Origin of the sequence: Thermotoga profunda AZM34c06 (genome assembly GCF_000828675.1) — a bacterium.
Taxonomy (GTDB): domain Bacteria; phylum Thermotogota; class Thermotogae; order Thermotogales; family DSM-5069; genus Pseudothermotoga_B; species Pseudothermotoga_B profunda.
The window spans coordinates 980,415-1,095,757 of the sequence record NZ_AP014510.1 but is presented as its reverse complement, the minus strand read 5'-3'; the positions used below and the strand labels follow the sequence as shown (position 1 = coordinate 1,095,757).

Sequence of the window (115,343 nt, the reverse complement as noted above, 5' to 3'; positions counted from 1 at the left end):
ACAAATTCTCAAAGGTCTTGAAGCAGTTAGAATGAGACCTGGTATGTACATTGGTTCCACAGGAAAAAGTGGATTACATCACTTGATATATGAGATCGTTGACAACAGTATAGACGAGGCCATGGCTGGCTTTTGCGATACAATTCGCGTTACTCTTTTTGAAGATGGATTTGTAGAGATTGAAGATAATGGTAGAGGTATACCAGTTGATATTCATCCAGAGACAGGAAAAAGTGCACTCGAAGTTGTTATGACCACTCTTCACGCCGGTGGAAAATTTTCGAAAAATGCCTATAAGGTCAGTGGTGGTTTGCATGGTGTAGGAGCTTCAGTGGTCAATGCTTTGTCTGAGGTACTCGAAGTATGGGTACACCGAGATGGCAAAGTGTATTACCAAAAATATACAAGAGGTGTACCACAATGCGCAGTCACGGTGGTGGGGGAAACTGATAGAACAGGAACCATAACACGTTTTAAGCCCGATGGACAGATATTCCCCACATTAGAATTCGATCCAGACATAGTTGAAGACAAACTCAGAGAATTGGCATTTCTCAATTCTGGTATAAAGATTATTTTTGAAGACAGAATCAACGAGTATTCAAATACTTTTCAATACAAAGGTGGCTTACAAGAATATATTCGGTTCTTGGCACAAGATGAAAAATTCCTGCACAACGTGATTGAAATATCTGGTGAACATGAAGAGATACTTGTCAAGATAGCCATTCTTTACACTGATACCTATCAAGAAAGAATTTACTCGTATGCAAATAATATCAAAACAATCGATCATGGTACCCATGTAACAGCATTTAAAAATACGATAACAAAGATGTTCAATGAATATGGGAAAGCATTAGGGGTGCTGAAAAAAGATGAGGCATTCCAAGGTGAAGACGTCCGTGAGGGTTTGATTGCATTAATTAGTGTTTTTCTGAAAGATCCTGAATTTGAAGGTCAAACGAAATCAAAACTTGGAAATGAAAGTGCAGGTTCTGCCGTCTCAAAGATATTACGCGACAAACTTTCAGAATATTTCGAACTCAATAAACCTGTGTTGAAAGCTATACTCGATAAAATAGTTAAGAACATGCAGTCTCGCGAAGCTGCCAGAAAGGCGCGAGATTTGGTCAGGCGCAAAAATGCAATGGAGAATTCATCACTCCCTGGGAAGCTTGCCGATTGTGTTTCGTCGGATGTCGAAAAATCTGAATTATTCATAGTAGAAGGAGATTCAGCTGGAGGTTCTGCAAAACAGGCACGTGATAGAGAATACCAAGCTATTCTTCCGCTAAGAGGTAAAATTTTGAATGTTGAGAAATCGTCTATTCAAAAGCTGTTGTCGAATGAGGAAATTAAAAACATCATCGTAGCTGTTGGTACGGGCATTGGTGACAGTTTTGATTTATCCAAACTCCGTTATGGAAAGATAATCATCATGACAGATGCCGATGTAGATGGTGCCCACATCAGAACTCTGTTGTTGACGTTCTTTTTCAGATACATGAAACAACTCATTGAAGAGGGAAAGGTATATATCGCCGTTCCTCCTCTCTACAAGGTCGATTTTGCTTCCAATTCAACCTATTTATATACTGAAGATGACTTCAAGGCATTGAGAAAAGAATTAGGAGACGAAAGGAAGATAGAGGTCCAAAGGTACAAGGGTCTTGGCGAGATGAACCCAGAACAATTGTGGGAAACTACTATGAATCCCGAAACGAGAAAACTCATTAGAGTCAATATCGAAAACGCAGAAGAAGCAGATAGACTTTTCAATTTGTTAATGGGTGAGAATCCTTCAGAGAGAAGAAATTTTATAGAGAAACATGCATTAAAGGTGACCTATTTGGATGTATAATTCAAGTAAAGCGATAATTTTTGGTGGATTCTTTGTAATTCTTATTTTTTTCTTTGGTACTATAAGATTCTTACCTAATATATCTCTTAGGAGAAATGACAGTGTACCAACTTATCTTGTGTCTTACAAGAATAGAATTTGGTGGATATCACAGAAGGGCGAATTTTTACATATAGCAAGCTCAACAGATATTTTGAAAAAGGCTATTGTGAGTGGCATAGAGGTTAAGGAATTATCTGTGAGTAAGGATTCTCTTGAGATCATAACAATGTTGAAAGATGTCTTAAATAGTCCATACGTTGCAGAAGTAAAATTGAATCAAAAATGTGCAATCCTTTTAAAAGGTGTTATATTATATCTCAGTGATTGGAAAGATTTGATAAACCATCTTTCGCGTCTGAAAGACTTGATTGTGGTAATGCAACCAAAAACTGAATATTTTTTAACTTCAGCCGGACTTGTTTACAAGATCAGAGGTGGTGGCGGTGAGGAAGAGTGAAAACTATGTTTCAATCGACATTGGTTCTCATTCCACAAAAGGATTGATTATCTCAAAGACATCTGAGGGATATGAACTTCTCACACACTTGAATTTAAAAACGCGCGGGATAGATGGTGGGGATGTAAAAGATGCCATTTCACTACGTGAAACACTTAATCAATTGATGTCGCAGATTGATGATATAGTGAATTTAAGCCGGACAAATATCATTATCTCTTCGAGTTGTGGCAAATTTACACTTCATGACTTGAAAAAAGAACATGTCGTTTCTGATGGCGAGAAAAAAACTATCGATGAAGCAATGGTTGAACTTCTCAAACAATCTGCTATTGATGGATTTGGTGATAGTTACCAAGTCTTGCACATTTATCCTAAAAGATACACAATCGATAAAACAAAAAATGTGTTTAATCCCATCGGTATGCTTGCAAATCATTTAGAAGTAGAATTGACTGTTGTAACTGTTGATAAATCTTCCAGTTCTCTTTTTGAATTCTTGCAAGATGTTATCCCGCAAGATTTTGATTTTGCCGCATCGGCAATCTTGGGAGCAGAAGGTGTATTAACAGATACCGAAAAGGAAAATGGTGTCTGTGTTGTTGAGCTTGGCCATTCCAACACTGCAGTTCTCATATACTCGATGGGAGCTCCTATTAGGCTTGAGATAATACCTTTGGGTATGAAGCATGTCGTTAAAGATATTTCCATAGTTTTCAATACTTCTATTGAAGAGGCAGAGAGGCTCCTGAAAACCCATGGGAGTGCTATATATGGAGAACCAAGTTTTGGTCAACAATCTGTTGATTTCAAAGGGCTTGATGGTAGAAGTTCCAAAAGTATAACCAAAGACGAATTGGCAAAAGTCATACATGCACGACTTAGGGAAATTCTCACTAAGGTAAAACGTGTCTACCGAGAAGCCTGTTCAGGTATGCCCGAGTTTGGACCAAGGGGTTTACCTGGAGGTATAGTTCTTTTGGGGGGAGGAGCCAAGGTACCAAGATTACTCGATCTGTCACTGGATGTTTTCAAGAGCCCTGTTAGAATAGGAACCTATAATGCTTCTACAAATGTGGTTATTAAAGACTCAGAAGAGATACTGGATGACCCAATTTATGCATCGGCTCTTGGAGGGTTTATATCTTTGATCGAAGTCAGATCTAACATCGAACAATCATCAAAAAAAGAGCCAGGTGAAGGTTTCTTTAAGAGACTTGTTGAAATATTCAAGAATCTCTGGTAGTCCCAGGGAGGTTGATTATATGGCTTTTGAGCTTGGTAAATCGAAGGTAAACAACGCGGATAAGTTTACAAAGAAAAGAGTTCCAGTGATAAAAGTCGTCGGAGTGGGAGGAGCTGGTAATAACGCTATAAATAGGATGGTTGAAATTGGTATAAGAGATGTCACTTTTATTTCTGTGAACACGGATGTCCAGGTTTTAGAAGAAAATAAAGCAGATATCAAGATACAAATTGGCGAGAAGAGAACCAGAGGATTAGGGGCAGGTGGGGACCCAAGAACTGGTGAAGAAGCAGCACAGGAAAGTCGTGAAGAACTTGAACAGATGTTGCAGGATACCGATATGCTGTTCATAACAGCCGGCTTTGGTGGAGGCACAGGAACTGGTGCAACACCTGTGATAGCTGAGATTGCGAAGAGTATGGGGATTCTCACCGTTGCAGTGATCACAACACCATTTTATTTTGAAGGGAAAGAACGATGGTCCGCGGCAATAGAAGGTCTGAAGAGACTCAGGAAGAGTGTCGATACTCTAATCAGAATTTCGAATAATAAGTTGTTGGAAGAATTACCTTCAGACGTGACCGTTGTAAATGCCTTTTTAAAAGCCGATGAAACTCTTCATCAAGGTGTCAAGGGTATTTCAGAGTTAATTACGAAAAGAGGATATATCAACCTTGATTTTGCAGATGTCGAATCGGTCATGAGAGATGCGGGAGCCGCAATGCTTGGTATTGGTATCGGTAAAGGACCTAACCGAGCCGTGGAAGCTGCAAGAAGAGCTATGGAAAGTAAGCTGATGGATCGACCGGTGGAAAATGCCGGAGCGATTATTCTGAATATCTCTGCTCCAAAAACTGTTCAACTTCGTGAGATGCATGCCGCTGCAGCCATTATACGTCAGAGTTGTAGTGAAGACGCAGACGTAAAATTCGGTCTTATAATCGACGATGAGTTAGCACAGGATGAAATGAGAGTAACACTCATAGCCACGGGATTTGATGAAGAAGACAGTTATTTGTTCCCCGAAAGTGAGATACCTGCCGTCTATAGAATGGGTTTGGAGGATCTGAATGCCTCTGGATAAACCACGGTATAAAAGACTTGGTGAGATTCTGATTGAAAAAGGTTTAGTAACACAAGAAGAATTGTCAAGAGCTTTAGAAGAACAGCGCAAGAATAGAAAAGCTCTCGGTGAAATATTGGTTGACATGGGTCTAATAAGTTGGGAGCAAATTACCGACGCTCTGAGTGAACAATACAATGTCCCTGTTTTGAGAGATCCCCCAAAAACAATTCCAGTCGAGATACTTAGAAGTATACCGAGAGCAATGATAGAAGAGTTGAGAGTCATACCAGTTGATAAGCAAAGTGATAAGTTGGTCGTTATAACAGATAGCGTTTATAATTTGTCGCGTATAACAAGTGAAATTAAGTTTCTCACTGGTAAAGATCCCGTTGTTTATCTTGTGACACCAACGATTTTTTCACTCATGTATGCTCAGCACATTCAAGGTGCTCCTATGGCTTTGGCGGAAGAAATGCCTGTAGAACAAATCGAACCTGTTACTGAAGAAGAAGTTGAGGAAACACTTGCTGAGGTAGAGGCACCTGTTGTGAGAATGGTCAATGCGATTATTCAAAGAGCTGTTCAAATGGAAGCAAGTGATATACACATCGAACCATTCAGAAATTACGTGCGTATACGTTACCGTGTTGATGGACTACTCAGAAAGATCACAGATTACTCCAAAGTACAGCATAGTGCAGTTGTGACAAGAATAAAGATCATGTCTGGGCTTGATATATCGGAAAAGAGATTACCACAAGATGGAAAGTTTTATATGAACATACAGGGTGAACAATACGATTTTCGCGTTTCTACGATGCCATCGGTGCACGGTGAAAAAGTAGTAATGAGAATACTCAAAGTTTCTGGTGCATATAAACAGTTGGAAGAACTTGGTTTTAGTGAATTCAATTACAAGAGAATATCAGATTTATTGAGAAGACCAAATGGAATAATTCTTATAACGGGACCAACAGGTAGTGGAAAATCTACTACACTTGTTGCAATGATAAACAAGCTCAAGGATATAACTCTCAATATAATAACGGCAGAAGATCCTGTGGAATACACAATAGATGGGGTCACACAGTGCCAAGTCAACCCTGAAATTGGTCTAACCTTTGCGCGATATCTGAGGTCGTTCTTGAGACAAGATCCAGACATAATAATGATTGGAGAAATGAGAGACAAAGAAACAGCAAATCTTGCCATTGAAGCATCTTTGACTGGGCATTTGGTATTGAGTACTCTGCATACTAATAGTGCTGCGGCCGCAATAGATAGAATGGTGAACATGGGAATAGATAGACATATGATCAGTACATCACTCATTGGTGTTATAAGCCAACGACTGGTCAGGAAGTTATGTGAAAACTGTAGGGTGAAGACAGAATTGAGAAAAGAGTATTTGGAAATGTGGAAGGCAGCCTTTCCAGAAATTGAACCCGTTGAGTACGCGGCAGGTAGCGGTTGCCCTGAATGTGGTGGCAGTGGTTATAAAGGCCGCGTCGCAATTGGAGAGGTACTTATTATCACAAGAGATGTGAAGGATTCAATTGTCTCGGGTGGTGGTGAAAGAGAAATCTATGACTTAGCCTTGCAAAAAGGTATGCGACCGATGTTTATAGACGGATTTGAGAAGGTGCTCAAGGGAATTACTTCGTTTGATGAAGTTCTCAGGGTGACTGTGGGTATATGAGATATCTCTCGAAAGATCCGGAGGAGTGGAAAAAAAAAGAACAACAGTTTCTGCAACGCGAGAAAGAAAAAACACGTGAATATAGAAGAAAGGGAATATATTTTCTTATTTTGAATATAGTGATTGTGTTAATATTCTTTTTTGGTCTTAGGATGTATTATAGCCAATTTCCTTCACAGAAAGCTGATGTGAATCAGCTTATCATCCAAGTTGAAACTCCATATATCTCTGGTACTCCACTTGATGTGAAGATAAGACTTTATAACAATCAAAATAAATCAAGAGAAGTTGTGATTTCAAACTTTACTCTACAAATTCTGAATAACGAAGGTTCTGTGTACAATTTTTCTCAAAAAGATAGTGTAAAAACAACATTGGATGCCCTTGCGAGTCGTCTGTTATTTGATCTTAGGAGAGAAACTGAACTCAATTCGCTTCGTTCAGGAGAGTATAAAGTGATAGCAAAAGCAAAAGTGAATGATCAAGAGGTTTTTGCCCAAAAGTCTTTTACAAGTGTGGAAAAATATCAAATTTTGGTTGAAGGATTACTCGATTTTTATTTGGTTGGTGAGAGTATGAAGAGTTCAATATACATAGTGAACAACACAGCCGCCGTGAGAGATTTACAAGTTGAATATGTAAAGTTGTCGCTGAAAGAAGATAATCAGATCATATGGCAAAGGGAATTTCCGATTCAATCCAAGTGGCCTGAAGTTGGCATTGGAAGAGATATAAAAGTCCTGGAGCAGGAATTTTCTTTCGATCACGACGGAAAATATGTACTCACAACTCAATGTCTTGTAAATGGTTCTCTCACTTCTGTCTCACTACCTGTAGTATGTGTGCGTGACTATGAAAAAGACCTGAAGAAAATAAAGATTTATTCCGATGCTCCAAAACAAATTAATGTACGAGAGCAAGTGGCCTTTTCTGTTTATTTGCAGAACACGACGAACAAAGATCTCTTTCTCATGCTGGACGAAGTTGATGTAAACTTACCCCCATCTTCATTGGGTTACCAAAGACGTTCAGTAAGGGTTTGGCTTGAACCTTATTCACAATACGAGATTTTCAGGTTTTTACCGTGGAACACCCCGGCAATAACAAGGCCTGGGGTCTACAAACTCACAACCAAGGTGACTTGCGGTTCAGATTCAAAATATTTTGAAAGTTCTATACAGGTTGTAGAATAATAGATGATCGAAATGGTGACGGAGGTGCTTTTAAAATAGAAATCCATAGTCTTGAAAAGCTCGATTTTTACAGAGTAGTCAATTTGATAGAAAAATTTGTTCTCAGCGAAGCTGGGAGAAGGTTCCTTACAGATTTAAGGCCCACCGATAATCCTTACTCAGAACTAAAGATGGTTGACGAAATGATCAGGTTAGTTAAGAGTGAACAGCAAATACTTCCATCAAATTTCGCCACCATAGACATTCATGAGACGCTCAATAAAGTGAAAGAAGCGCAGGTCCTTGATGGCGAAGAATTACTCAGAGTCTCAGGTGCTCTTTTGACTATCAAGATAGTGAAGAAAAATATTGCAAATCTTGAAGAAAGCCCATTTATAAAAGAACTCACAAAATCTTTAGGGACATACGACGAAATAATCTCAGAAATAAACAGGTGTATAGGAGAAGATGGCTCAGTAAGAGATGGTGCATCAGAGAGATTAAGACAATTGAGGATTGAATACAGACAAATGTTAGAACAAATGCGAAAAAGAGTGGAAAATTTTGTCAATACAAACAGAATATACTTGCAGGAACCTATTGCAACTCTGAGGGATGGTAGACATGTTTTTCCTGTGAAGGCAACGCACAAATCTCAAATCAAGGGTATTGTTCACTCGATCTCCTCTTCCGCGGCAACTTATTTTGTTGAACCCGAAGAATTCGTTTCTCTCAACAACGACTTAAGAGAAATCAGAGAAAAAGAACAAGAAGAAATTAATAAAATCTTGAGAAGTTTCACTTTCAAAATACTTGAACATATAGAAAAGATAGAACAAGACGTACTCACTTTAGCGCATTTGGACAGTTTGTATGCAAGAGCTGTTTTTGCATGTCAGTACAATGCACATGTGATATATCCTTCACAAGAATTGGAGATAAAACTCATCGCAGCTCGACATCCACTGATCGACAGACAAAAGGTAGTGCCGGTTGATATAGTCCTTCCAACTCAAAAATGTGGTTTGGTATTAACTGGACCAAATACTGGTGGTAAAACCGTTTCATTGAAAACAACAGGACTTTTCTGCTCCATGATGATGGCAGGTTTTCCTTTACCATGTGATGAGAATTCCAAACTTCCCATATTCTCGAAGATCGTAGTTGACGTAGGAGATGAACAGGATATTAAACAGAGTTTGAGCACCTTCTCGTCTCACATAGTGAACGTTATCAAGGCGCTGGAATTAGCTGACTCAAAAACACTTGTCTTACTCGATGAACTTGGTTCGGGTACTGATCCAATAGAAGGAGCGGCTCTGGGACTTGCAGTGATACAAAAACTCAAAGAATCTGGTTGTAGATTCATCATAACGACTCATTTGACACCTATTAAAATCTATGCGGCAAGTGATGAAAAACTTGTTAGCGCTTCTGTTGAATTCGACCCACAGACTCTCGAACCTACTTTTCGCATTTTAATGGGTGTCCCTGGTGCTTCACACGCTTTTGAGATCGCCAGAAGACTTGGACTCGATGAGACTGTTTTGCAAGAAGCTCAAAAATTCATTGGACAGGAATACATGAATGTTGAAAAAACTATTGAAAAGTATCAAGAACAGACCGTAATTCTCCGTGAGAAGATACAAGAAATAGAAAACGAAAAAATGAGATTAGAGAAGTTGAGAGCTGAATATGAAGCAAAATACGAAGAACTCAAAAAGAAAAGAATAGAAGAACTCGATGAAGAACTCAAAAAAACATATGACCACATAAGAGAAATGAAAAAACAAATCGACGAAACTATCAACAATGTGAAAAAGAAAAATCAAGACCTTGAAACCCTTAGGGCAGCAGCCAGAATCTTTGAGCAACAGTCAAAAACCGTTAGAGAGTTTGAAAATATAAAAGATCAAATTCAAATTCCACAAAACCAATCACTATCAATAGGAGATACCGTACGACTGAGAAACGGTGAAGCTGTAGGTAGAATTATTGGTATGAAAGGTGAAAAATTCATAGTAGATTTCAACGGCATAAGAATAGAGGCTCGTCCTAACAGTTTGCTAAAAACTCCTTTAGAAATTAGAGAACAGCCAATATCAAATTTTCAAAGTACCTATAACAACTTGGGCAAACCTGAAATAGATGTGCGAGGCTTGACAGTAGATGAGGCTGAGCCGGTGATAGAAGACTTCATTGATAAGTTGATCCTATCGGATTTCAAAACAGGTTACGTGATTCATGGGAAAGGGACGGGTAGGCTTGCCGTTGGAATATGGGAAATACTCAGACGTGATGGTAGGGTGAAGAAGTACCGGTTTGGTACTCCAGGTGAAGGTGGCACAGGAGTAACTGTAGTGGAGGTGTAGATTTGATTTTCGCACTTGATGTGGGAACAAGAAAAGTTGCAGGGTTGATTGGTTATATTGAAAACGATGTACTCAATGTCGTGGATTTCGAAACAATTGAACACCCTACTCGAAATATGCTCGATGGGCAGATTCATGATATAAAGGGTACGGCAATGGTCATTGAGGCTGTTAAGAAAAGACTCGAGGAAAGAAACGAAGTGAAACTCGAAGAAGTTGCCGTTGCTGTAGCTGGAAGATTTCTCAAGACAGTAGTTCTTGAAGCAGAACAAGATTTCTCAGGTGATCTAATCGATGAAAACACAGTGAAGCAACTTGAAATGAAGGCAATATCTCAAATTCCACAAAATGATGATAGTGGTTCTGAGCTGTACTGTGTTGGATATTCGGTGATAGAATATCGCCTTGATGGTTTTTGGATTAAGAATTTAATCGGTCACAGAGGGAAAAAACTTTACGTTCGTGTTGTTGCAGCACTCTTGCCGGTACAAGTTGTTGATGCAATGATCATTGCACTGCGTAGAGCTGGTTTAAGACCATGTTTTTTAACACTCGAACCTATGGCAGCTCTGGAAATAGCCGTGCCTGAGGATTTGAGAATATTGAATATCGCATTAATTGATATCGGTGCTGGAACAAGCGACATCGCAATAGCAAAAGGTGGAACTATAGTCGGATATGACATGGTCCCAATGGCTGGAGATGAAGTTACAGAAGTTATAGCTCAATCTTTTTTACTCGATTTTCTCTCAGCTGAGAAATTAAAAAGAACAATTAATGATAACACGTCTTTTGAGGCAATAGATGTGACCGGCAACAAGATTGTTATCAACGGATCTTCTGTCGTGAAGGCGATTTCACCCACCGTTGAAATGATTGCAAAAAGTATTGCTGAGAAAATTAAACAACTGAACCTTGCCAGACCAAGTGCTCTGTTTCTCATTGGTGGAGGAGCAAAGCTGAGATACCTTCAAAATGGATTGGCGCATGCGCTTGATCTGCCAATAGAGCGGGTTGCTCTGAGAACTGTTGAGGAATTACAGAAAGTGAAAAGCCTGCGACAAGATTTCAAGGGCAGCGAGTATGTTACCCTTGCAGGAATAGCTTATGTAAGTGCGTATAACTCTGGTAGCATATACGATACTGTGAGTTTAAATGGCGAGAAAATAAGATTAATCAAAATTGGTCAGAACCAAAGCATCTTACAACTCTTGGTTCAAAAAGGTTTTAAATTCACAGAAATCTTTGGTACGCCACAGCCTACAATCACTTTTGAACTCAATAGTGAGATTCGTACAATACCAGGTAAGATCTCTGGTGGTATGAAAGTTCTATTGAATGGTACAGAGGTACCGTTACATACCACAATCAGAAGTGGTGATGAGATAGTTGTTGAATACAATAAGATTGAAAAATCAACAGAACCAAAGATCGAAGGTTTTGTGAAACAGATAATTGTTGAAGTCGATCAGCAGGAATTTACAAGGTTTTGGCCAAAAATCTTTATCAACAATGAATTAGTAGAAGACTTAGATCATCCCATTAAAGATGGTGATAAAGTATTAATCCAATATCCCAACGCTGAGGAAATCAAAAAGGCAATCAACGAAAAGTTTGGCATTGTTAATTACTCAATCAATGGTGAAAGCAGAACGGCTCAAAAGGTGTTCTGTGAATTGGTTGAGATTCAGGATAAAGATGAAAAAGAAGAAAGATACATCTTCAAGACACGAAAAACGAAAATAAAGGATGTTTTGCCAAAATCTGAACCAATAAAGGTCTTTTTCAACGACGAAGAAGTTATTATATCCCAAATGAACAACGTTGTTATGGTAAACGGTGAGTATTTATCTACAGAATCGGAACTATTGGAAGGAATGTCAATAGAATATTCAACATGGCAACCAATTATCGCAGATGTTCTCGCAAAGGTTAATTTGAAGACAGATGGCATCATAGACTATAAGATCTTTCTGAATGAAAGACCTGTTAATTTTGCAGCAAAAATCAATCAAAATGACAAGATCCGATTTGAAGTATTCAGAAAGGCTCAACCAACCCAATCATAAGTCTCATTCTGCCACTCAAAAGATCTAAACCCAAAAAGAGTTTATCGACAAATTTTCTGTCTGAAGGATTTATAAAAAACCTTGCAGAGGCATAAATCGACTTTATTAAATCAAAGTCATTGCCAAATGGGTACAAAAATCCAAAAGAAAAAAGAAGGTTCCCAAACTCAAGCTCACCAAAGACTCCGGCGGAAAAAGTAAATTTCCAACTCGTGTCAGTGGAAGAATCAGTTGGAAAATTTCCATAAATCATTGCAATGGAAGGTCCAAAGGTCATGTTTTCAATTTTATACAATGGTACTTTTCCCAATAACTCCAGATTATACAAATTTGTGGCACTACCTTCTATAGTTCTACCGAGATCGAAATCAAATCCAGCCTCTATTGAATAAGAATTATCTATCAAACCTGTCGACAGATTCCATCCAGTGATATCCAAAAAAACCATACCACCACCAACAATCCAATCTGTTGCGAAAATCGAGCAGGCAAAAAACATCACCAATAAAACTAAAGATTTTTTCACATCATCACCTCATTTCTCGTAAGGTACACCATCTGCTGCTGGGGATCGAGTCTTTCCAATGAATCCAGCTATGACAATCAATGTGACAATAAATGGAAACATATTGAACAAAGGTTTACTTGAGGAAGCCACGTGTAGTATTGGACTACTCTGTAACTGATTGGCAAATGCCTCAGAAAATCCGAAGAGTAAACTCGCCCACATCGCTCCTATGGGGTTCCAATTTCCCAATATCATAGCAGCCAAAGCTATGAATCCACGTCCACCCGTCATCAATTCTCTAAAATTGCCAACTTCTCCCACACTCAAAAAAGCCCCACCGAGAGACGCCATTATGCCACTCATTAGAACACCAAAATACCTTATCATATAGACATTCACGCCAAGCGTATCGGCTGCTTCTGGATTTTCGCCAACTGCTCTCATCCTCAAACCAAGTTTCGTTTTGTATATGATAAACCAAGCAAGTGCAACACAACCAAAGGCGATATATATCATTGGACTGAGTTCACCAATTGACTGGGCAAGAAAGCTGTTTTTCATAAATAAAGGTATGCGTAATTCGGGGATTTTACCCACGATATCGGTCTGCCCCGGTCTGCCAAAAATAGGTTCCATGAGAAAACCTGTGACACCCTGGGCAAGGAGTATCAATGCAGTGCCTGAAACAATTTGATTTCCCCTCCATTTTATACTCGCCCAAGCGTGCAACCAAGCCATACCAAGTCCAACAAACATGGCAAACAAGACACCAATCCATGGATTTCCCGTGACTGCGGTAAAAACGATTGATACAAAAGCTCCCATGAGCATGATTCCTTCAAGGGCTATATTTACAACACCTGTTATTTCACTAAAAACACCACCAAGTGAAGCAAAAATAAAAGGCGTCGCGGCTGTTAGAGTCAACTTGTAAAAAGCTGGATTTGTGAAAATCTCCCAAATTGCAGTGAGAATTCTCATGAGGGTTTCACCTTCTTCTTTCTTATTAACATTGTTCTCACAATTCTATCTGCTGCAACCAAGAAGATGATGACTGCTTGCACGATTAGAATTATATGTTTTGGGACTCCAGCAAATTGCATCTCATTTGACCCGGTCCTTAAAGATCCCATTAAAAGAGCAGCAAAGATTATTCCTATTGGATTATTCTGGCCTATCAATGCAATCGAGATCCCGTCGAATCCTTTGCCGCCTGATAGTGTTCCAAGAAATCTATGATGAACTCCCATGACTTCTAAAGTACCTGCAAGACCCGCGAGAGCTCCGCTTATTGCCATTGCAAGTACGACATTTTGCGATATCTTAACTCCACCATATTCAGCCGCATACGGATTAAAGCCTGTTCCTTTGAGCTCATAACCTTTGGTTGTTTTTTCAAGTACTATGTAAATTACTATCGCCGCAATAACGGCAACGATTATTCCAGACGTCAATTCCGTTGCTTGTACAGTCATCAATGGTGGAAGCTTTGCCGAACTGGCTATTTCCGGGCTTTTCGGAGTTCCAAAACCAACTCCCATGGGAACTGTTACAACATAACTCGACAGATATTCAGCTATCCAGTTCAGCATTATCGTTGTAACAACTTCATGTGCACCAGTTTTTGCCTTCAAAAACCCTGAGATAGCTGCGTAACCAGCTCCAGCAACCATTCCCACAACCATCGTGAGAGGAATCGCAAAAACTGCTGGCATCCAAGCTACATTTATTGCAAAAGCCGTTGCCACCATTGCTCCTATGACCATTTGGCCTTCAGCACCTATGTTGAAAAGTCCTGCCCTGAACCCAAAACCAACCGCAAGACCTGTCAGAATCAAAGGTGTAGTTTTGATTATTACCGAAGCTATTGCCAATTTCGATCCGAAAGCCCCTTTAAAGAGAGCAGTATAAGCAACGATTGGATTTTGACCGATTAGAAGAATTACAACAGAAGATATCAACAATGCTATTATCACCGAGACAATTGGTACCACGAAAGCCCAAACTTTACTGTTCAATATTCTACACCCTCCTGAGTTCCTCGAGTTTGTGACCAGCCATCATTAATCCTATTTCTTCAATAGTTACCTGTTGAGGATCGACCTCTCCCATGATCTCTCCATTGTACATAACAGCTACTCTGTCACTGAGAGACATTATCTCATCTAACTCCATAGAGATGAGAAGTACAGCAACACCAGTATCTCGTAACTCTATCAGAGCTTTGTGTATGAATTCTGTTGCTCCAACATCTAAGCCACGGGTTGGCTGGGAGACAACTATCAGTTTTGGTTTTGCACTCATTTCACGAGCTACAACCAGTTTTTGCTGATTTCCCCCAGAAAAATTCATTCCCAACATTTTGATATTATTAGGTCTCACATCAAATTGCGTAAAAACTTGCGAAGTGAATTCTTGAATTTTCTTGTGGTCCAGAAAATCACCTCTTGCAAAAGGTGGCATATAATGTCTACCCAAGATCATGTTATAGTAAGCCGGATATTGAAGGATCAAACCATATTTATGTCTGTCTTCAGGAATATGTGTCATACCTCTTTCGCGGAGTTCTCTCACTGTTTTCCCAGTTACATCTTCGTTCAGTAAAAATACTTTACCTTTCTCTGGTTTTCTTAAACCCGTCAGGGCTTCGATCAATTCAGATTGTCCATTTCCAGCCACACCGGCTATTCCATATATTTCACCTTTCTTAACCTGAAAAGTAACTCCCTTTACAGCATCGAGTTTTCTATAATCTTTTACCCAAAGATTCTCAACTCTGAGTACAACATCAGATGATTTTGCGGGGGATTTCTGGACGGTAAAAACTATTTCTCTCCCCACCATGAGTCTTGCTATTTCTCTTACATTCGTCTCGTTTTTGTTCAGAACACCTGTTACTTTACCCTGTCTCATGACAGTTATCCTGTCACTTATATCCATAACTTCATTCAATTTATGTGAAATGAATATTATAGTTTTCCCATCTTCTTTGAGCTTTCTCAGAATTGAAAAAAGTTCTTGAGTTTCTTGTGGCGTGAGAACAGCTGTTGGTTCGTCTAATATAAGAATTTCAGCACCTCTATACAATGTCTTGATAATTTCAACACGCTGCTGCATACCAACAGGTAGATCTTCTATTTTCGCTACTGGATCAATCTGCAAACCATAAGATTTTGACAATTGCTCAACTCTCTTTTGAGCTTCTTTCAAGTCAAAGATAATCCCCTTAACTGTTTCAGAGCCGAGGACAACATTCTCAGCAACGGTGAGATTGTTTACCAACATGAAGTGCTGATGCACCATACCTATTCCTTTTGCTATCGCGTCACGAGGTCCTTTGAAATTCACTTTCTCTCCGAATATTCTTATTTCACCAGAATCAGGCTTCAACAAACCATAAAGTTGATTCATCAAAGTCGTCTTACCAGCGCCATTTTCACCGACTATTGAGTGTATCTCGCCTTTGAATACTGTCAGATCAACATGATCATTAGCAAGCACTCCGGGAAATTGTTTAACGATTTGAATTATCTCTACAGCCTTTTCCACAACAAATCCTCCAAATTCAAAGGGGGCACAAAGCCCCCTTTAAGTCTCAAAATGGAAAAGTTATCGAAGGAACTTGGAAAGCCTTTAACCCATCTTCTGTATCTGGTATCACAAGTTTTCCATCTTTAATCAACTTTGCCAAATACTCAAGCTCAGCTATAACTGAATTGGGTATCATACCTTTGGTGTATTTCATCGGACTTGCACCTGCACCATTTTCTTTTATGCCTAATACTTTCAAGCCGCCTTCAAAGGTTCCTTCCCAAGCTGCTTTCACACCATAATATGCCGCTGAAGATATACCTTTCGTCGCACTGCACAACACAACACCAGGAGCCATGTAATCCTGGTCAACATCGACACCGATTGCAAAATAACCTTTTTTGTTTTTCATGTAGTAATCGATTATGTCTACAAGCTTGTCTGAACCAACAAGAGCAACCATTTTCTCTTTTGCAGCTTCTATTCCACCATTACCACAAGCACCTGCTGCCAAGAAAACTATATCTGCACCCTGTGCATATTGAGCCAATGTGAGATCTTTACCCTTTTTTGGATCCTCAAAATCATTGGTGTATCCTTTGAGCACTTCTACCTTCTTTTTGTGTAGAGTAGAATAAATCTTCGCACCGGCTTCAAAACCATAGCGGAATCTCTCAACTGGTGGAATAGGAATACCGCCAATGAAACCTATCTTGCCCGTTGTAGTCATCGCAGCACCAATGTATCCAGCATAAAATCCGGCTTGTTCCTCTTTGAAGATATAGCAAACGACATTCGGTAATGTTTGCCCTTCAGGTGGTGTAATATCTATTCCGACAAAATATGTGTTGGGGAACTGTTTAGCAACTTTGAAAAGGGCATCTGTCATCATGAAACCAACCGCAAAAACCACATCAGCTTGTTGAGCTGCCTTTGTAAGGTTGGGAATGTAGTCAGCCTGTTCATAGGATTGAATAACCTGAGCCTCTGCTCCGATTTCTTTTGCTGCTCTCAATGCACCTTCCCAAGTACCATCGTTGAAGGACTTATCACCTAAACCGCCAACGTCAGTAACCATGATCACCTTGAAACCCAACGCGAAAACTACTGCCGCCGTCAACAAAATTGCTACTAAGACCTTTCTCATAAAACTTTCTCCCCCTTTCTTAGAAGTTTATACAAATTGAAAAAAACCAGTGTTACTGCAATAATAAATATACCAGGATTAACCCAACCTGATACATTGACCTTTAAAGTTGGTATACCTTGCTCAACGAAGATTTCAAGATCTTTCATCGATAACCACTTAAAAATTGCAGAACCCGCCAAGATTATCGATGGTAGTATTGATGTTTTACTATTCAAAAATATCATACACATGAACACAACCATGATACTCAACATTATCGATACTGATGTCTTCTCTTTACTAACTGGTATATCTGGTTTCATACTCTCCATTTTGCTGTACACATCAAATGGAATTTTTGTCAACAAACTTGACAAGATGGGGTACTTGATTGTAAATAAATCTCTTAGATATGCTGAAAAATCTTCTCTCAGATACCCTGTTGAAAACATCATGATTTTTCTTACATAATTTGAGAACCTCTCGTACACAGATCCAAAACTCGACTTTCTGCTTTTTTCATCAAGAAGGTATGATTGAAGGTTTTTAGATGATCCAGAAAATAGCGCTATTCTCTGATCAAAATTATCACCACTGAAAAAGTCAAATGAAGATGAAAAACCAACATATTCCGGCACAATGGTTATTTCCTCTACAGCCTTTTTCTCATGAGCCTTACTCAGTACATCTACAAACTCTGTTATTACCTTTTTTGTTTCATCCATGCTTACATAAAGTGTTGAAGACATCGAACGAACATAGTAAGAAAGTTTTGAAAGTTCATCTTGAAAAAGCTCTCTTTTGAGCGTGCTGTAGTATACAGATTCTTTCAGTTGATCAAAATTATCCATCGAGAGAGTACTACAGTTGAATACGAACGGAACAAAAAAGCTTATGACAATTACACATAAAACTACCAATTCCAAAAATCTTCTTTTCTTCAAACTATCTCTCATTAGCAAGAAAAATGCGAATAAGAATCCTATAACCACGAAAAGTCCATAGAGTAACGATTCGGTTGTGGAGAGGAAGTTAAAAAAGTACATAAGGTAGAAGATCTCAAAACTTGCCACAAGAGAGAGGATGATCATCAGTAATTTTCTATGTTTTAGAGTGATTACTATTGATAAAATATAGACAACAAATCTCATCCACCAAAGGTTCATATCTTTGGGGGTAATATTGATTACTCTTTCCGCTATATGAGCCTGAAAGGTCGTAACGGGTTTTGAAATATCTCGAGCCACAAAAGACGCTTCTCTGTTGATATGTGTCATTGCACGGGTCGGGTCTTTTGTTATATTATCAATAACTCTTTGCACAGCTTCTTTGAGTGTTTGTTGAACAGATGAATCAGAATAAAATAAGCTCAAGTCACTCAGATGCTGTAAGTTTGATGGTGGCTGAAAGGTGTAATCAGTTTCTAACTGCACTATTTTTTCTACTTCAACAGGTGGTTTTTCTTCACAAAGTCCTACTTGATAACTTATAACCCACGCGAAAAACGTCCTTGCTTCCTTGGTTAAGGAGTCTCTATATGTGCTGAAAAATTTTACGAAACCATTGTTCTTCATGACGATATCTGTGGTTAGATTGGTTCTATTCATACGTGCCACAAGATAAGAAAGAAAAAGACTGAATGCAAGCTGCTCATCTTCATTATCAGCCTGAGCTACATCATAGATTGAACCCAGATAATCTCCGACATCTGGCATTGCCTCTCGTTTGTCGGTGGATCCTGATATCAACAACTTATAATATCTATAAAGAGAAAGATTGTTCAGTTCCCTTTCTACAAGAGATAAAAAAGGATGGGAAAAATCTCTCTGGTTGTACTGGTTGACCAACTGCGTATAAATCTCTAAGGAATTTTGCATATCAAGCGAGAAGATTTGAACTACTAATAATACCAAAGACACAAACACATACTTTCTCATGATAAACCTCCTTGTTTCGTTATATCATAAGTATCATACACGAAACCCATTGACAAGTGCAAACTGTAAGGAATTTCAACTTAATTATGACGTGTCAAAAATTTTTTGACAATTCTTACTTATGTGATATAATCTAAGTAGTTAATTCAATTTAATTATATAATAAAATTTTAGGTAGTGATGATGTGTTGAGAATCACGACTTTTGGTGTTTTTTCAATCGTTTCTGAAAACAAAGTATTGAATCTGAACAAAATCAGATCTCGCAAGGCTCGAGATTTGCTTGGATATTTTGTTGTATTTAGACGTAAACAAATTCCAAGTGAAATACTCTGTGAGATCTTCTGGGCAGAAATGGAAGAAAAATACGCGAAAATGAATTTGCAGAGCACAATTCACATGCTAAGGGCATTCTTTGGCAAGGACATTATCACGTTTCAAAATGGAAATTATTGCTTTGACCCAGCTGAAACAATAGAAGTTGACGCAGACGAGTTTGAAAATCTGATACAACTGTCCAGATCAACACAGGATATTACCAAGAAAAAAACGATTCTTGAGAACGCAATAGCTTTGTACAAAGGAGATTTCTTGGTTGAAAATCTTTACGAAGATTGGACTGCTCAGTTTCGGGAATACTATAGAGATCTGTATGTACAAGCTTTGATAGACATAGCTCAAATATTCATGGATGAGAATGCTTTTACAGAATCTATAGAAGCACTTAAAAACACACTGAACAATGACCCATTCAATGAAACCGCAGCGCTTATGCTTATGAAGGTGTATTTGAAAAAGGGCTGTTCCTCCGAAGCAGTTAAGGCTTATAGAAAATTCTTTGAGATTCTGAATAAAGAGCTACAAATAAAACCATCGAAGGAATTGACGCAACTTTATGAAGCTATTATTAAAGGAGATAAGGAAGCAATATTACAAAGGTTGAAACATGTCATTAGAGAGAGTGATCAGGTACAGATACTTTCCGAAGACAAGATAGGTGTATTGATTAATGGAGTCGCCGAGAAAATTGCTAATGGTATTTATCAGAGAATTGAAGCAATCTTGGATGGTAGCGTTGACGGGATAAAAGTATATCTGAGGAAAGCTCGTTAGAAAAAATATTTTCAATCTATTTTCAGGATTTATTAAATGAATTTTCAGGATGATGTGTCAAAATCGCTTTGAGATTGATATTTTATTCTGAATTCTTAGGTGGGGATTTGATGGCTTATAAATTCAAATGTCTCAACTGCGGGGAGATAACTTATTCGGCGGCTCCATTAGAATATCAGAAAAATAAAAACTGTCAACGATGCGGTGGTAAAGTCATACAAATTTATCCTCCAATGCGCTTGGGTGAGATTCTGGTTCAATTAGATGCGATCACACAAGATGAACTAAATGAAGCCCTTGCCATTCAAAAACGTATGATCACAAGAGCTACTATAGGAAAGATTCTTCTTCGCTTACAACTTGTGAATCAAATAGATCTTGAAAAGGCACTAAAGATACAGCGAGAGATGCTGGGTGGGCTACCGTATACTAATTCCGATACATACTAATAAACGACAACAGGACGCTTTGTTTTCGGATCTGAGATTATCGAAACTTGAACACCATAAATCGTTTCAAGGTTATTTACGTTAATCACCTGTTCGGGTGTACCGCAAAACAGTACTTTTCCTTCTTTCATCAAAACCAATCTGTTGCACAGTTCAGTTGCCGTATTTATATCATGAAAAGCCGCAATTAAAGTTTTTCCTTCTTGATGTAAATTCTTTAGTAATTCCTTTATCTTTACAACATGTCCCGGGTCCAAATGTGCCGTCGGTTCGTCCAACAGCAAAATAGGAGTATCCTGCGCCAATATCCTGGCGATTGCCACCCTTTTTTGTTCACCCGTGCTGAGACTGTAGAACAATCTATTTGTAAATTCAGCACTATCTACTTTCACCAATGAATTTTTGGCAATCTCAACATCATTTTCTGTCCATGTTGAAAAAAAACTTCTTGAATATGGTAATCTTCCAGTCAAAACAATTTGAATTGCAGTGTAATTATATACCGGTGCAAAGTCTTGTGTCACAAGTCCTACCATTCTTGCCAATTGCTTTCTCTTCAATTTACTTGGATCTTTACCATCTATCTTTACCAAACCACTTGAAGGTGATAATAGTCCTGCTATTAACTTCAGTAGAGTTGTCTTCCCGCATCCATTTGGACCAAGCAATGCAACAAAATCACCTTCATTTATCTCAAGATCTACTCCATCTAACGCAAATTGACTCTTGGAATTGTAACGAAATCTCACATTCTCAAGAACGATCTTAAACATTGGTGCCACCTCTTTTCATGAGGACAAACATTATAGGTGCACCAACAAAGGACGTTATAACACCAATTGGTATCTCGGAAGGTCTTATTATGGATCTTGCTAAGGTATCACAAACGCAAAGTAGTATGCCACCAATTAAAGCACTTGAAACTATTAAAATCTTGTGGTCATTGCCGAATAATCTCCTTGCCATATGAGGTGTTATCAGTCCAACAAAACCTATAACACCACAAACCGAGACAATCGTTGCTGTGACGAAGCTACCAAACAAGTAAAGAAATATTCTCACAAATTCGACGTTGATCCCTGAAATCCTGGCTTGATTTTCACCAAGAGATATGACGTTCAATTGCTGTGATAAACCCGTAGAAATCACAATAAAGCCAATAACACTCAGCAAAGGCAATGGTACATCTTTCCAACTGATACCTGATAAAGTTCCAAAAAGCCACACATAAGCATGCGTTATGTTCTTCCTTAAGAGCATCATGCTCATAACAGTGGCTGAACTGAACAGAATACTCACCAATACACCACTTAGTATGAGTTCTGTTATGGGTGTCACACCGTTTCTTCTGGAAAGAATGATGGTCATGAAAGCTGCTAAAATAGCAAAACCAAAACTCAATACAGACATTCTATGTAATAAATGTAAACCAAAGATATCCATTAACAACAAAGAGAGAACAGCTCCAAAAGAGGCGCCTGAAGAGACACCAAGAAGGTACGGATCGACAAGAGGATTTCTAAGAAGTCCCTGGAAGACGCTTCCAACGGTGGACAAGCCGGCACCAACAACAACAGACATGACTACTCTTGGCAATCTTATATTCCAAATAATGTGCTGCCAATCACTTTTTTTTAGAAAGATAGATCCCATAACCTCAGTGAATGGTATTTTAGTTCCACCAAAACCAACACAGATCAAAATGGTGCCCATTAACAAGAAAGCCACCGAAAGAAAGCGCCATTTTTTCAAATTCATTTCCCCCCGTAGAAGTCGTTGTAGAATTTTTCTACAAAATTTATTATCTGTGGTACTGCCAATGAGAGAAGATTTCCATCGTAGATGTATATCTTGTTGTTTCTGACAGCTTTGATATCCTTAAATGCAGAATGTTGCTTTAGCTTTTCTTTGATTTGATCTTCTGTACCAGGAACGTAATTTGCTACTAAAAGTACATCGGGGTTTTGAGCGGCTATAAACTCAATCGAAACAGGTAACCAACCGTTGGCTCCTGTATAAGCAGCTGCTATGTTGACACCACCAGCAAGTGTGATAATCTCATTTAAATAAGAGCCTTGACCGCATGTCCAAATTTCACGAACCTCAGGGCCGGGTATGTCTAATAAATAGACTACTTTCACTCTCTTCTCAAAAGGAATACTGTATGCCTTCTTAGCAACAGACTGATAATAATTTTTCAACTCATCTGCGAGTTTCTTAGCTTCGATGGTTTTGTTCATTATCGTACCAACCATGACAAGATCGGTGAGTATCTGCTCAATTGTATTTGGATTCAAGACAACTGTGGTTATTTTTTGTTCTTCAAGTTTGACAATCTCGGGAAATTGAAAGCCTCCAGACGCAAAGACGATATCTGGTTTCAGGCTTAGTATCTTTTCAACATTAAGAGGCACCATATTTCCTATCTTTTCTGCTTCAAAATCATCCCAATCTGTAACTCCAACTACCTTGTTTTCAACTCCAAGATATTGTAGATATTTTGTCGCCAGCGGAGCAACACTGACAATACGCTGAGGTTCCTTGGTAATTGTGACAACCCGAGCCGCATCATCAAAGATCGTTAATGGGTAGGAAATTGCCAAAACGGTAAGAACAACCATCAAGATCGTAAGAATCCTTTTCATCTTGATACCTCCTTCTTGCAAAATTTTTCACCACCTTCTTGGTGTCGAAGAAAGTGGTGATTTCAATCAAAGGGCAGGTCTCCCGACTTCTGGATCTTCCTACTCCCCACACCTTCCCAGCAATGTGCCAGTGGTTTTTGTGGGTTTCGTCCCCAGTCACGGTGGCGTCCCCGTGCCGGATTTTCACCGGCTTCCCTATTAAACCTTCTTGGTACCCTCTGACGCCTCTTATTCAGTTTTCGTTTGTATTATACAACGAAACTATTCCTGTGAACAACACTGGGAATAGATATGCCATTAAAGGAAGAAAAAGCCTGATCTCTCGTACCGCTCCCATCATCAAATTCAACGCGACAAATGGTATCATCCACAACCATGTTTTCTTATAAAACTCGTATTCTCCAAATTTCTTGATAAAAAGCAATGGTAAAACGAAAAAAACCGTAGGATAGACTATAGCCCAAGGGTCTTGTAGGTTTTCTTCGAGTATGAATGGTAATGTGTAGTAAACGGCATTAGGAAAAAAGACCTTGGCAAGCAAATACGTTGCAAAAATTGGTATGAAAAATAATATACCATGTAAGGACAATTTTTTTCTATTCAATGGTAAATTATATAAACTGTATATCACAGCTATGAATAGTGCATGATCTGTTCGGACAAAACACTCTAACGAAATGAGAACAAGGATCATCCACCAAGGTTTTTTTCGATAAATTAGGGTTATGCCAGCAATGAAAAGTGCCACAGAGATGAGAAATTCTTGTTGTCCAAAATCACCATAACTAAATACGATAAAAATGGAGTATGCGAAGAGTGAAACGTAAGAAACAAATTCGTTTGTGAAAATTCTCATCCATAAATACAAAAACAAAAGGATTATTATTGTGAATGTGAATCTCATATTCGCATATCCATTGATGATCTTGGTTAAGTCACTCTTCTTATCAAAAATATCCTTTATATTATCAGGCATCTGCTGGGAAAATTGCTGTAGGAAAGTAAATGGATCTTCTATCCACTCCTTCCATCCAAAATTGTTCACAACATTGACAATAAGATTTGTCGTTAATGGATTTTTGGTTATCTCAAGCAATTTGTCCTTTATAAAGGATTCCAAATCTTCAATTATTTTTTCTCTTTCTTCAGCTGAGATATGGGCATTCAGATTCAATTCATTTTCTTTTTGAACAAATGCACGCTTATCAAAACCAAGCCACCGCTCTAATTTTATATAAGTATTGCAATACCATCTCAAAGGAATGTATTTGAAAAAGTACTCTACCAAAAGATAAGGAGCATATCTGTACTGATTTGGAGCAGGACCCTTACCTTCGATAAGCTTGCGGTGTGATTCATATAAGAAAACCCTTCCAGCTATGCTAAAAGTATTTTCAACAAGCCAGAATCCAGCTGAAGTAACGATATAAGATAATACAACTATTGTTATGACTATTAGAATTGTCTTTTTATTCACTTGTATTCCTCCCACAACCTCCCCCAAGGACTATTCCTTTTCCAATCTTCAAAGATTTTTTTGCCTTTGAAGTTCCACCAAATTCTATCGTGGTAAATTTCCGAAGCAAGGACGAAGATATAAACCAAAGGTGTTCTGAAGAACAACTTCTGCAGTCTTTTTAAAGGACCAAACCATAGAAGATCACCAACTCTACTTGCCATGTTATCTCCAACTGTGAATTTATAGTTCAAATTCGAAACATCGTATCCTACAATCTCTATGTTTTCGAGTTTTCCATTACCCAAACCTTCTTCATCAGCTATCCTTATGTAATCAATCTGCATTGGATCAAATCCCATGATCTTTGCCGCAACAGCATCTATGGCAACTTGATCAGAACTTGCCAATATCAAATCAGCTCGAACAGGTTTAAGTGTCCTTGGTCCTGGCCCATTACCAGCAGTTGTTCCATCCATTACTGCAAAAATACCTGAATGAATTTCTTTTTGGATCTTGAGTAAGTCAACTAACGTTTCATGGATCCAACTGTGCGCGTAGTGCCTCTTAGTGTTCAAAAGTCCACCAAAGGCATTTTTCATTGCACCAGTTGTCGTAGTGTATATGTGGCATTTCATGGTCGGAAGATGGACTATGTTCTTTCCAAAGAAATAATCTGGTAGTTTGATGCCTTCTGGAAAAATCTTATCAAGTGCTCTCAGTTGTGATTTTGGTTTGTAATCAACCCATTTCATGTCTTTTTCTTCAAAGTTGTACAAAACAGGTATTTTGTACTTTGAATAGACAACATCGAATTTGTTCATCTTTTCACCATGCTTTGGGCGAGTGACAACTGTCTTGTTTTCGACTGCCACAATCTGCTGAAAGCCAAATTTCTTCAAGGCTTTTATCGTTCCTTCAAGTTGCCATGGGGTAGTGTTCGCCGAAGGCATGGGAAGATGCCATGAAATATTATCTTTAAGAATGGTAACGATATTTTTGTCAAGATTTTTTTCAATTTCTGCCATTTCCATTAATCTCAAATAATCTTCAAGAATACGATCTGGATGTGTTTTCAACACTGCCACCTTTGATTTTTTCAAGCTTTCACCTCACAATGTTGAGACCATCCATATTCCAATCACTATTATGGCGATCCCAACGATTTTGTACACAGAGAAACTCTCTTTGAAGAGTATATTCGAAAAAATGGAAACGATTAAAAACCCTGCACTCGTCATTATAGGATATGCAACACTCAATTTTGTTTTACTCAAAACTATACTGTAAAAAACAAAAGCAACTCCAAAACAAACAAGTCCAATCCATATGTAGACATTTCTCAGAAAGTAAAACAAGATTTGTGAAAATCTCTTATCTTCAAAAGAGAGCGCACCCATTTTAACAAAAATATTTGCAAGTGCATTAGCGATTATGGCAATTATCAATATAATCGTTTGTTTCATGATATCTTACCTCCAAGATATATGATCAAAACCGTAGTCAGAAACCAAAAAAGAACGGAAAAAATCATCCCCTTGTCTTTTAAGAGAACCTCCGTGGGATCACCGTTGTCGTTTTTTAAAATCAAGAACATGTATCTGAATATACCATAGACAACAAAAGGTATCGTGTAATACAATTTGTCTGTCCCAAATTGCTCAATTGTTCTTACATCGAGTGTGTAGAGTGTATACATAACCACGGCAGCTGTACCCGTTGAAATCATTATATTGCCAAGAAGGTTCACATCGTAGTATTTCAAAATCTTTCTATGTTCAGATCCATTCACTTGCGAGAAAGCAAGTTCACCTCTTCTTTTTCCAAATCCAAGAAAAAGAGCGAGAAAAAAGGTACTTGTGACGAGCCATCCAGATGGTAACACAGAGATTGCGTAGCTACCAGTGATAACCCTCAACGCAAAACCGGCTGCAATACAAAATACATCGATCAAGATCAAATTTTTGCCCTTGATGGTATAAAAGACATTGACTAATAAATAAGTACTCAAGCAAAAAAGAACCTTCCAGTTCAAGAAGGTCCCAAGAATGATCGAAATTATAACCAATCCCATAGCGAATAATAAAGCATGGTTGGGTTTTATCAAGCCTGCTGCGATAGGTCTTTTCTTTTTGATGGGATGCAATCTATCAGTGAGAGCGTCTTTGATGTCATTTAGGATATAAATTGCACTCGAAAGAAAGCAGAAACTTATAAACGCCAAAAGTGAAGCATAAATAAATGATATATTCATGAACCTACCCGAGAACACCAATGGTGCTACAACAAAAAGATTCTTTATCCAGTGTTTTGGTCTGATCAATTTGAAAAAGTTCAGAGCATAACCCCCTACTGTAGATTCCTGTGTGAAATTATATCAAAAAGAAAACTGGGAGCAAGAGCTCCCAGTAACTACAAAGACCACCTTTTATATTATTGCCTGCTGAGTTTCCTTGTCGAAGATATGTATCGTGTTCATATCAAAGACCAAATCAATCTTTTCTCCTTCTTTGGCCTTTGTCCTTGGATCAACACGTGCAACAATAGAATCATTCCCTACAGTGACATGCAACAAAGTTTCGCTACCAAGAGGTTCTACCACATCAACTGTTCCTTGAATGGTATTCTCTGGTTGAGGAGCCAAAGCAAATAATTTATCGAAGATATTTTCTGGTCTTATTCCAAATATAACCTGTTTTTCTATCCACTTTTCAAGTACTGACTCATGTTCTTTAACAACTTTGACCTTAAATCCAGATGTCTGTACCCATATTCCACCGCGTTCTGCTATCAATGTAGCGTCAACAAAGTTCATAGCAGGGCTTCCTATGAAACCAGCAACGAATATATTTGCTGGTTTGTTATATATCTCATATGGTGAACCTATCTGCTGTATGAGTCCATCTTTCATCACAACGATCTTATCTGCCATTGTCATGGCTTCAACTTGGTCGTGTGTGACATAAACTATTGTTGCCTCAAGGCGGTGGTGCAGTTTCTTCAATTCACTTCTCATTTGCACTCTTAATTTAGCATCTAAGTTTGAGAGAGGCTCGTCAAACAAAAAGACCTTTGGATTCCTGACTATTGCCCTTCCAACCGCAACACGTTGCCTCTGACCACCTGAAAGCTGTCTGGGCTTGCGATCCAACAATTCTTCAATACCAAGGATTTTTGCCGCCTCTTTCACTCTTTGATCAATCTCTGCTTTAGGAAATTTTCTGAGCTTAAGACCAAAGGCCATGTTTTCGTAAACAGTCATATGTGGATACAAGGCGTAATTCTGAAAAACCATTGCGATGTCCCTATCCTTTGGTTCAACATCGTTGACAACTTTACCATCGATCTTAATCGTACCAGAAGTGATTTCTTCAAGCCCCGCGATCATTCTGAGTGTTGTGGTCTTTCCACAACCAGATGGTCCAAGTAACACTACGAATTCTTTGTCGTTGATCGTGACCGTTGCTTCTTTTACAGCCACAACTTTGTTCTCGTACACTTTAGTGACCTTCTCAAGATCTACCTGTGCCATCATTACACCTCCTCAATATCTTCCTCAAGTAATTGTTGTTGATCTATCTGACCAAACCGCGATGGATCTCCTATTTCAAGTAAATACAAATCATACAAATCATCAAGTAATTTTGTCATCTTTTTGTACCTTTCATAATTCATTAGCACCACACAAGGTGTACCATTTTTAGTTATGAGTACATCGCTTTGACGAGCTTTTTTTACAACCTCAGACAACTTTGCCTTTGCTTCTGCCAAGCTATAAAAGATCTCATTGTTTTTCGGCACAGCAAAACCTCCTGACCATAATTATAGTCATATTTACACCAAAAATCAAGTTCCAAATCTCATTGAACAACAGATGATATAATCGACATGTAAAAATAGGAGGTGATCGCATGAAAATCATAGAGTCAGCACCAAATTTTAGTGAAGGTAAACGTGAGGACATTGTCAGGGAGATAGTCGCTCAAGCGGAAAATGTCAAAGGTGTTTGGGTTCTTGATTGGTCCATGGACAGTGACCACAACAGATCGGTTGTCACACTCGTTGGAACTCCTGAACCACTATTGCAGGTCCTTTTTAACATGACAAAAAAGGCTGCAGAGCTGATAGACATGAGAAACCATAAAGGTGAACATCCAAGGATGGGTGCAACAGATGTCATACCACTGGTTCCTGTAATGGGCGCAGAAATGTCTGAATGTATCGAACTTTCCAAAATTTTGGCAAAGAGAATTGGTGAGGAATTACAAATACCGGTATTTTTGTATGAGAAGTCTGCAACAGCATCTCATAGAGAAAATCTCTCAGAGATAAGAAAAGGCGAATTCGAAGGTTTTTTTGAAAAAATAAAACAACCCATGTGGAAACCGGATTTTGGGCCAGATCAAGTGCACCCAACCGCTGGTGTTACTGCTGTGGGTGCAAGAGAATATCTGATAGCTTTTAATGTTAATTTGGGAACAAATAGAATCGATATAGCTGAAAAGATTGCAAAAGCTGTGAGATATATAAGTGGCGGATACAGATATGTAAAGGCAATAGCTGTGGAACTGAAAGACAAGAATTTAGTTCAAATCTCTATGAATATGACCAACTACAAGAAAAGCCCACTTTTCAGAGTTTTTGAGACCATCAAAAGAGAAGCACAGAGATATGGTGTGGCTGTAGTGGGAACAGAGATAATAGGTATGGTTCCAATGCAAGCAATGCTTGAAGTTGCACAATATTATTTGCAACTCGATGATTTTGGGATCAACAGAATAATCGAAAATCGTGTCATGGATATTCTGGCAAAAGAAGGTGCTGGAAAACAGTGAAGTTAGTGATATACGCTAAAAGATTGTACACTTCGATTGGTAACAGTCCAAAAAGAGGACATCAAATGTCACAGCTTGAAAAGCTTGAAAATATTTTCATATGTGTTGAAGACGGTAAGATCGTAGAATTTCTCAATCATAAACCTCGATCGGCAGATTTCTTATTGGAAGGAGATCTTGTTGTACCCGGTTTTGTGGATTGTCACACTCACATCCCCTTTTACGGTTACAGAGAGCAAGATTTCTTGAGAAGGGTCTCTGGTCTGTCTTACTCACAAATACACAATTCTGGGGGAGGCATTTATGAATCTGTCTCAAAACTTAGAGGAGCTACTTTCAAAGAACTTGTTCGCTTCAATTTGAATCTCACCAAAATTTTTCTCAGGAAAGGTGTCACAACTATAGAATGTAAGACAGGATATGGACTTGATGAAGAAAATGAACTCAAACAATTCAGAGTAATAGAAATTCTCAAAAAGATTTCACCGATCGACGTAATTCCAACTTTCATGGGTGCTCATGCTATCCCAAAAGGTTTCAATCAACAAGACTATATTGATTATCTGATAAAGACGCTCGATCTGGTGAAGGACAAATGTGATTTTGTCGATATCTTCTGCGACACCGGTGCTTTTGACATATACAACACGCAGAGATATCTTGAAGCAGCAAGAGAAAAAGGATTTAAGCTTCGTATTCACGCAAATGAATTGTCTAATATAGGTGCAGTGAAAATCGCAGTTCAAATGAATGCAATCTCTGCTGACCACTTACTCAAAATTGATGACAAAGACATCGAATTTCTATCGCAAAGTGGTACAACAGCTGTCTTAATGCCAACAACGAGTTTCTATTTGAACGAAACCTATGCCCCAGCAAGAAAATTGATAGATAATGGAGCCGCAATAGCCTTGGGAAGTGATTTCAATCCTGGCTCGAGTCCTGTAATTGAACCTTCATTGGTTATGAATCTTGCTGTGAGATTTCTTGGAATGTCACCACAAGAAATTCTCAGTGCTTACACCATCAATTCTGCCTGTGTACTTGGCATAGCAGACAGGTTAGGAACCGTTGAAATTGGTAAGGAAGCCGATTTTGTCATCTACAAAGATGCAGATCTGGAAACTATCATGTATTTTATAGGAATAGTTCCAAAGTATATTGTGAAAAGGGGACAGATTTTTGAAAATTGAAGTAATAGTGGTGGGTAAACTCAAAGAATATGCACAAAAAGCATGTGACGATTATATGAAACTGTTGAGACCTTTTACACAAATAGAAGTTGTGCAGTTAAAGCATGTCAAAGCTACAGAAATGAATGAAATTGCTTTGAAGCAAGAAGCACAAGAAGTTCTTAATCGATTGAAGGAATCAGACTATGTTATTGTTCTGGATCAGAATGGTAAGGATTATGATTCACTTTCTTTTGCCAAACATTTGTCCCAATTAACTTGGGAAAAATCATCGATAGTCTTTGTAGTTGGTGGTCCTTTTGGCATTGATAGTAGTTTGAAAAACAGGGCAAACGAGTTACTTTCTCTCTCAAAAATGACTCTCACCCATCAGCTTGCAGTTGTTGTTCTACTTGAACAACTTTTCAGAGCCTTTAAGATCATCCACGGTCAAAGATATCATTATTAGAGGAGGTGAGATCGAAGTGGATGATCCTGCGAGTACTGTTTCAGTTTTATTGTACCTGTTGTTCATTTTGGTGTTGCTAATGTTCTCTGCGATGTTTTCAGCATCTGAAACGGCTCTCACTTCGGTGAGTAGATTGAAACTTTTGAAAAAGGATGAGAAGGAAGGTATTCACAGGGTAAACAGGCTTTTAACAGCGACCTTGGTTATGAACAATTTTGTCAATCTCTTGATCTCTTCAATCGCCACACTTCTTCTTGTGAGATTGTTCAAAAATATGAGTAGTGGAATGATCGCTTTAATTGGAACGATTTTCACAACGATAACAGTTTTGATATTTGGGGAAATCACACCAAAAATCTATGCAAGAGAATACTCTGAGAAGGTTTACAACCTGACGGAAAAGTTTATAGCATTCTTTGCGAAGCTACTCGATCCTGTTATTAGGTTACTGCTCTTTCTAAGCAATGGCATAGTCAGAATCTTTGGTGGTCGAGCTATGGAAGATGCACCTTTTGTCACTTCAGAAGACATCATTGAGGCAGTGAACCTTGGAAAAGAAGGTGGAACGATAGATCACCAAGAAGGCATGATCGTTGAGAGAACTTTTCAGATGAATGAAACAACTATCAAAGAAATCATGACACCAAGAGTTGATGTCGTCGCGGTGGAAGAAAATGCGTCGTTGTTAGAACTCATGGAAATTGTAAATCGCGAAGGTTATTCTCGAATACCAGTCTATCGAGAAGATATAGACAACATCATTGGTGTCTGTTATGCAAAAGATGTCGTTGGGTATATACAAGAAAATGGAGCGACAAACCTTGGTGAGAAAAAAGTTAAAGAAATCATGAGAGAGCCAATATTCGTCCCTGAAACGATGAGAGTTAGTACATTACTCAAGATCTTCAAAGAAAAGAAGATGCATATAGCGATTGTCGTCGATGAATTTGGAGGAACGGCAGGTATTGCAACTCTTGAAGACATCTTAGAAGAGTTGATCGGTGAAATAATGGACGAATATGATTATGATGAAATCAGCGGGATTAAAAAAGTTAACGAGAATAGTTATTTGATAAATGCCGCCACGCCAATTAACGATATCGAACGTGAGTTAAGTGTTCATTTCGAGGAAACTGAACATGAAACTCTGGCTGGTTACCTTCTGGAATTATTTCAGAGAATACCTTCTGTAGGTGAGGAGATAGACGTTGGTCAATTTCATTTTAGAATCGTTGCGGCAACCAAAAACAGAATTGATAGAGTATTGATGATGATCAAAAGGAGTGATTCTACTGAAAAATGAAGATTTGATCGAGATGGCTGTAGAATCCATGAAAAAGGCTTATTCACCTTACTCGGGTTTTCGAGTTGGGGCTGTTGTTGTTACGAAAAGTGGGAAGATTTTCACAGGATGTAATATTGAGAACTCATCTTATGGATTAACCATATGTGCCGAGAGAGTAGCAATCTTTTCAGCTATAGCTTCAGGAGAAAGAGACATAGAAAAACTCGTTGTTGTAGCCGATACTCCTGAACCAGTCAGTCCATGTGGTGCGTGTAGACAAGTCATGAGTGAGTTTGGAGATTTTGAAGTGATCTTAGCCAATTTTCAAGGAAAACACACTATAACGAAAGTTAGTGCACTGCTACCTTATGCTTTTAAATTAAAGAGGTGAATAGATTGAAGTCTGGTTTTGTCACAGTTATCGGGAGACCAAACGTTGGTAAATCAAGTCTTGTGAATGCTTTTTTTGGTAGGAAGGTACTCATTGTTTCAGATAAACCACAGACTACACGCAACAGAATAAGATGTATTTATACAGACGATGATTGTCAGATAATTTTCACAGACACTCCGGGTATACACAAACCAATTCATAGACTTGGGGAATTTATGGTAAAAGCAGCGATTCAGGCAATGAAAGGCTGTGATTTGATTCTATTTGTGGTAGATGCTTCTAAAGGATATGGTGAAGCTGAAGCAAAGATGTGTGATCTTGTAAGAGCTTCTAAAACCAGGACTTTTTTAGTTATAAACAAGATAGACTTAGTCAATGATCATGTGAAAATCATTGAAACCACAAAAAACAAGTGTGATATATTCACCAAAACTTTTACCACGAGCGTTGTAGAAAATCGCGGAATTTTCGAACTCTTTGAAGCAATCAAATCTTTTATGCCAGAAGGTCCAATGTATTTTCCAAAAGATATGATTACCGACAGACCTATATCCTTTCAAATAGCTGAGATAGTACGTGAAAAAATATTATTGCTTACAAGAGAAGAAGTTCCTCACTGTGTTGCTGTGATTGTCGATCAGATTCTCGAGAGGGAAAAAAATCTGGTTTATGTCTCTGCTACGATATATGTTGAGAGATACTCTCAAAAAGGTATCATCATAGGGAAAGATGGTTCCATGATAAAACAGATCGGGACCTTAGCACGAATAGAGATTGAGTCGATCGTTGGAAAAAGAGTCTATTTAGATCTTCACGTAAAGGTGAAGAAGAATTGGAGAGATAAAGATTTCATTATTCTCAACGAGATAGGTATGAAAGATGAAATGGAATAAGGAGGGTATTCATGCCTCGGATCTATATAAATCTCAAGTCAATAGAAGAAAATGCACGTAGGGTCTTGGAGAGATGTTCTAAATTTGGTGTTGAAGTCGTAGGGGTTACTAAAGTCAGTCTTGGAGATCCTAAGATAGCTCAGGCAATGAGAAATGCTGGTATAAAAATCATCGGTGAATCAAGAGTTGAGAATATCTTGAGAATGTCTGAGAATGGTATAGATGGTCCTTTCATGATGATTCGTATACCACAAAAAGAAGATCTACCAAGGATAGTGAAACTGTGTGAATATGTGCTTGTTTCAGAACTCAAAACAATTGAATGGATGGAAGAAATTGCTTGTGACATGAATAAGTCGATATCTGCAATCTACATGGTTGATGTTGGCGATTTGAGAGAAGGTGTATGGCATGAAGATGCCGTCGAGGAAGTCACTCAAGCTTTGAAAATTTCAAAGAAGGTAAAAGTTATTGGTATTGGCACAAATTTAGGCTGTTATGGAGGGGTACTACCATCTAACAAAAACTTGAGAATACTTGTTGAGATTAGAGATATGGTTGAAAAAAAGACTTTCCACAAATTACCTATCGTATCTGGGGGAAATACTTCTGCCCTAAAACTGCTCGAAAATGGAGACTTGCCTTCAGGTGTTAACCAATACAGAGTAGGAGAGGCTATCTTTCTTGGCACAGATGTGACAAATAATCGCCAAATTGATTGGTTAATACAAGATGCAATTATCTTAGAAGCACAGGTAATCGAGGTTAAAGTGAAACCTTCATTTCCAGAAGGCGAAATAGGCCAGGACGCCTTTGGAAGAAAACCAATCTTTATCGATAGAGGTAAACGCAAACGCGCTATACTTGCACTTGGAGAGCAGGATATCGTTCCGACTGGACTTAAACCTCTGGATAGCGGTATCGAAGTGATACACGCATCAAGTGATCATACGATAATCGACATTACCGATTTGGAAAAAGAGATCAAAGTCGGTGACATCATGAGATTTAAATTGAGTTATGGTGCCTTGTTGAGGGCTATGACTTGTCCTCATGTTGAGAAGATCTATTCACAGGGGGTGTGAAAAATGAGTTTTCTCAGTGAAAAATATTTGTTGACTAACGAAACTGCTGTGAAGTTGTACGAAACGGTGAGAGATCTTCCAATAGTTGATGCTCACAATCATGGTGATGTAAAAGAAATAGTTGAAAACAAAGGATGGAATGATATATGGGAAGTTGAAGCGGCAACTGATCACTATGTGTGGGAATTGATGAGACGAAGGGGAGTATCGGAAGAGAAAATAACGGGGAATGCCACCAATTATGAAAAATGGCTTGCCTTGGCAGAAGTCTTTCCAAAATTCGTTGGGAATCCAACTTATGAATGGATTCACCTTGATTTGAGACGGCGTTTTGGGATAGATGAGATAATTTCAAAAGAAACGGCTAATTCGATTTGGTGGAAAACAAAACAATTATTGAAAGATCAGAAAATGAAACCACAGGAACTTTTGAGACAGATGAACGTTGAAATAATGTGCACTACGGATGATCCAACTTCAGATTTGAAATACCACAAAATCGCACAAAATTCAGTTGAGGGTGTGAAAATTTTACCAACTTGGCGGCCCGACAGAGCTTGCAGAATAGATAAAGCAGATTGGAAAGAATATATCCAAAAACTCTCCGAGACTACAGCAACAGATACTATGACTTTCAATGGTTTTTTAGACGCACTGAAGAAGACACACGATTATTTTGATCAAGTAGGATGTGTTTGCAGCGATCATGCTTTGCTTTACCCAGTGGGAAAATCTATCACTTATGAAAAAGCCAAAGAGATATTCAACAGAGCTCTAAAGCAAAGTGTTTCTTTACAAGATCTTTTCGATTTCCAATCGTACATGCTATATGTTTTCGCACAGATGAACCACGAGAAGAATTGGAAAATGCAACTTCATATTGGTGCATTGCGAGATTATCGAGATAAATTATTTGAGAAATTAGGACCAGATAGTGGTGGTGATATCTCGGCTGGTTATGTGGATGTTGCAACTGGTATGAGAGATTTTTTCAACACCTTCGATGGCAAAACAAAAATAATTCTGTATTGCCTTGATACAACATATCTTTCTGTTATGACTACCATTGCAAGGGCCTTTGAAAATGTTTTCTTAGGAGCGCCGTGGTGGTTCAACGACAGCCCATATGGAATGCAGTTACAATTGCAATACATTGCCTCTGTAGATTTGTTGAGCAATCTGGTCGGTATGGTTACTGATTCAAGAAAACTCATGTCTTATGGATCTCGCACAGAGATGTTCAGAAGGGTATTATCCAGTGTTGTTGGTGAGATGGTGGAAAAAGGTCAAATACCGTTGAAAGAAGCAGTCGAATTGTGTGTTGAACTGTCCTATACAAGACCAAAGGAATTTTTCTTTGCATGATTAGAGGTGGTTATCTGTGGAGGAATATACAGAATCTGATAAGAAAAAAATCGAAAAAAAGCTCTCCGAAGGTTATGAATTTGTTGAAATTGTGGTGAAAAACAAAGACAGATATGCGATTTTCCAAAAGAACGAAGAGTATGTCGCTGTGAAATTATCAAAGAAAAAGCAAAAATGATCTGGTTTCCATTGTTGTTGGGGTATCTACTTGGTTGCTTCTTGCCGGCATATTTTCTTGTAAGATGGATCGCGGGTATTGATGTGAGAACTATCGGGACACATCACGCCGGAACAACAAATGTTTATAGGGCAGCGGGCTTGGCACCTGCCGTCTTAACTGCATTGTATGATGGGCTCAAAGGTATTCTCGCAGTATCCATCTCAAATTCTCTTGGATATCCTCAATGGATATCTTATATCAGTGGGTTCTGTGCGATCATTGGGCATATTTTTCCGTTTTACATAGGCTTTCGTGGTGGGAAAGGTGCAGCCACGACTACCGGGTTGTTACTCATGGCACTTTGGGAGTTGAGCAAAGGTATTCCGATAAAAGATCTAACCTTAGACTTGCTTGTCTTACTCTCGTTAGTTTTGATACTTCTCTATACCACAAAAAAGGGCGATATCATAGGATTTTTTGTCTTGCCTGCCCTTGCAATATTGATAGGAATCAGGACTGATTTTTCCAAAAGTTGGTTTGCCGACATACTAATAAGTATTCTTTTGATCATAAATCTCAGAAATATTTCAGAGTACAAATTATTCAAGTTCACTGAGGATATCCGTGCATGGAGAATTTATATAAAGCCATTTTCTTTGATATTGTTTTGCCTTAGCTTTTTAGTCTCACATGGTAATTTTTTGATCCTAACCGGAACGGTTCTATCGATCTTTCTCATCACAGATATCGTTCGGCTCGTTAACAAAAAGGTTCATGGATTTTTTCATACAAAGATGGTATTCAAGATCTACAAAGAGAAGGAAAAAAGAGAGATATCATCCATGTCTTTCTTTTTACTGAGTACCTTTATCGTATTCTTTTTGTTTGAGCGGAACATAGCCTTTCTATCAATGCTGTTTCTCGCTTTTGGTGATCTTACAGCAAAGCTTGTAGGAATGTCTTTTGGTAGGAAAAGATTTTTCGGCAAAACTATTGAAGGTTCACTAACCTGCTTTATTATTTGTTTTTATAGCTCCTATTTGATGAGTATAACCAACTTGGTCGATCTTCGTATTGGTATTGTGGGAGCAATAACCGCAACAGCAAGCGAAATTTTTCCACTGGGCGTGGATGATAATCTCTCAGTTCCAATTTTTTCTGCACTGATGATGAGTTTATGGAAAGTCCTATGAGCTTTGATACTCAGATGGCATACAAAGTATCTTTCCAATCTTCAAATCCAACATTCTTGAAGAATTAGCTGGCTTTATAACTATAGCCGTGTCAAGTCCTTTACTTGAACCTCCACATGCTACGATCCACTCATCTGATCTTACAAGTCCTGCATCAGCAGCCATAAGCGTGATTTCTACACAAACTTTCACACCTTGGCTGAATAGCCTCAGGGTATTTGCAACTATTTCAGCTGTATATATTCCGTTGTATTCTCTTCGAAATGCTCTCTCAACACCCGAAAGGACATGTGTTGCGCTATGAACAATGTGTCCTTTTTTGAGTAATTCGTCCTTGACCTGCAATGAAAATTCATCTTGATCTGGTTCCTTAAAACCGATATGATGGGTAACAACAATCAATCTGACACCATCTGGGATAATCTCCATGGCTTCTTTTGCACTGTTCCCCCGCGTTGATGAAATAACCAATTTGCTCAATTTGGCTTTTTTAAGTTCTTCAACAGCGATCTTTAACGTCGCCTGAGTGTTAACTTCACCTTTTTGTGCAAACAATATCATGACATCACCCCTAAATAAATTTTATATGACCAACGACGAATTTTACCACGTACTTTTTAATTTATAAAATCAAAAATTAATTAGTAAATAAAAAAATCATATAAATATTTTTATGATAAATAATATCATATAGCTTTATAATATTGCCAAAGATATTACAAATCCAAAGAACACAAAAAGATTATTATGGCATTATAAATCCGGGTTCGTCAGGCAGATCTTGTTCTTATAGTGGGATATGTGGGAGCGTAATACAAACCAACGTACTGTATAGCCTTTCTCAGAGCTGTATTAATACCATAGGCTTTCTGAGCAAGAAAAAAATCTATGCTTAAGAGTCTTGTGTGATAGTCCTGAGCATTTGGTAACAAGTGGAGAGATACCTGAACTTTCTCGTGCAATAACTGACACCCAAGGAATTGTTTTTGATCTTTTCTAATTGTAAAGCTTGCTCCAAACAGTCTACAAACAAGTGGTCGAAATTTGTGAAACAAACAACCACCTTCGGGTTTCAATTTAGAATCAGGTTGAAATAATATACAACGATCTTCATCTGTAGCTTTCTCTGCATGATCAATCCATTCTAATTGATTTTCACTCACCAAATACATTGCTAAAGGTAAGAATTCAAGAATCGTTACTTCGATATTCAAAGCAGAAACATCACAGCACGTCCTACAGCCATACGAACACATAACAAGGTTTCTTTGGTGCTGCTCCAGATCTGTATACAATTCCAAAACTTGTTGTGTGAGTAATGCTATTCTCTCAGTCATTGAGTACATCGTATTTTATTCATAACACACACCTGTTAATTGCTATTTTCTGAACCACAAGCGATTACTAAAAATATTTAACGGAAGTATTTCAGACTCGATTTGCTTTGCAAAAATTCGGAGGTATTTTTTCGCATCAGCCATTATGTTAGTCATGCAATATAAGATACATTATATTGCATTAGTAGCTTTATCTGAACAATATGGCATAAACTTCAGTTCGTTCTTCGTGACAACCATCTACGCTTTTTATCTGAACCACATTAGGTACCTTGATGTCGAAGCCTGAAGATCCTTGTCGGTGATAAAATACTTTTGCAAAGAATTGGGGTGAATTGGATTGCTCGGCATGATTTTTAAAACGGCTTTCAGGAATTTTTTGATGCGCTTCAAGTCGGTGTTTGTTTTGATCTTCGGTGTTGGTGTACCTTCGATGCTCCTTGTAGGTGGTCTTTCCTTGAATGATTCAGTTAGTCGTTATATAGAAAGAAGTTTTTCGGCAAACTTCGGCACAGCTGATGTTTACGTTGAAAACAGGAGAAACAACATTTTTTTCAAGATGCCGTTAGATCAAAGGATTATAGATGAATTGAAAAATAAGCAGGAAGTCTCATCTGTTCTACCTGTCGCCGAGACACTTGGCAGAATAGAGTACGATTCCAAATTCCAAGATTGCCTCGTTGTTGGAGTCGAACCAGATGATCTTGAAAAATTTGTTCAGATGCCCGTTGATTTACCTGAAGGTGGTGCGATTGTTTCAAAAGATCTCACAGGTTTTCTGAATATTTCCGAAGGTGACATAATCACATTGAATATCGGAAGAGGAGAGATTAAATTCAAAGTCACACAAATAGGTGAAAAAGGTTTCTTGAACTTTCGAGGTGAAAACTTAAATTATGCTGGAGCAATCTTTGTTGATAAGGATGATCTTTCGACAATATCATTTCCAACAAGAATTTATATGAGTCTTAAGATTGGTATTGAAAAACATCAATCTTTCACTCAGGAAATACAAACTGAATTTGGAGTAAGTTCAGTTGCTATGAAGTCGCGTCTTTTGAATTCTCCGGCAAACAAGGCGCTTGGTTACTTAACAGTTGCTTTCAGCGTTTTTTCAATGATTGCCTCTTTTGTATTAGTCTATATATTTGCGCAGAGTTTTGTTGAAGAGCGAAATACCACGATGGTAACACTGAGAATTCTCGGAATGAGAGCAAAACACATATCGCTAATACTCATCCTCGAGGGTATGGCATATCTACTCGTAGCGGGATTCACAGGTGGTGCGATCGGGATACTTCTCGGTAATCTTTTACTTCGAAAGTTACAAACAATTGTCAGCATTTTCATGAGTAACTTTAGTACAAGTTTTTCACAGTTCACACTTTATGTATCTCCTATAACGGTGATAATTGGTGTCTTTGCTGGGTTGATACTTCCATTATTGATATTCATCCTTAAAATACGCAGCATCACACAAAGACCACCAGTACAGATGCTTAGAATTCAAGAGCAAAAAGTCTCATCGCCCGTTCCATTTACGATCAATTTACTGAGTCTCGTCGCGGGTGTGCTGTTGATAATTTTCATTTATCTTTTGCCACCAACTGAACCTATTACAGCTTGGAAGGTATTGCAAAGAGGAATTGTGATTTTTCTAAGTAGTTGGTTGATCTTTTTACCAATTATCAGCTTGTTCAGAAGGACGACTTCGAATCTCTCCGGAAAAGGGTCGGTTTCTACTTTTATTGCACTCTCATACGTTGATCGGCATAGAAAGAACACTTTTATCATCGCTTTGATGTTCAGTTTGATCATCTATATGATGGTAATAGTTATGACAGTTCCATACAACGTTGAACGGTTTTTGAAAGAGAAATTAGAAACAGGACTCTTTGGATATAACTTCATGGCAGTTTATAACCCATTGAAGTTGGTTTTTGCAAAAGGTGATATTGATCCCGCGGAGAATTTAAAAGACCCTACCAAAGTTTACATTGCTCAATTTGAAGATGATCTGATAGCCTTTGTCGATGATAATTTTCTACAAAAAGCCATTGTTTCAATTGAAACAAACACAAAATGGAGGAAAAACCTTCTACAACCCAATACAATCGTTGTAGGATACGTTGCTGAAGAAGGAAAAAGTTCATTAACTACCATATCAGGTACTGTAAAATCACCTTTTAGAATTGGTGAAAGTGAAAAAATGAATTTTGAAGTCATCGATACCTTCGATATGAGAAAGTTAATGGTTCCTGTTAAATACATCGCTTCGGTGAATAGTTTACCGAGAAATGTAAGGGTTATTCCCGTTATTCTTGGAAAAGTTGATCCACAGATAGTTTCACAAGCAAAGGAATTCTACACAAAAAGATTTGATTTTTCCGTGTATATAACTGAAGAATTGAATAGATTATTCTCTGGTGTCGATCTACTTGTACAAGCCGGTGTTACCTTACTCTATTTTGGATTGATAAGTGGCTTTAGCGGTATCGCATTCCATGCTTTGCGCAGTGTGATAGTTAGAAAACGTCTTTCCGGTACTCTGAGAGCGATAGGTGTGAGTTCTAAAAGTCTTGGTGTTGCCTTTATTTTGGAAAATATGATTGTGGCTTCGGTGGGAATCGCAGTAGGTGTCCTTGCTGGTCTTTGGGAATCAAAAGACCTTATGCAACTGATTTTCACACTGTTCGGTTCTGGGCGATTTGTCTTTCCTATCTGGTATCTTTTTGGCATGATACTGGCAATATACGTCGTTATAACAGTTGTTGTATCTTTGCCTGCAATCCTTACTCAGAAAAGCCCGATTGAAGCTCTCAGAGCACCTGAATGAGGAGGATGCGAATGATACAAATCAAAGACCTTTATAAGGTTTATGGCAAAGGAGAAAATAGAGTAGAAGCACTCAAAAATATCAATCTTACAATAGAAGATGGTGAGTTTGTGGCAATTCTTGGTCCGTCTGGCTCTGGGAAAACAACTCTTTTGAACTGTTTGTCTGGTATAGACACTCCTACACGCGGCGAAATCTTCTTCAACAACGTTGCCTTTCACTCTTTGGCAGAAGAAGAAAAGACAAAATTCAGAGCTCAACATATGGGTTTCATATTTCAATTTTTTAATCTTGTTCCCGTTCTCACAGTGCTTGAAAATGTAGAACTGCCGCTCAAAATACTTGGTGTAGATCATGATCGTGGATTAGAATGTGCGTACGAAATGCTGAAAAAAGTCGGGCTTTTAAACAAAGCCAATAGATTCCCCTCGCAACTCTCAGGTGGTGAGCAGCAAAGAGTTGCTATAGCAAGGGCACTCATTCATGAGCCAGATGTAGTTTGGGCAGATGAACCAACTGGAAATCTCGATTCTGAAACTGGTCTTGGTGTGATTGAATTACTCGAAAAAATGAGAGTTCAGAATAATACAACATTAGTGATCGTCACTCACGATGAACGTATAGCAAAGAGGGCTAATCGTGTTCTTGTCATAAGAGATGGCAAGATAATTGAACAAGAAAAACATTGAGTGTTTCATAGATTTACTACATACTTGATTTTGTCGAATCGATGACTTTCTATGGCAAAATCATTCTTTTTGTGTATCATTACAGAATCTTATTCAACGTGGTGATCGTGGCTGTTATACTTAACACAACGGGGGATATTATGAAGTTAGAAGCTGCCTTAAAAAACCTTGTGAGCCCAAGATTCTCAAAGGTTCTCATACCGTGGCTCTTTAAAAACCCAAGGTATCTTGCCAATGCTTCAGTACTACTGAGAGCATTTCGACAATGCGAGTCAACTCGACAACAATTGCTTTCAAATGAAAATCTATTAGTGCCACCCGTAATGATATTGAGCATAACCAACAATTGCAATTTGCAGTGTCAAGGATGTTTTGTCGAAAAACTCAAAGGAGAACAGATGACACTTTCAGATTGGCAAAAGATAATAAATCAAGCAAAACAACTTGGTGTCTTTGCCTTTTTGATAGCAGGGGGAGAGCCATTTTTGATGAAGGACTTACTGGATTTGATTGCATCCAATAAAGATCGAGTTTTTGCCATTTTTACCAATGGAACCTGTATTAACAACGAACAATTGCAGTTTTTGAAAAAAACATCAAACTTAGCCATTGTTCTGAGTTTAGAAGGTGATGAAAGACTCACGAATCAAAGAAGAGGTGAAAAAGTTTACAAAAAAGTATTGACAACACTGAAAAACCTTTCTAAACAAGGTGTACTCAGTGGCATATCGATCACAGTCACAAAAGATAATTATGAATACTGGATGGTCGACAACAATATTGATTACTTCATAGAACTTGGTGCGAAGTTGTGTTTTTTCATTGAATATATTGGTGCGGAAGAAGATGGAAAATCATTGACTACAGATCAAAGACAACTGTTTAGAAAAAAGATACTTGAGTATAAGGATGAAAAACCAATTTTCATAATTCATTCACCGGGCGATGAGGAACCATTTGGTGGATGTGTTTCTGCAGGTAGAGGGTTCATACACGTCAATGCATTGGGAGACCTTACACCATGTCCGATAACAAATGTCTCAACACACAACATGAGATATTCGACACTAAAAGAAGGTTTGAAAAGTCGGCTTTTTAGAGAGATACGCGACAATAAGTTGCTTGAAGATGGCAAGGGACCTTGTTCCTTAATATCGCATCGTGATGAACTTGAGCAAATTGTGCGCAAAGTCAGGACAATTTAAGAAATCCAAACCTGAATAATGCGAATAGGATATATTATCGGGATAATAAGATGGCAGAACAACAGCTGAAGGAATCTGTACTGCGTGTTATAAGACATCCAAATTTGACTCCCTGTTGCAGATTCTCACCGAAATGAAATTGCACGTTATTTATCAAGATATTGAAAGGTGATCTGAGAAGAGTCATAACTCAAAAATCTCATTGATGCTCTGTCTTCGTATTTTGGATTTTTGATCTGCAAAATTCAATCTAAAAATTTCTACAAACCATCTCGATTCTGACTTCATTTCTTTCAACATCATCATTGTGATAGGCTGTGATATCAAGACCATCGAATTCAAAACCTTGTTTTTTATAGAATTCAATAGCATTGACATTATTGGTCTGTGTCTCAAGGATGATCGCACGACAATTTTTCTGTCTTGCAATTTGTTTGGCTTTATCCAGCAACAATTTTCCTATACCCCTTCTGCGATATCCTTCAAGGACAAGTAATTCATATACTCTGAGTCTGTTATTCCAGCTCTCCATACCAACAGTCATCCAGCCGACAATTTCACTATCAATTTTCACACCAAATATCTGTGCTTCATCATCACTTTCTTCATCCATCCACTGCTGCCAAAGTGGTTCTTCGTAGTCTTTAACGATAGGTTTATCGGTCGTTTGAAGTTTTAATTCTACCATCAAACCTGTCTGTGTTTTTCTGATATCCACTTTGTAATACTTGTCACTTGACCATTTAAAATGAAGCTTGAAATCCTTCCATTGCTCTTTATCGAGTTCAAAAATTTCCATGCGCAAAATCCCTCAATTCACAAACAAAACATCTTTTCTAAGATCTGGCACGAATCTCTCACATACTTTGGACAAATTGTTTTGAATAAATTCGCTTCTCTTGCCTTTTGCAAACCTTCACTGGTACTTATGTCATAACCAAGGAGATCTTTACACATTATCGAACCGTTTAATGATTTGAATTGTTCGGCAAATTCTCTTGCAAAAAGATATGTCCGTTCTTTACTCTCTTTGTCCTCGCCACCTGCTTTTAAGCCAATTATCATGAAAGCTCCAGAGACAGCACCACAAACATGTGCAAGTCTTGACATTCCACCACCAAATGCAGATGAGATTTTTAAAGCCGTTTTTTCATCTATACCAAATATCGGTGCATAGGCTGCAAAAACTGATTGAGAACAGCTAAAACCTTTTTCAAATAGATCAATGGCTTTTTGATTCATCTCTATCCCCCTTGCTTAGCTTCTTTAATCCATTCAGAAATTGCAAAGAGATCGACATTGCCGCCAGAAAGGATGGCAATGACCTTTTTGCTTTTCAATGGGAATTTACCGAACAACAGTGCAGCAACGGTGACTGCACCTGAAGGCTCTACGAGTAGTTTCATTCTTTCGAGCAGAAAAACGACAGCCTTTTTAATCTCTTCCTCTGACACAAGAAGAATATCATCTACATATTTTTGAACTATAGGAAACGTGAGTCTGCCTGGCATGGCAGTCCTCAATCCGTCTGCTATAGTATTTATGTTCTTTAATTCAACAAGATGACCCGCTTTGAAAGAAAGATATGTGCTGTTACTCTGTTCTGGTTCAACTCCATAGACCTTGACATCTTTTAGAGTCTCCTTGACCGCTACAGAAATACCAGAAATCAATCCACAACCCCCACAAGGAACTAAGACGGCGTCGAAATCACCGAGTTGTTCGACCAATTCAAGACCTATCGTGCCTTGTCCAGCCATTATCCATGGATGATCAAAAGGTGGTACAAAGATCGCTCCAGTTTGCTGTGATATTTCATAAGCCTTTTTCAGTCTTTCTGTAGATGTCCTACCGCATCGTTCTATCTTCGCATCGTATCCTTCCATTGCTGAAAGCTTAGCTGCTGAAACATCCTCTGGAACGACCACAGTCACCTTGGTACCAACAATTTTTCCAGCACAAGCAAGAGCTTGACCGTGATTACCAGACGAACCTGTGACAACACCATGCTTGAGATCTTCATCGTTCAGTGAAAGTAAAAAATTCATCGCGCCTCTGAATTTGAAAGAACCACTTTTTTGAAGATTTTCTGCCTTTAGAAAAACAGAGTTGTTTGAAATCATATTAAAAGTCTGTGATGAAAAAACAGGTGTTGTATGAGTCCACTTTGATATTCTTTCCCTGGCATCTTTGATATCTTGAAGTTTTATCAATTTTGATTCCTCCTCAATTAGAGAGAAACTCTACGATCTTTTCAGCGACAAGTTCTTTTTCTACATCATTCGTCACAGGATGTGCACTTTTTTCAAGAACAACCGTCTTGAACTCAGACTTTAAGTGTTCTCTTATCACATCCAAGACAGATAATGGGACGGTGTTGTCTTTTTGAGTAACTATGACTAATGTGGAAGATTCAACTTTCTCCAAGCTCTTGATAGCAATCTTTTGCAACTTATACAATTGAGCAGCGGGTTTGATGAAAACCTTATTCCAATACTCCTGAGCCAGTTTATTCAATGAAGGATCATCAAAAACTGGTGGTTCTTTTTCTCTGTACTGCACAAACAAACTCATCAAAGGAGTGAATTTCAGCCGCCAGTCTGTTACCTTGAAAGCAGGAGCTGCTAAGACGAGTTTCTTGGCTTTGAAGCTCGATGTTACAACAGTAGCAAGAAGTGCCCCCATCGAAAGACCAACAACGTTTATTTCATCACAAAAATTGGTTAGATCAAGATAGGCATCTATTGACCTTCTAACCCAGTCTCTCCAAGTTGAGTTCAAAAAATCTTTGTGATTCGTACCATGCCCAGGAAGTCGCGGAACGGATACGGTGAATCCTTCACTGAAAAGCCTTTCGGCAACATAAGCCATGTCATGTGGACTTCCTGTGAAACCATGAATCAAAAGTACACCCCGCTTACCATTTACTTTGAAAACAGGAGAACATATAGGATCGATCAAACGAATATCTTGGTTGTATATATCTAAATTCACGACATCACCCTTTATAAATTATAAATCTATTTAAAAACTATTCAGCTACAACAACTAATCTTTTAGCGTTCAAATCATAGGGATCTCCATCCAATGAACCGTATACAACGATATTTTCAAATCCACACATTTGAAGCATCATTCTCAATTCTTGTGCAGAATAAACATAGTGCTCCAATCTGTGAATTTTATATCTGCCATTTTCAAGGACAATCCAGTCATTTATCATCCTTGCCATACCAGGCTCAAAACTGTGTTTTTCGATGAGCATTTTTTGATTACGTTCACTAATTATTGAATCTCTGTAGTTTTTTAGAATTATCTCCTTTGAAGACATCTCCATCAAAAGTTTGCCGCCACTTTTCAAACTTTTTCTGATATTTCTTAGGACTTTTAGATTATCTTCATGATCTTTAAAATAGCCAAATGACGTGAACATGTTGATGACAAGATCAAAATGATTTGACTCAACAAAATCTCTCATATCGGCATGAACGAAACGTACGTTTGTGAATTCTGAACAAAACTCTTTGGCTTTGTTCAAAAGAAATTCCGAAGCATCAACTGCCGTGACAGAAAAACCAAGTTTTGCAAGCTCGTAAGTATGTCTTCCCGGTCCACAGCAAAGATCAAGTACATTACCGCTTTGAATACCCGTTATGTTCAAAACCTTTTCCACCTGTTCTTTTGCCGTTTGGAAACGTTCTGGTGGGAATAACCAGTCATACATATCTTTCCAGAAACTTTCGTCAATGAACCATTCCATCCTAACACCCCCTATTTTTCGAAATTATAACATTTACGGTTAAAGGAAAGATTGTTACAGATTTTTGGGATAGTATTTTTTGTTGAAAAACTCAAAGACTGTGGTAAAATAAAAATGGTGTGGTATGAGTCCTGGAGAAAGCCACATCCCTTTTGGGGTGTGGCTTTTTTCTTTGGAGGTGCTTGAATGAAAGTTGTCATAATCGGTGCAGGTGTTGTTGGAAGTTTAGCTGCGAGGGAGCTTTCTAAGTACGATCTTGATTTAACCATAATTGAGAAAAATCTCGATATTGGCTGGGGAGTTACGAAGGCAAATTCAGCCATACTTCACGCTGGCTATGATGATCCTGTTGGTTCTAATCGTTCAAAATTCTGTTCAAAAGGAAACACCATGTACACTCTACTTTCGCAAGAGTTGGATTTTGAGATAAAGAGAATAGGTTCATATGTAGTTGCCTTCAGCGATGAAGAGGTTAAAACTATTGAAGAACTGTATGAGCAAGGGAAAGTCAACGGGGTACCGGGTTTGGAAATTCACGATAGGAGTACCTTACTTGAGAAAGAGCCGAATTTAAACAAAGAGGTAAAATGTGGGCTTTGGGCACCAACTGCAGGTATAACAGAGCCTTGGATGGTTGCGATAGCAGCCGTTGAAAATGCTGTAGCAAATGGCGCAAAAATTGTTTTAAACGAGAAAGTGATAGGTTTTGAGAAAGAAAATGACAGAATCAAAAAGGTCATCACCGACAAAAATTCCTATCAAGCGGATATTGTGATAAATGCAGCTGGACTTTTTGCAGACCAGATAGCCATTCTTGCCGGGGCAGAGTATGTACCATTGCACCCAAGACGTGGCGAGTATATCCTTTTGGACAAAAAAGTAGGCTCGACCGTTAAATCTATCATCTTCCCGACACCTACTAAAACATCGAAGGGAATATTGGTTTTACCAACTATAGATGGTGGTTTATTGCTTGGACCTACAGCAACTGACTTACCAAGTGAGATGAAAAATCATTTCGAAACAACACAAGAAGGATTGGAACAGATAAGGAATTTTACAAAGACTCTTGTTCCATCATTAGACTTTTCTCAAACTGTTAAAACTTTTTGTGGTCTTAGACCCGAAAGTCCTCAAAAAGATTTCTTCATAGGGGCGAGCAAGATTGTTAAAAATTTTGTGAACCTGATGGCGATGAGATCACCTGGCTTGACCGCTGCTCCAGCGATTGCGGAGTATTTGACAGAAGAGATCATTCAAAAAGAGCTTGGTTTGAAATTATTTCCAAAGAAAGATTTCAACCCCATTAGAAAAGGTATAAAGAAAATCGTTGAGCTTCCATTAGAAGAATGGCAAGAACTTGTCAAAAAAGATCCCGCGGCAGGTAGATTAATCTGTTATTGCAATGAAGTCACGGAAGCGGAGATAATCGAAGCAATAAGAAGGGGTGCACGGTCACTTGATGGCATAAAATTCCGAACAAGAGCGATGTTTGGGAGATGTCAGGGTGGTTTTTGCTCTATAAAAATCATGAAGATTCTCGAAAGAGAGCTCAAGTTAGATATGTCAGAGATTGTTCTCAAATCACCTCAAAGTTGGATCGTCGATGGGAAGGTGAGAGAATGAAAACCGATGTTCTTGTGATCGGTGCTGGTGCTGCAGGGATGGCAGCAGCATTGAGTGCGGCAAAAAATGGGGTAAAAGTAACTCTTGTTGATAGAGATGAGAGGACTGGTGGAATTCTCAATCAGTGTATACACAACGGCTTTGGGCTCCATTATTTTAAAGAAGAACTGACTGGTCCAGAATATGCAGAGAGATTTTCTGCATTGCTTGAGAATTACCAAATAGATCTTTTGATGGATTGCCATGTTCATACTGTAAAACCAGACAGAAAAGCCATATTGGTTTCTCCAAAAGGTGTCCTTGAGATCGAAACAAGATCGATTGTTTATACAGCCGGTGCGAGAGAAAGACCCTTTGGAGCTTTGATGATTCCTGGCGATAGGCCTTCAGGGATCTTCACAGCTGGTGTGGCACAAAAGTACATGAATATAGAAAATAGACTCATTGGTAAAAGGGCTCTGATATTGGGTTCAGGAGATATAGGTATGATCATGGCACGAAGGCTGACACTTGAAGGCGTTGAAGTGGTTGCAGTGATAGAAAGATTGCCTTATTCTGGTGGACTTTTGAGAAATGTCATACAGTGCCTTGAGGATTACAATATACCTTTGTATCTTTCAAGTACAGTTGTTGAGGTGAGAGGAAAAGAGAGGCTTGAAGAAGTAGTAGTTGCACAGGTTGATCAAAACTACAAACCAATACCAGGTACAGAAAAAATTTTCAAAGTCGATACGTTAGTTCTCTCTGTTGGACTAATACCACAGGTTGAATTACTTGCCGATCTTGTACAACTGGATCGTATCTCAAAAGGCATTTCGTGTTCTAACATAGGTCAAAGTTCAAACCAATGGATCTTTTCTGCGGGCAATTGTACGGTGATCTACGATCTTGTGGATTACGTAACGATAGAAGGAGAAAAAGCAGGTAAATACGCAGCTTTGTATGCAAAAGGTGAAAGTTTTGAAATGGGTGTACCAATCGAACCAGGAGATAATATTGGGATAATCTTTCCAAAAAGATATGTGAGTGGTGAAGATTTAGTTTTATATGTGAGGAGTAAAAAACCCATGGAGAAAACGATTCTAACTGCAGGCAATTTCGAAAAAAAATTTGAAGATGTAATGCCAAGTGAGATGATCAGGATCAAAATTCCTTCTCAGAAAATAACGGGGTTGGATAAGATCGTAGTTTCGTTGAAGGAGGAATGAGTGATGAATAGAGTAGTTTGTGTACAATGTCCTGTGGGATGTAAAATAAAATTCGAGTTGATAGATGGAAAGATTGTAAAAATAGAGGGTAACAAATGCCCAAGAGGCCTTGCATATCTCGAAGATGAACTCAAAGAACCAAAAAGAGTTGTTCCAACAAGTGTCAGGGTCGTAGGAGGAAATTATCCACTCGCATCAGTCAAAACCTCTGCACCGATTCCCAAAAAGTATATTCCACATTTGATGAAAAAACTCAGAGAGATAAAAGTAAACGCCCCCGTGAAAGTTGGGGACGTTATCTTGAAAAACATCTTTGATACAGGTGTGGACGTCATCGCGACGAGAACCGTTTTGAAAAATTCAGAGCGAGATATTCCACAGTGACTCTTCACTGGTTGAGACTGCCGTTGCACCTTTAATCAAAGCTTCTTTAACCTGATTTAAGGTTTTTATGAGTCCTCCTGTTATGACGGGAATCTTTGTTTCATCTTTTATTTGCTTTATGAGATCGGGTAACAATCCCGGTAATACTTCTATGTAATCTGGAGTATGTGATTTAGCTTGCTGGATGCCTGTAACAAGAGATTGAGAATCAAGAAGAAAGATTCTCTGAATGGGGACAAGATCGATTTTCTTTGCAAAAGTTACGAGATTACCTTTTGTTGTTATCACACCATCTGCTCTGAGTTGAATTTTGAGAAATTTCAATGCGGCTTCATCTTTACCAAGTCCTTTAACCAGATCTATGTGCACAAAGACGTATTTGCCACTATTGTGAAAGAGTTGTATGATTTGACCAAGTTCCATAATGTCTCCTGTTAATAAAAAGGCAGAGGTTGCCTTACACGAAAGTGCTTTTTGTATTGAAGTATCTTCTCTGATAGCAGGAACTATTGGAAATTCAAAGTAGTTTATCATTCTTCAACCCACCTGGTTGCCCTTTTGACTGCTCTTTTCCATCCTGAGTATAACCTTTGTCTTTCTTCACAATTCATTCTCGGCTCGAATCTTCTGTCAAGTTGCCACTGCCTCTTTATTTCATCGTGATTTTGCCAATAGCCTGTAGCTAACCCAGCAAGATACGCTGCACCAAGTGCGGTAGTTTCGTTTACCTTTGGTCTCTCGACAGGCACACCGAGTATATCTGACTGAAATTGCATCAGAAAATTGTTCACAGAAGCGCCACCATCTACTCTCAGAGATCTAAGCTCAATCTTTGACTCGCTCGACATTACATCAACGACGTCTTTTGTTTGATAGGCAATAGATTCAAGAGTTGCGCGAACGATATGCTCTTTCAAAGTCCCTCTTGTTATACCCACGATTGTTCCACGCGCATACATGTCCCAATAAGGTGCACCAAGACCAACGAAAGCAGGCACAAAATAGACACCAGCAGAATCTGGAACAGCCGATGCAAGATATTCCGTATCTGAAGCCTTTTCAATCAATTTAATACCGTCTCTGAGCCATTGAATAGCAGCACCTGCGACAAAAACGCTGCCTTCGAGTGCATAACACACCTTTTTCTCTTCCAATCCCCAAGCAATAGTTGTCAAAAGGCCAGATTGGGAACGAACAGGTCTTTCACCTGTATTCATTAGTATGAAGCACCCTGTACCATAGGTGTTCTTCACCATACCTGGTTCACAACAAACCTGCCCAAAGAGTGCCGCTTGTTGATCACCCGCATCTCCAGAGATAGGTATCTTTTCCCCAAAGATTTCATCACTCGTGTAACCATATTTACAACTCGATGGCCAAACTTCAGGAAGGACAGATTTTGGTATATCAAATAATTCAAGCAACTCTTCATCCCAGTTTAATGTGTTTATATTGAAAAGCATTGTTCTTGACGCATTTGAGTAGTCTGTTACATGAACCTTCCCGCCAGTTAGGTTCCAAATGAGCCAGGTATCAACAGTACCAAAGAGTAATTCTCCTTTTTTCGCTTTTTCCCTTGCGCCTTCTACATTGTCCAGGAGCCATTTCAATTTGGTGGCCGAGAAGTACGCATCTATGACTAAACCAGTTTTTTCTTTTACTTTCTGAGCATAACCCTGATTTTTCAAATCATCACAGATATTTGCAGTTCTTCTACATTGCCAAACTATCGCATTGTATACAGGTTTACCTGTCTTCCTGTCCCATAATATGGTTGTTTCTCTTTGATTGGTTATGCCTATTGCCGCAATTTGATGTGGTTCTATCGAACTATTTCTCATAGCCTTTTTCGCAACACTTATCTGTGATTCCAAGATATCCATAGGGTCATGCTCTACCCAACCTGGTCTTGGGTATATCTGATCGAATTCTTGATTGACCATAGACATAACTTTGCCACTGTGATCGAAAATTATCGCCCTTGAGCTGGTTGTTCCCTGGTCTAATGCGAGAATATACTTCTCAGCCACCTTTGATACCCCCTTATGCGACAAATTGTATAGCTTGACCTGCGACGATGTACCAGGTTACAAACAAGGCATTTATAAAGGCTCCAACATATATGCTACCAGTTCTTCTATAGAAGAAAGAAGAAAATACACCGCAAACGGCTGTTAAAAAGACAAATTGGTATGCAACTATTCCCAATAGCGATTGAGTTGGGAAAAACAGTGTTTGAGTTGCAAATAGTTTTCCAACCTGCAATGCCACCAAGATTGCTATACCAAGAGAATTCGCAAGGGCTGAACTGATCATCCATACGGCAGTTGATGTGGCTTCATTTTTAAATTCTCTTGCCTTGAGTTGACCATTCAAAACAAGTGCGTTGACAAATGTAAATAGAGCAAACGGAGGTAGGAATTTTATGAATATCCAGAATCGAGCTATGTCCATTGGTTTTAACGCTAAAACCCACCATCTGAAATCTACTTTGAATGCCCATTGAACAACCGACAAAACTATGTGTGTCGTGAAGACAACACAAACAGCTAAAGCAAAAGCCTTCCAAAGTTGTTTTAAAGAGAATTTTGGCTTATCATGATTTGTTGCCAAACCATAAGTTACCAGATTTCCACCTATTCTGCGGTGATATACAAAATGCCAAACGATGAACAAACCAATCGCTATGAGTGCATTAAAAGTTGCCCATCTTGCAAAACCTATGGTCAAACTCTGTGGCCAAAAGGCATTAGCCGTTGGTGTTTTGCCTCCAGGTTGCTGAAATTTGAAAAATGTGAAAGCTGGTATCGCAGTTACAAGTGCAAAACCAATAAGCCAGACAATAATACTTACTGGTTTTTTAACATCCTTAAAATTAGCAACTCTTCCTCTTAAAGATGAGAAATATGCGCTATTGAGTAGACAGTAGCCATAACTGAGTAGGAACATGATGCCACCTATTAATGCCAATAATGTTCCGAATTCTTTCCAAGGCCATATTTGGTTATTTGGATCTATGAATTTGGGTGGTGTTATCGAGTCTTGCAAAAATTCTATTGCATATCCAATTGCTTCTTTTGAAAGATGATCTCCTGGATGCGTGCAATTTGGTATATATAATTTTCTTGCACTCTCATTTTCAAATGAACCATAAAGTTTTTTGGGTATGACATCTTCTGTGGTACCAAATGCAGCTTTGAGTTTTTGCGTCTTGACTATGTCGGATGGGATTTCCACACCCCACATGAGTCTGCTGAATTCATCATATTTACTGAACACAACTGCAAAATTGAAGGGAGTTTCTGCAGTTACCTTTGGAGAGCCATATGTTTCAGAGGAGGAACCCTCTAAAATCACCGTTTTTACAAGATCTGGATATTTACCTGCAGCACTCAGGACAGACCATCCACCCATCGAATGTCCTTCAACTGCGATATTGTTTTTGTCGACAAATGAAAGACTTGCAAGATACAGTAATCCAGCATCTGCACCACGAGCAGGATTTGCAAGTCCGCCTTTGACTTGCTCAGAATAGCCGTGGCCGGCCATGTCCATAGCCATAACCACATAACCACGTCTTGCAAATTCAATATTAAAACCACTCTGTGTCTCTCTCGAATTGATATAACCATGCATCGTTAAGACAGCTGGTGCAGGTTTTTCCGCTGAGACACCTTTTGGAATGAACAGCAAGGCACTTAAAATCTTTCCATCGCTACTTACAAATCTCAGTTCTTTGACCTTGACTTTCCCAAAATCTGTTTGCACAAAGAATGCAATCAATGCACCAACCAGAACAATTACAAGTGAAAGAATCACCCAGCCAGCACCTTTACGCATAGATACACCTCCCTCGACGTTTTTGAAATAAAAAAGCCATACCTCATATCGAGATATGGCTTTCTCCCGCTCTCCCACCATACCATTTGAATATCTTTTATTGTTATACGATTATTTATTATACACCGCACAAAATGTTCTGTCAACGAATTATCAAGTCACAACACATGAATATCTCTTGAAATTTTTGAGGCAAAGTTTGGTGATTGAAGGTCAATCGTGCGTTAAAATATATGTGGAGGTGAATAAAGATGAAAATTCGTTATCTTGGTCATGCAGCTGTTTTGATTCAACTCAAAGAAAAAAATCTGATAATCGATCCATTCATAAGTGAAAATCCATGTTGTCCCGTGAAATTACAAGACCTGCCAAGGATACATTACATACTGGTCACGCACGGTCACGCAGATCATCTTGGAGACACCGTAAAGATAGCAAAATCTGATGGAGCAACTGTGATAGCTAACTTCGAACTGTGTAGTTACATAGCACGACATGGCATTGTTACTCACCCCATGCACATCGGTGGGAAGTATGTCTTTGAATTCGGGAGTGTGAAGTTGACACCAGCACTTCATGGCTCAAGCCTGATCGAGAAGGAATTACCTGTTTATGCGGGAAATCCTTGTGGTTTTTTGATTGAAGCCGAAGGCAAGAAGATCTACCATGCAGGAGATACGGGTTTAACAAAAGATATGGAGCTGTTGCAAAAGGAAAAAATAGACGCAGCCTTTCTCCCAATAGGTGGTAACTTCGTGATGGATCTCTGGGATGCCGTTGAAGCTGTCAAGATGATTCAACCTAAATTGGTTGTGCCAATACACTTCAACACTTGGGAGCTCATAAAGGCAGATCCAGAGAAATTCAAGCATGAAATCGAGAAATTACAAATCAAATGTCATGTAATGGAACCCGGTGAGACGATTGAACTGTGAGGCGATTAAGATGCGAACCCTTGTTTGTGCGATTCTTTTGCTTGGAGCGATCTATATGGCGGGTATGATTTACTACACACCTGTGGAGTTTGTTTTCCCACAGGAGCTTTATCAGTCAATAGGTTCAAAATCCGCAAATTTCCAGTATATGATACTTTCAAAATCTGAACAGATCGTTTTACTGCTCAAAGGTTGGTTGTTTACGCCGGTTCAGATTAGTGAAACGAAATCTTTCAAAGTCAGGGTCATCGCTCAAGATTTTGATGGAGAGATAGAATTACCAGCTAAGAAAAGTGGAATTTATACTTACATGGTTCAACACCTTCTAATTCTACCTAAGGGAGTTTCTAAAATTATTGTTGGTGGTTATGAGATATCTTTTGGTAGCTTTTCTTACAAGACTAAATCGACGCGGGGAAGTGATTCAGTTTCATTAGATGTACTGAACAGCCAAATGGTCTTGACGCAGACTTTCAAAGCAGGGGAAAAAATATTAATCATGATATCTGCCGGTAGGAAAAACACAGGCGGTTATGAAGTAGTTGTAGACTCTGTTGACTTGGTCGACAAGACAATACAAATAAAGGCTCACGTACAATCACCTTCGCCTTCAACGCCTGTTACACAAGCCATTACATATCCAGCTGCCGTTGTTGAAATTAACGAACCTCTTCAACCAGGTAGTTATAATATAATCTGCACGCTTCTTGACAATGGAGAATTCAACTTATCTGCGGGTTTTGAGATTTTCTGAACTTTGATTGAAACACGCTCTAAAAACTTTTGATAACTTCAAAGAGTATCTTCTAATTGAAGAGGCGATTTTTTGTGTTGATTTATGGCTTGAGTTTCAAAGATGGAATGGTTTTCCAAAAAAAAGATAACTACGAACTTGTTTTTTCATCTGAGAACACTCAGCTCGGTAAGGTCTTTCGCGCTAAAATAAAAGGCTTTGGTACAATAGAGGTCTTCAGGGTCGTTCTTCCCCAAGCAGAATGTTTCGGCGATCAGTGTATTTTCAATGATGATTTACTCATCGGTTTTCTGAGTAGGGAAAATGGGAATATCAGAATTGAACGCAAGGGTGATGAGTTCACTGGATATATCGAAATCTCTGAAAAGACAGATCATCAGATAGATCTCGATCCCTTTGTGATTCTACAAGCTCATGATAGATATCTTTTGCTGAAAGAATACGCAAAGCTTTTAGCCTTTGAGAATAAAATTGGGTGTATTTCAAAGCCTTACAGTGTTTTATCTGTGCAGAATATAAAAGATGAATTAATAGAACGCGCAAAAGAGAAAGGTATTCAGGTACTACTTCTCAGAAAAATAGACAGGACAAAGGAATTTGTGCAATTGTGCAAAGATAACGGATTTCTACCGGGTATCGCTGTGAATTTTTCTGATCCAGATATTGGTGAATTCAAAAAAATGGGTTTTGAATTTTTCTTAGTTGATTTCGAACATAGGAAAAGAGAAGATGTGGAATCACTTAGAAATGTGTTAAAAGATTCAATCGTTGTTGCAAAAAATGTATCTTTGTTGGATGCTGCCGGCTTGATAGAAGGTCTTGTTGTGGGAAAAAATGAAAGATTAGAAGATTTATTGAGAATGAGCCTGATACAGAAAGTTATGAGACTGTACCTTGAGATGAACAGTCTTCACAAAGAAACACTTGATCTTTGTGAGGCTCTTGGCTTTGGTGTGGTTTTCAACGGGAGTTTTGAGAGAATAGAGTATGCGAAATTTTGTAGATTTGAAAAGATGAGCGATGAAGGTTTTGAATTATTGTGTTTTGATAAAACCAATACTCTGAAAAGGTTATTTGTGACTGAAGGACAGATTCGAATACAGGTTGAATCAACGTCGCATTTGATCAAAGAAGCTAAAATCCGTCCAGATGGGAGATCGTTTTATTTTTACCGTGAAGGGTGAGAGAGTTGCTTGAATTAAGGTATAATCCATTGACTGATGAGTGGATCATTGTTTCTGCAGAAACTCAGAAAAGACCAGTACAGCCATCACAGCAGAGCTGTCCAATATGTATTGGTGGTCTCGAACTTCCCGAGGAATACGATCTTGTTACCTTTGAGAACAGATTCCCAGCTTTGAAAAAAGATCCACCACAAGTTGACGAAGACGATTTCTATAAAAAAGCCAGATCTTTTGGTGTTTGTGAAGTGGTCGTTTACACAAAAGATCACAACACGGCTTTACCTGGAATGCCTTTAAGGCAGATAGAAAAACTCGTTGAAATGTGGATAGATAGGACTATTGAACTTTCAAAGCATGACTTTGTCAAATATATCTTTATTTTCGAAAACAGAGGCAAAGAAGTTGGTGCGAGCTTACCACATCCACACGGACAGATCTATGCCTTCCCATTCCTGCCAAAAAGGATCGTAGCTAAGATAGAGGCAATGAAAAAATGGTATTTGGAAAAAAAGCGATGCGTGATATGCCAGATAATCGAGAATGAACTTTCAAAAAAAGAAAGAATAATCTATGAAACGCGATTTTTTGTGGCATTAGTGCCATTTTATGCGAGATTTCCTTTTGAGGTTCACATCTATCCAAAACGACATATCGGTGCGATATATGAATTTTCCAACGAAGAACAAGTCGATTTTGCAAAGATGTTGAAGATAGTCACTTCAAAGTACGATAAACTTTTTGACCAAGAGTTTCCTTACATGATGATGTTTTTTCAAAAACCTTTCAACTGTTCTGAAGAAGATGATTTGTTCCATTTTCATGTTGAGTTCAATCCACCAAAGAGAGACAAAGACAAAATAAAATGGATGGCAAGCGTCGAGACAGGTACATGGGCTTTCATAAACCCTGTGGTACCTGAACAGGCTGCGGAGATATTGAGAAATACACAAGTGGAGGGGATTTAATGCCGAGATTCAGAGCACCCGGTAGAGTCAATATAATAGGCGAGCATACAGATTACAACGATGGTTTTGTTCTTCCTTTTGCGATTGATAAATACGTCGAGGTCGAAATTAAACCAAGCGATAAATACATATTCACTTCTCAAATGATGAACGAAACAATTTCACTTGAGAAATTTCAAAAACTTGGCAAGTGGACAGACTACATCATGGGAGTTGTTTGGGCTATTGAACAGGAAGGTTACAAAACAACACCTGTTCAGGTCAATGTTTTTTCGAACCTTCCCGTTGGAGCCGGGCTTTCAAGTTCTGCAGCATTGGAAATAGCAACTGCTTATGGGATAAGCGAGGTTTTCGGCTTAAAGCTCGATAAGATAAAGCTCGTTCAGATTGGAGTGAAGGCGGAACGAGAATTTGTTGGGGTCAGATGTGGTGTGATGGATCAATTCACTGCGGTCTTTGCCAAGAAAGATTTTGCGATCTTTCTTGATACTTCAAACCTTAAATATGAATACGTGCCATTGAATTTGAACGATTTCGAACTCGCTTTGATAGATTCGAACACAAAGCATGAACTATCTTCGTCTGAATACAACAAAAGGCGCGAAGAGTGTGAAACCGTTCTCAAAAAATTAAATAAAAAGTCATTCAGAGATATAAGCTATGATGATCTGGCAAGGCTCGACCCACTATTGAGAAAAAGAGCAAGGCACGTTCTTGATGAAAACAAACGTGTTACACTCTCAGTGAGGGCATTGAAAAATTCGGAAGTCTTCTTATTAGGAAGTCTTTTGTATGAATCCCACGTGAGTTTGAGAGACCTATATGAAGTTTCCTGCGATGAGACAGATTTCATAGTTGGTTTTTTGCGAGGTGAACTTGGAATACTTGGAGCCAGAATGGTCGGAGGGGGTTTTGGTGGTAGTGTTCTTGTACTCGCCAGAGCTGGTTGTATAAAAGGAGCTTTTGAAGAATTGGAAAAAAGCTACTTTGAAAGGTTTGGCAAGAAACCAACATTGATCAGAATAAACAGCAACGACGGAGTGCATATGGTGGTCGAATGAAAAAAACATCATCTGAATGGTTAAAAAACGAGATAATAAGGTACATAGTCAGAATGGGACTCAGGCCATCAGATAGGCTTCCTTCTGAGCGAGAACTTGCTCAGCTTTTCCAAGTGAGCAGGACCACTGTTCGTGAGGCAATTAAAAAATTGGAGGAAAAAGGCGTTGTTAAAGTCGAAGCCCCCAAAGGGATTTTTGTCGCAAGTGATCTACACGAACTTTCTTTCGAAGCTTCTTTCTCGGTGAAATTTTCTCCATCAAGGGATTTCATAATAGATTTATTGAGAGTCAGAGGAGCTATGGAAGAACTCGCGGTTGAATTAACTGTTCAAAACTCATCAAAGGATGATCTTCTAAAGGCAATCGATGAGCTGAGAAATCTTGATCTTGTTGATCCAGATGAAGACATGAAATTTCACAAGAGGTTTTTTGAGATGTCTGGGAACACCGTGTTGATGAATTTCTTCGAAGCCTTTTACGACCTTTTAAGCGCTATATGGCATCCCCCATTCGTTGAAAGAACCTTTGGTAGGGCAAGTCTGCCCTACCACATGGAATTGTTAAATGCCGTTGCCCAAAAAGACGTTTCAAGGGCAAAATTCTTAGTACGAATGATCATCGAAATGGATATCAAAGTTTTACTTTCTTCATAGCTTGAAACGCGTTTTGCAAATCATTAATCAAAAGATCCGGATTTTCCAATCCTATATGAAGTCGTATCATTTTATTCTTCTCTGTCAAACCATCTCTATTCGTAGCTGCATAAGGCATGACAAGACTTTCATATCCTCCCCAACTCACAGCCCTTCTGAATATCTTCAAGGTATTTGTGAAAGTAATTACATTTTCTAAACTTTTTACATTGAGTTTTATACTGAGTAAGCCGCTCCCACCTTTCATTTGCTTTTTGGCAAGTTCATACTGGGGATGCTTAGAATAAAACGGATAGAATATTTCTTCGACTTCCGGGACTGTTTGGAGATATTCTATAACCTTCAAGGTGTTCTCCATATGTCCTTGCATCCTGACGTGAATTGTGCGAAGACCTCGCAATAACAGCCAAGCTTCAAATGGTCCTATTGTTGCACCGATATTCATAAACTCAGTGTTGAAAATGTGTCTTATGTCTTCTTTCTTGCCTATTACTACACCGGCCACTACATCACTGTGGCCCCCAATATATTTACTGGCAGAGTGAACAACCAAATCTATTCCCAATTCAATTGGATTCTGAAACACAGGTGTCGCCCAAGTGTTGTCTATAACTGTTTTTATGTTATTTTGCCTTGCAAAATTTGCAACTTGGACTAAATCTTGTAATCTAAACGTGAAAGTTGTTGGGCTTTCAAGGAAAAAGAGTTTCGTATTGGGCTTTGTATTTTTTATGAAATCTTCCGGATCGATTCCCTCGACAAACGTCACTTGAACATCGAATCTTTTCAAATATTGTGAAAAAAGTTTACTTGTCCACCCATAAGCATCTTTTACACAAACAACATGATCTCCACTTTTCAAAAATGCCATCGTTGCGGCACTAACTGCTGCAATTCCAGAGGCAAACAATTTTGCATCCTCTGCTTTCTCCAGTGCTGCTAACTTTTTTTCTACTACTTCTGCCGTTGGATTCTTGCCTCTGCTGTAAAGATGCGCCTCAAATTCATTGAGTAATGAATTTTGAAACTCTTCAAAATTTTTGAAAGAAAATATCGATGTTTCATATATTGGGACACTGACAGGGTTGTACGAAAAACCTTCTTCTGCATAACTGTGGAGAATCTGGGTGATATCCACGGAATTTTCCTCCTCTCATTCTTTTACTGCGCCTTGTGTCAATCCTTGAACGATGTATTTCTGAGCAAATGCAAAGATCAACATAGCTGGTAATAAAGCAATCAACACTCCAGCCGCCATTGCACCCCAGTCTATATCTGCCTTACCAACGAAAGAATTCAAACCAACGGGAATAGTTTTCTTGGATTCACTGTTCAAAAGCATAATTGCAAGGAACAACTCGTTCCAACAGTTTACAAAGGCAAAGCAAAAGGTTGCTGCAAGCCCGGGTGCAGTAACTGGGAAAACCACTTTAAAAAGCATTTGAAGTTTCTTACAACCATCTATTAAAGCGGCTTCTTCAATGCTTTCAGGTATCCTTTCGAAAAATCCCTTCATCATGATCGATGAAAAAGGTACCATTATACCGGTGTATAGAAAGATCAACACAAAAAGATTGTCAACCAAACCTATTGGTCCGAACATTACATATATCGATGACATGAGCATGAAACCAGGGATAATCTGTGTTATGAATAACAGAAAAAACAGTACTTTATTGGCTAAAAATTGTTTTCTTGCCAAAACATACCCACTGAAAGAAGCGACGATCAAAGCAATCAATGCTGAAAATAGAGAAACAAATACACTGTTGGCTGTATATCTTGTAAAGTTCAATGATTTCAAAAGATATCTGTAATTTTCAAAGGTAATATGCTTTGGCCAATATGTGATGGGATAGGTGTACATCTCTGTTGGCCCTTTGAGTGAAGTAACGAGTGTCCAGTAAAGTGGGAAAAGTGCACATATGAGAAAGACAGCTAAGGCTAATATCCTAAGGGCAACGAAAAGTTTTTTCATCAAAAACCACCCTCAACATGACTGAATTTCAAGTACAAGTACGCATACGTCACAAGGATTAGCATTATAACTACTCCGATGGCAGAAGCTACTCCATAGTTATATTCATTGTAAACTTTGCTTATTAACAATGTAGAGAGAATATGCGAACTACCAGCGGGTCCACCGTTTGTCATTGAGAAGATAATATCGGGGAAGTTGATAATCCAGATGAATCTTATGAGTGTGGTATTCACTATTACTGGTTTCACATAGGGAATTGTTATGTTGGAAAATTGTCTAAAGACATTTGCTCCATCTATCTTAGCTGCTTCATACAATTCCTGCGGTACAGATTGAAGAGCGGCAAGAAGCATGATGGCAAAGAAAGGAACACCATACCATATATTCGCCACTATTGCTGAGTACAGTGCATAATGTGGATCTGAAAGAAATGCTATTCTTTCTTTTATGAGTCCAATTTTCAAAAGAAGATCATTTATTACCCCAGCAGAGCCATGAAACATCCACCGCCATTGAAGACCTATCACAAAACCAGAGACTGCCCAGGGATAAAAGACAAGTGCTGTATATATACCTCTACCTTTGAATGGTTTTCTCAATAATAGAGCCAATGAAAAGCCCAGAATAAATTGCAAAAGAAGTGAGAGTAAAACCCAAATCATGGTATTCTTTAAAGCTTGGACAAAAATGGGATCGGCAAAAGCATCGGTAAAATTTTTAAAGCCAATGAATTTCTTGGTCAAGAAATACATATTGTAATCTTGAAAAGCCATGAAAATCGATCTAATGGCTGGTAAAAAAGTGACAATACTTATGAATAAAAAACTTGGCAAAATCATGAAAAAAATGAATTTTCTATCCTTAACCATGAGATAATTCTCTCCTTAAAGTGGGGGTGAAAACCCCCACCTAAATCACTTTATACCGTATTCTTTCTTCCAAAATTCAGCCCATTCTTTTACCGCTTGATTCAGATCCTTCTTACCCAAAATAATGTTCTGTATATCGTTCTTGTGTTTTTCTGCATAAGCCGGAAAACCAGACATGTGAACAGGCCTTTCGTAGAAGATATATTTGGAAGGATTGGTCAACTCTTCATACCATGCTCTGTAAGGACCTGTTGAATAATATGGATCTGCAAAGGCAGATTTGCAATTTGGAATAGTTCCGTTGAGCTGAGAGAATCTTGCATTTACCTGAGGAGAAGACAAAAATTTTACAAGCTCCCAAGCTTCATTTTTGTATTTTGAATAAGAAGCTATACCCCAACCTGCATTTCCATAGTCTAAATACACTTTTCCATGCGGGCCAACTGGCATAGGTGCGACACCGTAGAGATTTGGATCACCAAGCCTTCTTTCAACTATTGGAACTGTGTCGGGATCTTGAATCAAAAATGGTGTCATGCCGGAAACAAACCCATTGACTTGCTCCGCCCAACCCCAGTTCAGAGAATCTTTTGGAGAGCAATCGTTATATAACTTTATCCACATCTTCAAACCCTCTATTGCGCCGGGTGTGTCGTGATATGGAACTCCATCTGTTGTTAGATAACCTCTATCAGGTCTGGGGTCAATATTTGGTACGTAGGACATTATCACTATTTCTGAGAAAGAGTGTTCGCTTGCTCCTCCTCTGAATGCAAAACCGTATTTCCCTTCTGATGGTACTGTTAATTTTTTAGCAGACTCATAGAGCTCTTGCATTGTCTGTGGGATTGGTATACCATTCTTTTCGAGTATATCCTTTCTGTAGAACAAGGCTTTGATGAAAAAGCCATAAGGAATATAATAGGTTTTCCCTTCAACCTTTGTTGCAGCTGTTTTTGTGAGTTCAAGAAGATCATTCCAACCATCCCATTGTTTGACAAATTCAGTGAGATCCAATAAATTCTTGTTGTTCACATGGATCGCGAGAAAGTTGTCACGCACTTCAAAGACATCGACCTTCTGTTTTGTGTTGAGCATCATGATGAGTTTTTGATCAGAACTCTCATATGGTGGAGAAATCAATTCAACCTTGATTCCAGGGTGCGTCGCCTCAAATTCATCAAGGAGTTGTCTTAAAAGTTCAGTGCGAGCAGGGCTTGTTATTGTTTCGACCATTGTAAGAGTGATTGCCCCAAAGATAGTCGTCGCTACTGCGATGGCTAACAATACCGCCACAAAAAGCCGCCTCATGGTTTCACCTCCCGGTTTTGGTACTATGATCATACCACGAGTCCATTAGTAGTGTCAAATCAAGCGATTTGTTGTCAATTCGCCCATCAAATCAGAGAAATTTGAGATTTCCACTCGCAGAGAGATGTTCGATATTCATGTTATTAAAAGTGCTTTTTTGAATTGACAGATTCTCGACATTTTCTACAGACAGAGGGACTTTGACTGACAATATCTGCGAGTCTTCGATCGTTACATTTTTAATCTCGCACCCTTTTGCTGTTTTGATTAACATGCCATAATTTCCATTGATACACTTGAATTCTTTTATGTAGATATCTTTGATAACTGGAGGATAGTCTCCCGTTTCGTCGTCATACAATGAGTCTATTACAATGGCTTCATGTGAGACATTCAGTGCTGTATTATTCACAAAAGATATATTTTCTATGATTCCACCTCTCAATGTATTGGTCTTGATTCTCAGAGCCCTTTCAAGATTAATGAATATATTTTGATAAGCCAAAATATTTCTAATACCACCAGACATTTCACTACCTATGACAACTCCGCCATGACTGTATTTGCCAAGAACGATGTTATTCCTTATCAAAATGTATTGTGAAGGTACATTGATTTTCCTTCCATCTTCGTTTTTTCCTGATTTGATTGCAATAGAATCATCACCGGTGTCAAAGCGACAGTTTTCTATCAGCACATAACTGCACGACTCTGGATTTATCCCATCGTTGTTTGGCCCTCGACTTTCTATTTTTACATCCTTGATAATCACATTGACACACATAACTGGGTGTATGCACCACATCGGTGATCGTAAAATGGTGACTCCTTTTACCATTATGTTCTTGCAATTGTAGAATTGTATGAAATTAGGTCTCAGATAATGACCCATTCCAAATATTCTTTTATCAACTGGTATTTGTTTTTTCACCATATCGAGCAATTCTCTCACATCACTCGATTGCTCTGGCAGGTTTGGGTGCCAGCCAAACTCTGGTTTCCCCTTCCAAAACCACCAATGCTCATTGTCTGACTGCCCATCTAATATTCCTTCACCTGTGATTGCAATATTTTGTTGATCGCTCGCATATATAAAAGGAGAATAATTGTACAATTCCATACCTTCAAATCTCGTCAAAACTACGGGTAGGTATTTATTCGGATCTTGGTCAAATTTTATCTTTGCTCCATACTCAAGATGAAGTTCAATGTTGCTTTTCATGTGTATTGAACCTGTTAAGTACTCACCAGGTGGTACAATTATCTTTCCACCACCAAGATTTGATACGGTGTCGATTGCATTTTTAAAAGCATTAGTACAATCAGTTTTTCCATCTGAAATTGCACCAAATTCTGTCAGGAGAAATTTCCTATCAGGTATATTTGGTTCTGATATTCCTTGCAAAATTTGTTTTTCGAGTTCCATTCTCATCCCTCCGTGAAAGAAGGCGGCTTTACGCCGCCTTCTTGATAGATCATTTGAGATCATTTACTTGGAATATCTATAAAGACCAATTTACCGGCACCTGCACCATCAACAACTATCTTAGGAACTTTGTTGGCATCATCGATGGTGTATTTGTAGAATTCCGATGGATTAAAGACAGGTTTTCCTTCCTCGATGAATTTTACTTCAGGCTCTTTGCAATAAACAAATACATTTTTTGCTTCATTTTGTCCAAGAGACAGATACCCTTCAGGTGAGGTACCAGCTCTAACAGTTGCGGGTAAAAAGGCGACGTTGGCTTCCTCCATCAACTTTGCACCAAACCCCATGAAATTATTTGCTTCCACATGAACTCTTGCTCCAACGGTCGAAGCTATGCCATACTGCGGGACTACATTTCCTGAGACATCCATCCTGAATCCTGCACTGTAGAAATTGTTGAATACATGTACCATTCCAAATCTCACTCGGGGCATCCTTTGGATACAGTTCTTAAAATAATTGTGATGATAGGTGACCTTGTAACTCTCGGAAGCTACCGAAGGGTCTTCTTTGTCACTACTACCAACTAAGGATACTTTGTCATGATCTACGAATTTACACCAGGATACCGTTATGTAGTTGGACAAGTTTGTAATATCAACGGCACCATCATTTCCATTGACAAAGGTACAATGATCTACCCAGACATGATGTGAACTTTCAACACTGATGTAGTCATAATCGTACATCTTTCCCTGTGGATCGTCTTCCATGTAGAAACCTTCAAAATGAATATTTCTGATGATCACATTTTTCTGCTTTTTAATGACGAAGCCTACACCAATCAATTTCGCATCGTTGATTCCTATTATTGTTTTGTCGGATGTCACTTGGATTTCCTTCATTGGATCAAAGGCAATGATCCCATCTACGACAATAATCATTTTTCCATCAGCTTTAACTGATTTTTCGAGGTCTTCAGCAGTCCGCACAAAAACGATCTGTCCACCTAAACCTCCAGTAGTTCCATCCTGCCCAAGCGCACTTACACTCGCAAAACCAATTGGACTGTCAGATAAACTGGCTTGAATAGCGCCGAAACTCATGGAAATTGCAGAAAGAAGAATACAAATCAAGAAGGCCTTTTTGTACATAAAAACCCTCCTTCCCTTTTGTGATGTTTCAAGCCATTAGTAATTATATACCAAGATACAAAAATTTTTTTCATAGATTAAATGCCCATCTTTTTAATTGTATTGTTATTTATTATGAAAGCAAGCCATTGTCTTTCTCATATAAATTTAAGATTGGTGTAGTTTATCTTGCCTTTGTAAATATCTATGGTGTTAGTTGAAATAATCGATAAGGTTTGATAAAATTTTTTTGGTCCACAACTTCTGGAAGGGAGGTAGTATCTATGAAGCGGTTGTTAGTCGGACTTTTACTGGTTGTTCTGGTTGTTTCAAGTATGGGGGCCATCAAACTCGTTATTTGGTGTGGAGGCGGCACAGAAAGACAGGGCATTGAAGCGGCTATAGCTGAGTACAAGAAACTCAATCCAGATGTTGATTTCGAACTTGTTGATGTACCTTATGCGCAATATGAGCAAAAAGTCAGACTTGGTATCATGGGTGGAGATTTACCAGATCTTGTAACAATAACATATCCTTATGCCCCCGGGTATATGCAGTATATGCTCGATCTAACGCAGTATGTTCAAAAATATCTTGGAATCACACCTGAACAATTCAAAAATGCAATGTATGATGTTGTGAGAGTACGTGTTACGGAAGGAGATGCGGTGAGATATGTTCCACTTCACTTCACAATGCAATGTTTGTGGGTAAATGTCGATTATTTCAAAAAAGCAGGTGTTGCTTACCCACCATTCGGTGGCAGAGCCGATCCTTGGACTTGGGCAGAATTCATTGATGTTTTGAAAAAGGTCAAACAAGCCAACAATATTCCATACGCAATGTCGATGCAGCGCACCGCTGAGAGGTTATTCAATTACCTTGGTATCAGAGGAGTAAAGATCCTTGACGAAAATTTGGACTTCACACTTGATAAAGATCCAAAGGCAAAACAAATGCTCACAGAATTTGTCGATTTGTTTAAGCAAAACCTCATGGTGCCAGCAGAATGGATATCTAACCAAGATCCAAACATGGCTTTCACTGGTGGGCTCTCGGCAGTGTTGTGGGCTGGAAGTTGGAGTACACTTGATCTTCTCAAAGCAGGTAAGAATTTCGCGCCTGCCTATTTGCCAAAGGATGCTGAATGGTTGAGCTTGGAAGGTGGAAGATTCTTCGGTGCGTTCAAAACAGGTAAAAAGGATAGAGAAGAAGCTGCTGCAAAGTTTGCACTCTGGTTAGGATGGAAAGGTCTTGGATATGATATTTATTTGAGAACAACATACCACATGTCTGCCTATAAAGAACATGTAGTCAAGTATGATAATCCGATAATGGATTTGGTTCAAGCAGTTTGTGGAAGACTTGCGGAAGTTACACCATCATGGGTTGTGACTATTAGAAATTCAACTCTTTATTCAAATATGCAAACTGCAATTCAGAACCAAGCATCTGCTGCTGTTGCAGGACAAATCAGTGTTGACGAGATGATAAAGAATTTGAGGAAAGAATACGATCGATTGCTCTCAGAACTTGGTAGCAAAAAATAATTTCGATCGACGGGGTGCCGCCAGGCACCCCTTGTTCGCATGGAGGATGATAGACTTGAAAAATCTCGTGAAAAGTAGATTCATTTTTGTCCTACCAGCTCTTATCTTCCTTGGAATATTCATCTTAATTCCCATAATAAGTATTTTTGCAATGAGTTTTTATAGTTGGGATTTGCTCAGACCACCTAAGTTTATCGGATGGAACAATTTTAAATTGATGATCGGCGATAAATGGTTTTGGAATTCTATATGGGTTTCTATAAAATTACTGATTTTGACTGTACCGATGACCTTTTTTGTGCCGTTAGCTCTTGCGCTTGCTTTGTATAAGGAAACAGGATCTTCAAAGATACTCAGGGCACTTTTCTACTGGCCATACATGATGCCTGCTGTAGCAGGAACTACTATGTGGAAGTGGCTTTTGTCTTATGATCTGGGGCTTTTGAATTACTTTCTAAAATCTTTGGGGCTAAGCCCTGTTGGTTGGTTACTCAAACCAACCCCAGCTTTGTTTTCCATAGCCTTACTCAGAACCTGGGCGATGACAGGACTTTTGATGATGATGTTCATCACAGGACTTCAGAATATCTCAGAAGAATATCATGAAGCAGCAAAGATAGATGGAGCAAACAAATGGCAAATCTTCTGGTATGTGACCTTTCCTCTTCTAAAAAACACTAATCTCCTTGTACTGACAACTGCTATAGCTCATGTGTTTAGAGATTTCGCGGGTATCTATGTACTGACTGGTGGTGGTCCTGGCTATTCAACTATGGTCACGCCACTCTATATATACAACAGTGCTTTCACACAGTTCAGAATTGGATATGCTTATGCAATGTCAGTTGTATTTTTGTTGATATCTTTTGTGATTGCAGTTATGACACTTAGAGTAAGAGAAACTAAATAATTGGAGGGTGCCAAATGACAAAAATAGTAAAATGGATCTTTCTGATAGTTGCCCTTGTTTTCTATATGCTTCCTGTTTACTATTCAATAGCTTCTTCTTTTAAAAGCCTGCAAGAAGTGTATAACTATCCTCCAACGGTTTTTCCAAGTTCACCAACACTTCAAGGCTATCGAGAGGCAATCAAAAACCAAGATTTGTTGACATATCTCAAGAATACACTCTTTGTTTCACTTGTTGCCACAATAATAACTGTATTGATATGTGTAATGGCAGGATATGGATTGGCAAAAGGAACATTTCTTGGTAAACTCGCCCTTAACAGACTGGTTGTGATGACACTGTTTATTAGTGCTCAAGTAATAATGGTACCTTTGTTTGTCATAATAAAGAGATTAGGGCTTATAAATAATTTGTGGGGTCTCATTTTACCTGCAGTGTACACACCGACAGGCATGTTTACCGCTATACAGTATATGAAGGATATACCAGATGAAATGCTTGAGAGCGCCAAGATAGACGGAGCCAATGAATGGCAAATTTTCTGGAAAATTGTCATGCCACTTTCCCAGCCTTTGGTTGCTGCGCTTGCCATATTCTCATTCACATGGAGATGGAATGACTTTGTCTTGCCATTACTTGTTGTTAACAAGAGAAGTTTGTACACACTTCAACTCGCACTCGCAGTGATTCAGGGTGAATATGGTGGAGTGCCTTGGAATACAATACTCGCCTTCTCTACCCTGACGATAATCCCCACTTTGATCATTTTCTTACTCTTCCAGCGTTTTTTCATGAGAGGTATCATGGCTGGCGGGTTGAAGTACTGATTTTGAAAGGATGAGAAAGTGTGAAAAAATGGCTATCGATTCTTCTGGTTGGTGTGGGGGGGTATGGTGCAAAATATGTTGAGTATCTTCTAAGAGAAAGAGAAAATTACTCTGTTCAAATCGTTGGCGTGGTTGACCCACAAGCGAAAAAAAGTAAGTTCTATGACATTTTAGCGGATATGAAAATACCTATCTATGATGATTTAAAAGATTTCTACAAATACCACAAAGCCGATCTTGCTATAATATCGTCTCCCATTCATTACCATTGTGATCAAACCTGTTTGGCTCTGGAACACGGTAGTAATGTACTTTGTGAAAAACCGGCAGCAGCTACTGTCCAGGAAGTTAAGAAAATGATTGAATATCGAGATCGTTTTGAGAAGATCGTTGCGATAGGTTTTCAGTGGGTCTATGATCCTACCTTTCTGAAACTAAAACAAGACATATTAGCTGGTAAATTTGGAAGACCCATAAGACTCAAGACTATGGTACTCTGGCCAAGAGATATCACTTATTACACAAGATCGTCATGGGCTGGACGAATCAAAATAAATGGCAAATGGGTCTTAGACAGTGTTGCAAACAACGCCACTGCTCATTTCTTGCATAGTATGCTTTTTATACTTGGAGATGATTTACCAAACACAGTATTTCCACAGACAATACAGGCAGAACTTTACAGGGCAAACAAGATAGAAAGTTTTGATACATGTTGTATGAGAATATGGGCAAAAAACATAGAAATCTTGTTTTATGCCACACATGCTTCAAAAGAAAAGATTGGTCCATATTTTGTTTATGAATTTGAAAAAGCGAGAATCATTTTCAACGATCCAAGAGTGGGTGAAAATAAATTGGTTGCAGTTTACAACGATGGAGAAACACAATTTTACGGTGTTATTGATCACGGTAGCATGAAAAAATTATGGGATATTATACGAGCAGTACGTGGCGAAAAAAACATAAATTGCTCTCTGGAATCTGCACTCGCTCATACCTTAGTCATAAATGGTGCACACGAATCTTCAAAGATCGTTGATTTTCCAGAAAAAATCATCAAGAGAGAGCAAGAAATTGTTTGGGTTGAAAATTTGACTGATGTAATCAAGGAATCATTTGAAAACAACAGGCTTTTTTCAGAAACTAAAGTCCAATGGTCGTATAGTGGAAAGACCATTGATCTAAACAATTATGAAGGTATAAGGAATGAGAGCATATGAAGATATGCATAATAGGTTCGAGTGGGCATTATCATTATGTACTAAAAGGACTTCAGAAAAACACAAAAATCGTCGCAATCGCGCCAGGTTGTGCAAATGAAGACATGACTTCTTTAAAAAGAGCTTTAAGAGAATTAGGTATAGAACCCAAGGAATATGAAGATTACCAAAAAATGCTCGATTTGGAAAAGCCTGATGTAGCTGTTGTGAATAGCTTTTTTGGTAGAAATCCTGGTATCTTATTTGAAACACTTCAAAGGAAAATTCACACCTTTGCCGAGAAACCTGTAGCCACTTCATTGGAAGATTTGGAAAAGATCAAGAGACTCTACGAAACAATCAAAGACGATGTCTTTTTCACGGCTATGTTTGGTTTGAGGTATAAAGCCCACTTTCTCACAGCAAAGGCTCTACTGGATTCTAAGGAAATCGGCGAGATAAGGCTCTTGAATACACAGAAATCTTACAAACTCGGCAAAAGAGCAGAATTTTACAAGAAAAGGGAATTATACGGTGGAACAATTCCATGGGTTGGCATACATGCCATAGATTGGATAAACTGGTTCACAGGGAAAAAGTTTCTGAGTGTGTATGCCGTACATTCGAAAGTTTGTAATAGGGATCATGGAGAACTCGAAGTAACTGCTCTTTGTAATTTCGTTCTTGACCAAGAAATTTTTGCATCTATAAGTATCGACTATCTAAGACCAGATAAAGCACCAACTCATGACGACGACCGAGTTAGAGTTGTTGGTACGCAAGGAATACTTGAATTATTCAAAAACAAGGTAATTGTTATCAATGATAAAGGTGAAAATGAAATTGCATTATTGCCTGAAAGACAGATATTTTCAGAATTCCTATCACAGGTAAAGGGAACGGGATTTTGCATGGTAACAGCTCAAGATAGCATATTGGCGACTGAGATTGCTTTACTGGCAAGAGAATCTGCAGATACAGGGAGGGTAATACAGATATGTCAACAGTGAAAATAGCTTTCATAGGAGCAGGTAGTGTGAGATATACGATAAAACTCATTGGCGATCTTGCCAATACACAGGAGCTGGAAGATGTCAAAATATCGCTCATGGACATAGACAATGAGAGATTGAATGCAACATATTTACTGGTAAAAAAATATGTAAGAGAACTTGAAAGAGATTTTGAAATCGAAAGTACGACTGATTTAGAAGAAGCACTCAAAGGGGCTGATTTTGTTATCAACACAGCTCTCGCAAGAGCTCAAGGACACGAAGATGGTTATGTACAATATGAAATCATCAGGGAAGTTGGCGAGAGATATGGCTACTATAGAGGAATAGATAGTCAGGAATTCAACATGGTTTCTGATTATTATACTCTGACCAATTATAACCACATGAAGATGACTCTCGAGATAGCAAAAACAGCTGAAAGAATATGTCCAGATGCATGGTTTTTGCAGACATCAAATCCTGTATTTGAGATTACACAGTTGATAAAAGAACTGACGAAGGTAAAAATCGTTGGCTTGTGTCATGGGTATGCCCATATTTTTAAGGTGGCAAGAAAGATAGGCTTTGATCCAGATGAATTGAAATGGCAAGTGGCCGGTGTTAACCATGCAATATGGTTGAATAGATTTGAGAGTGATGGCAAAAATGGATATGAATCACTTGATCGATGGATCAAAAGAGAGTCTGAAAAGTGGGAACCGCAAGATCCATGGGATGTGGATCTCTCTCCAGCTGCGATAGATATGTACAGATTCTATGGTATGTTACCCATAGGGGATACTGTCAGATGTGGCACGTGGAAATATCACTATGACCTTGCAACTAAGAAAAGATGGTATGGAAAATTCGGAGGAATAGACAACGAAATTGAAAGGCCCAAATTCTACGAACAATTAAGAGAAATCAGAAGAAAACTCATTAAACTCGCAGAAGAATTGCGTGAAGACCCTTCAATAACTCTTACAAAAGTCATGCCGGACATATTTACAAAAAATTTCGAAAGCAAAGAACAGCATATTCCATTTATAAATGCAATTGTGAATGATAAAAAAACTCGACTTGTCTTGAATATTTTGAATGAAGGACTTTTAAAAGATTTACCCGATGATGTTATCGTTGAAGTACCTGTTGTTGTTGACAAAGAAGGAATCCATCCTGAAAAGATAGAACCAGATTTGACTGAAAGGATAAAACAAATGTACTTAATACCAAGGATATTGAAAATGAAATGGGCTCTTGAAGCCTTCAAAACAGGTGATATAAATATTCTGAAAGAAATCCTCATAAGAGATCCCAGGACAAGATCGTACAAACAAGTTGAAGAGGTGTTAAGTGCTATCTTGAATTTGCCTTTTAACAGAGAAATGAAGAACTATTATTTGAAATCTTAAGTACTTTCTCTAACAACCAGATCAACATCCAAAATTACTTGTTTTGGTTTTTCTCTTCTTTGATTAAGTCTCTCATAGAGTAATTCAAAAGCAATTGTACCTTCTTGAAATTTATCGATTCTCACAGTTGTAATAGTTGGATGTACAAATGATGCATAGGCTATATCATCGTAACCAACGACCGATACATCTTTTGGTACACTCTTTCCAAGTGTTCGCAAAGCTTTCAGTGCAGCGATCGCGAATACATCGTTGAAACAAAATATTCCATCATATTCAAGACCTTTCAATTCGATGATCTTGTTAAAGCACGAGTCATAGCCTTCTTCAATCTCTACCATCTTATATGGTTGTAACCCGAACTCTTCCAAGGCTTTTACGTAACCAAGATATCTCATTTTGGCAACTGACTTGTACATATAACCATTGATCATCAATATCTTGCGCTTGCCTTTCTCTAAGAGATGTTTTGTGGCAAGATAACCACCTTTGAAATCATCAGAGTAGACTTCGTCTATTTGAGAATCCTCAAAGTGAACCCCGAGAATAACAAAAGGGTAATTAAGGGTTGTTAAGTGCTTAATATCTTCATCATCAAACTGGGTTGGAGAAATTATTATGCCATCTACTCTTTTCTCAATTAAAGTTTTCACGGCTTGTATCTCGTTGATGTAATCTCTTTCCGTATTCATAAGAATTATTTGATAATCATACTTTTTCGCACTGTACTCTATACCTTTAAAGACTTCTGCATAAAACGGGTTTGAACTGTCTTCGAAAACGACACCTATAGTCTTTGTTGTTCCATTTTTTAAAGAGAGTGCATTGAGGTCTTTTATATATCCAAGCTCTTTTGCAGCTTGCAATACTTTTTGTTTAGTCTGAGGGCTTATATCTGGTTTGTTATTCAATGCCCTTGATACTGTGTTTATGGAAACTCCAGCTCTGATTGCTATATCCTTTATAGTGACGAACTTTTTCAAACTCAGACCTCCTTTGAACCATATTTTACACTATCGTTTTAACCCTTCACACTGCCCAGGGTCAAACCCTCTATGAAGTATCTTTGAAAAATCAGAAAGATTGTAACTGGAACAATCGCTGCTAAAAGAGCTCCTGCGGCTATGACATTCCAACTCGAGATCCACTGTCCTTGAAGAGCCGTGAGACCTATAGTAACGGTTTTCTTAGTGTCGCTTTGGAGTAATATCAATGACCACAAATAATCGTTCCATATCCATGTGAATTCCAATATGGACAGAGCAGCAACAGCAGGTTTTACGAGTGGCATGATGATCTTTGAATAAATGGTGAATGCATTTGCCCCATCGATTTTTGCGGCTTCAAATAGACTTACCGGTATCGTAACCATAAAATTGCGTAAGAAAAAAGTGCAAAAGCCTATCTGAAAAGCTATATGAAAAAGTATCACGCCAAAAAGTGTATCGTACAAACCAGTTGTGACAGAAAATCGGTACACGGGTATCAGTAACATTTGGAAAGGTATAAGCATCCCAGCAACGAAAATGATCAGAATTGCCGTTCTCAATTTGAATTTGTACCATGATATGGCAAAAGCACTCAAACTCGATAGAAACAGAGTTGCTATGACCGATACAGAAGTGACAAAAAAAGTATTCAGAAAATATCTTTGCATTCTTCCTTCGATCCAAGCTGTCTTGAAGTTTTCAACGGTCCAGGTTTTCGGGATAGACCAGAAATTCCTGAGCATGAATATTTCGTCCATGGTTTTGAAGGCTGTGAAAAATGCAACCATCAATGGTATCATCCATATAACAACTATCAATGTAGAGAACACATAGAATAAAATCATTCGTGGTATCTTTCTCAATCTCTTTCCTCCTTTTTGAGAACGTTGAGTAGGTACATTATTATAAAACCAAGTGTGATGCCGAATTGTACTACAGCTATCGATGCTCCATACCCCATCCTGTAATTGTGAAAAGCCTGAACATACATGTAATTTGCCATCACACTTGAAGAGTAAAATGGTCCACCACGAGTCATGACAAAGACCACATCAAAAGCCCTCAGCGAATCGATGATGTTCACGGTTATTGCTATCACCATTGCTGGTTTCAATGCCGGTAAGATAACGTACCAAAATCTTTGAGTGGAGTTTGCACCATCGACTATGGCAGCCTCAACTAATTCTTTTGAGACATTTTTAAGACCAGCTAAGAAAAGAATCATTGCGTATGGAATTTGTCTCCAAAGCGCAGCTGCTATGAGTGAGTAAGTTACTATCTTTGGGTCACTCAACCAAGGTTTTGCAAATTGTTCTAAACCTATTGATTTTAAGAATGCATTGACAATACCTCCTGTTGGCTCAAGGACCCAGGACCAAATCTGACCGATAACGACAAAAGAAAGAGCCATTGGTAAATAAACCAAAGATTTGTAAATTTTGTGACCAGGAAACTTTTGATCCATCAGCAAGGCAAAGATCAAACCCAGAGGTATTGAAAGGAGTACAAAACCTATCATCCACTTGATGTTGTTCAACAGAGACAGGCCAAAATAATTGTCGTTTATCAATCTCTTGAAGTTTTCCAAACCTATGAATCTCATCTTTGTCATACCGTCCCATTTTGTGAAACTCACAACGAAGGTTTGAAAGATAGGATATATAACCCATATTGAGTACATACAAAGTGGAGCGATGAGAAATAGATAAGGTGTCAATTTATTCTTTTTCATCTCATGTCTTCCTCCAGAAATTTAACCCTGTGGGCAATTGCCCACAGGAAATAATCACTTTGAATAAATTCTCTTTCTTTCTTGTTCCAATCTGTCAAGAATCGAATTGATCTTTCCGGGGTTTTGCATAAATTCTATGAATGCATTCATGCCCACTTCTGCCATTTCTGGGTTAGTATCTCTATCATAGAACTGAGCAACACCTGAAGAGGCAACTATCATATCGAGTCCTTTCTTTGCATGTTCATCTGGGGGTGTTACTTCAACATTTGCAGCAAGTCTTCCCAAATCTTTGGCAAATTTTTCCTGAGCCTCTTTAGAAGCTATGAATTTGAGAAACACAATTGCTCCTTTCTTGTTAGGTGCATTAGTAGGTATCATGAATCCATCGATAGGTGTTTCTTCATAAAGAGGAACGGAAGAATCTATCACTGGAAATCTAAAGAAATCAAGATCATCCTTTACTTCGGTAGGTGCTACATCTTTGATGAACTGTCCCATGTAATACATTCCCGCTTGACCGCGGAATAGGAAAGTTGCACCTTCTTGCCATTCATATGCGGCATGATTAGGCAAAAAGTATCCTTTTTCTATCAGCTGTCTCCAATACTCAAAGACCTTGAGAAGTTTTGGATCATTGTATGGAACTTTCCCGGCTGTTAGATCGATGTGATAATCAAGGCCGTTAATTCTCAGATTGAGTATGTCAAACCAACCTGCAGCAGTCCACGGGAATTTAGTGCCTATAGCTATAGGAGCTATTCCGTTCTTTTTCAATGTCTCACATACATTCAAAAATTCGTCCCATGTCTTGGGTTCCTTTATACCAAGTTTGTCAAACACAGATTTCCTGTAATAAACACCCCACCAATACCAGCTCTGGGGTATGAAATAAATCTTGTTGTCATAAGAACAAGTACTCTTGAAAGATGCAGGAAAATAATCTTCCCACCTTGATCCCTGAAACACTTCTTCCAGAGGAGTGATCAAACCCATTTCTGCAAAATACCTCATTCGTTCACCTGCAAACCACGTAACGACATCTGCCGTACCCTTAGGTGCTGCAAGCCAGGTTCTAAGAAGAGTTTTGAAATCTTCGTGTGCGAAGGTATTTATCACCACTTCATAGTCTGGATATTTTTCTTCAAAGATTTTTACCAGATCTGCAAAGGCTTTTCTCGGTGCAGGATCTGACATGTAACTGTTTACGATGATCTTTTCTTTTGCCAAAACGGTGAATACTATCAGGATGGCAAAACAAATCACTAAAAATTTTCTCATGAACACACACCTCCCCTTTTAATTCCCGGTAACGTTACCGAGAATGATACAACTTCAGAGTACATTCATTTTGCTTATTAGTCAAGTTATGATATCCGTCAAATTCATCAATTCTTCCGACAAATAACCGCATGAGAGATATTTAGATGACTACTTTGATCTCTTTTTCCTTTAAACTCTTTTTCTCGTGAAAAATCTTCTCAAATACCGGCTATGTTACAATCAAATTAATTAATACTGTTTTGAAAGATAGATCGTTGAATGGTATAATTTTGTGTACAAAATCTGATTTATATAATAAGGTGAATATCTTTGAGTAGAGATCTCACGCAAGGTAGTCTAACTAAAAATCTTTTTTATATGGCGCTGCCCACGATGGGTGGTTTTGCTTTGCAAACCTTGTACGACATAGTGGACATGTTTTGGATAGGCAAAATATCTGCCAAATCCATTGCGGGAGTAACTGTTTTCTCAACAGTTTTTTGGTTGGTTGAAGTGTTGAACGAAGTAATTGGTATGAGTTCGACTTCCTTGATTTCTCAAAATTATGGTGCAAGAAATTACGATCGAACAAATAGAGTAATCGAACAAACAATAGTGTTCAAAATCTTTGTGGCTATTATCGCTTCAACCATACTGGCCATTTTCCTTAAACCTCTGATGAATTTCTTCAGCAAAGATACAGAAGTAATCAAAGCTGGACTCGATTACGGTTACTGGAGAACCTTTTTTATGCCTGTATTTTTCGCGACTTATTCAACTTATACAGCCCAGAGAATGACAGGCGAATCGAGACTTCCTATGATTATAATGGGAACAAGTGCGATTTTGAATGTGATACTTGATCCGATTTTCATGTTTGACAGAATACCTGGTACAAACATTAAAGGCTTAAATATGGGCGTCAGTGGTGCTGCAATCGCAACAGTTATATCGACTATTGTGGCATTCTCGTGGGGCTTTGGCGCACTTTTGAAAGGAAAAGGAAAGATCAAGATAACACTGGCTGGTTTGTTCAAACTTGACAGAGAAATTGATTTGAAACTTTTGACGATCGGTTTGCCGAGCGGTGTAGAAATGCTCATGAGAAGTCTCTCGGGAGCGGTTTTGACCAAAATTCTCAGTTTATATGGTTCTTCAACTCTGGCGGTTGTAGGTGTCGTTAGCAGATTGATGGGTCTTGCCTTTGTACCTTTGATGGGATTTTCGATGGGTGCAAGTGCGATTGTTGGACAAAATCTCGGTGCGAATAAGGTACAGAGAGCCGAAAAGACTGTTTTTCTTGCTGCCTTATATGGTTCTTTATTTGTCCTTGTCTTTGTACTACTCGCTAATTTTTATCCACAAATGATTATGGACCTCTTTGTACACGAAAAAGACGTCATCAAAGAAGGAGTTTCTGCCGTAAGGATTGGATCTTGGTCTATGTTAATAGCTGCGCTCTCGATTTCTTTGATGAGTAGCTTTTTCGGAGCCGGGTATACTCTACCAGCGATGATCTCCAGCATCATCGGAAGATGGTTTGCGCAGCTTCCATACGTAGTAATCGTGGTAGTATTTTTGAGATTGCCGAGTACTTATATTTGGTTCTCATTCATTGTCGCAGAGATTGCTGAACTGTTCTATGCCCTTTTTGTTTTCTCAAAAGGAAAATGGAAAGAGTACAGAGTGAGATAAAATTTGCACTCGTGCTATTTGATGGTATAATTTTTCCAAACCAAGGGGGTGTCTGGTATGAAGAAGGTTCTGATACTCTTGACGGTCTTGTGCATCACATTTTTGGGTTTTTCACAGATAAAACTTCCATTGACTCATGTAACACCGGGTGGTTTCACTGTACATTCAATTGAGATACTGACCAACCCAACAACTTTTTATGAAAACGATGTACTCAGCGTGGGTATCAAGATCAATTTTCAAAGAACCATAGCCGGTTCAACTGTCTATTCTTTTGATCTAAGAGAAGGCGAACAGAAATTGATGAGTCTTAGATTAATTGGTTTGAAATTGAGTGAGACAGAGACAAATCAACTTGTATATTATGGTCCAACATCTGCTTTCCCGAGTAATTATCAATATGGTGGCTTTCAAATAGTTGGTTTCTTTGTCACTAAAGCAGATCTTGATGCTGGTTTCAAAGAAATATGGGGATGGAGAGTAGCTTCACCTCTAATGTGTAAAGATTTTTCGATCATAGTTGATCTTGACATGGACCCTGTTTATGGTCAACCCATGGCTGGTGTTCATATGGGAACCCAAAAAAGCTGGACTTGTTCAAGACCTGTCACATCACCTTTTGGAAGATGCCAATTCGCTGAGAAAGTACAGCAAACCCAATCTCAACAAACAACTACCCAATATTATTGGCCAAAGGATATATTAGATATCATTGTTGAACCTGAACCATTTGAAGTAGGACAATCACTCAAAGTTACTGTCATTTTGAATTCAGAACCGGCTTCAAGTCCTTGGGACTATTACATGGTCTACTGGGTCACGGTTACCTACCAAAATGGTCAAACCAGAACAATACCACATACTTACGGAAATTTCAATCCCAATACTGCGATAATAATTACATCAACGCCAAAAGCAAAAGACTTTCGAACTATTGTACTTGACCGTGTTGGTAGTATAAGTTACACCCTACCAGAGAACATAACAATAACCCAAACTGCTGCCGCTAATGTACCAATAAGCCAGATTGAGATAAAAGTTCAGATATGGGCCGGGTTAGATGTAGATAGATTTTCTCCATATGATTTTGTCAAAAAATGGGTGGCAAAAACGGTATTTGTACCCGTAGTACCTTGAGTGAATTACAAAAAACTGTGAAGTTCATACTTATGTGGTCTTTAGAGAAAAATATTCATCGAATTTTTTCACTTTAACGATTTTTGGTTCTATGTAATTTGGAAATTTTTTGATAAGTTCATAGCAAAAGCCAGGCATTATTTTGCTTTGAAAAAATAAGTGATACATTTCCCATGACGGCTATGATATACTCTAATTTTTAATATGCCTTTTTTATAGGAAACTTCACTGTAAAAAAGTTAATGAAGTTAACCAAACTGTTAACATTACCAAAAACCTGATCAATATAGTGAAAAGTTTCTAACGAGAGACTTAGTCTTAAATAAGTTCCAAGAATGGCATCAACACAAAATATTTTGCATGAAGTTGCATCAAAACATTATGAATACTTAATTTGTGTGATGTTAGTCATTTTTGCTTTCCGTATATTATATATTGGGCAAGCTTGACCGGACAGATCTGTCTTCGTACATTGGCATAGGTCTACCCTTTTGGGATTGGTACACCTTATCTCCCCCAACCCTTTGTGTAATCCCCACCATTAAAACTCTTTTGAGAAAACTGAGTCATAAAGATGTAACGGGTTGAGGGAGGGATAAAGATGAAAAAAGTTCTGTTTATTGTTTTTCTAACTGGTTTTGTAGCGATTGTTGGTTTTGGAACAGTTGAGAAATCAAGTAATCTCTTTGGAATTGAATTGTACAAGGTTTTGTCAAGAAATCCTGGAAATGTATTCTTTTCACCTTTTAGTATCAGTTCAGCCCTTGCAATGACTTATATTGGTGCATCTGGTGATACAGCAAGACAAATGAGACAAGTTCTTCATTTCAATCTTGATGATGAAGTATTACACAGTGATTTCTCTCAATTGATAACGTCTTTGAATCAGCCAAACGAGAATTACGAACTTTCTGTTGCAAATTCTATGTGGGCACAAGATGGATATCCATTTTTGGAAGGGTTCATCGAACAAGTACAGAAGTATTATCAAGCAGGAATCAATTACGTTGATTTCGTTTTCAACAGAGATGAAGCAAGACAAAAGATCAATACATGGGTCGAAGAAAAGACGAATCACAAGATAAAGGATATTATAAAACCAGACGATATAGATGAACTCACAAGGCTTGTTTTGACAAACGCTGTGTATTTCAAAGGTTATTGGGAAAACTCATTCGATGCATCATCGACAAAGAAGGAGCCTTTCTATATCAGCAAAGATGAGAAAAAAGAAGTAGATATGATGTACCAAAATATGACTACAAAGTATGCAGAAGATTCATTAGTTCAAGTCTTAGAATTACCCTATACTGGTAAAAACCTCTCAATGGTAGTCGTTCTCCCAAAAAATAATATGGAAGAGGTGGAGAGAGAACTTTCATTAGATCTTTTTGAGGAATGGTTGAGAAATCTTAGATTAACCGAAGTCAAAGTCTATCTTCCAAGATTCAAAATGGAATGTCGATTCAATCTAAAGCAAACACTTATGAACATGGGTATGACAGATGCTTTTTCAATGTCAGCTGATTTTTCAAAGATGGATGGCACAAAAAAATTGCGGATAAAGGATGTTATTCACCAATCATTTGTCGATGTGAATGAGAAAGGTACAGAAGCGGCAGCAGCAACGGCAGTTATCATTAATGTTAAGATGAGTCCGACAATGCCCGTTGTCTTCAAAGCAGATAGACCCTTTCTTTTCTTCGTATACGATAAGACTCACAATTTGATATTGTTCATGGGTAGATTAGTTAATCCATAGATTCAAAAAACTGCCCCATTGAGGGGCAGTTTTTTTATTTAGCATACAAATCAAGATCACAGTAATTAGTGGAATCAACATTTCTCCATAAAGTTGCATAGCTGTTATCCTCGAGTTTTATCATGATGTCGTTTTCGGTACAGTATTTTCCATTGACTGTTCTGTTTTCAACAAGATGAATTTCCACATAGTGATTCCAAAAACTTGATCCTAAATCAAATCTCTGCCAATTGACTTTTTCATTGCCAAAATGTTTTCCATTCCATTTGTTCTTTATCTCATTCACAGTTCCAAGGCCTTTGCCGTCTATGTAGAATTCGATGTAGGCATTGGCATCTTTGTAGGTCATGAAGTAAAAACTGTGCATTTGATCTGAACACCAGAACTTTACGTAATCTCCATCGTGACAAAATAAGGCTCCAATGTAGGGAAAGTCAGAGCCATTCCAGCTTTTGTTTTTGAAGGTTGCTCCGGTAGTTAATAGTATCAGGGCTAATACGGATAAAACCACCAGTGCCTTTTTAACCATTGTTCATCCCCCCGTTTTAAAAGATTTCCACCCCTTAGGATGGTCATCACAATAAGAAAAGATAGTAAGTCGAAATTAGAAAAAAATTAAAAATTTTCTATAAAAACCCCCATTTCTGGGGGCTTATATTACAAGTAATCTTCCTGTAGGATTGAATCTCTTGTATAGTTGCACTCTCAGATTTTGGTATTTCTTGTAATGTTCTATGTGGTCATAGTTAGGTTGATTCCACGGCTCTTTTTGTGAAAGCACATTGTTGAATTTATCCAAGAGGTCTTCTTCAAATTTCCCTGCATATTCATGCTTAATGAATCTTTCAAATGCCTTCTCAAATTCACGCCACGATTTTTCTTCTTCTCCAGGGACAACTGGGTAGAACAAACCGTTGTTCGATTTGACAGCTTTCAAATCGCCTATCGCATCACCTATCATCAAAACTTCATCATCTGCATATCCACCTGATTTTTTCGCAAATTCTATGTGTTGCGCTTTTGTTCCCATCTCTTGTCCAGCGATTAGAGATATGTACTGAGCAAGACTGTATTTTTCCCAGTAATCTGCAAGATCATCATAGGGTGTTTGTGAGACAACTATGATATCAGCATATTGTGACATGAGTTTCACAGCTTCTTCCACACCATCAAATGGAGGTATTTCTGCTGAGATGTGAGGAAAAGTTCTATTCACTGCTTCACTCCAACCGAGCAATTTGTACAAGCCAAGAGTCGTTGGTCTTTCTTCGTTTATGTATTTCTCCAAGCTCTGATTTCCAAGGCCTAAGTTATTCTTCTTGGTATATTCTATGAAATCTTCAAGGATTTTCAGATCTGGAAGCTTTATGTTCTTTTCTTTTACTATCTGTTGTACATCATTTCTTTCATATAAAGCATGGAGAATGAGCTGGATTGCTATGAATCTATTACATCCTCTGTGCTCCGAGAAGAGATTGTAGTATTCCGCTATTTCTCTGTAATAAGATTCTATCTCCCACAGATTGTAGAATTCCATGAAATGCGGATGGAAGATCAAAATCTGTTTTCCATTCATGTTGTCTGTAACGCATCCATCTGTGTCAATTGCGACAAGGAATTTCTTGGTTCTTTTGAAATTCAAAAGTTGCTCTCTTGGTCTTTCTTTCAACTCTTTGTGTGTTAGTCTGGTATACATCTTTTTTTCACGCTCCTTGCTGTCTCAAACCTGCCGGAATATATGTTGAACACAATTTGGGTGCCATTATCTCTCTGAAGTTTGCAAATTCAGGTAGTGGATCACCTATCAAGGGCATTGCCCACTTCACAAAATCGTCTGTCACGTCGACTTTGTTTTCGCTGATCCACTGTTTTGGAAATTCTCTGGCAGAGTTAGCGACAACACTCAGTGGAATTTTTGAGTATTGGACTTCGTATTTTTCTCCTGGCACTCTTATAATCGTTGCCATATAACCTGTCTCGCCGTTTAAGGCGAGTGTTGCTGCAAAAGCACCAACTTCATAGGCTTCCTTCAAATCCACTTTGGAAACATACGCGATTTCCCTTCTCTGTCTTGTCCCTGGTTTTTCGTACCTTGCAATGCCGGGGACGATCAGTCTGCTCCTTGCCCTTCCTTTTTCATCTTTCCTGTCAAGACCATTCAAATAGTTTGCAAGGACTTGTTCTGCACTTTTTTCTGCTGCACTGAACTGAGCATGTCCAAAACTGTCTTTGAGTATTCCCAAATCTCCCACATTCACACCTTCACCAATTACGACAATACATCTTTTGTGAATTTTCAATGTTTCATTCACTTTCTGGGTGATGTATTCAAGATTTGATTTGTAATCATCTTGTGAAAGCGCCTCAGGAAGTATCACCAGAAGTGGCATTTCTCTTTTTGGATCTGCAAGTCTTGCAGAAGCAGTTATGAATCCCATCTTTCTGCCCATCACACCTATAACAAGTACTGGATCAGATGTATAACTTGCTTTATTCTCTTCATTCGCTTCAAGAACATTTATTGCTGTATTTCTTGCCACACTGCCATATCCAGGGTCGTGGTCGCATATGGCGAAAGTTCCATCGCTTTGAAGCTTTCCACCAAGGTCGTTGTCTATAGTCTTTGGAATACCAACACAGATAACTTCAAGACCTTTCTCACGGGCAAGTAAACTCACCTTATTTGCAGTATCCATTGAATCTTCTCCGCCACAATAAAGAAAATATCCAACATCGTGTGCTTTGAAGACTTCGACAATTCTTTCCAAATCTTCTTGCGATTTGATCTTGTATCTGCAACTTCCTATTACCCCTGCCGATGGGGTTTTCTCAAGCAGTTTGATCTGCTTTGGATCTTGCGCTGTTATATCTACGAGTTCTTCGTTCAGAACTCCCAAGATTCCCATTTTTGCACCATAGATCTTTCCAACTTTGCCACTGTTCATGAATGTTTCAATTGCCCCACGCAAACTGTTGTTGATAACAGAGGTTGGGCCTCCTGATTGTGCAATTACGACATTTTTCATTGTTTATGCCTCCCTTTTTAGATCGTACAGAAATTTTCCACCGTGTTCGATCCAGAGGCAGTCATCTGATTGAAAATCTTCTTTTCTGATCGATCTTGGGTCACGATAAGCCAGTCCAACTGCTTCACATTCTTCTTTGGGTATAGAAGTTGCAAGAGTTACCGTGAAAGCAAATTCTTCCTTTTTCAATATTGGGTCGTACGTGCCATCTCCTCTCACATTTATTACATGTGATGCTACGTTTAGATCAAATTTGGGATGTTTTTTCAGAAATTCTTTGACATAATCTTTGCAATGGTATCCAATTTCACGTATAGATCTGTCCATTTGTGGGTTTGAATGAAAGATTTCAATGTGGGGTGCATAAATTATGATTTCTCCATTGGATACAAGGACTCCTGGTCTTTGAAGTTTGTATGAGCCTTTTCCTGCAGTCCAGATTTCGTCGTAGTTTTCTCCAATTACCTGTACGGCTATCTTCACAGGTTTATCGAGGTAGATTATATGAATCCGCTGACTTGCTTTCACCGCTTGTTTGTATGCTTTCAATGATCCTTCAAGGTCAAAACCTGTGTAGAGGCCTTTTGCAAGAATTCCATTATCTGTCTCTTCATACACCATGTTCAAAAACAGAACAGGTGAATTCACTTTTTCAAAGGCAATCTTACAGGCTTCATTGATCACTTCTCTTGCAGGGTTGTTTTCTGAGCCAATGATTCTTGGAATACCTATCAAAACGGCAGCCCAGTGAAACAAACCGACAACATCCGGTCCAGCGATACCAGGTATTATCGACTTCAAACCACCAGAAAAGCCTGTAGATTCATGAGGAGAAGTACCACTTAAAACAATTATCAAATCGTATTTTTCAAAAAACAATTTGTTCAATGTCACTGGTAGTGGCTCTTCAAGATCACCCATGGTTTTTTCACTCACGAATTCTTTGCTCAGAATTCCGACAGTTGTCAACGCATTCGGGTTGGCATACTCATGGTTGAAAAAGACAAGCTCTTCTTTGTAAAGTCCGAGTTTCTTTCGAACTTCTTTCTCACTCATTGCTCGGTGTGTTCCACTTGCATTCAAAGTATGAAGAATCTTCAAACCTCTTTTTTTCAAATGCTCGTACACCAGAGGAACTAACCTATCTGAGAAATCTTGACGTGTATAATCTGGGTGTATCAAAAGGACTTTCTCAAGTTTCTCATCTGGTAATACACGTTCGATTAGTTCAGATAGTTCTTTTGAGCTCAATTCACCTGAAAGATTCTCTATGAAACTCATCACTACACCTTCTTCATACCCCAGAATATGCGTTGAATCCACCGTCTATCGGTATAACAGCACCTGTTACAAACTTTGATGCTTCTGAGCATAACCATACACATACGCCAATGAGATCATCTGGATCTCCAAACCTACCCATTGGCGTGTGATCGATTATAGCCTTTCCCCTTGGTGTGAGATTTCCCTGTTCATCGAGCAACAAATATCTGTTTTGTTGTGTTAAGAAAAAGCCTGGTGCAATTGCATTAACCCTTAGATTCTTGTTGTATTCCATGGCAAGGTGAACGGCAAGCCATTGAGTGAAATTACTCACTGCGGCTTTTGCTGCAGAATATCCAATTGTGCGTGTTAATGGTCTGAATGCTGCCATTGAAGAAATATTGATTATTGATCCACCTTCTGGCCTTTGAACCATGAATTTACCAAAGACCTGTGAAGGTAATATTGCCCCACCGAACAAATTCAATGCAACTACTTTCTGTAAGGCGTCCAATGGAAGATCAAAAAAACTCAATTCAGCCGATGTTGTTGCTTGAGGCATGTTCCCTCCTGCGGCGTTGAGCAAGACATCTACTTTACCAAAGTCTTTCAAAATCTCATCGTAGGCTTTTTTGATCACATCGATGTTCAAAACATCCATGTAGTAACCCTTTGCTTCAAAACCAGCCTTTTGCATCTCACTTGCTACGACATCAAAGTTCTTGATGTCACAAACAGCAATCCTTGCTCCAAATTTTGCTAAACCTCTACCTATAGCCGAGCCGAGTATACCTGCACCACCTGTTATTACTACGACTTTCCCTTCCAGATTGAACAATTTGTAAGCCTCGTTCATCTTAAACACCCCTTTCAAATTTTTAGTAGATTGAGATGTTTTTCCATGTGATTTTTGACGAATTCGTAGTGCAATTTTTCGTTATCAAATAATACTTTGAAAATACGATCTTTGAAAAGATAATGTCCCGACTCTTTTGCTGTGAGAATTGAACCGTATGTTATATGGATCAATTGGCGAGCATCTGGTATATCGAAGAGTTTCACAAGATCTGTGTCGCTCATCTTATCAACATTAGGTATCTTGTTGAGATCTGTTGTCACGTGGTATGATGCCCTATCTATTTCAAAGCGTTCAAGGGCATATCTGTGTATGTCTCTGTACAATACAGCGTCTTTTACTGCTATTACCTTGATTGCCTCTAAATAACTTGTCCCCGCAGTCTTGATATGCAAATTACCTTCAGTACATTTTGCAAAGATCGAATATACACTAAATTTATCACTTCCCGAGTGCAATGAAAGTCTGTATCCAGAGAGAATCTTGACAATTTCACCATGAATGGTCATCTCTTTCTCAAGAATAGAAAGATCACCTATGTAATCTATCCCTTTTTGCCATTGTCCGATGAATCTTGGTGCAAGGGTTTGAAAATCCACACCTTTTCTTCTGAGTTCTTCTGCAATGAATATATGTGCCAGTGGGGTTGTTGGTGTTGAAGTTTCATCTATCGAGACTTCAAGATCAAAATCTCTTTTAACGCTTTTGAGCGCATCATAACATCTGACGACGTGCTTTATCACATCGATGTACGTAACAAAAATTTTTACAAAACTCTCTTCGTCCATAACGAGTTTTTGTTTTGATAGGTTAAAAGTTTTTCCAACGTATTTTGATTCAAGTTCCCTTCTTTCTGGATGAGATTGATAAAACTCAGCGATCTCTTTTTGACTCATTTTATCGATATCTCTAACATGATCCGATGGATCTAATGTGTACATACTGTATCCTTCATGTGCGGCGTTCAAAAGATCATCGATTTGCTTCACATGATCTGCATCAGCACCAAAATCTTTGTGATATCCACTCTCAAAGACACCCCACACAGCACTGTCAAGTGCATCTTTGAAGGTTCTCTGTGTTCTTGATAATTCCCTAACAGACTGTTGAGCAAAGATTGGAAATAAATCATGATCTTTCGCGGCTTGAGCATGTGCAGGAGTTGCAATCCCAAGTCTATCACCAAAACCAAATGAAGTTTTTTTATTACATCTTTTTGGATTTAAACTGAATAAATCTTTTATTGTGTCACAGTTTTTGTGAGAAAGTTGGCAAATTACTACATCCAGATCATTAATTTCTCCAATCTTGTTGGCTTCGAATCTCTCACATATACCTTTCTTTCCTATTATCACGAGTTGTTTTCTATCCTTGTCCCTGCATATAAAGAAAATAGAAGTGTCTATCTGGTGAATTGAATCTTGATAAACTTGGTACTTGCCAGTTGTTAGTTTCTCAAATTCTTTGAGAAAATATCCAATTTGTTTTTTCAATGCGATCTCCCCCTTTATGTTTTGTAAACTTGAACGCCTTTTTCGAGTAAGAAAGCTTCAAATTCTTTCGGTATGTTTTCATCTGTTATGACACCGTCAACTTCTTCAGGTAAGGCAAATGAAGCAAAAGCACTGCGTGTGAATTTTGTGGAATCTGTCACAATATATACTTTCGAAGCGCTTCTTATCATTGCTTTTTTTACGTCTGCTTCGACAACGCTCGGGGTCATAAAGCCTTTATCAATGGAAAATCCTGTTGTACCCAAGAATGCCTTATCAACATTGATTTCCTCCAAAAATCTTAGAGCCCAAGGTCCTACGAGCGACAAGCTATTCTCTCTAACTACACCACCAAGTACGAGCACTTCAATGCCCAATTCTATGAGCTTTCCTGCAATGAAGACGTTATTTGTGACAACGGTGATCATAGAAAGATCTGATTTTCTAAGTTCAAATGTTGCATAGTAATTGGTACTACTACTATCGAGTATAACTGTATCTCCATCCTCGATTAATGATACTATTTTCTTGGCTATTCTTTTCTTTTCGTTTTCTCGTTGGTGTATTTTTTTCAGAAAATTCCATTCAGAGCGCGAGTGATCTGGAAGGATAGCACCACCATGAGTCCTGACAATTGATCCGTTTGCTTCTAAAAAATCAAGATCCTTTCTTATTGTCACACTACTCACCCTTAACTGCCGGGTTAATTCATTAACAGTTACCTTCCCTTTCTTTCGTAAAAGATCCAGAATCACGTTTCTCCTCTCTTCAGTGAACAAAATTACCCCTCCATTTGAATCCTACCAATTTGAGTTACGAAAGTCAAATTCGAAATCATACAAAATCACATGAAATAATGAGAAAACACAAAAAAGAAAGAGCAAGAAAATGATAAAGCGTTATAAAACCTTTTGAACGACGATTTTCAAATTTGTCAATTCTGTTAACTGTAGGTAGACTTATAATGGAGCCGAATGGCTACCTTAGGAGGGGTGGAAATGAAGGCAGTAAGACTGCATGCAAAATGGGAGCCAAGACCGGGGTTTAAACTTGGCCCTAAGGACATTGAAGGAAAGGTTTGTTGGCTTGGTAGCAAGGTTTGGCGCTATCCACAGGTTGTTGTAGAGGAAGTTCCAGAACCTAAGATCAAAAAGCCCACAGAAGTACTGATTCAAGTAAAAGCATGTGGAATTTGTGGAAGTGACGTTCACATGGCACAGGCAGATCAGGATGGTTATATGCTCTATCCCGGATTAACGGGATTCCCTGCAACGCTTGGTCACGAATTTTCAGGAATTGTTGTCGATGCTGGACCAGAGGCAATAAACAGAAGAACAAATAAGAGATTTGAACCTGGAGAACCGGTGACTTCTGAAGAAATGTTCTGGTGTGGTCATTGCAGGCCATGTGCAGATGGTTATCCAAATCATTGCGAAAATCTCCATGAAATTGGATTTGATATCGATGGTGCTTTTGCAAAATACGTGATATCTGATGCGAAATATCTGTGGAGTTTAAGGGAACTTGAAAAAAATTATCAAGGTGACAAATTGTTCTTGGCTGGTAGTCTTGTTGAACCAACTTCCGTTGCTTATAACGCAGTTATAGAAAGAGGTGGAGGTATAAGACCAGGAGACAATGTGGTGATTCTCGGCGGAGGACCTATAGGACTTGCAGCCGTTGCTGTGCTTAAAAGGGCAGGTGGAGCTAAGGTAATACTTTCAGAACCATCGGAAACAAGAAGAAAACTCGCAAAAGAGTTGGGTGCAGATGTTGTCATAGATCCAACAAAAGAGAATTTCGTTGAAGCGGTTTTGGATAGTACCAATGGCATGGGCGCAAAAATCTATTTAGAGGCTACAGGTCTACCCCAGATTGTTTGGAAAGACATTGAAGAAACTATCTGGAGAGCAAGAGGTGTGAATGCAACTGTTGTGATAGTGGCAAGGGCAGATGCAAAGATCCCCGTAACCGGTGAGATCTTCCAAGTAAGACGTGCCCAGATAGTTGGTTCGCAAGGTCACTCAGGACATGGTAATTTTCCAAGGGTTATAAGCCTAATGGCAACGGGAATGGATATGACCAAGATGATCTCTAAAACAGTGAAGCTTGAGGAGATACCTGAATACATAAAGAAATTGCAAACTGACAAGGAACTCATCAAGGTAACTATGCTCAACCCTTGAGGTGACTTCTATGGAAAAGGTTAGAGTTGGAGTCATTGGAAGTGGATTCATAGGTCAGGTACATTTGGAAATTCTTTCGACCTTTGATGATGTTGAGATTGTTGGTGTGATGGATGTAGACAAAAACAGAGCAAAATCAGTTGCAGAAAGATTCAAGGCAAAAGTTTTTGACGATTTAAGACAAATGAAAGACGCCGGTATAAATGCTGTGTATATCACATCACCAAACAAAACGCATTTTGAATATGCCATGAATGCACTCGAAACTGGCTTGAATGTGTTTTGTGAAAAGCCGATGACTATTTCTTTGAAAGATGCCTTAGCATTAGAATCGAAGGTCAAAGAAAAAGGTGCGATTTTTCAAGTGGGTCACAACAGAAGATTTGCCCATGTATATACTTTCATGAAAGAGAGAATAGATAATGGGACTGTGAAACCTTATTCATTCCAGATAAAAATGAACAGAGGAGAATTACTCAATCCACCATGGACATCAGACAGGTCATACACTGGAGGATTCCTCTTTGAGAGTACCTTGCATCTCTTTGATATGGCGCGGTGGCTCTTTGGAGATATTGAAGAGATGTATGTCTTGGGTAAAAAGAGTGTTTACCCAGATATCGATGATTGGTCGATTGCAATGAAGATGAAAAATGGAATCATAGGTACTTTCACATCATGCGCTCATGCAAGTTGGATGATACCTTTTGAAAGAGTTGAAGTTTATGGTGAGCACATGATGATGACAAATGAGGAAATGGAAAGAGTACATTTCTGCAAAGGCCTTGGAAAAGAAGTTGAGAGCCACGATTTCACAAAAGTAGATTTCAAAGAAAAATGGGGATACATAACCGAAAACAGACTTTTTATCGATTGTCTTAAGGAACACAAGACTCCCCCTGTTACTGTGAGTGACGGTGTAAAAGTGATAAAGATCATCGATGCATGTTACAAGGCCGTCGAAAGTGGTAGTGCACATGTGAGATTGGAGGGTTGAATATGCCAAAATGGGAAATACCACCGAAAGAAGGTCACATGGAGAAACCATCTGGAGTTTATTATCAGACGATGACTATGAAAGAAATAGAAGAAAGATTGAAAAAATGCGATTTAATAATTATTCCAGTTGGAAGTACGGAAAATCACGGCCCGAATGCACCGACTGGTGAAGATACTTTCTTAGTTACGAGAATGGCAGAACAAGTTGCATTGAAGACAGGTTGTACTGTGGCAGAACCAATTTGGTATGGTTTTCACCCATATCACCACATCGGTATGCCTGGGACAGTACCAGTGAAAGATGAAGCCTTCATAGATCTTTTGGTCAGTGTCATCGCTGGATTTTGGAATGCAGGATTTAGGAAGCAGATCTTATTAAATGGCCATGGGCAAGAGTTTGTCATACCTGTCGCAATACACAAATTTGCGAAGATCTTCCAAGTACCTGCGATGATCTTCAACGTAAATTGGTATCATGCGATTCAGGATAAATTCAAACTCAAAAAAGACGGTGGACCGTATGAGACCAATTTCATCCACGCTGATGAAGTAGAAACTTCTTGGAGTCTTGCTTTGTTCCCGGAGTTTTGTCATCAAGAATGGGCGGTGGATACAACACCACGTGGTTATATGCCAGAAGGCCATATCGACAAGGCGGGTAATCTGCTGCACAGGGCCATCGCGTGGTATGGACACGTTGGTGGTGGGCCGATTGAAGTTGCTGCGTATCCAGAAGGTGTCGTTGGGAAGGCAACTAAGGCAAGTGCAGAAAAAGCCAAGGAGGGAGTAGAGGCATTACTCGATTATCTTGAAAAACTCGTCAACGACATCATGAAGACCTATCCAGTGGGTAAGCTCCCACCTGCCAATGAACTTTCTCAGAGACCTAAAGAGGAATTAGATGCCGCACTGAAGAAACCATTTGAACCAGGTTGGAGGAGCATATACAGCTTGGGAAATATGTGGTGATTTGAAGGCGCCTTGAGCGCCTTCATATTAGGGGGGATCTTTGTGAAAAGACTGGTAACATTGTTAATTGTTGCCATGGTGTCTGTCGCTGTTTTTAGTTACACATTCTATGTCGTATCACATGGTGGTCCGGCTGATCCATTCTGGGGAGTTGTCATGAAAGGTGTCAAAGATGCAGCGGCAAAATTCGGAGTCGATGCGGTTTACCTCGGACCAGAAAAATTCTCTCTCAAAGAATTCATCGATCTTGTCAATTCAGCAATAGTCAAAAGACCAGACGGTCTTGTTGTCACAATTACGAACCCTGTGGCATTGGATGAGCCACTCAGAAAAGCAATTGAAATGGGTATTCCTGTAGTTGCGATCAACGTTCCAGATGACAGATCTGCTGATGAGAAGATTCCATATCTGTGTTATGTAGGTATGAATGAGTACCTTGCAGGAGTTTATGCGGCAAGAAGGATGCTCCAGGAATTCACACCGAAAAGAGCCGTTGTGGCGATTCACGAACCAGGTCATGTGGGGCTTGAAGCAAGGGCAAAAGGTATAGCAGATGTTTTAGCGGAAAAGAAGATACCTGTGGAAAAACTCGATATCACAACAGACCCGACGAAGGCTTTGACATTACTCAAAAGCTATTTGACAAAATACCCTGATACCAACGCAATATTCACTCTTGGACCACTTGGTGCACATCCCGCAATACAACTTGTTGAAGAAGAAAATCTCGTTGGTAAAGTGAAAATAGGTGCTATTGACTTGACAACGAAAATAACCGATGCCATCAAAAGAGGTGTCGTTGTTTTCACGATTGACCAACAACAGTATCTGCAAGGTTATTTACCAATCGTTTTCTTGTATTTGTATAAAGAATTTGGTTTGATTCCGCACGAAGATGTTCTCACTGGACCATCAATTGTTGATAAGAGTAACGTGGAAATCGTCGAAAAGACGGTGCAATTGGGTTACCGTTAATGAATTTACCAGAGGGTGGCTGGTGCCACCCTCTTTGAAAAGGGTGGTCGTTTTGACAAGGAAGAAAGATTATCTTTCTTTTTTGAGAATAAAGGAATTTGGCGCAGTTGTTGGAATTGCTGTGTTTTTTGTGATCTTTTCTTTTTTATCAAGTCGATTTTCCACCTTAGATAACTTAATGAATACTTTGACAATGGCGGCTGAGCTTGGAATCATAGCCATTGGTGTTTGTATGCTCATGATTAGTGGTGAATTTGATTTATCTGTTGGTGCTGTTTTTGCTGTAGTTCCAATGGTCTTTGCGATAATGGTAAACCACAAGATGAATGAATATCTTTCACTTTTTCTATGTTTACTCATTGCTGTAGGAATTGGATTCACAAATGGTTTTATCACTTTGAAGACGGGTATACCTTCTTTCATAACCACTCTTGGAATGATGATGTTCTGGCGCGGCATCTTGTTGGCAGTGACGGGTGGATTTCCAATAATTCTTTCAAGGCGGATCAAAATGCTTGAATATCTCGGCGGTCGTGTAACCGGTGGCTTGAGATACTCTGCAGTCTGGTTCATTGTTTTGACTTTTGTCTTTTGGATCATTCTGGAACGAACTCGATATGGAAACTGGACTTTTGCTACAGGAGGTAACCTTGGAGCTGCGAAAGCCCTTGGAATACCATCAGAGCGAGTGAAGATAACTAATTTTGTGATATGTAGTATCTTAGCTGGTTTTGCTGGGTTGACGACTTTTGCACGTTTCAAAATAGTTGACCCCACACTTGGTCAGGAACTCGAGTTGGAGGCAATAGCTTCAGCCGTTATGGGAGGGACACTTCTAACGGGTGGCTATGGAAGTGTCATTGGTACACTCATAGGTGCAACGATGATAAGTATGGTTAGAAATGGTTTGGTACTCGCAGGAGCTCCTGCCTATTGGTATAGAGCCTTTATAGGAATCATTCTAATAATTGCAGCAATCATAAATGCAAGGATTCGAAAGAAGGTGGCAGGATGAACTTGCTTGTGGAAATGAAGAATATCAAAAAATCATTTGGTAGAGTACAAGCTCTTAAAGGTGTGGATTTCCATGTTTCAAGAAACGAAATAGTGGGATTACTTGGTGATAATGGTGCCGGCAAATCTACTCTCATAAAGATACTCGTTGGATATTATCAACCAGACGAAGGAGAAATATACTTTGAAGGTAATAAGGTCAGTTTCAAATCTCCTTGGCAATCAAGACACCTTGGTATAGAGACGGTCTATCAGGATCTTGCCCTTGTTAATCTCATGCCATTGTGGAGAAATTTCTTCTTAGGTAGGGAGATGGTCAAGAGGATAGGTCCCTTTTCTTGGATAGAACGAAGGAAAATGAGAAAGATCGTCGTAGATGCGATGAATGATGTAGGTATATCTGTGAGAAATCCAGATGAAACCGTCGCTTTCATGTCTGGTGGAGAAAGGCAAGCTATTGCTATCGCAAGGGCTATTCATTTTGGTGCAAAACTCTTGATACTGGATGAGCCAACGGCAGCTCTATCAGTTGGCGAAACCAGGAGGGTTCTCGAACACATTGAAGAAGCAAAGAAAAGAGGCATCTCTGTGATATTTATCACACACAACATCTACCACGTGTATGAAGTAGCTGACAGATTGGTTCTACTCGAGCGCGGCGAAAAAATAGGTGACTATCTCAGAAAAGACGTGACCCCTCAGTACATAATGGATGTCATTGCGGCAGCTGCGGGGGTCAAGTGAAAGAGTGATTTGGATGGAAATTCTTTTTATAGGTCATGTTGCAAAGGATATCAATAAAACACCAAATAAGACAGTTGTTGTGCCTGGAGGAGGAGTGTTCTACGGAAGTATCGCTGCACAAAGAATAGGTGCAAATTGTAGGGTTGTGACAAAGTGTGCGATTCAAGATCGATTTTTGTACGATGAAATGCTTAAAATAGGCACTCAAGTTTCATTTCTCGAAAGTGAAACTACCACAGCTATTGAAAATTTTTATCCCACTGAAAATCCAGATGACAGGATCAGTCGAGTTCTTTCTTTGGCAAATCGGTTTCAGAAAGAGGATATCAAAGACTTATCGTGCGAAAAGATCGTTCTGAGTGCGCTCTGGCATGGAGAATTCGTGGAAGAATTGATACCTGTTCTAAGGGATAAAGCAAAAATCTTGATTGGTGATGCACAGGGATTTCTCAGAAACGTGGTCGATGACGGACAGTTGAGATACCAAGATTGGCCACAGAAAAATAGATATCTCAAACTCTTTGATGTTTTTAAGGTAGATAACAACGAAGCATATATTCTCACAGGTGAAAGGGATCTCAAGAAAGCCTGTGAACAAATTCATTCGATGGGTGTAAAAATAGTTCTCGCAACTCACAAAGATGGCGTTTGTGCATATGATGGTGTGAAGTTTTATGAGGCAAAATTCTTACCATACAAACTCGAGGGTAGGACTGGTAGAGGTGATACCTGCTTAGCAACCTTTACCACCGTTCTCGATGATCTCAAGATGGCTGTTCAGCTTGCGGCAGATGTAACTTCCAAAAAGATGCAATATCCTGGCCCATACAAGGGCTGATTGGGGAGGTGTTTAGAATGAAAAGATTCTTGGTGCTGGTACTTGTTCTGATTATTGTGTTTGTTTTTGCAAAGGAACAAGTTTTGCATATCTATACAGCATTGGATGAAAACGAGTGGCCGATTTATGTAAAGGCATTCGAGCAGGCTACAGGAATCAAAGTACAGGTTGTGAGAATGTCTTCGGGAGAACTCTTGGCAAGAGTAGAGGCTGAATCAAAAAATCCGCAGGCAAGTGTCTGGTTTGGTGGTCCGGCATTGGATCAAATCGCGGCAAAGAAAAAAGGACTTCTTGCACCTTACAAATCAGAAGCTGTAGAAAAGGTACCTGCTGCCTTTAAAGATCCCGATGGTTATTGGGTAGGAATTTATTTTGGAGCGATTGGCTTTGGAAGTAATACCGAACAACTCAAACAACTTGGAGTCGAACCGCCCACTTCTTGGTATGATCTCTTAAAGCCTCAGTTCAAAGGAAGGATTTCACTTGCGTATCCATACACTTCTGGTACAGCCTACACAGTTCTCGCAGCACTTGTTGCAATCATGGGAGAGGACAAAGCCTTTGATTATTGGAAACAGCTACACAAGCAAATTCACCATTACAACACTTCTGGATCTGCCTGTGTAACTCAAGCGGGGCTTGGTGAGATAACCGTTGGGATAGCCTTTGCACATGACATTATCACAAAAGGCATTGACAAAGGTTACCCAGTGATCCTCACTTTCCCAAAGGAACCAACTGGTTATGAAATCGGTGCTATGTCAATGATCAAGGGCGCACCCGAACCAGACCTTGCAGCCAGATTCATCGACTGGATGCTCTCCGCAGAAGCTCAGAGCTTGATGGTTAAATGGAACAGAATACCGATTAATCCAGAGGCAAAGGTCGCTCCAGGAGCGGTCAAAATGCAAGATGTCAACGTTGTTCCAATGGATTTTGAATACTTTGGTGAGCAAAAAGACAGACTCATTGAAAGATGGAAAGAAGAAATCGAGTACGGTATGTGATTGACGGGCGTGGTGTCATGCCACGCCCTTTTGAGGTGATTGAATGAACTGGTTTAAGCAGATAAAAAGATTGGTAAATGAGCCTGTTTTGTTTGCAATGATTATCTTTGTCTGGGTACTATTGATTGTCTTTGTTGTCTATCCAATATTGATGGTTGGGCTGAAAAGTTTCGAGTCCAAAAGTGGTGTGTACAGTTTTGATGTTTACAAAACACTTTTTAGTAAGAAATACTTTGTGACACCAATAATAAACACTTTGAGACTGGGAGTTGTTGTGGCTTCAATAAGTGTTCTAATAGGTTACATCTTTGCTTATTCAATAGCCAAAGTGAATATACCGCTCAAAGGATTTTTCAGGACAGTAGCAACCTTTCCAATAATTTCACCACCTTTTGTGATTGCACTTGCGGCGATACTCCTGTTTGGAAGAAATGGGATCATTACGAAGAATTTGTTTGGAGGCACACCGCCCTTTGAAATATATGGATTCTGGGGACTTGTTATAGTTGAAACACTCGCTTACTTTCCAACGGCATTTATGACCTTAGAAGCGATATTGATCTCTATAAGTTCAGACCTTGAGGAAGCATCTCTGAGCCTTGGCTCGAGTAAATGGCGCACCTTTTGGCGAGTAACTTTTCCGTTGTCTATGCCAGGTATTTTATCTGCATGGCTTTTGGTTTTCTCTCAGTCAATGGCAGATTTTGGAACTCCATTGATTCTCGGAGGAAGGTACCATGTGTTGAGTGTTTCTGCTTATCTTGAAATAACAGGTTCCTACAGAATTTCATATGGATCTGGATTGGCAATCTTGCTGTTAATTCCAACGTTGATCGCCTTTTTTGTTCAGAGATATTGGCTCTCAAAAAAATCTTATGTCACAGTCACAGGTAAACCATCAGTGGCTAAGGTACTCGAACCAAACGTATATGTGAAGATCATCTTCACCATTGTCTGTGTAATTTTAGTATTCTCGATCTTTCTATTCTACGGGACGGTGTTGTTTGGTTCATTTACAAAACTTTGGGGTGTTAATCACAAGCTCACATTAGAGAATTATAGATTTGCATTTACATACAATTGGGATTACATCAAAGACACTTTGTTTTTAGCCTGTATTGCAACACCATTGTGTGGTATCCTCGGTATCATGATAGCCTATCTTGTGGCAAGAAAACAGTTTCCCGGTAGAAGGATTATGGAAGCCATTTCCCTGTTGACTTTTGCTGTACCAGGTACAGTTGTCGGTATAGGCTATCTGTTGGCATTCAATCAAAGGCCACTTTTACTGACCGGAACTGCAATGATTATCGTGCTGGTTTTCATATTTAGAGAATTACCTGTTGGTGTTCAAAACGGTGTTGCAGCACTTTATCAAATTGATCGTTCTATAGAAGAGGCATCTTTAGATCTTGGAAGCAGTAGCAACAAAACTTTTTGGAAGATCACTTTGCCACTTTTGATGCCCGCTTTTTTCAATGCCCTTTTTACAGCTTTTGTGAGAAGTATGACAGCGATAAGTGCCGTTATATTTGTCGTCTCTGGAAAATGGAATTTGATAACCGTGAGAATACTTGGAGCAGTTGGTAACAGTGATCTTGCTCAAGCGGCAGCTCTGAGTTATGTACTCATAGGTATCGTCCTAATGGCTATGTTCTTCCTCAGATTTATAACAATAAACTTCTCTTATCAAACCAAAATCAGGAGGGCAATGTCATGACAGAGTACTATGTTGAGGTAAGAAATCTCACCAAAGAATTCAAAGATCCAAGTACTGGTTCTTTCATAAAAGCTGTTAACGATGTGAGTTTCGGTGTCAAAAAAGGCCAGTTAATGACACTGCTTGGACCTTCTGGGTGTGGTAAAACGACTACCCTGAGACTTATCGGTGGATTTGAGATAGCTACCAAAGGCGATGTTTTGATAGATGGTAGTATTGTAAATGATCAACCACCAAATAAAAGACCAACGGCCATGGTATTTCAAAGTTATGCGCTTTTTCCACATATGAATGTCTTTGAAAATGTCGCATATGGTTTGAAGAATAGAAAACTGACTTCTCAAGAAATCAAAAACAGAGTTTCACAGATACTTCATATAGTTGGTTTGAGTGGCCTTGAAAAGAGATATCCCAGCCAACTTTCGGGTGGTCAGCAGCAACGAGTTGCACTTGCACGTGCACTCGTGATCCAGCCAAAAGTCTTACTCTTGGATGAACCCCTTTCTAACCTCGATGCAAAACTCAGAGAACAGATGAGAATTGAACTGAAAAAAATCCAATCAAGTCTCGGTATAACGAGCATTTATGTCACTCATGATCAACTTGAAGCGATGACATTGTCTGATGTAATCACTGTGATGAAAGATGGTATCATCATGCAACAAGATCCACCTCAGATGATCTACAGATACCCAGTGAATAAATTCGTTGCCGGCTTCATAGGAAAGGCAAATTTTCTCGAAGCAGTTGTTGTTCAATGTACTGAAAATAAATGCAAAATTCGTACGATGAACAATGTCCAGATTGAGGTTCATGTGAGGGAAGGAATCCAATATGAAGTAAATGAAAAAGTTTATCTTGTTCTGAGACCTGAGGGAGGAAGATTCGTAAAACCAAAAGAGGGTATCATTGATGGAGTCGTTATAACAAGGGTCTACACTGGTGCAAGTGCATTTTTCGAGGTTAAGACAGATTATGGAATATTATCCATCGAGATTCAAAATCCTTCATCTTTAAAACTTCCAGAACAAAATGAAATTGTGGGACTTGATTTTGACCAAAATACTTTATCGGTGGTGAGATACGAATGAAGTTGTTGATTTCAGATTTGGATGGCACTCTTTTGGAAAAAGATCACACCATTTCACAGGGAACCATCGAGTTGGTTGAAAAGATAAGGAGTCTTGGTGTTCTATTTTCAATAGCCACAGGTCGCGCTTTGACTGCTGCAAAAAGTTATATTGAGAGACTCAATATTACCACACCTGTAATACTCTTCAATGGCGCAAGGATATACGATCCATTTGAAAAAAGATATTTAGTACAACATCTTTTATCAAAGAAGGCAGTTGAGTTAGCAACTGAAATAATCCTTTCACGCAAAAGTCTTACGGCAGCCTTTTTTGTGGGTGAGGAAGTTTATGCCTACAATGTAGGCTTAAATGCAGCAACTTACATGATAAGAGATGCTCTGGTATACAAATCGATCGGCGATCTTGAATTTGTAAAGAAAGTAGATGTTACAAAAATTGTCTTTGCGAGCTATCCACACAATTTGAGCAAGCTTGAGATAGAACTTCCGGGGGTTTTTGGACAAGAGGCCGATGTCGTCAGATCAGAGGATGATTTATTAGAGATATTACCTAAATCTGTCAACAAAGGGAAAGCTCTAAAGGAACTTTGCAAAATGTTGGGAATATCGACAAATGAAGTAGTTGCTATGGGTGATAGTATGAATGATCTTGAAATATTGAGGACAGCAGGTATCGGTATAGCCGTGGGCAATGCAAAGGATGAACTCAAGAAAACTGCAAAGTTGTACATAGATAAAATGGGAAAAGAAGCCTTAGAAAAGGTTTATGAATTGCTACAACGGGGGTGAATTACTTGAAAATAGCTCTTGTAATAAGTACTTCTGATGCCGCATTTAATTCTCTCGCTTTCAAAGGAGATCTTGTGAAAGGATTAGAGATGGCAAAGAAGATTGGCTATGATGCAGTTGAAATCGCTATCAGAGATCCCAAAAAGGTAGATGCGAATGAAATAGTAAAAGTTACTAAAAAACTTGGAATAGACGTTGCCGCGGTGGGAACAGGGCAAGCATTTTTGGCGGAGGCTTTGAATTTGATCGATCCTGATGAAAATCTTCGAAAGAACACCGTAGAGAGATTAAAAAATCATATAGATTTTGCTTCACATTTTTCATGTAAGGTGATCATAGGCTTTATAAGAGGTAACAAAAAACAGAGATCTGTTCAGGAAGTGACAAAAATATTCGTTGAACAAATGAGATTTCTTGCCGACTATGCATTTCCAAAGAAAGTAGTCCTTGTGATAGAACCCTTGAACAGGTATGAAATAGATTTTCTCAATACGCTCCATGAAACATATGAAGTTGTTCAGATGATTGGCAGAACAAACGTAGGCATACTTGCAGATACTTTTCACATGAACATAGAAGAGGCAAAGATAGAGGAAAGTATCCATTCCATAGCAGATAAACTTTATCATTTTCACGTTGCAGATAGCAACAGATGGGCACCAGGAACTGGGCATTATGACTTTGAATCAACCTTCAAAGCTCTGCACGAAATAAACTACAAAGGATATATTTCTGTAGAATGTCTACCCTTACCAAATGGCACTGAGGAAGCTGCAAAGATTGCCTATAGAACTGTGAAAAAATATTTAGAAAATCTTGAGGGGGGTTAATATTCACCCGTTATACCCATCCTTGGAGGAGGTGGTTTCATGAAAAGGTTCTTTGTAATTTTAACAACTGTTCTGGTATCCATTTTTGTCTTTGCGCAATCAGATATTCCCGTTAAGGTTACTCTCACAATGATGGTTGCTGGAGATCAGAACATGGTCGATTTCTTCCAATACGAGATTGCACCTGAATTTGAAAAGCTTTATCCAAATGTGAAAATCAAGGTTGTAGGTACTGGTCCAGGTGATGCCGGATCTCAACAAATCATTCAGCAACTGCAGCTTGAAAAAGATTCTGGCAAAGAAAAATGGGCAGTAGACGTTGTTGTGATTCATGAAACAGGTGCTGTATGGGCTATTGAACGAGGTTTGATAAGACAGTACACTGATTTTCTCACCGCGAAAAGGCTTGCTATAAGAAATACCGATGAAATGGCTCTTGGAGTTAATGTGGATGGTTATGTAATGCCAATGTTTCACAGCCAAACTGCACTCGCTTATAACCCAAAGTTTGTCAAAGATCCGCCAAAGTCTTATGCTGAACTCGTTGAATGGGTCAAGAAGAATCCTGGTAAATTTGGATACAACGGTATCAAAGGTGGCATGTCAGGTGTTGCATTCGTGTTTGGTTGGGTATACTGGAAATCCAAAAATACAGATATCCTGATCAACGGTCCATACGATAAAAAATATGAAGAAGACTGGCCACAGATATATGCAGAATTAAAAGAGTTTAACAAATACGTCACTATGACTGCAGGAAATGCGGGTACATTAGATGCACTCAATCGTGGTGAGATCTGGATGGGTCCTGTCTGGGTTGACATGTTCTATACTTGGATGCGCGAAGGCAGAATGGACCCAAATATCAGGATTATATTGCTGGATCCTGGTATGCCAGGTCAACCCATGCACTTTGCTATACCAACAAAAGCCGCAAATGCTGATTACGCATTGAAACTCATCGAATTTGTTTCTTCACCAAAAATGCAAGCAAAGTATATTGTTGAAAGATTCAATTGGTACCCTGCAATTGGCGATGATTTTATGACACCTTATTTGACAAAAGAAGTTCTTGACAGAATCTACAAAGATGTTAAACAAGCAGAGCTACTCAAATATGGAAAGCCAATGCCATTACTTCCATACAAACAAGATATGCAAGAAGCATACGAAAAATGGGTTGAAAAATAACAGGCAGAGCCGGCAGGCTCTGCTTTTTGTGGGTGAGATCTATGAAAATAGAACTTAGGAATCGCCTAATAGGTTTCTTACTGATCTTACCTGCCTTTTTAGTTCTGATATTTCTGTATATCTATCCTTTGATTCGTGCTGTTTGGATCAGTTTTATTAAAGATGGTCATTTGAGTTGGGCTAATTATGGGAAAGTTTTTGAAATATATTCACGAGATATTCTTTATTCAGTTGTTATGACAGTTGGTACAGTTTTGGTTGTATTGATTTTGAGCGTTCTTTTGGCGAGTTATCTGAGATTCAAGGAATGGAGATTTTTAGATGTGATGTACCGTCTGCCACTGTTCATTCCATTTTTGATAGTTGGTCATGCCATGAGAATTTTTCTCGCACCACATGGTACACTGAATAGTCTTCTCACAAGAATTCTCAGAATTGAGGAATTGCCAGGTTTCTCGAGAAATTGGATAGGATTGTTGTGGACTTTTGTGTGGGTTATGACTCCATACGCTGCCTTAATAATCCTTGGAGCCTTTAGAGCTCTTGATAGTTCCTACATTGATGCTGCCAGAAATCTTGGTGCTTCTAAAACAAGAATCGTTTTCACTGTGATTATTCCTATGTGCAAACCTTCGATAATGGTTGCAGCTATACTCACATTTGTGAGAACGATAAGTAGTTTAACTATACCAGTTATGATTGGCCCAAATACTCCAAATATGATAACCGTTGATATGATGTTCAGAATCAACTTTTTCAATGATTGGGGAGTTGCAAATGCCTTGGGTGTGATTTCGTATTTAATTGTTATCGTCCTTGCAATTTATTATCTGAGGTTTATGGCTGCGGAACGAGGGGGTATAAAAGGGTGAGATTCTCCATCTGGCGATTAACAGCAAGGATAGTTTTTATCATATTCATGCTATTGATTATGATAGGCCCCATAATTGGAATTGTCATTTGGAGTTTTGCTAAGATCTGGTATTGGCCAAGTCCATTGCCTCAGGAATTCACTTTAAGGTACTGGTCTGAGGTCTTCAGACAAGGAAGAGTTTTAAATTCATTGGTCTTAAGTGTAGTTGTTGCTTTGTTAACAGTCGCTTTCTCTATCCTGCTCGCAATCCCAGCGGCATATGGTTTTGCAAGATACAGATTGCCATTTGAGAGGATTCTTCTTCTGCTTTTTTTGATGCCACAAGCCTTTCCACAGCTACCTGTTTTCATAAACCTTGCCAGTATCTTTGGACGCTTAGGGCTCAGGGGTAATATTTGGGGAATCATACTTGCACACACCATGGCTTCATTGGTTTTCTCGCTTTGGATTATAACTGCTACCTTTAAATCTATACCCGTTGAATTTGAGCAGGCCGCACAGAATCTCGGAGCGAGCAGATTCAAGGTTTTCCGGACCATAACTTTCCCATTGGCAATTCCAGGCATCATCGCCGGAGCAATCTATGTCTTTCTTTGGTCGATGGGGGAATTCACAGCAGCCTTTTTCATAGGTGCGCCGTTTATTCAAACAGCTCCTGTTTTGATGTACACATCAAGTATGGGATATAACCTTCAAATAGCAAGCGTGATTGCGATAATACTGGTGATACCCTCGTTGATCTTCATGATACTCATCGAGAGATTTTTGAAAGCCGAGTATATAGCTGGTTTGGGAGGTTGAATGCATGACTATCTTGCAGGCACAGAATTTGTGCAAATCCTATGGTCAAGTCAAAGCTCTTGACGATGTGAGTATAGAAATAGAAGATGCAGAACTGCTTGCAGTCATAGGACCAAGTGGTTCTGGAAAAACCACTCTTTTAAGATCCATAGCCGGTTTTGTGCAATTGGATTCTGGAAAGATACTTGTAAAATCGAAAGACATTACAAACCTTCCACCAGAGAAGAGAAATGTAGCCATGTTTTTCCAAAATTACGCTCTATGGCCGCACATGACAGTCTTTGAGAATGTCGCATATGGTTTGAAGATACGAAAGTACGATAAAAAAACGATCCAAGAGAGAGTAGAATGGGCACTAAACTTTTTGGATATAGCCCCCTTAGCTCAGAGAAAACCAAATCAACTCTCCGGAGGTCAACAACAACGTGTTGCATTGGCAAGAGCGATCGTAGTGGAACCAGATGTATTGTTATTGGATGAGCCTCTGTCAAACCTTGATGCCAAGATCAGAATGAGAATAAGATTCGAGTTGAAAGCCCTGCAAAAGAAGTTGAAGATACCTACGTTGTATGTGACCCATGATCAAGAAGAGGCTCTCAGCATAGCTGACAGAATAGTCATAATGCACAATGGAAAAGTGCTTCAGATTGGAACACCTCAGCAGGTGTACAAAAGCCCTGTTAATCTATTTGTTGCCGACTTTGTAGGTGTAAACAGCATTTTAAGAATAACACCTTTGGCTAAAGGAACAACAAAGATCGGTAATTTTGAATTTCAAATTGACCAAGGAGAAATACACATAGTTATAAGGGCTGAAGAAGCTAAAGTCTTGCCAATTCAGCAAAACGTTACTGTAGGTGAAGGTGATCTTAGGTTCGAAGGCACAATAGTGGGAAAACTGTACCTTGGTTCTAAGCATCGTTATGAAATTAAAATAGAAGGTATAGAAGATATGCTTTTCATAAACAGTGAAGAAACGTTTGACATAAATCAACAAGTACAGATAATTGCACACAAAGACAGTTTTTTTGTCTATTCACAATGACTTTAATTTTTAGGATCACGCAGATAGATGCACATTCAATGTTGTTCGACCTCACCTCTTCTCACAAATCTCATTGTTACGAACGACAAAGTGACAAAAATTATTGAAAAGACCATCAAAGATTGATAACCCAATGTGTCGATGAAAACACCTGCCAAAGGTGGTGCAAAAATATTCGCAGCCATGGAGAAGAAATAATACAGACCTGTATATCCACCGACCTTTTCTGATTTGGTCATGTCCACTACCATTGGAAGTGAATTGACATTCACCAATGCCCAACCCATACCACTTATTGCGAACAACATGAAAAACATTGAAAGTAGAATGGATTTGTTCTGTGAAAAAGCGGATATAATAACCACTATTAAAAGGCATAGCATCAATATGAGAAGCCCAATACTTATGGTCTTCTTTCTCCCAATCCTTGAACCAATCAAACCCGCTGGTATCGAAAATAGCATGAAAGTCAAGGAAAAAACACCAAGGACAAGTGCTCCTGTACTTTCAGATATATTCAGATAGAACTTAGCATAACTTGTGAAAAAAGTTTCTAAGGCATTAAATCCTATAAACCAAAACAGTATAGACAGCAAGATAAACAATAGACTTCTTTCTTTTGAGTGAAACACGTCCTTTAAATTGTCCAGAAGTTCTTTGTTACCTTTTTTCACAGTCTCGATAACACTCACTTTATCTTGAGTTATTGTATACTCTTTTGGCTCTCTTATGAATACAATCACAAGAACGTTTGCAAAAATCATCAACAGAGCACCGGCAAAGAATGGATATGAATAATGTGCGTCATAAAGTGGTTTACCTGCAAAATAAGCCAAAAGTGCCCCAAATCCTCCCATGAAATTGATGATCCCATTTGCCTGACTTCTATAAGCAGAAGGAGTGATGTCTGGCATCAAAGCTATTACAGGTGATCGGAAAAGCGCCATTGAAAAATTCATGATCACGATCACTGTCATCATCAAAAATAAAGATTTTGTATCACGCATCAAAGGTATCAAACAGAAAAACAAGGCTCCCAACGGTGCTCCAAAAAGGATGTATGGCTTTCTCCTCCCAAATCTTGTTCGAGTTTGATCGCTCAGTGTACCTATATAAGGGAGCATGAAGATTGCGAAAAGATTGTCGATGGTCATCACTATACCTATCACGAAAGAAGATAGGGCAAAATCCTTCAGAAAAATTGGAACATAGGCATTGTACAAAGGCCAAAGAACGCTTATGCCAAAAAAACCAAAACCAAGCAAAAAGACATTCTTATAGCTGAACTTTGTCATTTCCTTTCCCCCTTCAAAGTACTATTCTATCAAGATCATTGGGTATTAATATCTTTCCGAGAAAATATTGTTTGAGCTCATTGATTAACTTTGTTTCGTTACCATCTATTTCTGGTCCGATGTGAACAAGACAGAGTACTTTCGCGTTAGACAACTGCGCGAATCTCGCAGCATCTTCAGCACACGTATGACCTTCAGTTTTTTTCGAGTAAAGATAACTACAAGTTGATTCGTGTATCAAAAGATCTACATCATTGAAAAGATCGATCATATCTTCACACAGTTCAGTATCGCTTGTGTATATAACTGTCACTCCATTGGATCTGATTTTCAAACCTATATTAGGAACAGAATGTTTTACAGGAAATGTCTCGATAGATATCTTCGAATCATTTATCAATAGCTGTTTCTCGTAATTAACAGCTCTTAATTCTATCTCAAAACCTTTTTCTTGGTATAAAAGTCCATGCATTTCAAGATAGACTTCGGTAAGTTCATAGAAATGTCTTCCAACATAAATCTTTAATGGGTCTCTTCTCCCTGAAAGCCTTAACATCTCTATCAGAGAAGGCAATCCATAGATATGATCAACATGTCCATGGGTTATGATTATGCCTTGGAGTTTTAAAGGGTCATACCCGACCTTTTTCATCTTTCCAAACAAGTTGCCAGAACAATCTATGAGAAAATCGTTCACAAGAAGAGATGTATTGTCTCTACTGGGTGTTGAAACAGCAGCTGCTGTGCCAAGAAAAACTATTCTCACATATTTTCCTCCCTACAAAATTATATTCGAAAAGATTTTCAATTTGTGCTAATATTAAGACCAAGAAAATCTCAACATTTTACAGTTAATTGGTGGGGAGGTGAATCTATGCTAAAAGGTTTCAACGGCGCTACTTCCATGAAGTACGATCTATTTAGTGATATTTCCTCAGCCAGTGCCGCTGGGTTCGATGTGCTTGAGATCTGGAAAACAAAGTTATTTGACGCCATGAAATGGCACAGCGTGGAGGATATCGTCAAAGATTTTGTGAAAAATGCCATTGAGCCTTATACAATTAATTCACTTGAACAGGCAACCTTTAGCAAGGATTTTGGTGAAAAACTCGAAGAATGTGAAATGCTTTGCGCGTTAGCCCAAGATGTTCGAGCCAAAGTTCTCATAGTCGTTCCGGGTTTTATCCAAGAGAGATTGCCAGAAGAAGAGATAAAAAGAGAAACCATCGGTGTTCTGAAGGAACTCTCAAAACTGGCAGATCATTACGATGTAAAACTCGCCTTTGAATTTCTTGGATTTCAGAATTGCTCTGTAAACAAGTTGAGTGTTGCAAGAGAGATAGTTAAAGCTGTGGATCGAAAGAATGTAGGTCTTGTAATTGATACTTGTCATCTTTTTGGGGGAAGCTCGACCCTTGAAGATGTGCAGCAAACGGATCCCGAAGATATATTCATTGTGCATATCAATGACCTTCCAAAAATCGAAGGTAGAGAAATCAAAGATTCAGATAGAGTTATGCCAACAGATGGAATACTACCGCTAAATGATTTCATCAAAACACTGAGAAAGATTGGATACAGCGGAGTAGTATCCGTGGAACTTTTCAATGAACAATACTGGAATTTGGATGCAAGACAAATAGCTCAAATTTCATACGAGAAACTATCACAACTCTTGTGAGAGGTGTTCGTCATGCTCAAAGATAAGGTAGCTGTAATCACCGGTGGTGGTCAAGGAATAGGCGCGGCAATCGCCGAGAGTTTTTGTGCTAATGGAATGAAAGTTATCATAGCAGAACTCGATGAAGAAGCCGGTCGGGAAAGAGAATCTATTCTCAAAGAAAAAGGTTTTGATGCTATTTTTGTGAGAACTGATGTTTCCAATGAAGATTCTGTAAGATCAATGGTTGAAAGGACTGTACAGATTTATGGAAGGATAAATGTTCTTGTTAACAACGCTGCGATAAGTTCAACAAAGAGTATCTTTGAGAGAACATTTGAAGAATGGAATAGAGTCATACAGGTGAACTTGACTGGTCCATATCTTTGTTCAAAATATTGCGCACAGCAAATGATTAAAAATCCAGGTGGTGTGATCATCAATATAGCCAGTACGAGGGCATTTCAGTCAGAACCAGATACTGAACCATATTCTGCATCAAAAGGTGGTGTCGTTGCCTTAACACATTCACTTGCCATAAGCCTTGCAAGATATCGAATAAGAGTGGTATGCATAAGTCCAGGTTGGATAGAGACCTCTCTATGGAAAAAGAGACAATTAAGGAAAGAACCACAATTGAGACCTATAGATCATTCACAACATCCAGCGGGAAGAGTTGGCGATCCTTTGGATATAGCCAACTTGTGTTTATTTCTCGCAGATGATGAGAAATCAGGTTTTATCACGGGCGTTAATTTTACAGTTGATGGTGGTATGACAGTAAAGATGATTTACGAAGAATAAAAAAATGCCGGAGCTTCGCTCCGGCCAATGGGTGGGTCTATCTTATCCGCCTACGTGTTTTGCTCCTTCAAAGATCGCTTTGATATTAAGTTCGATAATCTCGGAATTTCTTAAGGAAAGTTTGTACTTCACAGCTTCAATCAAAGAATCTATGCTAACGCATTTTGTTACCTGAACAAAGCTACCAAGCATTACCATATTTGCGACTTTGAGGTTTCCCAGTCTTTCGGCGATATCATTCGCGGGCACCTCATAAACCTCGATGTCAGATCTTTGAGGTTTTCTATCAACAACTGAAATATTTATAAACAGACAACCATTTTTCTTGACTTTTGATTCGAACTTCAAAAGCGAAGGTATGTTCATCGCCACAACTTCGGTTGGCATCTCCACAACTGGTGAGGCGACAGGTTCTTCACTGACAACCACTGTACAATTTGCCGTTCCTCCACGCATCTCTGGACCATAAGATGGGAACCATGTTACATACTTATTCTCATTCATACCCGCTTGGGCGAGTACCTGCCCCATGAGCATAACTCCTTGTCCTCCAAAACCAGCAAAGATTATACTGTGTGTCATTTGTCTTCACCAACCTTATCCACGAAGACACCAAGAGGATATTCTACCACCATATTTTGTTCAAGCCACTGCATGGCTTTTATAGGAGGCATACCCCAGTTTGTTGGACAGGTTGACAAAACTTCGACCAGTCCATAGCCTATATCTTTTATCTGAGCTAAGAAGGCTTTCTTAATATACTTCTTTGTTGTCAAAACATCCTTTGGCGTTGTAACTTTTGTACGTGCTAAGAAAGCTACTCCTTTGAGTTCTTTCAATATCTCACAGATATGTACAGGATAACCCTCTTTTTCTGGTGATCTGCCATACGGAGATGTCGTGGTCTTCATACCAAGCAAGGTTGTTGGAGCCATTTGTCCACCTGTCATACCATATATTGCGTTGTTTATAAATATTGTGGTAACCCTTTCTCCTCTATTTGCTGTATGAATTGTCTCTGCAGTTCCAATGGCTGCCAGGTCTCCATCGCCTTGATATGTAAAAACCACAAGATCCGGTCTTGCACGTTTCATTCCGGTTGCTACAGCAGTCGCTCTACCATGTGGAGCAACTGTCCCATCAAGGTTGAAAAACTCATAAGCAAAAACAGAACATCCCACAGGAGCGACGATTATCGTCTTTTCCCTTATTCCCAATTCGTCTATTACCTCTGCGATCAATCTATGGACAATTCCGTGATGACAACCAGGACAGTATGTAAACGGTTTCTTACTCAAAGAATCAGGCATCTTGTAAATAGCTGTGAATTCCATTTTCATTGCCTCCTAATTAAACTTTTTAGGTGAGTGAAAATTTCCTCAGGTGTTGGAACGACTCCTGCCATTCTCCCATAAAATTCGACTTTGGTTTTTCCACAAACTGCGAGTTTAACATCTTCAAGCATTTGACCAGAACTCATTTCTACTGTCATGATCAAAGACATATTTTCAGCAAGTCTCGCTAAGGCATCGTAAGGATAGGGATATAAAGTAATTGGTCTAAATAAACCAATCTTCAAGCCTTCTTCTCTTGCCATCTTCACAACACTCTTAGTGATTCTTCCAACTGTTCCATGTGCAACGATCAGAATATCGGCATCTTCTGTGAGAAATTCTTCGTATCGAACCTCGTTTGCTTCTATTTGTCGATATTTTTTCTGCAGTTCTATATTCATTTTTTCCAAGCCATATGGATCTATATTGAACGAAGTCACCTGTCTGGGCGATCTATTTTTTGCGCCAGTCAATGCCCAACTGCTATTATCGTAGATTATTTCTCTTTCTTCGAAAGTAACTGGTTCCATCATCTGCCCAAGTAGGCCGTCCGCAAAGATCAACACGGGATTTCTGTACCTATCTGCCAAATCAAAGGCAAGTATTGTAAGTTCTGTAGCTTCTTGGACGGTCGAAGGTGAAAGGACAATTAATCTATAATCACCATGTCCACCACCTTTTGTGGCTTGAAAGTAATCTCCTTGAGATGGTTGGATGTCACCCAGACCGGGTCCACCGCGAACTACATTCACAAAAACAGCTGGTAATTGAGCACATGCAATATAGGAAATCCCTTCCTGCATCAAGCTAAAACCAGGAGATGATGTAGATGTCATGACACGTTTTCCAACACTCGAAGCACCATAAATCATGTTCACAGCCGCAACCTCACTCTCGGCTTGCAAGAAACTGCCATTAACCTCTGGCAAACGCCGAGCCATGTACTCTGTTAACTCACTTTGTGGTGTAATAGGATAACCAAAGTAATTTCTGCACCCAGCTTTTATGGCAGCTTCACCTATTGCTTCGACACCCTTCATCATGATCTTTTTCATTTCACATCACCTCACAGGCTGCGTCGCCTTGAAAACGGTTATACAGCTATCTGGACACATCATATAGCAAAAACCACATCCTGGACATTTTTCGTCTGGATCATACTGCTCTGCTGGGTGATATCCCTTCGTGTTGAACTTATCTGAAAATCTAATGATCTTTTGTGGGCAGGCATTTATGCACAAACCACAACCTTTACATCTTTCAGCATCGATCTCTATGTATGCTCTTCTCAAGAAGACTCCTCCTTACTTTTTACAAATCTTTCTATATGTACCACATTGAATTTCCCATCATAATCAATTGAGTCAGCAACGACCGTGAAAGCAACTGGTTTTTCCAATATTTCTGAAACTTGTTGTAAAATTACTTCACCTTCATTTATGATCTCAGGACTTGTTTGTGATCCAAGGTTCGTATTATTTACAAGAAAATCAATCTTCACTCCGGAACGGTTTTCAAGTGCCTTTGCAATTTGTACGATTTGTTCTACTCTCTGGCTGAATGGTCTTTTCGTGTTTACAACCAGATATACATTAGTGTCAACAAGGTGCTCTTTGAGATAACCGAGCACGACGATACCTCTCTCGTCACCGCCAATATCTAACACAACTCTGTACTCTGGATTGTCAAGATACCCAGCCACCGATGCGGTAACGATTGGCAAATCGGCATTCATCAGTTTTTCAGGAGCTGTTATAACGACTATGCCATGAGAGTGAAGTATTTGTTGAAAGTCTCTTATTCTAAAATATGGTGAGACTATATCGACGTCAGCTATGGCAACTTTTTGTGATTCTTTCTTCAACCTTATGGCATAATTTATCGCCAATTCAGTTTTTCCGCTTCCATATAATCCTACAAACACGTGGTTTTTTGCCATCTTTCTGCCTCTTCATGATAAATTTTGGGTTTTTCTTGACCTTTCAAAATTCTAAGAACACCTAATGCAAGCGCTTTTTCTTCATCGCCACCTGGATACACAATAATTGGCGCAATGAATGAAACATATTCTTTGATCCATCTGACCATGTATTTACTGTCATAGGCAAGACCACCTGTCAAGACTATGGCATCGACATTACCACGCAACGCAACTGCTGTTTTACCAATCCATTTTGCTATTTGATATGCCATTGATCTGTATACCAATTCAGCGTATTTGTCGTTATCATCTATTTTCTTTTGAACATCAATTGCACTGTTTGTTCCAAGATACGCAACCAGACCACCGTTACCTTTTATCCTCTTCAACACCCATTCCTTGGTGTACTTTCCCGAAAAGCAAAGATCTATTAGTTGTGTCAAAGGTAATGTCCCACTGCGTTCGGGTGTGAATGGTCCATCGCCATCTAAAGCGTTATTCACATCGATGACCTTTCCTTTCATATGGGCACCAATCGATATTCCGCCACCCATGTGTACAACTATCAAATTCACATCTTCATAAGTTTTACCAATTTCTAATGCGGCTTTTCTTGCAACGGCTTTCTGATTCAACGCGTGGAAGATCGATTTTCTTTGAATTTCAGGATGGCCTGAAATCCTTGCTATATTATTCATCTCATCAACAACCACTGGATCCACTATATAAGCTTTAACACCAGCTAATTGAGCGAGTTCATGAGCAAGGATTGCCCCTAAATTAGATGCATGTTCGCCCTGTTTTGCATGCCTGAGTTCTTCAAGCATTACCTCATCCACTTCATAAGTGCCACCCGGAATTGGTCGTAGTAATCCTCCCCTGCCAACTATGGCAGAAAAACCATTCACAGGATAGCCGTTTTCTTCGAGAGCTCCCAGTATGACTGATTTTCTAAACTCATATTGATCGAAGATATTCTTGTAAACAGACAGTTCTTCAACACTATGTCTGAGTGTTCGAGAGAAGACTTCTTTCTCATCTTCAAAAATCGCAATTTTTGTTGATGTGGAGCCAGGATTTATTACCAAGATCCTGTACAATTCCATCACCCTTTCAGGTGAGCATAGCCGCAAGGGCTATTGAATACAACTTGGTCTCGTCAGAGTCTGCCCTTGAAGTTAGAACAACTGGAAGTTTCGCACCGAGTATAACAGAAGCTACCTTGGCATTGGCAAAAAACACCATCGCTTTGTAGAATATGTTACCTGCTTCTATATCTGGCATAATCAAGATATCTGCATCACCAGCAACAACACTTTCTATTCCTTTGTGTCTTGCGGCTTGGAATGAGATTGCATTGTCCAAAGCAAACGGTCCATCGATGATACAATCTTTTATTTGCCCCCTGTCGTTCATCTTGCTCAATATGGCCGCATCAATAGTCGCAGGCATCTTCACATTCGGAATTTCCACAGCACCAAGAACCGCAACTTTTGGTTTCTCAACACCCAACTTTTTCATCACTTTCACACTACTGTTTATCATATCTATTTTTTGCTCAATGGTTGGCGCAATTATCATACCAGCATCTGTTATAGCAAGGAGTTTATGATAAGATGGTATATCAAAAACACTCACCATTGTTATTGTTGCGCCCGTTCGAAGACCATACTCTTCCTGAAGTACTATTTTCATGAGATCGGAAGTTTTTACAGAACCCTTCATAAGTAAGTCTCCATTTTTGGAAGCTATTTCAACAGCCCTAACGGCAGCTTGATCTTTTGGAACATCGACTATCTCACAACACGACAAATCTAAATCCACTTCTTTTGAGAATTTTTCAATATCAGACTTTGGACCAACCAAGATCGGAGAGACTATCTGATATTCACAAGATAACTTTATTGCACTCAATACAACATCGTCATCTGCTGCAGCTACAATGAGTTTCTTCATTTTCCTTTTTGATAATTCAAGGAGATTATGTAATCTACTCATTGAAAATCACCCCAAGTTTTGGCAGAATCCTCACCTCTGAGAACTCTCAAAGCACCTAATGCGAGGGCTTCCATCTCAAATTCACCTGGTACAACAAAGATAGGGGCAAATTTGTACACATAACTTTTTATCCTGTCTACAAAATCATTACTGTATGCCATCCCACCTGTGAGGATTATTGCATCGACAACACCACACAAAACAGCACACATACCACCAATTTCCTTCGCTATCTGATATGCCATTGCTTCGATAATAAGATCGGCTTTTTTATCAATCTGTGCCATTTTCAGCGCTTCTCTTAGATCATTAGTACCAAGATAGGCTACAAGTCCTCCCTTTCCTACGAACATCTTTTTTAACTCATCCTTTGTGTACT

112 protein-coding genes and 1 riboswitch (2 of these 113 cut by a window edge) are annotated in these 115,343 nt (G+C 38.9%); of the genes, 60 read left to right on the top strand and 52 right to left on the bottom strand.

The annotated features are described in order from the left end of the window. The 8 genes from gyrB to TSP02S_RS05250 all read left to right on the top strand — a co-directional run. Positions 1 to 1,864: the 3' portion of a DNA topoisomerase (ATP-hydrolyzing) subunit B gene (gyrB, locus tag TSP02S_RS05285; protein ID WP_041082440.1), read on the top strand. Its footprint begins 29 nt before the window's first position; only the last 1,864 of its 1,893 coding nucleotides appear in the window; its start codon lies beyond the left edge, outside the window; the stop codon is at positions 1,862 to 1,864. Continuing rightward, a complete protein-coding gene (locus TSP02S_RS10735) occupies positions 1,857 to 2,363 on the top strand; it encodes a DUF4894 domain-containing protein (protein ID WP_052465329.1) in 507 nt (168 codons plus the stop codon). The genes gyrB and TSP02S_RS10735 overlap by 8 nt, the downstream gene beginning before the upstream one ends. Then, a complete protein-coding gene (ftsA, locus tag TSP02S_RS05275) occupies positions 2,350 to 3,609 on the top strand; it encodes a cell division protein FtsA (protein ID WP_041082438.1) in 1,260 nt (419 codons plus the stop codon). The genes TSP02S_RS10735 and ftsA overlap by 14 nt, the downstream gene beginning before the upstream one ends. A 19-nt stretch (positions 3,610 to 3,628) precedes the next feature. Beyond that, entirely contained in the window at positions 3,629 to 4,693 is a 1,065-nt protein-coding gene (gene ftsZ / locus TSP02S_RS05270) for a cell division protein FtsZ (RefSeq protein ID WP_041082436.1), read from the top strand. After that, positions 4,680 to 6,374, top strand: a complete 1,695-nt coding sequence (locus TSP02S_RS05265) for a GspE/PulE family protein (protein ID WP_041082435.1) — start codon at positions 4,680 to 4,682, stop codon at positions 6,372 to 6,374. The genes ftsZ and TSP02S_RS05265 overlap by 14 nt, the downstream gene beginning before the upstream one ends. A gap of 188 nt (positions 6,375 to 6,562) precedes the next feature. After that, positions 6,563 to 7,567: a hypothetical protein gene (locus TSP02S_RS05260; protein ID WP_144380727.1), complete on the top strand. Its 1,005-nt coding sequence runs from the start codon at positions 6,563 to 6,565 to the stop codon at positions 7,565 to 7,567. Next, positions 7,564 to 9,918 carry an endonuclease MutS2 gene (locus tag TSP02S_RS05255; protein ID WP_332370270.1) on the top strand — a complete coding sequence of 785 codons (2,355 nt, stop codon included), beginning with the start codon at positions 7,564 to 7,566 and terminating at the stop codon, positions 9,916 to 9,918. Before TSP02S_RS05260 ends, TSP02S_RS05255 begins: the two co-directional genes overlap by 4 nt. Positions 9,919 to 9,920: 2 nt before the next feature. Further along, positions 9,921 to 11,987, top strand: a complete 2,067-nt coding sequence (locus TSP02S_RS05250) for a cell division protein FtsA (protein WP_041082430.1) — start codon at positions 9,921 to 9,923, stop codon at positions 11,985 to 11,987. Here the strand turns inward: TSP02S_RS05250 and TSP02S_RS05245 are convergent. From TSP02S_RS05245 to TSP02S_RS05220, 6 genes are read right to left on the bottom strand one after another with little or no spacing between them, the layout of a single operon-like run. Then, entirely contained in the window at positions 11,959 to 12,513 is a 555-nt protein-coding gene (locus TSP02S_RS05245) for a hypothetical protein (RefSeq protein WP_041082428.1), read from the bottom strand. The genes TSP02S_RS05250 and TSP02S_RS05245 overlap by 29 nt on opposite strands. Before the next feature lie 9 nt (positions 12,514 to 12,522). Then, on the bottom strand, positions 12,523 to 13,476 hold the full coding sequence (locus TSP02S_RS05240) for an ABC transporter permease (protein WP_041082427.1): 954 nt from the start codon (positions 13,474 to 13,476) through the stop codon (positions 12,523 to 12,525). Continuing rightward, positions 13,473 to 14,513, bottom strand: a complete 1,041-nt coding sequence (locus TSP02S_RS05235) for an ABC transporter permease (RefSeq protein ID WP_041082425.1) — start codon at positions 14,511 to 14,513, stop codon at positions 13,473 to 13,475. Before TSP02S_RS05235 ends, TSP02S_RS05240 begins: the two co-directional genes overlap by 4 nt. A 4-nt stretch (positions 14,514 to 14,517) precedes the next feature. Continuing rightward, positions 14,518 to 16,044 carry an ABC transporter ATP-binding protein gene (locus TSP02S_RS05230; protein ID WP_041082423.1) on the bottom strand — a complete coding sequence of 509 codons (1,527 nt, stop codon included), beginning with the start codon at positions 16,042 to 16,044 and terminating at the stop codon, positions 14,518 to 14,520. Between the two features lie 46 nt (positions 16,045 to 16,090). Beyond that, entirely contained in the window at positions 16,091 to 17,173 is a 1,083-nt protein-coding gene (locus TSP02S_RS05225; RefSeq protein WP_041082421.1) for a BMP family lipoprotein, read from the bottom strand. Next, positions 17,170 to 19,092: a hypothetical protein gene (locus tag TSP02S_RS05220; protein ID WP_041082419.1), complete on the bottom strand. Its 1,923-nt coding sequence runs from the start codon at positions 19,090 to 19,092 to the stop codon at positions 17,170 to 17,172. Before TSP02S_RS05220 ends, TSP02S_RS05225 begins: the two co-directional genes overlap by 4 nt. A gap of 185 nt (positions 19,093 to 19,277) precedes the next feature. On the opposite strand from TSP02S_RS05220, the gene TSP02S_RS05215 reads away from it, so the two are divergent. Both TSP02S_RS05215 and TSP02S_RS05210 read left to right on the top strand, forming a co-directional pair. Further along, the gene (locus TSP02S_RS05215) at positions 19,278 to 20,204 is read left to right on the top strand and encodes an AfsR/SARP family transcriptional regulator (protein ID WP_041082417.1); all 927 of its coding nucleotides are present in this window, start codon (positions 19,278 to 19,280) and stop codon (positions 20,202 to 20,204) included. Between the two features lie 110 nt (positions 20,205 to 20,314). Continuing rightward, positions 20,315 to 20,653 (top strand): hypothetical protein, encoded by a 339-nt coding sequence (locus tag TSP02S_RS05210; protein ID WP_041082415.1) that lies wholly within the window; start codon positions 20,315 to 20,317, stop codon positions 20,651 to 20,653. On the opposite strand, the gene TSP02S_RS05205 is transcribed toward TSP02S_RS05210, so the two are convergent. The 9 genes from TSP02S_RS05205 to TSP02S_RS05165 form a co-directional block, all read right to left on the bottom strand. After that, positions 20,650 to 21,426, bottom strand: coding sequence for an ABC transporter ATP-binding protein (locus TSP02S_RS05205; protein ID WP_041082413.1), 777 nt, complete (start codon positions 21,424 to 21,426; stop codon positions 20,650 to 20,652). The two genes, TSP02S_RS05210 and TSP02S_RS05205, sit on opposite strands and share 4 nt — an antisense overlap. Further along, positions 21,419 to 22,411, bottom strand: coding sequence for a FecCD family ABC transporter permease (locus tag TSP02S_RS05200; protein ID WP_070104617.1), 993 nt, complete (start codon positions 22,409 to 22,411; stop codon positions 21,419 to 21,421). The genes TSP02S_RS05205 and TSP02S_RS05200 overlap by 8 nt, the downstream gene beginning before the upstream one ends. Beyond that, entirely contained in the window at positions 22,408 to 23,298 is an 891-nt protein-coding gene (locus TSP02S_RS05195) for an ABC transporter substrate-binding protein (protein WP_041084110.1), read from the bottom strand. Before TSP02S_RS05195 ends, TSP02S_RS05200 begins: the two co-directional genes overlap by 4 nt. A 55-nt stretch (positions 23,299 to 23,353) precedes the next feature. After that, a riboswitch (cobalamin riboswitch) is annotated at positions 23,354 to 23,532 on the bottom strand. After that, positions 23,531 to 24,775 (bottom strand): hypothetical protein, encoded by a 1,245-nt coding sequence (locus TSP02S_RS05190; RefSeq protein WP_041082411.1) that lies wholly within the window; start codon positions 24,773 to 24,775, stop codon positions 23,531 to 23,533. Its footprint overlaps the riboswitch before it by 2 nt. Then, positions 24,772 to 25,857 (bottom strand): DUF362 domain-containing protein, encoded by a 1,086-nt coding sequence (locus tag TSP02S_RS05185; protein WP_041082409.1) that lies wholly within the window; start codon positions 25,855 to 25,857, stop codon positions 24,772 to 24,774. The genes TSP02S_RS05190 and TSP02S_RS05185 overlap by 4 nt, the downstream gene beginning before the upstream one ends. Positions 25,858 to 25,866: 9 nt before the next feature. Continuing rightward, a complete protein-coding gene (locus tag TSP02S_RS05180; protein ID WP_041082407.1) occupies positions 25,867 to 26,220 on the bottom strand; it encodes an SMR family transporter in 354 nt (117 codons plus the stop codon). Then, positions 26,217 to 27,092 carry a decaprenyl-phosphate phosphoribosyltransferase gene (locus TSP02S_RS05175; protein ID WP_041082405.1) on the bottom strand — a complete coding sequence of 292 codons (876 nt, stop codon included), beginning with the start codon at positions 27,090 to 27,092 and terminating at the stop codon, positions 26,217 to 26,219. Before TSP02S_RS05175 ends, TSP02S_RS05180 begins: the two co-directional genes overlap by 4 nt. 90 nt (positions 27,093 to 27,182) lie before the next feature. Beyond that, a complete protein-coding gene (locus TSP02S_RS05170; RefSeq protein WP_041082404.1) occupies positions 27,183 to 28,286 on the bottom strand; it encodes an ABC transporter ATP-binding protein in 1,104 nt (367 codons plus the stop codon). 2 nt (positions 28,287 to 28,288) lie between these two features. Further along, complete coding sequence (locus TSP02S_RS05165) at positions 28,289 to 28,555, bottom strand: type II toxin-antitoxin system Phd/YefM family antitoxin (protein WP_041082402.1); 267 nt, start codon at positions 28,553 to 28,555, stop codon at positions 28,289 to 28,291. Between the two features lie 110 nt (positions 28,556 to 28,665). Between TSP02S_RS05165 and ftcD the strand changes: the two genes are divergently transcribed. From ftcD to TSP02S_RS10730, 10 genes are read left to right on the top strand one after another with little or no spacing between them, the layout of a single operon-like run. Then, positions 28,666 to 29,589, top strand: a complete 924-nt coding sequence (gene ftcD, locus TSP02S_RS05160) for a glutamate formimidoyltransferase (protein WP_041082400.1) — start codon at positions 28,666 to 28,668, stop codon at positions 29,587 to 29,589. Then, the gene (gene hutI, locus TSP02S_RS05155) at positions 29,586 to 30,782 is read left to right on the top strand and encodes an imidazolonepropionase (protein WP_052465326.1); all 1,197 of its coding nucleotides are present in this window, start codon (positions 29,586 to 29,588) and stop codon (positions 30,780 to 30,782) included. Before ftcD ends, hutI begins: the two co-directional genes overlap by 4 nt. Beyond that, entirely contained in the window at positions 30,772 to 31,230 is a 459-nt protein-coding gene (locus TSP02S_RS05150) for a 23S rRNA (pseudouridine(1915)-N(3))-methyltransferase RlmH (RefSeq protein ID WP_041082398.1), read from the top strand. Before hutI ends, TSP02S_RS05150 begins: the two co-directional genes overlap by 11 nt. A gap of 16 nt (positions 31,231 to 31,246) precedes the next feature. Then, positions 31,247 to 32,533, top strand: a complete 1,287-nt coding sequence (locus tag TSP02S_RS05145; protein ID WP_041082396.1) for a hemolysin family protein — start codon at positions 31,247 to 31,249, stop codon at positions 32,531 to 32,533. Further along, a complete protein-coding gene (locus TSP02S_RS05140) occupies positions 32,523 to 32,906 on the top strand; it encodes a cytidine deaminase (RefSeq protein ID WP_144380781.1) in 384 nt (127 codons plus the stop codon). Before TSP02S_RS05145 ends, TSP02S_RS05140 begins: the two co-directional genes overlap by 11 nt. A gap of 5 nt (positions 32,907 to 32,911) precedes the next feature. Beyond that, the gene (era, locus tag TSP02S_RS05135; RefSeq protein WP_041082394.1) at positions 32,912 to 33,802 is read left to right on the top strand and encodes a GTPase Era; all 891 of its coding nucleotides are present in this window, start codon (positions 32,912 to 32,914) and stop codon (positions 33,800 to 33,802) included. An 11-nt stretch (positions 33,803 to 33,813) separates the two neighbouring features. Next, positions 33,814 to 34,887 carry an alanine/ornithine racemase family PLP-dependent enzyme gene (locus TSP02S_RS05130; RefSeq protein WP_041082393.1) on the top strand — a complete coding sequence of 358 codons (1,074 nt, stop codon included), beginning with the start codon at positions 33,814 to 33,816 and terminating at the stop codon, positions 34,885 to 34,887. Between the two features lie 3 nt (positions 34,888 to 34,890). Then, positions 34,891 to 36,252 carry a glucuronate isomerase gene (gene uxaC / locus TSP02S_RS05125; protein WP_041082391.1) on the top strand — a complete coding sequence of 454 codons (1,362 nt, stop codon included), beginning with the start codon at positions 34,891 to 34,893 and terminating at the stop codon, positions 36,250 to 36,252. Positions 36,253 to 36,268: 16 nt separating this feature from the next. Continuing rightward, positions 36,269 to 36,430, top strand: a complete 162-nt coding sequence (locus TSP02S_RS11040) for a hypothetical protein (RefSeq protein ID WP_171816323.1) — start codon at positions 36,269 to 36,271, stop codon at positions 36,428 to 36,430. Then, positions 36,427 to 37,605: a glycerol-3-phosphate acyltransferase gene (locus TSP02S_RS10730; protein ID WP_052465325.1), complete on the top strand. Its 1,179-nt coding sequence runs from the start codon at positions 36,427 to 36,429 to the stop codon at positions 37,603 to 37,605. The genes TSP02S_RS11040 and TSP02S_RS10730 overlap by 4 nt, the downstream gene beginning before the upstream one ends. On the opposite strand, the gene TSP02S_RS05115 is transcribed toward TSP02S_RS10730, so the two are convergent. Next, positions 37,600 to 38,166 carry a pyruvate kinase alpha/beta domain-containing protein gene (locus TSP02S_RS05115; protein WP_041082389.1) on the bottom strand — a complete coding sequence of 189 codons (567 nt, stop codon included), beginning with the start codon at positions 38,164 to 38,166 and terminating at the stop codon, positions 37,600 to 37,602. The two genes, TSP02S_RS10730 and TSP02S_RS05115, sit on opposite strands and share 6 nt — an antisense overlap. A 209-nt stretch (positions 38,167 to 38,375) precedes the next feature. After that, positions 38,376 to 38,942, bottom strand: a complete 567-nt coding sequence (locus TSP02S_RS05110; protein WP_041082387.1) for a YkgJ family cysteine cluster protein — start codon at positions 38,940 to 38,942, stop codon at positions 38,376 to 38,378. Between the two features lie 154 nt (positions 38,943 to 39,096). On the opposite strand from TSP02S_RS05110, the gene TSP02S_RS11185 reads away from it, so the two are divergent. The 4 genes from TSP02S_RS11185 (at position 39,097) to TSP02S_RS05095 (ending at position 43,672) form a co-directional block, all read left to right on the top strand. Next, on the top strand, positions 39,097 to 39,231 hold the full coding sequence (locus tag TSP02S_RS11185) for a hypothetical protein (protein WP_269763779.1): 135 nt from the start codon (positions 39,097 to 39,099) through the stop codon (positions 39,229 to 39,231). A gap of 93 nt (positions 39,232 to 39,324) precedes the next feature. After that, on the top strand, positions 39,325 to 41,778 hold the full coding sequence (locus tag TSP02S_RS05105) for an FtsX-like permease family protein (RefSeq protein ID WP_232503781.1): 2,454 nt from the start codon (positions 39,325 to 39,327) through the stop codon (positions 41,776 to 41,778). 11 nt (positions 41,779 to 41,789) lie between these two features. After that, positions 41,790 to 42,467 carry an ABC transporter ATP-binding protein gene (locus tag TSP02S_RS05100; RefSeq protein ID WP_041082384.1) on the top strand — a complete coding sequence of 226 codons (678 nt, stop codon included), beginning with the start codon at positions 41,790 to 41,792 and terminating at the stop codon, positions 42,465 to 42,467. A gap of 41 nt (positions 42,468 to 42,508) precedes the next feature. Next, on the top strand, positions 42,509 to 43,672 hold the full coding sequence (locus TSP02S_RS05095; RefSeq protein ID WP_232503780.1) for a radical SAM protein: 1,164 nt from the start codon (positions 42,509 to 42,511) through the stop codon (positions 43,670 to 43,672). A 250-nt stretch (positions 43,673 to 43,922) separates the two neighbouring features. Here the strand turns inward: TSP02S_RS05095 and TSP02S_RS05090 are convergent, their stop codons facing one another. From TSP02S_RS05090 to TSP02S_RS05070, 5 genes are read right to left on the bottom strand one after another with little or no spacing between them, the layout of a single operon-like run. Beyond that, complete coding sequence (locus TSP02S_RS05090; RefSeq protein WP_041082381.1) at positions 43,923 to 44,471, bottom strand: GNAT family N-acetyltransferase; 549 nt, start codon at positions 44,469 to 44,471, stop codon at positions 43,923 to 43,925. Between the two features lie 17 nt (positions 44,472 to 44,488). Beyond that, positions 44,489 to 44,914 (bottom strand): C-GCAxxG-C-C family protein, encoded by a 426-nt coding sequence (locus TSP02S_RS05085; RefSeq protein WP_041082379.1) that lies wholly within the window; start codon positions 44,912 to 44,914, stop codon positions 44,489 to 44,491. A gap of 2 nt (positions 44,915 to 44,916) precedes the next feature. Further along, a complete protein-coding gene (locus TSP02S_RS05080) occupies positions 44,917 to 45,885 on the bottom strand; it encodes a threonine ammonia-lyase (RefSeq protein ID WP_041082377.1) in 969 nt (322 codons plus the stop codon). Positions 45,886 to 45,898: 13 nt separating this feature from the next. After that, positions 45,899 to 46,666, bottom strand: coding sequence for an alpha/beta hydrolase (locus tag TSP02S_RS05075; protein WP_052465324.1), 768 nt, complete (start codon positions 46,664 to 46,666; stop codon positions 45,899 to 45,901). A 37-nt stretch (positions 46,667 to 46,703) separates the two neighbouring features. Then, positions 46,704 to 47,432, bottom strand: a complete 729-nt coding sequence (locus TSP02S_RS05070; protein WP_041082376.1) for a class I SAM-dependent methyltransferase — start codon at positions 47,430 to 47,432, stop codon at positions 46,704 to 46,706. 186 nt (positions 47,433 to 47,618) lie between these two features. Between TSP02S_RS05070 and TSP02S_RS05065 the strand changes: the two genes are divergently transcribed. Genes TSP02S_RS05065 through TSP02S_RS05055 form a run of 3 tightly spaced genes read left to right on the top strand, consistent with a single transcriptional unit; the run spans position 47,619 to position 50,650 of the window. Then, a complete protein-coding gene (locus tag TSP02S_RS05065; protein WP_041082374.1) occupies positions 47,619 to 49,058 on the top strand; it encodes an NAD(P)/FAD-dependent oxidoreductase in 1,440 nt (479 codons plus the stop codon). Further along, positions 49,055 to 50,266, top strand: a complete 1,212-nt coding sequence (locus TSP02S_RS05060) for an NAD(P)/FAD-dependent oxidoreductase (RefSeq protein ID WP_041082372.1) — start codon at positions 49,055 to 49,057, stop codon at positions 50,264 to 50,266. Before TSP02S_RS05065 ends, TSP02S_RS05060 begins: the two co-directional genes overlap by 4 nt. 3 nt (positions 50,267 to 50,269) lie before the next feature. Continuing rightward, positions 50,270 to 50,650 (top strand): DUF1667 domain-containing protein, encoded by a 381-nt coding sequence (locus TSP02S_RS05055; protein ID WP_041082370.1) that lies wholly within the window; start codon positions 50,270 to 50,272, stop codon positions 50,648 to 50,650. Here the strand turns inward: TSP02S_RS05055 and TSP02S_RS05050 are convergent. Genes TSP02S_RS05050 through TSP02S_RS05040 form a run of 3 tightly spaced genes read right to left on the bottom strand, consistent with a single transcriptional unit; the run spans position 50,627 to position 54,490 of the window. After that, complete coding sequence (locus tag TSP02S_RS05050; RefSeq protein WP_041082367.1) at positions 50,627 to 51,184, bottom strand: glycerol-3-phosphate responsive antiterminator; 558 nt, start codon at positions 51,182 to 51,184, stop codon at positions 50,627 to 50,629. The two genes, TSP02S_RS05055 and TSP02S_RS05050, sit on opposite strands and share 24 nt — an antisense overlap. Beyond that, on the bottom strand, positions 51,181 to 52,680 hold the full coding sequence (gene glpK / locus TSP02S_RS05045; protein ID WP_041082366.1) for a glycerol kinase GlpK: 1,500 nt from the start codon (positions 52,678 to 52,680) through the stop codon (positions 51,181 to 51,183). The genes TSP02S_RS05050 and glpK overlap by 4 nt, the downstream gene beginning before the upstream one ends. Positions 52,681 to 52,693: 13 nt before the next feature. Continuing rightward, positions 52,694 to 54,490, bottom strand: coding sequence for an alpha/beta hydrolase family protein (locus TSP02S_RS05040; protein WP_041082365.1), 1,797 nt, complete (start codon positions 54,488 to 54,490; stop codon positions 52,694 to 52,696). Between the two features lie 251 nt (positions 54,491 to 54,741). On the opposite strand from TSP02S_RS05040, the gene TSP02S_RS05035 reads away from it, so the two are divergent. From TSP02S_RS05035 to TSP02S_RS05010, 6 genes are all read left to right on the top strand, one after another. Continuing rightward, positions 54,742 to 55,425, top strand: coding sequence for a metal-dependent hydrolase (locus tag TSP02S_RS05035; RefSeq protein WP_041082363.1), 684 nt, complete (start codon positions 54,742 to 54,744; stop codon positions 55,423 to 55,425). Positions 55,426 to 55,435: 10 nt separating this feature from the next. Further along, positions 55,436 to 56,179: a protease complex subunit PrcB family protein gene (locus TSP02S_RS05030; RefSeq protein WP_041082362.1), complete on the top strand. Its 744-nt coding sequence runs from the start codon at positions 55,436 to 55,438 to the stop codon at positions 56,177 to 56,179. Between the two features lie 74 nt (positions 56,180 to 56,253). After that, positions 56,254 to 57,363 carry a hypothetical protein gene (locus TSP02S_RS05025; RefSeq protein ID WP_041082361.1) on the top strand — a complete coding sequence of 370 codons (1,110 nt, stop codon included), beginning with the start codon at positions 56,254 to 56,256 and terminating at the stop codon, positions 57,361 to 57,363. A gap of 5 nt (positions 57,364 to 57,368) precedes the next feature. Next, a complete protein-coding gene (gene galT / locus TSP02S_RS05020) occupies positions 57,369 to 58,328 on the top strand; it encodes a galactose-1-phosphate uridylyltransferase (RefSeq protein ID WP_041084105.1) in 960 nt (319 codons plus the stop codon). After that, on the top strand, positions 58,328 to 59,389 hold the full coding sequence (locus TSP02S_RS05015; protein ID WP_041082360.1) for a galactokinase: 1,062 nt from the start codon (positions 58,328 to 58,330) through the stop codon (positions 59,387 to 59,389). The genes galT and TSP02S_RS05015 overlap by 1 nt, the downstream gene beginning before the upstream one ends. After that, on the top strand, positions 59,386 to 60,042 hold the full coding sequence (locus TSP02S_RS05010) for a FadR/GntR family transcriptional regulator (RefSeq protein WP_041082359.1): 657 nt from the start codon (positions 59,386 to 59,388) through the stop codon (positions 60,040 to 60,042). The genes TSP02S_RS05015 and TSP02S_RS05010 overlap by 4 nt, the downstream gene beginning before the upstream one ends. Here TSP02S_RS05010 and aar read toward each other — a convergent pair. From aar to TSP02S_RS04980, 6 genes are all read right to left on the bottom strand, one after another. Next, complete coding sequence (aar, locus tag TSP02S_RS05005; protein ID WP_041082358.1) at positions 60,020 to 61,180, bottom strand: bifunctional L-alanine/L-glutamate racemase; 1,161 nt, start codon at positions 61,178 to 61,180, stop codon at positions 60,020 to 60,022. The two genes, TSP02S_RS05010 and aar, sit on opposite strands and share 23 nt — an antisense overlap. 15 nt (positions 61,181 to 61,195) lie before the next feature. Continuing rightward, positions 61,196 to 62,020, bottom strand: coding sequence for a carbohydrate ABC transporter permease (locus TSP02S_RS05000; protein ID WP_041082357.1), 825 nt, complete (start codon positions 62,018 to 62,020; stop codon positions 61,196 to 61,198). Beyond that, the gene (locus TSP02S_RS04995; protein ID WP_041082356.1) at positions 62,020 to 62,892 is read right to left on the bottom strand and encodes a carbohydrate ABC transporter permease; all 873 of its coding nucleotides are present in this window, start codon (positions 62,890 to 62,892) and stop codon (positions 62,020 to 62,022) included. The genes TSP02S_RS05000 and TSP02S_RS04995 overlap by 1 nt, the downstream gene beginning before the upstream one ends. A 45-nt stretch (positions 62,893 to 62,937) precedes the next feature. Further along, positions 62,938 to 64,203 (bottom strand): ABC transporter substrate-binding protein, encoded by a 1,266-nt coding sequence (locus TSP02S_RS04990; protein ID WP_041082355.1) that lies wholly within the window; start codon positions 64,201 to 64,203, stop codon positions 62,938 to 62,940. 91 nt (positions 64,204 to 64,294) lie between these two features. After that, on the bottom strand, positions 64,295 to 65,629 hold the full coding sequence (locus TSP02S_RS04985; protein ID WP_082025911.1) for a glycoside hydrolase family 28 protein: 1,335 nt from the start codon (positions 65,627 to 65,629) through the stop codon (positions 64,295 to 64,297). A 59-nt stretch (positions 65,630 to 65,688) separates the two neighbouring features. Further along, positions 65,689 to 66,786, bottom strand: coding sequence for a pectate lyase family protein (locus tag TSP02S_RS04980; RefSeq protein WP_041082354.1), 1,098 nt, complete (start codon positions 66,784 to 66,786; stop codon positions 65,689 to 65,691). A 263-nt stretch (positions 66,787 to 67,049) separates the two neighbouring features. On the opposite strand from TSP02S_RS04980, the gene TSP02S_RS04975 reads away from it, so the two are divergent. From TSP02S_RS04975 to aglA, 6 genes are read left to right on the top strand one after another with little or no spacing between them, the layout of a single operon-like run. Continuing rightward, positions 67,050 to 68,315 (top strand): ABC transporter substrate-binding protein, encoded by a 1,266-nt coding sequence (locus TSP02S_RS04975; RefSeq protein WP_041082353.1) that lies wholly within the window; start codon positions 67,050 to 67,052, stop codon positions 68,313 to 68,315. A 46-nt stretch (positions 68,316 to 68,361) separates the two neighbouring features. Further along, the gene (locus tag TSP02S_RS04970) at positions 68,362 to 69,225 is read left to right on the top strand and encodes a carbohydrate ABC transporter permease (RefSeq protein ID WP_041084103.1); all 864 of its coding nucleotides are present in this window, start codon (positions 68,362 to 68,364) and stop codon (positions 69,223 to 69,225) included. A gap of 14 nt (positions 69,226 to 69,239) precedes the next feature. Further along, positions 69,240 to 70,052, top strand: a complete 813-nt coding sequence (locus TSP02S_RS04965) for a carbohydrate ABC transporter permease (RefSeq protein WP_041082352.1) — start codon at positions 69,240 to 69,242, stop codon at positions 70,050 to 70,052. A 20-nt stretch (positions 70,053 to 70,072) separates the two neighbouring features. Beyond that, complete coding sequence (locus tag TSP02S_RS04960) at positions 70,073 to 71,275, top strand: Gfo/Idh/MocA family protein (RefSeq protein WP_041082350.1); 1,203 nt, start codon at positions 70,073 to 70,075, stop codon at positions 71,273 to 71,275. Continuing rightward, positions 71,272 to 72,264: a Gfo/Idh/MocA family protein gene (locus tag TSP02S_RS04955; protein ID WP_041082349.1), complete on the top strand. Its 993-nt coding sequence runs from the start codon at positions 71,272 to 71,274 to the stop codon at positions 72,262 to 72,264. The genes TSP02S_RS04960 and TSP02S_RS04955 overlap by 4 nt, the downstream gene beginning before the upstream one ends. Further along, the gene (gene aglA, locus TSP02S_RS04950) at positions 72,252 to 73,661 is read left to right on the top strand and encodes an alpha-glucosidase AglA (protein ID WP_041082347.1); all 1,410 of its coding nucleotides are present in this window, start codon (positions 72,252 to 72,254) and stop codon (positions 73,659 to 73,661) included. Before TSP02S_RS04955 ends, aglA begins: the two co-directional genes overlap by 13 nt. On the opposite strand, the gene TSP02S_RS04945 is transcribed toward aglA, so the two are convergent. From TSP02S_RS04945 to TSP02S_RS04930, 4 genes are read right to left on the bottom strand one after another with little or no spacing between them, the layout of a single operon-like run. Further along, positions 73,658 to 74,644: a LacI family DNA-binding transcriptional regulator gene (locus TSP02S_RS04945; protein ID WP_041082345.1), complete on the bottom strand. Its 987-nt coding sequence runs from the start codon at positions 74,642 to 74,644 to the stop codon at positions 73,658 to 73,660. The genes aglA and TSP02S_RS04945 overlap by 4 nt on opposite strands. Before the next feature lie 38 nt (positions 74,645 to 74,682). Further along, positions 74,683 to 75,513 (bottom strand): carbohydrate ABC transporter permease, encoded by an 831-nt coding sequence (locus TSP02S_RS04940; RefSeq protein ID WP_082025909.1) that lies wholly within the window; start codon positions 75,511 to 75,513, stop codon positions 74,683 to 74,685. Continuing rightward, positions 75,510 to 76,382 (bottom strand): carbohydrate ABC transporter permease, encoded by an 873-nt coding sequence (locus TSP02S_RS04935; RefSeq protein ID WP_041082344.1) that lies wholly within the window; start codon positions 76,380 to 76,382, stop codon positions 75,510 to 75,512. Before TSP02S_RS04935 ends, TSP02S_RS04940 begins: the two co-directional genes overlap by 4 nt. Before the next feature lie 54 nt (positions 76,383 to 76,436). Then, positions 76,437 to 77,663: an ABC transporter substrate-binding protein gene (locus TSP02S_RS04930; protein WP_041082343.1), complete on the bottom strand. Its 1,227-nt coding sequence runs from the start codon at positions 77,661 to 77,663 to the stop codon at positions 76,437 to 76,439. 360 nt (positions 77,664 to 78,023) lie between these two features. On the opposite strand from TSP02S_RS04930, the gene TSP02S_RS04925 reads away from it, so the two are divergent. From TSP02S_RS04925 to TSP02S_RS04915, 3 genes are all read left to right on the top strand, one after another. After that, positions 78,024 to 79,340 carry an MATE family efflux transporter gene (locus TSP02S_RS04925; RefSeq protein ID WP_041084101.1) on the top strand — a complete coding sequence of 439 codons (1,317 nt, stop codon included), beginning with the start codon at positions 78,024 to 78,026 and terminating at the stop codon, positions 79,338 to 79,340. A 57-nt stretch (positions 79,341 to 79,397) separates the two neighbouring features. After that, positions 79,398 to 80,477, top strand: coding sequence for a hypothetical protein (locus TSP02S_RS04920; protein WP_041082341.1), 1,080 nt, complete (start codon positions 79,398 to 79,400; stop codon positions 80,475 to 80,477). A gap of 601 nt (positions 80,478 to 81,078) precedes the next feature. After that, positions 81,079 to 82,239: a serpin family protein gene (locus tag TSP02S_RS04915; RefSeq protein ID WP_041082339.1), complete on the top strand. Its 1,161-nt coding sequence runs from the start codon at positions 81,079 to 81,081 to the stop codon at positions 82,237 to 82,239. A gap of 34 nt (positions 82,240 to 82,273) precedes the next feature. On the opposite strand, the gene TSP02S_RS04910 is transcribed toward TSP02S_RS04915, so the two are convergent. From TSP02S_RS04910 to TSP02S_RS04880, 7 genes are all read right to left on the bottom strand, one after another. Continuing rightward, positions 82,274 to 82,768, bottom strand: coding sequence for a hypothetical protein (locus tag TSP02S_RS04910; protein ID WP_041082337.1), 495 nt, complete (start codon positions 82,766 to 82,768; stop codon positions 82,274 to 82,276). 123 nt (positions 82,769 to 82,891) lie between these two features. Then, the gene (locus TSP02S_RS04905) at positions 82,892 to 83,935 is read right to left on the bottom strand and encodes an HAD family hydrolase (protein WP_052465321.1); all 1,044 of its coding nucleotides are present in this window, start codon (positions 83,933 to 83,935) and stop codon (positions 82,892 to 82,894) included. 7 nt (positions 83,936 to 83,942) lie between these two features. Further along, positions 83,943 to 85,265, bottom strand: coding sequence for a diphosphate--fructose-6-phosphate 1-phosphotransferase (locus TSP02S_RS04900; RefSeq protein WP_041082336.1), 1,323 nt, complete (start codon positions 85,263 to 85,265; stop codon positions 83,943 to 83,945). Positions 85,266 to 85,268: 3 nt separating this feature from the next. Beyond that, positions 85,269 to 86,546: a lactate racemase domain-containing protein gene (locus TSP02S_RS04895; protein ID WP_041082334.1), complete on the bottom strand. Its 1,278-nt coding sequence runs from the start codon at positions 86,544 to 86,546 to the stop codon at positions 85,269 to 85,271. A gap of 13 nt (positions 86,547 to 86,559) precedes the next feature. Continuing rightward, positions 86,560 to 87,384: an SDR family oxidoreductase gene (locus TSP02S_RS04890; RefSeq protein ID WP_041082333.1), complete on the bottom strand. Its 825-nt coding sequence runs from the start codon at positions 87,382 to 87,384 to the stop codon at positions 86,560 to 86,562. Between the two features lie 14 nt (positions 87,385 to 87,398). Beyond that, positions 87,399 to 88,877: a tagaturonate epimerase family protein gene (locus TSP02S_RS04885; protein WP_232503778.1), complete on the bottom strand. Its 1,479-nt coding sequence runs from the start codon at positions 88,875 to 88,877 to the stop codon at positions 87,399 to 87,401. 14 nt (positions 88,878 to 88,891) lie between these two features. Further along, entirely contained in the window at positions 88,892 to 89,656 is a 765-nt protein-coding gene (locus TSP02S_RS04880) for a DeoR/GlpR family DNA-binding transcription regulator (protein ID WP_041082331.1), read from the bottom strand. A 219-nt stretch (positions 89,657 to 89,875) separates the two neighbouring features. Between TSP02S_RS04880 and iolM the strand changes: the two genes are divergently transcribed. From iolM to TSP02S_RS04800, 16 genes are read left to right on the top strand one after another with little or no spacing between them, the layout of a single operon-like run. After that, entirely contained in the window at positions 89,876 to 91,063 is a 1,188-nt protein-coding gene (gene iolM, locus TSP02S_RS04875; RefSeq protein ID WP_041082329.1) for a scyllo-inosose 3-dehydrogenase, read from the top strand. A gap of 10 nt (positions 91,064 to 91,073) precedes the next feature. Continuing rightward, entirely contained in the window at positions 91,074 to 92,060 is a 987-nt protein-coding gene (locus tag TSP02S_RS04870) for a Gfo/Idh/MocA family protein (protein WP_041082328.1), read from the top strand. A gap of 2 nt (positions 92,061 to 92,062) precedes the next feature. Then, the gene (iolN, locus tag TSP02S_RS04865) at positions 92,063 to 93,031 is read left to right on the top strand and encodes a 3-dehydro-scyllo-inosose hydrolase (RefSeq protein ID WP_041082326.1); all 969 of its coding nucleotides are present in this window, start codon (positions 92,063 to 92,065) and stop codon (positions 93,029 to 93,031) included. A gap of 42 nt (positions 93,032 to 93,073) precedes the next feature. After that, positions 93,074 to 94,006 (top strand): sugar ABC transporter substrate-binding protein, encoded by a 933-nt coding sequence (locus tag TSP02S_RS04860; protein WP_041082325.1) that lies wholly within the window; start codon positions 93,074 to 93,076, stop codon positions 94,004 to 94,006. A gap of 22 nt (positions 94,007 to 94,028) precedes the next feature. Next, positions 94,029 to 95,021 carry an ABC transporter permease gene (locus TSP02S_RS04855; RefSeq protein WP_232503777.1) on the top strand — a complete coding sequence of 331 codons (993 nt, stop codon included), beginning with the start codon at positions 94,029 to 94,031 and terminating at the stop codon, positions 95,019 to 95,021. Further along, positions 95,018 to 95,764 (top strand): ATP-binding cassette domain-containing protein, encoded by a 747-nt coding sequence (locus tag TSP02S_RS04850; protein ID WP_041082323.1) that lies wholly within the window; start codon positions 95,018 to 95,020, stop codon positions 95,762 to 95,764. Before TSP02S_RS04855 ends, TSP02S_RS04850 begins: the two co-directional genes overlap by 4 nt. Before the next feature lie 13 nt (positions 95,765 to 95,777). After that, positions 95,778 to 96,602, top strand: a complete 825-nt coding sequence (locus TSP02S_RS04845; protein ID WP_041084097.1) for a PfkB family carbohydrate kinase — start codon at positions 95,778 to 95,780, stop codon at positions 96,600 to 96,602. A 17-nt stretch (positions 96,603 to 96,619) separates the two neighbouring features. Continuing rightward, the gene (locus tag TSP02S_RS04840; protein WP_041082321.1) at positions 96,620 to 97,609 is read left to right on the top strand and encodes an ABC transporter substrate-binding protein; all 990 of its coding nucleotides are present in this window, start codon (positions 96,620 to 96,622) and stop codon (positions 97,607 to 97,609) included. A 43-nt stretch (positions 97,610 to 97,652) separates the two neighbouring features. Beyond that, positions 97,653 to 99,329 (top strand): ABC transporter permease, encoded by a 1,677-nt coding sequence (locus tag TSP02S_RS04835; RefSeq protein ID WP_041082320.1) that lies wholly within the window; start codon positions 97,653 to 97,655, stop codon positions 99,327 to 99,329. Continuing rightward, complete coding sequence (locus TSP02S_RS04830; RefSeq protein WP_041082318.1) at positions 99,326 to 100,420, top strand: ABC transporter ATP-binding protein; 1,095 nt, start codon at positions 99,326 to 99,328, stop codon at positions 100,418 to 100,420. Before TSP02S_RS04835 ends, TSP02S_RS04830 begins: the two co-directional genes overlap by 4 nt. After that, positions 100,417 to 101,211, top strand: a complete 795-nt coding sequence (locus tag TSP02S_RS04825; RefSeq protein WP_041082316.1) for a Cof-type HAD-IIB family hydrolase — start codon at positions 100,417 to 100,419, stop codon at positions 101,209 to 101,211. The genes TSP02S_RS04830 and TSP02S_RS04825 overlap by 4 nt, the downstream gene beginning before the upstream one ends. Before the next feature lie 5 nt (positions 101,212 to 101,216). Then, positions 101,217 to 102,041, top strand: a complete 825-nt coding sequence (gene iolO / locus TSP02S_RS04820; RefSeq protein WP_041082314.1) for a 5-keto-L-gluconate epimerase — start codon at positions 101,217 to 101,219, stop codon at positions 102,039 to 102,041. Between the two features lie 39 nt (positions 102,042 to 102,080). Then, positions 102,081 to 103,232, top strand: coding sequence for an extracellular solute-binding protein (locus TSP02S_RS04815; RefSeq protein ID WP_052465320.1), 1,152 nt, complete (start codon positions 102,081 to 102,083; stop codon positions 103,230 to 103,232). 41 nt (positions 103,233 to 103,273) lie between these two features. Next, positions 103,274 to 104,104 carry an ABC transporter permease gene (locus tag TSP02S_RS04810; RefSeq protein WP_052465319.1) on the top strand — a complete coding sequence of 277 codons (831 nt, stop codon included), beginning with the start codon at positions 103,274 to 103,276 and terminating at the stop codon, positions 104,102 to 104,104. After that, the gene (locus TSP02S_RS04805) at positions 104,101 to 104,907 is read left to right on the top strand and encodes an ABC transporter permease (protein WP_041082312.1); all 807 of its coding nucleotides are present in this window, start codon (positions 104,101 to 104,103) and stop codon (positions 104,905 to 104,907) included. Before TSP02S_RS04810 ends, TSP02S_RS04805 begins: the two co-directional genes overlap by 4 nt. 4 nt (positions 104,908 to 104,911) lie before the next feature. Continuing rightward, positions 104,912 to 105,952, top strand: a complete 1,041-nt coding sequence (locus TSP02S_RS04800) for an ABC transporter ATP-binding protein (protein ID WP_041082311.1) — start codon at positions 104,912 to 104,914, stop codon at positions 105,950 to 105,952. Positions 105,953 to 105,987: 35 nt separating this feature from the next. Here the strand turns inward: TSP02S_RS04800 and TSP02S_RS04795 are convergent, their stop codons facing one another. Next, positions 105,988 to 107,247, bottom strand: a complete 1,260-nt coding sequence (locus TSP02S_RS04795; protein WP_041082309.1) for an SLC45 family MFS transporter — start codon at positions 107,245 to 107,247, stop codon at positions 105,988 to 105,990. A 13-nt stretch (positions 107,248 to 107,260) separates the two neighbouring features. Further along, entirely contained in the window at positions 107,261 to 108,013 is a 753-nt protein-coding gene (locus tag TSP02S_RS04790) for an MBL fold metallo-hydrolase (protein ID WP_041082307.1), read from the bottom strand. Positions 108,014 to 108,121: 108 nt separating this feature from the next. Between TSP02S_RS04790 and TSP02S_RS04785 the strand changes: the two genes are divergently transcribed. Both TSP02S_RS04785 and TSP02S_RS04780 read left to right on the top strand, forming a co-directional pair. After that, positions 108,122 to 108,928 carry a sugar phosphate isomerase/epimerase family protein gene (locus TSP02S_RS04785; protein ID WP_041082305.1) on the top strand — a complete coding sequence of 269 codons (807 nt, stop codon included), beginning with the start codon at positions 108,122 to 108,124 and terminating at the stop codon, positions 108,926 to 108,928. 12 nt (positions 108,929 to 108,940) lie between these two features. After that, complete coding sequence (locus TSP02S_RS04780; protein ID WP_041082303.1) at positions 108,941 to 109,711, top strand: glucose 1-dehydrogenase; 771 nt, start codon at positions 108,941 to 108,943, stop codon at positions 109,709 to 109,711. Positions 109,712 to 109,753: 42 nt separating this feature from the next. Here the strand turns inward: TSP02S_RS04780 and TSP02S_RS04775 are convergent, their stop codons facing one another. The 8 genes in view from TSP02S_RS04775 to buk (TSP02S_RS04740) are tightly spaced (at most 13 nt apart) and all read right to left on the bottom strand, a layout consistent with a single transcriptional unit that may run on beyond the window. After that, positions 109,754 to 110,293, bottom strand: coding sequence for a 2-oxoacid:acceptor oxidoreductase family protein (locus TSP02S_RS04775; RefSeq protein WP_041082301.1), 540 nt, complete (start codon positions 110,291 to 110,293; stop codon positions 109,754 to 109,756). Beyond that, complete coding sequence (locus TSP02S_RS04770; protein ID WP_041082299.1) at positions 110,290 to 111,045, bottom strand: thiamine pyrophosphate-dependent enzyme; 756 nt, start codon at positions 111,043 to 111,045, stop codon at positions 110,290 to 110,292. Before TSP02S_RS04770 ends, TSP02S_RS04775 begins: the two co-directional genes overlap by 4 nt. 2 nt (positions 111,046 to 111,047) lie before the next feature. Continuing rightward, positions 111,048 to 112,100: a 3-methyl-2-oxobutanoate dehydrogenase subunit VorB gene (locus TSP02S_RS04765; RefSeq protein ID WP_041082297.1), complete on the bottom strand. Its 1,053-nt coding sequence runs from the start codon at positions 112,098 to 112,100 to the stop codon at positions 111,048 to 111,050. Between the two features lie 6 nt (positions 112,101 to 112,106). Continuing rightward, complete coding sequence (locus TSP02S_RS04760; protein WP_041082296.1) at positions 112,107 to 112,337, bottom strand: 4Fe-4S dicluster domain-containing protein; 231 nt, start codon at positions 112,335 to 112,337, stop codon at positions 112,107 to 112,109. Then, positions 112,334 to 112,984 (bottom strand): P-loop NTPase family protein, encoded by a 651-nt coding sequence (locus tag TSP02S_RS04755; RefSeq protein WP_041082294.1) that lies wholly within the window; start codon positions 112,982 to 112,984, stop codon positions 112,334 to 112,336. Before TSP02S_RS04755 ends, TSP02S_RS04760 begins: the two co-directional genes overlap by 4 nt. After that, a complete protein-coding gene (buk, locus tag TSP02S_RS04750; RefSeq protein WP_041082292.1) occupies positions 112,960 to 114,066 on the bottom strand; it encodes a butyrate kinase in 1,107 nt (368 codons plus the stop codon). The genes TSP02S_RS04755 and buk (TSP02S_RS04750) overlap by 25 nt, the downstream gene beginning before the upstream one ends. A gap of 13 nt (positions 114,067 to 114,079) precedes the next feature. Further along, on the bottom strand, positions 114,080 to 114,964 hold the full coding sequence (locus TSP02S_RS04745) for a bifunctional enoyl-CoA hydratase/phosphate acetyltransferase (RefSeq protein ID WP_041082290.1): 885 nt from the start codon (positions 114,962 to 114,964) through the stop codon (positions 114,080 to 114,082). Then, a protein-coding gene (gene buk, locus TSP02S_RS04740) for a butyrate kinase (RefSeq protein WP_041082289.1) crosses the window boundary here: on the bottom strand, positions 114,961 to 115,343 show its end. The gene runs 685 nt beyond the window's last position; the window shows 383 of its 1,068 coding nt (coding positions 686-1,068); its start codon lies off the right edge, out of view; the stop codon is at positions 114,961 to 114,963. The genes TSP02S_RS04745 and buk (TSP02S_RS04740) overlap by 4 nt, the downstream gene beginning before the upstream one ends.

Excerpts from the sequence above, each read along its gene's own strand:
- TSP02S_RS10735 (WP_052465329.1), top strand. The coding sequence starts at position 1,857 with ATGTATAATTCAAGTAAAGCGATAATTTTTGGTGGATTCTTTGTAATT.
- ftsZ (WP_041082436.1), top strand. The coding sequence starts at position 3,629 with ATGGCTTTTGAGCTTGGTAAATCGAAGGTAAACAACGCGGATAAGTTT.
- TSP02S_RS05265 (WP_041082435.1), top strand. The coding sequence starts at position 4,680 with ATGCCTCTGGATAAACCACGGTATAAAAGACTTGGTGAGATTCTGATT.
- TSP02S_RS05240 (WP_041082427.1), bottom strand. The coding sequence starts at position 13,476 with ATGAGAATTCTCACTGCAATTTGGGAGATTTTCACAAATCCAGCTTTT.
- TSP02S_RS05225 (WP_041082421.1), bottom strand. The coding sequence starts at position 17,173 with ATGAGAAAGGTCTTAGTAGCAATTTTGTTGACGGCGGCAGTAGTTTTC.
- TSP02S_RS05220 (WP_041082419.1), bottom strand. The coding sequence starts at position 19,092 with ATGAGAAAGTATGTGTTTGTGTCTTTGGTATTATTAGTAGTTCAAATC.
- TSP02S_RS05210 (WP_041082415.1), top strand. The coding sequence starts at position 20,315 with ATGGCTTATAAATTCAAATGTCTCAACTGCGGGGAGATAACTTATTCG.
- TSP02S_RS05205 (WP_041082413.1), bottom strand. The coding sequence starts at position 21,426 with ATGTTTAAGATCGTTCTTGAGAATGTGAGATTTCGTTACAATTCCAAG.
- TSP02S_RS05200 (WP_070104617.1), bottom strand. The coding sequence starts at position 22,411 with ATGAATTTGAAAAAATGGCGCTTTCTTTCGGTGGCTTTCTTGTTAATG.
- TSP02S_RS05195 (WP_041084110.1), bottom strand. The coding sequence starts at position 23,298 with ATGAAAAGGATTCTTACGATCTTGATGGTTGTTCTTACCGTTTTGGCA.
- TSP02S_RS05180 (WP_041082407.1), bottom strand. The coding sequence starts at position 26,220 with ATGAAACAAACGATTATATTGATAATTGCCATAATCGCTAATGCACTT.
- TSP02S_RS05170 (WP_041082404.1), bottom strand. The coding sequence starts at position 28,286 with ATGGCACAGGTAGATCTTGAGAAGGTCACTAAAGTGTACGAGAACAAA.
- ftcD (WP_041082400.1), top strand. The coding sequence starts at position 28,666 with ATGAAAATCATAGAGTCAGCACCAAATTTTAGTGAAGGTAAACGTGAG.
- TSP02S_RS05130 (WP_041082393.1), top strand. The coding sequence starts at position 33,814 with ATGCCTCGGATCTATATAAATCTCAAGTCAATAGAAGAAAATGCACGT.
- uxaC (WP_041082391.1), top strand. The coding sequence starts at position 34,891 with ATGAGTTTTCTCAGTGAAAAATATTTGTTGACTAACGAAACTGCTGTG.
- TSP02S_RS10730 (WP_052465325.1), top strand. The coding sequence starts at position 36,427 with ATGATCTGGTTTCCATTGTTGTTGGGGTATCTACTTGGTTGCTTCTTG.
- TSP02S_RS05115 (WP_041082389.1), bottom strand. The coding sequence starts at position 38,166 with ATGATATTGTTTGCACAAAAAGGTGAAGTTAACACTCAGGCGACGTTA.
- TSP02S_RS05110 (WP_041082387.1), bottom strand. The coding sequence starts at position 38,942 with ATGACTGAGAGAATAGCATTACTCACACAACAAGTTTTGGAATTGTAT.
- TSP02S_RS11185 (WP_269763779.1), top strand. The coding sequence starts at position 39,097 with ATGCAATATAAGATACATTATATTGCATTAGTAGCTTTATCTGAACAA.
- TSP02S_RS05105 (WP_232503781.1), top strand. The coding sequence starts at position 39,325 with ATGCGCTTCAAGTCGGTGTTTGTTTTGATCTTCGGTGTTGGTGTACCT.
- TSP02S_RS05100 (WP_041082384.1), top strand. The coding sequence starts at position 41,790 with ATGATACAAATCAAAGACCTTTATAAGGTTTATGGCAAAGGAGAAAAT.
- TSP02S_RS05095 (WP_232503780.1), top strand. The coding sequence starts at position 42,509 with ATGACTTTCTATGGCAAAATCATTCTTTTTGTGTATCATTACAGAATC.
- TSP02S_RS05090 (WP_041082381.1), bottom strand. The coding sequence starts at position 44,471 with ATGGAAATTTTTGAACTCGATAAAGAGCAATGGAAGGATTTCAAGCTT.
- TSP02S_RS05085 (WP_041082379.1), bottom strand. The coding sequence starts at position 44,914 with ATGAATCAAAAAGCCATTGATCTATTTGAAAAAGGTTTTAGCTGTTCT.
- TSP02S_RS05070 (WP_041082376.1), bottom strand. The coding sequence starts at position 47,432 with ATGGAATGGTTCATTGACGAAAGTTTCTGGAAAGATATGTATGACTGG.
- TSP02S_RS05065 (WP_041082374.1), top strand. The coding sequence starts at position 47,619 with ATGAAAGTTGTCATAATCGGTGCAGGTGTTGTTGGAAGTTTAGCTGCG.
- TSP02S_RS05060 (WP_041082372.1), top strand. The coding sequence starts at position 49,055 with ATGAAAACCGATGTTCTTGTGATCGGTGCTGGTGCTGCAGGGATGGCA.
- TSP02S_RS05055 (WP_041082370.1), top strand. The coding sequence starts at position 50,270 with ATGAATAGAGTAGTTTGTGTACAATGTCCTGTGGGATGTAAAATAAAA.
- TSP02S_RS05050 (WP_041082367.1), bottom strand. The coding sequence starts at position 51,184 with ATGATAAACTACTTTGAATTTCCAATAGTTCCTGCTATCAGAGAAGAT.
- TSP02S_RS05040 (WP_041082365.1), bottom strand. The coding sequence starts at position 54,490 with ATGCGTAAAGGTGCTGGCTGGGTGATTCTTTCACTTGTAATTGTTCTG.
- TSP02S_RS05035 (WP_041082363.1), top strand. The coding sequence starts at position 54,742 with ATGAAAATTCGTTATCTTGGTCATGCAGCTGTTTTGATTCAACTCAAA.
- TSP02S_RS05030 (WP_041082362.1), top strand. The coding sequence starts at position 55,436 with ATGCGAACCCTTGTTTGTGCGATTCTTTTGCTTGGAGCGATCTATATG.
- TSP02S_RS05015 (WP_041082360.1), top strand. The coding sequence starts at position 58,328 with ATGCCGAGATTCAGAGCACCCGGTAGAGTCAATATAATAGGCGAGCAT.
- TSP02S_RS05010 (WP_041082359.1), top strand. The coding sequence starts at position 59,386 with ATGAAAAAAACATCATCTGAATGGTTAAAAAACGAGATAATAAGGTAC.
- TSP02S_RS05000 (WP_041082357.1), bottom strand. The coding sequence starts at position 62,020 with ATGAAAAAACTTTTCGTTGCCCTTAGGATATTAGCCTTAGCTGTCTTT.
- TSP02S_RS04995 (WP_041082356.1), bottom strand. The coding sequence starts at position 62,892 with ATGGTTAAGGATAGAAAATTCATTTTTTTCATGATTTTGCCAAGTTTT.
- TSP02S_RS04990 (WP_041082355.1), bottom strand. The coding sequence starts at position 64,203 with ATGAGGCGGCTTTTTGTGGCGGTATTGTTAGCCATCGCAGTAGCGACG.
- TSP02S_RS04985 (WP_082025911.1), bottom strand. The coding sequence starts at position 65,629 with ATGGAACTCGAAAAACAAATTTTGCAAGGAATATCAGAACCAAATATA.
- TSP02S_RS04980 (WP_041082354.1), bottom strand. The coding sequence starts at position 66,786 with ATGTACAAAAAGGCCTTCTTGATTTGTATTCTTCTTTCTGCAATTTCC.
- TSP02S_RS04975 (WP_041082353.1), top strand. The coding sequence starts at position 67,050 with ATGAAGCGGTTGTTAGTCGGACTTTTACTGGTTGTTCTGGTTGTTTCA.
- TSP02S_RS04970 (WP_041084103.1), top strand. The coding sequence starts at position 68,362 with ATGATAGACTTGAAAAATCTCGTGAAAAGTAGATTCATTTTTGTCCTA.
- TSP02S_RS04965 (WP_041082352.1), top strand. The coding sequence starts at position 69,240 with ATGACAAAAATAGTAAAATGGATCTTTCTGATAGTTGCCCTTGTTTTC.
- TSP02S_RS04955 (WP_041082349.1), top strand. The coding sequence starts at position 71,272 with ATGAAGATATGCATAATAGGTTCGAGTGGGCATTATCATTATGTACTA.
- aglA (WP_041082347.1), top strand. The coding sequence starts at position 72,252 with ATGTCAACAGTGAAAATAGCTTTCATAGGAGCAGGTAGTGTGAGATAT.
- TSP02S_RS04935 (WP_041082344.1), bottom strand. The coding sequence starts at position 76,382 with ATGAAAAAGAATAAATTGACACCTTATCTATTTCTCATCGCTCCACTT.
- TSP02S_RS04930 (WP_041082343.1), bottom strand. The coding sequence starts at position 77,663 with ATGAGAAAATTTTTAGTGATTTGTTTTGCCATCCTGATAGTATTCACC.
- TSP02S_RS04925 (WP_041084101.1), top strand. The coding sequence starts at position 78,024 with ATGGCGCTGCCCACGATGGGTGGTTTTGCTTTGCAAACCTTGTACGAC.
- TSP02S_RS04920 (WP_041082341.1), top strand. The coding sequence starts at position 79,398 with ATGAAGAAGGTTCTGATACTCTTGACGGTCTTGTGCATCACATTTTTG.
- TSP02S_RS04915 (WP_041082339.1), top strand. The coding sequence starts at position 81,079 with ATGAAAAAAGTTCTGTTTATTGTTTTTCTAACTGGTTTTGTAGCGATT.
- TSP02S_RS04910 (WP_041082337.1), bottom strand. The coding sequence starts at position 82,768 with ATGGTTAAAAAGGCACTGGTGGTTTTATCCGTATTAGCCCTGATACTA.
- TSP02S_RS04905 (WP_052465321.1), bottom strand. The coding sequence starts at position 83,935 with ATGTATACCAGACTAACACACAAAGAGTTGAAAGAAAGACCAAGAGAG.
- TSP02S_RS04900 (WP_041082336.1), bottom strand. The coding sequence starts at position 85,265 with ATGAAAAATGTCGTAATTGCACAATCAGGAGGCCCAACCTCTGTTATC.
- TSP02S_RS04895 (WP_041082334.1), bottom strand. The coding sequence starts at position 86,546 with ATGAGTTTCATAGAGAATCTTTCAGGTGAATTGAGCTCAAAAGAACTA.
- TSP02S_RS04890 (WP_041082333.1), bottom strand. The coding sequence starts at position 87,384 with ATGAACGAGGCTTACAAATTGTTCAATCTGGAAGGGAAAGTCGTAGTA.
- iolM (WP_041082329.1), top strand. The coding sequence starts at position 89,876 with ATGAAGGCAGTAAGACTGCATGCAAAATGGGAGCCAAGACCGGGGTTT.
- TSP02S_RS04870 (WP_041082328.1), top strand. The coding sequence starts at position 91,074 with ATGGAAAAGGTTAGAGTTGGAGTCATTGGAAGTGGATTCATAGGTCAG.
- iolN (WP_041082326.1), top strand. The coding sequence starts at position 92,063 with ATGCCAAAATGGGAAATACCACCGAAAGAAGGTCACATGGAGAAACCA.
- TSP02S_RS04850 (WP_041082323.1), top strand. The coding sequence starts at position 95,018 with ATGAACTTGCTTGTGGAAATGAAGAATATCAAAAAATCATTTGGTAGA.
- TSP02S_RS04845 (WP_041084097.1), top strand. The coding sequence starts at position 95,778 with ATGGAAATTCTTTTTATAGGTCATGTTGCAAAGGATATCAATAAAACA.
- TSP02S_RS04840 (WP_041082321.1), top strand. The coding sequence starts at position 96,620 with ATGAAAAGATTCTTGGTGCTGGTACTTGTTCTGATTATTGTGTTTGTT.
- TSP02S_RS04835 (WP_041082320.1), top strand. The coding sequence starts at position 97,653 with ATGAACTGGTTTAAGCAGATAAAAAGATTGGTAAATGAGCCTGTTTTG.
- TSP02S_RS04830 (WP_041082318.1), top strand. The coding sequence starts at position 99,326 with ATGACAGAGTACTATGTTGAGGTAAGAAATCTCACCAAAGAATTCAAA.
- TSP02S_RS04825 (WP_041082316.1), top strand. The coding sequence starts at position 100,417 with ATGAAGTTGTTGATTTCAGATTTGGATGGCACTCTTTTGGAAAAAGAT.
- TSP02S_RS04815 (WP_052465320.1), top strand. The coding sequence starts at position 102,081 with ATGAAAAGGTTCTTTGTAATTTTAACAACTGTTCTGGTATCCATTTTT.
- TSP02S_RS04810 (WP_052465319.1), top strand. The coding sequence starts at position 103,274 with ATGAAAATAGAACTTAGGAATCGCCTAATAGGTTTCTTACTGATCTTA.
- TSP02S_RS04800 (WP_041082311.1), top strand. The coding sequence starts at position 104,912 with ATGACTATCTTGCAGGCACAGAATTTGTGCAAATCCTATGGTCAAGTC.
- TSP02S_RS04795 (WP_041082309.1), bottom strand. The coding sequence starts at position 107,247 with ATGACAAAGTTCAGCTATAAGAATGTCTTTTTGCTTGGTTTTGGTTTT.
- TSP02S_RS04785 (WP_041082305.1), top strand. The coding sequence starts at position 108,122 with ATGCTAAAAGGTTTCAACGGCGCTACTTCCATGAAGTACGATCTATTT.
- TSP02S_RS04780 (WP_041082303.1), top strand. The coding sequence starts at position 108,941 with ATGCTCAAAGATAAGGTAGCTGTAATCACCGGTGGTGGTCAAGGAATA.
- TSP02S_RS04775 (WP_041082301.1), bottom strand. The coding sequence starts at position 110,293 with ATGACACACAGTATAATCTTTGCTGGTTTTGGAGGACAAGGAGTTATG.
- TSP02S_RS04770 (WP_041082299.1), bottom strand. The coding sequence starts at position 111,045 with ATGGAATTCACAGCTATTTACAAGATGCCTGATTCTTTGAGTAAGAAA.
- TSP02S_RS04765 (WP_041082297.1), bottom strand. The coding sequence starts at position 112,100 with ATGAAAAAGATCATGATGAAGGGTGTCGAAGCAATAGGTGAAGCTGCC.
- TSP02S_RS04755 (WP_041082294.1), bottom strand. The coding sequence starts at position 112,984 with ATGGCAAAAAACCACGTGTTTGTAGGATTATATGGAAGCGGAAAAACT.
- TSP02S_RS04745 (WP_041082290.1), bottom strand. The coding sequence starts at position 114,964 with ATGAGTAGATTACATAATCTCCTTGAATTATCAAAAAGGAAAATGAAG.